At 43.5% G+C, this 115054-nt stretch carries 121 protein-coding genes, 1 pseudogene and 1 riboswitch (1 of these 123 running past the window's edge); of the genes and pseudogenes, 102 read left to right on the top strand and 20 right to left on the bottom strand.

All coding sequences use genetic code 11. The features are described from left to right. The 17 genes from fliM to ACXAHI_RS11730 form a co-directional block, all read left to right on the top strand. Positions 1 to 264, top strand: partial view of a flagellar motor switch protein FliM gene (gene fliM / locus ACXAHI_RS11810; protein ID WP_474847912.1) — the 3' end only. It extends 723 nt beyond the left edge of the window; only the last 264 of its 987 coding nucleotides appear in the window; the start codon falls outside the window, past its left edge; its stop codon occupies positions 262 to 264. After that, the gene (gene fliY, locus ACXAHI_RS11805; RefSeq protein WP_474847910.1) at positions 254 to 1333 is read left to right on the top strand and encodes a flagellar motor switch phosphatase FliY; all 1080 of its coding nucleotides are present in this window, start codon (positions 254 to 256) and stop codon (positions 1331 to 1333) included. Before fliM ends, fliY begins: the two co-directional genes overlap by 11 nt. Positions 1334 to 1351: 18 nt before the next feature. Then, entirely contained in the window at positions 1352 to 1948 is a 597-nt protein-coding gene (locus ACXAHI_RS11800; protein ID WP_474847908.1) for a flagellar biosynthetic protein FliO, read from the top strand. Next, a complete protein-coding gene (fliP, locus tag ACXAHI_RS11795; protein WP_474848152.1) occupies positions 1948 to 2631 on the top strand; it encodes a flagellar type III secretion system pore protein FliP in 684 nt (227 codons plus the stop codon). Before ACXAHI_RS11800 ends, fliP begins: the two co-directional genes overlap by 1 nt. Before the next feature lie 10 nt (positions 2632 to 2641). Further along, the gene (fliQ, locus tag ACXAHI_RS11790; protein WP_270180450.1) at positions 2642 to 2911 is read left to right on the top strand and encodes a flagellar biosynthesis protein FliQ; all 270 of its coding nucleotides are present in this window, start codon (positions 2642 to 2644) and stop codon (positions 2909 to 2911) included. A gap of 5 nt (positions 2912 to 2916) precedes the next feature. Beyond that, positions 2917 to 3693 (top strand): flagellar biosynthetic protein FliR, encoded by a 777-nt coding sequence (gene fliR / locus ACXAHI_RS11785; RefSeq protein WP_474847906.1) that lies wholly within the window; start codon positions 2917 to 2919, stop codon positions 3691 to 3693. A gap of 4 nt (positions 3694 to 3697) precedes the next feature. After that, positions 3698 to 4798 (top strand): flagellar biosynthesis protein FlhB, encoded by a 1101-nt coding sequence (gene flhB, locus ACXAHI_RS11780; protein WP_474847904.1) that lies wholly within the window; start codon positions 3698 to 3700, stop codon positions 4796 to 4798. 2 nt (positions 4799 to 4800) lie between these two features. After that, positions 4801 to 6837, top strand: a complete 2037-nt coding sequence (gene flhA / locus ACXAHI_RS11775) for a flagellar biosynthesis protein FlhA (protein WP_474847902.1) — start codon at positions 4801 to 4803, stop codon at positions 6835 to 6837. Continuing rightward, positions 6834 to 8015, top strand: coding sequence for a flagellar biosynthesis protein FlhF (gene flhF, locus ACXAHI_RS11770; RefSeq protein ID WP_474847900.1), 1182 nt, complete (start codon positions 6834 to 6836; stop codon positions 8013 to 8015). Before flhA ends, flhF begins: the two co-directional genes overlap by 4 nt. After that, the gene (locus tag ACXAHI_RS11765) at positions 7999 to 8862 is read left to right on the top strand and encodes a MinD/ParA family protein (protein WP_474847898.1); all 864 of its coding nucleotides are present in this window, start codon (positions 7999 to 8001) and stop codon (positions 8860 to 8862) included. Before flhF ends, ACXAHI_RS11765 begins: the two co-directional genes overlap by 17 nt. Before the next feature lie 25 nt (positions 8863 to 8887). After that, on the top strand, positions 8888 to 9673 hold the full coding sequence (locus ACXAHI_RS11760; RefSeq protein WP_474847896.1) for a FliA/WhiG family RNA polymerase sigma factor: 786 nt from the start codon (positions 8888 to 8890) through the stop codon (positions 9671 to 9673). Between the two features lie 14 nt (positions 9674 to 9687). Further along, positions 9688 to 10158 (top strand): DUF6115 domain-containing protein, encoded by a 471-nt coding sequence (locus tag ACXAHI_RS11755; RefSeq protein WP_474847894.1) that lies wholly within the window; start codon positions 9688 to 9690, stop codon positions 10156 to 10158. Then, complete coding sequence (locus ACXAHI_RS11750) at positions 10155 to 10592, top strand: YaaR family protein (RefSeq protein WP_474847892.1); 438 nt, start codon at positions 10155 to 10157, stop codon at positions 10590 to 10592. The genes ACXAHI_RS11755 and ACXAHI_RS11750 overlap by 4 nt, the downstream gene beginning before the upstream one ends. A 156-nt stretch (positions 10593 to 10748) precedes the next feature. Continuing rightward, positions 10749 to 11315 carry an RNA polymerase sigma factor gene (locus ACXAHI_RS11745; protein ID WP_474847890.1) on the top strand — a complete coding sequence of 189 codons (567 nt, stop codon included), beginning with the start codon at positions 10749 to 10751 and terminating at the stop codon, positions 11313 to 11315. Next, positions 11312 to 11458 (top strand): YvrJ family protein, encoded by a 147-nt coding sequence (locus ACXAHI_RS11740; RefSeq protein ID WP_270180440.1) that lies wholly within the window; start codon positions 11312 to 11314, stop codon positions 11456 to 11458. The genes ACXAHI_RS11745 and ACXAHI_RS11740 overlap by 4 nt, the downstream gene beginning before the upstream one ends. A gap of 2 nt (positions 11459 to 11460) precedes the next feature. Next, positions 11461 to 11712: a helix-turn-helix domain-containing protein gene (locus tag ACXAHI_RS11735; protein WP_474847888.1), complete on the top strand. Its 252-nt coding sequence runs from the start codon at positions 11461 to 11463 to the stop codon at positions 11710 to 11712. A gap of 89 nt (positions 11713 to 11801) precedes the next feature. Continuing rightward, positions 11802 to 12170, top strand: a complete 369-nt coding sequence (locus ACXAHI_RS11730) for a DUF423 domain-containing protein (RefSeq protein ID WP_270180438.1) — start codon at positions 11802 to 11804, stop codon at positions 12168 to 12170. A 35-nt stretch (positions 12171 to 12205) separates the two neighbouring features. Here ACXAHI_RS11730 and gerQ read toward each other — a convergent pair whose 3' ends face one another. From gerQ to hemQ, 3 genes and pseudogenes are all read right to left on the bottom strand, one after another. Continuing rightward, positions 12206 to 12691 (bottom strand): spore coat protein GerQ, encoded by a 486-nt coding sequence (gene gerQ / locus ACXAHI_RS11725; protein WP_270180437.1) that lies wholly within the window; start codon positions 12689 to 12691, stop codon positions 12206 to 12208. Positions 12692 to 12714: 23 nt separating this feature from the next. Beyond that, positions 12715 to 12850, bottom strand: a pseudogene (locus ACXAHI_RS11720) (cell wall hydrolase); the annotation flags it as partial. Positions 12851 to 13027: 177 nt separating this feature from the next. Further along, positions 13028 to 13774 (bottom strand): hydrogen peroxide-dependent heme synthase, encoded by a 747-nt coding sequence (gene hemQ / locus ACXAHI_RS11715; protein WP_270180436.1) that lies wholly within the window; start codon positions 13772 to 13774, stop codon positions 13028 to 13030. A gap of 306 nt (positions 13775 to 14080) precedes the next feature. Here hemQ and pta point away from each other — a divergent pair, with 306 nt between their 5' ends. After that, positions 14081 to 15055, top strand: a complete 975-nt coding sequence (pta, locus tag ACXAHI_RS11710) for a phosphate acetyltransferase (RefSeq protein ID WP_474847886.1) — start codon at positions 14081 to 14083, stop codon at positions 15053 to 15055. 213 nt (positions 15056 to 15268) lie between these two features. Here pta and lipL read toward each other — a convergent pair whose 3' ends face one another. After that, positions 15269 to 16102 carry an octanoyl-[GcvH]:protein N-octanoyltransferase gene (gene lipL, locus ACXAHI_RS11705; protein WP_474847884.1) on the bottom strand — a complete coding sequence of 278 codons (834 nt, stop codon included), beginning with the start codon at positions 16100 to 16102 and terminating at the stop codon, positions 15269 to 15271. 168 nt (positions 16103 to 16270) lie between these two features. On the opposite strand from lipL, the gene ACXAHI_RS11700 reads away from it, so the two are divergent. From ACXAHI_RS11700 to ACXAHI_RS11685, 4 genes are all read left to right on the top strand, one after another. Further along, positions 16271 to 16408, top strand: a complete 138-nt coding sequence (locus ACXAHI_RS11700; RefSeq protein ID WP_270180432.1) for a zinc ribbon-containing protein — start codon at positions 16271 to 16273, stop codon at positions 16406 to 16408. A gap of 293 nt (positions 16409 to 16701) precedes the next feature. Continuing rightward, on the top strand, positions 16702 to 17943 hold the full coding sequence (locus tag ACXAHI_RS11695; RefSeq protein WP_474847882.1) for a dicarboxylate/amino acid:cation symporter: 1242 nt from the start codon (positions 16702 to 16704) through the stop codon (positions 17941 to 17943). 138 nt (positions 17944 to 18081) lie between these two features. Further along, positions 18082 to 19365 carry an HD domain-containing protein gene (locus tag ACXAHI_RS11690; RefSeq protein ID WP_474847880.1) on the top strand — a complete coding sequence of 428 codons (1284 nt, stop codon included), beginning with the start codon at positions 18082 to 18084 and terminating at the stop codon, positions 19363 to 19365. Positions 19366 to 19466: 101 nt separating this feature from the next. After that, positions 19467 to 19970 carry a YwgA family protein gene (locus ACXAHI_RS11685; RefSeq protein ID WP_474847878.1) on the top strand — a complete coding sequence of 168 codons (504 nt, stop codon included), beginning with the start codon at positions 19467 to 19469 and terminating at the stop codon, positions 19968 to 19970. Positions 19971 to 20022: 52 nt separating this feature from the next. Here the strand turns inward: ACXAHI_RS11685 and ACXAHI_RS11680 are convergent, their stop codons facing one another. Further along, positions 20023 to 20454, bottom strand: a complete 432-nt coding sequence (locus tag ACXAHI_RS11680; protein WP_474847877.1) for a hypothetical protein — start codon at positions 20452 to 20454, stop codon at positions 20023 to 20025. A gap of 170 nt (positions 20455 to 20624) precedes the next feature. Here ACXAHI_RS11680 and ACXAHI_RS11675 point away from each other — a divergent pair, with 170 nt between their 5' ends. Next, the gene (locus tag ACXAHI_RS11675; protein ID WP_474847875.1) at positions 20625 to 21656 is read left to right on the top strand and encodes an oxidoreductase; all 1032 of its coding nucleotides are present in this window, start codon (positions 20625 to 20627) and stop codon (positions 21654 to 21656) included. A gap of 31 nt (positions 21657 to 21687) precedes the next feature. Here the strand turns inward: ACXAHI_RS11675 and ACXAHI_RS11670 are convergent, their stop codons facing one another. Next, positions 21688 to 22899: an EAL and HDOD domain-containing protein gene (locus ACXAHI_RS11670; protein ID WP_474847873.1), complete on the bottom strand. Its 1212-nt coding sequence runs from the start codon at positions 22897 to 22899 to the stop codon at positions 21688 to 21690. Between the two features lie 120 nt (positions 22900 to 23019). Beyond that, on the bottom strand, positions 23020 to 24336 hold the full coding sequence (locus ACXAHI_RS11665; protein WP_474847871.1) for an NCS2 family permease: 1317 nt from the start codon (positions 24334 to 24336) through the stop codon (positions 23020 to 23022). Positions 24337 to 24523: 187 nt separating this feature from the next. On the opposite strand from ACXAHI_RS11665, the gene ACXAHI_RS11660 reads away from it, so the two are divergent. Together ACXAHI_RS11660 and ACXAHI_RS11655 are read left to right on the top strand one after the other, a co-directional pair. Then, the gene (locus ACXAHI_RS11660; protein WP_474847869.1) at positions 24524 to 25051 is read left to right on the top strand and encodes a YwhD family protein; all 528 of its coding nucleotides are present in this window, start codon (positions 24524 to 24526) and stop codon (positions 25049 to 25051) included. A gap of 174 nt (positions 25052 to 25225) precedes the next feature. Next, on the top strand, positions 25226 to 25480 hold the full coding sequence (locus ACXAHI_RS11655; protein WP_474809962.1) for a DUF2164 domain-containing protein: 255 nt from the start codon (positions 25226 to 25228) through the stop codon (positions 25478 to 25480). A gap of 266 nt (positions 25481 to 25746) precedes the next feature. On the opposite strand, the gene ACXAHI_RS11650 is transcribed toward ACXAHI_RS11655, so the two are convergent. Next, positions 25747 to 27807, bottom strand: a complete 2061-nt coding sequence (locus ACXAHI_RS11650) for a transglycosylase domain-containing protein (RefSeq protein ID WP_474847867.1) — start codon at positions 27805 to 27807, stop codon at positions 25747 to 25749. Between the two features lie 143 nt (positions 27808 to 27950). Here ACXAHI_RS11650 and bacA point away from each other — a divergent pair, with 143 nt between their 5' ends. From bacA to argS, 5 genes are all read left to right on the top strand, one after another. After that, the gene (bacA, locus tag ACXAHI_RS11645; RefSeq protein WP_474847865.1) at positions 27951 to 28733 is read left to right on the top strand and encodes an undecaprenyl-diphosphate phosphatase; all 783 of its coding nucleotides are present in this window, start codon (positions 27951 to 27953) and stop codon (positions 28731 to 28733) included. A gap of 190 nt (positions 28734 to 28923) precedes the next feature. Then, positions 28924 to 29751 (top strand): polyamine aminopropyltransferase, encoded by an 828-nt coding sequence (gene speE / locus ACXAHI_RS11640; protein ID WP_474847863.1) that lies wholly within the window; start codon positions 28924 to 28926, stop codon positions 29749 to 29751. Between the two features lie 11 nt (positions 29752 to 29762). Beyond that, entirely contained in the window at positions 29763 to 30641 is an 879-nt protein-coding gene (speB, locus tag ACXAHI_RS11635; RefSeq protein WP_474847861.1) for an agmatinase, read from the top strand. An 87-nt stretch (positions 30642 to 30728) separates the two neighbouring features. After that, positions 30729 to 31157, top strand: coding sequence for a YwiB family protein (locus tag ACXAHI_RS11630; protein ID WP_270180418.1), 429 nt, complete (start codon positions 30729 to 30731; stop codon positions 31155 to 31157). Then, positions 31154 to 32815 carry an arginine--tRNA ligase gene (gene argS, locus ACXAHI_RS11625; protein WP_474847859.1) on the top strand — a complete coding sequence of 554 codons (1662 nt, stop codon included), beginning with the start codon at positions 31154 to 31156 and terminating at the stop codon, positions 32813 to 32815. Before ACXAHI_RS11630 ends, argS begins: the two co-directional genes overlap by 4 nt. 40 nt (positions 32816 to 32855) lie before the next feature. Here argS and ACXAHI_RS11620 read toward each other — a convergent pair whose 3' ends face one another. Further along, a complete protein-coding gene (locus ACXAHI_RS11620; RefSeq protein WP_474847857.1) occupies positions 32856 to 33326 on the bottom strand; it encodes a nucleoside deaminase in 471 nt (156 codons plus the stop codon). Between the two features lie 248 nt (positions 33327 to 33574). On the opposite strand from ACXAHI_RS11620, the gene ACXAHI_RS11615 reads away from it, so the two are divergent. Together ACXAHI_RS11615 and ACXAHI_RS11610 are read left to right on the top strand one after the other, a co-directional pair. Further along, complete coding sequence (locus ACXAHI_RS11615) at positions 33575 to 33745, top strand: XapX domain-containing protein (RefSeq protein WP_224884278.1); 171 nt, start codon at positions 33575 to 33577, stop codon at positions 33743 to 33745. A 79-nt stretch (positions 33746 to 33824) separates the two neighbouring features. Beyond that, positions 33825 to 34607 (top strand): alpha/beta fold hydrolase, encoded by a 783-nt coding sequence (locus ACXAHI_RS11610; protein WP_474847854.1) that lies wholly within the window; start codon positions 33825 to 33827, stop codon positions 34605 to 34607. Here the strand turns inward: ACXAHI_RS11610 and uvsE are convergent. Continuing rightward, positions 34570 to 35526 carry a UV DNA damage repair endonuclease UvsE gene (uvsE, locus tag ACXAHI_RS11605; RefSeq protein WP_270180414.1) on the bottom strand — a complete coding sequence of 319 codons (957 nt, stop codon included), beginning with the start codon at positions 35524 to 35526 and terminating at the stop codon, positions 34570 to 34572. The genes ACXAHI_RS11610 and uvsE overlap by 38 nt on opposite strands. Positions 35527 to 35590: 64 nt before the next feature. After that, positions 35591 to 36772 carry a cardiolipin synthase gene (cls, locus tag ACXAHI_RS11600; RefSeq protein WP_474847852.1) on the bottom strand — a complete coding sequence of 394 codons (1182 nt, stop codon included), beginning with the start codon at positions 36770 to 36772 and terminating at the stop codon, positions 35591 to 35593. 248 nt (positions 36773 to 37020) lie between these two features. Between cls and ACXAHI_RS11595 the strand changes: the two genes are divergently transcribed. The 10 genes from ACXAHI_RS11595 (at position 37021) to ACXAHI_RS11550 (ending at position 51691) form a co-directional block, all read left to right on the top strand. After that, positions 37021 to 39126: a (Fe-S)-binding protein gene (locus ACXAHI_RS11595; protein ID WP_474848150.1), complete on the top strand. Its 2106-nt coding sequence runs from the start codon at positions 37021 to 37023 to the stop codon at positions 39124 to 39126. Positions 39127 to 39277: 151 nt separating this feature from the next. Next, positions 39278 to 40456, top strand: a complete 1179-nt coding sequence (locus ACXAHI_RS11590) for an acetyl-CoA C-acetyltransferase (RefSeq protein WP_474847850.1) — start codon at positions 39278 to 39280, stop codon at positions 40454 to 40456. 19 nt (positions 40457 to 40475) lie between these two features. Next, positions 40476 to 41330 carry a 3-hydroxybutyryl-CoA dehydrogenase gene (locus ACXAHI_RS11585; RefSeq protein WP_474847848.1) on the top strand — a complete coding sequence of 285 codons (855 nt, stop codon included), beginning with the start codon at positions 40476 to 40478 and terminating at the stop codon, positions 41328 to 41330. 20 nt (positions 41331 to 41350) lie between these two features. Beyond that, the gene (locus ACXAHI_RS11580; RefSeq protein WP_474847846.1) at positions 41351 to 42487 is read left to right on the top strand and encodes an acyl-CoA dehydrogenase; all 1137 of its coding nucleotides are present in this window, start codon (positions 41351 to 41353) and stop codon (positions 42485 to 42487) included. Between the two features lie 484 nt (positions 42488 to 42971). Further along, complete coding sequence (locus ACXAHI_RS11575) at positions 42972 to 44114, top strand: acyl-CoA dehydrogenase (RefSeq protein WP_474847844.1); 1143 nt, start codon at positions 42972 to 42974, stop codon at positions 44112 to 44114. Between the two features lie 14 nt (positions 44115 to 44128). Beyond that, positions 44129 to 45079 (top strand): methylmalonyl Co-A mutase-associated GTPase MeaB, encoded by a 951-nt coding sequence (gene meaB, locus ACXAHI_RS11570; protein ID WP_474847842.1) that lies wholly within the window; start codon positions 44129 to 44131, stop codon positions 45077 to 45079. Between the two features lie 42 nt (positions 45080 to 45121). Beyond that, on the top strand, positions 45122 to 45739 hold the full coding sequence (locus ACXAHI_RS11565) for a TetR/AcrR family transcriptional regulator (protein ID WP_270180640.1): 618 nt from the start codon (positions 45122 to 45124) through the stop codon (positions 45737 to 45739). A gap of 13 nt (positions 45740 to 45752) precedes the next feature. Continuing rightward, on the top strand, positions 45753 to 49016 hold the full coding sequence (icmF, locus tag ACXAHI_RS11560; protein ID WP_474847840.1) for a fused isobutyryl-CoA mutase/GTPase IcmF: 3264 nt from the start codon (positions 45753 to 45755) through the stop codon (positions 49014 to 49016). Positions 49017 to 49300: 284 nt separating this feature from the next. Continuing rightward, positions 49301 to 49804: a DNA-directed RNA polymerase subunit delta gene (gene rpoE / locus ACXAHI_RS11555; protein WP_474833392.1), complete on the top strand. Its 504-nt coding sequence runs from the start codon at positions 49301 to 49303 to the stop codon at positions 49802 to 49804. Between the two features lie 273 nt (positions 49805 to 50077). Then, a complete protein-coding gene (locus tag ACXAHI_RS11550; protein ID WP_270180405.1) occupies positions 50078 to 51691 on the top strand; it encodes a CTP synthase in 1614 nt (537 codons plus the stop codon). 35 nt (positions 51692 to 51726) lie between these two features. Here the strand turns inward: ACXAHI_RS11550 and ACXAHI_RS11545 are convergent, their stop codons facing one another. Then, positions 51727 to 52257, bottom strand: a complete 531-nt coding sequence (locus tag ACXAHI_RS11545; protein WP_474847838.1) for a DUF2529 family protein — start codon at positions 52255 to 52257, stop codon at positions 51727 to 51729. A 140-nt stretch (positions 52258 to 52397) separates the two neighbouring features. Here ACXAHI_RS11545 and ACXAHI_RS11540 point away from each other — a divergent pair, with 140 nt between their 5' ends. The 9 genes from ACXAHI_RS11540 (at position 52398) to ACXAHI_RS11500 (ending at position 61144) form a co-directional block, all read left to right on the top strand. Beyond that, entirely contained in the window at positions 52398 to 52766 is a 369-nt protein-coding gene (locus ACXAHI_RS11540; protein ID WP_270180403.1) for a response regulator, read from the top strand. Between the two features lie 283 nt (positions 52767 to 53049). Beyond that, positions 53050 to 53913, top strand: a complete 864-nt coding sequence (fba, locus tag ACXAHI_RS11535; protein ID WP_270180402.1) for a class II fructose-1,6-bisphosphate aldolase — start codon at positions 53050 to 53052, stop codon at positions 53911 to 53913. A 189-nt stretch (positions 53914 to 54102) separates the two neighbouring features. After that, a complete protein-coding gene (fsa, locus tag ACXAHI_RS11530; RefSeq protein ID WP_270180401.1) occupies positions 54103 to 54756 on the top strand; it encodes a fructose-6-phosphate aldolase in 654 nt (217 codons plus the stop codon). Between the two features lie 114 nt (positions 54757 to 54870). Further along, the gene (locus tag ACXAHI_RS11525; protein ID WP_270180400.1) at positions 54871 to 56160 is read left to right on the top strand and encodes a UDP-N-acetylglucosamine 1-carboxyvinyltransferase; all 1290 of its coding nucleotides are present in this window, start codon (positions 54871 to 54873) and stop codon (positions 56158 to 56160) included. Between the two features lie 88 nt (positions 56161 to 56248). Then, positions 56249 to 57217: a class II fructose-bisphosphatase gene (gene glpX, locus ACXAHI_RS11520; RefSeq protein WP_474847836.1), complete on the top strand. Its 969-nt coding sequence runs from the start codon at positions 56249 to 56251 to the stop codon at positions 57215 to 57217. Positions 57218 to 57627: 410 nt separating this feature from the next. Continuing rightward, positions 57628 to 58893, top strand: a complete 1266-nt coding sequence (gene rho, locus ACXAHI_RS11515) for a transcription termination factor Rho (protein WP_474833394.1) — start codon at positions 57628 to 57630, stop codon at positions 58891 to 58893. 470 nt (positions 58894 to 59363) lie between these two features. Next, positions 59364 to 59570 (top strand): 50S ribosomal protein L31, encoded by a 207-nt coding sequence (gene rpmE / locus ACXAHI_RS11510; RefSeq protein WP_270180397.1) that lies wholly within the window; start codon positions 59364 to 59366, stop codon positions 59568 to 59570. 138 nt (positions 59571 to 59708) lie between these two features. After that, positions 59709 to 60326 carry a thymidine kinase gene (locus tag ACXAHI_RS11505; protein ID WP_270180396.1) on the top strand — a complete coding sequence of 206 codons (618 nt, stop codon included), beginning with the start codon at positions 59709 to 59711 and terminating at the stop codon, positions 60324 to 60326. A gap of 440 nt (positions 60327 to 60766) precedes the next feature. Beyond that, complete coding sequence (locus ACXAHI_RS11500) at positions 60767 to 61144, top strand: hypothetical protein (RefSeq protein WP_474847834.1); 378 nt, start codon at positions 60767 to 60769, stop codon at positions 61142 to 61144. 34 nt (positions 61145 to 61178) lie between these two features. On the opposite strand, the gene ACXAHI_RS11495 is transcribed toward ACXAHI_RS11500, so the two are convergent. Then, positions 61179 to 62513, bottom strand: coding sequence for a CoA-disulfide reductase (locus ACXAHI_RS11495; protein WP_474847832.1), 1335 nt, complete (start codon positions 62511 to 62513; stop codon positions 61179 to 61181). Between the two features lie 140 nt (positions 62514 to 62653). On the opposite strand from ACXAHI_RS11495, the gene prfA reads away from it, so the two are divergent. The 5 genes from prfA to ACXAHI_RS11470 all read left to right on the top strand — a co-directional run bounded on the left by prfA (position 62654) and on the right by ACXAHI_RS11470 (position 67008). Further along, positions 62654 to 63724, top strand: coding sequence for a peptide chain release factor 1 (prfA, locus tag ACXAHI_RS11490; RefSeq protein WP_270180393.1), 1071 nt, complete (start codon positions 62654 to 62656; stop codon positions 63722 to 63724). Between the two features lie 4 nt (positions 63725 to 63728). Next, positions 63729 to 64574, top strand: a complete 846-nt coding sequence (gene prmC / locus ACXAHI_RS11485; RefSeq protein WP_474847830.1) for a peptide chain release factor N(5)-glutamine methyltransferase — start codon at positions 63729 to 63731, stop codon at positions 64572 to 64574. Positions 64575 to 64667: 93 nt separating this feature from the next. Continuing rightward, on the top strand, positions 64668 to 65270 hold the full coding sequence (spoIIR, locus tag ACXAHI_RS11480; RefSeq protein ID WP_474833400.1) for a stage II sporulation protein R: 603 nt from the start codon (positions 64668 to 64670) through the stop codon (positions 65268 to 65270). 76 nt (positions 65271 to 65346) lie between these two features. After that, entirely contained in the window at positions 65347 to 65781 is a 435-nt protein-coding gene (locus ACXAHI_RS11475) for a GNAT family N-acetyltransferase (protein WP_474810001.1), read from the top strand. Between the two features lie 186 nt (positions 65782 to 65967). After that, complete coding sequence (locus tag ACXAHI_RS11470) at positions 65968 to 67008, top strand: L-threonylcarbamoyladenylate synthase (protein WP_270180639.1); 1041 nt, start codon at positions 65968 to 65970, stop codon at positions 67006 to 67008. An 88-nt stretch (positions 67009 to 67096) separates the two neighbouring features. Here ACXAHI_RS11470 and ACXAHI_RS11465 read toward each other — a convergent pair whose 3' ends face one another. After that, on the bottom strand, positions 67097 to 67357 hold the full coding sequence (locus ACXAHI_RS11465; protein WP_270180389.1) for a DUF2533 family protein: 261 nt from the start codon (positions 67355 to 67357) through the stop codon (positions 67097 to 67099). 141 nt (positions 67358 to 67498) lie between these two features. Between ACXAHI_RS11465 and ACXAHI_RS11460 the strand changes: the two genes are divergently transcribed. Then, positions 67499 to 68056, top strand: coding sequence for a manganese efflux pump MntP (locus ACXAHI_RS11460; protein ID WP_270180388.1), 558 nt, complete (start codon positions 67499 to 67501; stop codon positions 68054 to 68056). A 33-nt stretch (positions 68057 to 68089) separates the two neighbouring features. Here the strand turns inward: ACXAHI_RS11460 and hflC are convergent, their stop codons facing one another. Together hflC and hflK are read right to left on the bottom strand one after the other, a co-directional pair. Beyond that, on the bottom strand, positions 68090 to 69022 hold the full coding sequence (gene hflC / locus ACXAHI_RS11455) for a protease modulator HflC (RefSeq protein WP_270180387.1): 933 nt from the start codon (positions 69020 to 69022) through the stop codon (positions 68090 to 68092). After that, positions 69015 to 69980: an FtsH protease activity modulator HflK gene (gene hflK / locus ACXAHI_RS11450; protein ID WP_270180386.1), complete on the bottom strand. Its 966-nt coding sequence runs from the start codon at positions 69978 to 69980 to the stop codon at positions 69015 to 69017. Before hflK ends, hflC begins: the two co-directional genes overlap by 8 nt. Positions 69981 to 70138: 158 nt before the next feature. Between hflK and ACXAHI_RS11445 the strand changes: the two genes are divergently transcribed. The 15 genes from ACXAHI_RS11445 to ACXAHI_RS11375 all read left to right on the top strand — a co-directional run bounded on the left by ACXAHI_RS11445 (position 70139) and on the right by ACXAHI_RS11375 (position 82512). Continuing rightward, positions 70139 to 70771 (top strand): low molecular weight protein arginine phosphatase, encoded by a 633-nt coding sequence (locus ACXAHI_RS11445; RefSeq protein ID WP_270180385.1) that lies wholly within the window; start codon positions 70139 to 70141, stop codon positions 70769 to 70771. Further along, positions 70768 to 71208 (top strand): ribose 5-phosphate isomerase B, encoded by a 441-nt coding sequence (gene rpiB, locus ACXAHI_RS11440; protein ID WP_474810012.1) that lies wholly within the window; start codon positions 70768 to 70770, stop codon positions 71206 to 71208. The genes ACXAHI_RS11445 and rpiB overlap by 4 nt, the downstream gene beginning before the upstream one ends. A 14-nt stretch (positions 71209 to 71222) precedes the next feature. After that, a complete protein-coding gene (locus ACXAHI_RS11435) occupies positions 71223 to 71795 on the top strand; it encodes a TIGR01440 family protein (RefSeq protein WP_474810015.1) in 573 nt (190 codons plus the stop codon). Between the two features lie 206 nt (positions 71796 to 72001). Then, positions 72002 to 73249 carry a serine hydroxymethyltransferase gene (gene glyA, locus ACXAHI_RS11430; protein ID WP_474810017.1) on the top strand — a complete coding sequence of 416 codons (1248 nt, stop codon included), beginning with the start codon at positions 72002 to 72004 and terminating at the stop codon, positions 73247 to 73249. A 204-nt stretch (positions 73250 to 73453) separates the two neighbouring features. Continuing rightward, a complete protein-coding gene (gene upp, locus ACXAHI_RS11425; RefSeq protein WP_270180381.1) occupies positions 73454 to 74083 on the top strand; it encodes a uracil phosphoribosyltransferase in 630 nt (209 codons plus the stop codon). Positions 74084 to 74762: 679 nt separating this feature from the next. After that, the gene (locus ACXAHI_RS11420) at positions 74763 to 74951 is read left to right on the top strand and encodes an AtpZ/AtpI family protein (RefSeq protein WP_270180638.1); all 189 of its coding nucleotides are present in this window, start codon (positions 74763 to 74765) and stop codon (positions 74949 to 74951) included. Continuing rightward, positions 74952 to 75320 (top strand): ATP synthase subunit I, encoded by a 369-nt coding sequence (locus tag ACXAHI_RS11415; RefSeq protein WP_270180380.1) that lies wholly within the window; start codon positions 74952 to 74954, stop codon positions 75318 to 75320. It begins immediately after the preceding gene. Between the two features lie 19 nt (positions 75321 to 75339). Next, entirely contained in the window at positions 75340 to 76053 is a 714-nt protein-coding gene (gene atpB, locus ACXAHI_RS11410) for a F0F1 ATP synthase subunit A (RefSeq protein ID WP_270180379.1), read from the top strand. Positions 76054 to 76123: 70 nt separating this feature from the next. Next, positions 76124 to 76336, top strand: coding sequence for a F0F1 ATP synthase subunit C (gene atpE / locus ACXAHI_RS11405; RefSeq protein WP_224884350.1), 213 nt, complete (start codon positions 76124 to 76126; stop codon positions 76334 to 76336). A gap of 110 nt (positions 76337 to 76446) precedes the next feature. Beyond that, positions 76447 to 76962, top strand: coding sequence for a F0F1 ATP synthase subunit B (atpF, locus tag ACXAHI_RS11400; RefSeq protein WP_474833406.1), 516 nt, complete (start codon positions 76447 to 76449; stop codon positions 76960 to 76962). Then, positions 76959 to 77513: a F0F1 ATP synthase subunit delta gene (locus ACXAHI_RS11395; protein ID WP_270180377.1), complete on the top strand. Its 555-nt coding sequence runs from the start codon at positions 76959 to 76961 to the stop codon at positions 77511 to 77513. The genes atpF and ACXAHI_RS11395 overlap by 4 nt, the downstream gene beginning before the upstream one ends. Positions 77514 to 77532: 19 nt before the next feature. Then, positions 77533 to 79041: a F0F1 ATP synthase subunit alpha gene (atpA, locus tag ACXAHI_RS11390; RefSeq protein WP_270180376.1), complete on the top strand. Its 1509-nt coding sequence runs from the start codon at positions 77533 to 77535 to the stop codon at positions 79039 to 79041. A 50-nt stretch (positions 79042 to 79091) separates the two neighbouring features. Beyond that, positions 79092 to 79955 carry a F0F1 ATP synthase subunit gamma gene (locus ACXAHI_RS11385; RefSeq protein WP_270180375.1) on the top strand — a complete coding sequence of 288 codons (864 nt, stop codon included), beginning with the start codon at positions 79092 to 79094 and terminating at the stop codon, positions 79953 to 79955. Positions 79956 to 80265: 310 nt separating this feature from the next. Continuing rightward, positions 80266 to 81678 (top strand): F0F1 ATP synthase subunit beta, encoded by a 1413-nt coding sequence (gene atpD / locus ACXAHI_RS11380; RefSeq protein ID WP_474847828.1) that lies wholly within the window; start codon positions 80266 to 80268, stop codon positions 81676 to 81678. Between the two features lie 432 nt (positions 81679 to 82110). Then, a complete protein-coding gene (locus tag ACXAHI_RS11375) occupies positions 82111 to 82512 on the top strand; it encodes a F0F1 ATP synthase subunit epsilon (protein ID WP_270180373.1) in 402 nt (133 codons plus the stop codon). 19 nt (positions 82513 to 82531) lie between these two features. Here ACXAHI_RS11375 and ACXAHI_RS11370 read toward each other — a convergent pair whose 3' ends face one another. Beyond that, positions 82532 to 83008, bottom strand: coding sequence for a DUF1722 domain-containing protein (locus tag ACXAHI_RS11370; protein ID WP_474847826.1), 477 nt, complete (start codon positions 83006 to 83008; stop codon positions 82532 to 82534). A gap of 181 nt (positions 83009 to 83189) precedes the next feature. On the opposite strand from ACXAHI_RS11370, the gene ACXAHI_RS11365 reads away from it, so the two are divergent. The 23 genes from ACXAHI_RS11365 to ACXAHI_RS11255 all read left to right on the top strand — a co-directional run bounded on the left by ACXAHI_RS11365 (position 83190) and on the right by ACXAHI_RS11255 (position 103961). Further along, positions 83190 to 83519, top strand: coding sequence for an NADH-quinone oxidoreductase subunit A (locus tag ACXAHI_RS11365; protein ID WP_270180637.1), 330 nt, complete (start codon positions 83190 to 83192; stop codon positions 83517 to 83519). Then, positions 83510 to 84028, top strand: a complete 519-nt coding sequence (locus tag ACXAHI_RS11360; protein WP_270180371.1) for a NuoB/complex I 20 kDa subunit family protein — start codon at positions 83510 to 83512, stop codon at positions 84026 to 84028. The genes ACXAHI_RS11365 and ACXAHI_RS11360 overlap by 10 nt, the downstream gene beginning before the upstream one ends. Then, the gene (locus tag ACXAHI_RS11355; protein WP_474847824.1) at positions 84025 to 85257 is read left to right on the top strand and encodes an NADH-quinone oxidoreductase subunit C; all 1233 of its coding nucleotides are present in this window, start codon (positions 84025 to 84027) and stop codon (positions 85255 to 85257) included. Before ACXAHI_RS11360 ends, ACXAHI_RS11355 begins: the two co-directional genes overlap by 4 nt. A 2-nt stretch (positions 85258 to 85259) precedes the next feature. Then, a complete protein-coding gene (locus tag ACXAHI_RS11350; RefSeq protein WP_270180369.1) occupies positions 85260 to 86360 on the top strand; it encodes an NADH-quinone oxidoreductase subunit D in 1101 nt (366 codons plus the stop codon). Continuing rightward, positions 86357 to 87364, top strand: coding sequence for an NADH-quinone oxidoreductase subunit NuoH (nuoH, locus tag ACXAHI_RS11345; protein WP_474847822.1), 1008 nt, complete (start codon positions 86357 to 86359; stop codon positions 87362 to 87364). The genes ACXAHI_RS11350 and nuoH overlap by 4 nt, the downstream gene beginning before the upstream one ends. A gap of 34 nt (positions 87365 to 87398) precedes the next feature. Beyond that, the gene (nuoI, locus tag ACXAHI_RS11340; protein WP_270180367.1) at positions 87399 to 87818 is read left to right on the top strand and encodes an NADH-quinone oxidoreductase subunit NuoI; all 420 of its coding nucleotides are present in this window, start codon (positions 87399 to 87401) and stop codon (positions 87816 to 87818) included. Further along, a complete protein-coding gene (locus tag ACXAHI_RS11335) occupies positions 87815 to 88330 on the top strand; it encodes an NADH-quinone oxidoreductase subunit J (RefSeq protein ID WP_270180366.1) in 516 nt (171 codons plus the stop codon). The genes nuoI and ACXAHI_RS11335 overlap by 4 nt, the downstream gene beginning before the upstream one ends. Then, positions 88327 to 88641 carry an NADH-quinone oxidoreductase subunit NuoK gene (nuoK, locus tag ACXAHI_RS11330; protein WP_270180365.1) on the top strand — a complete coding sequence of 105 codons (315 nt, stop codon included), beginning with the start codon at positions 88327 to 88329 and terminating at the stop codon, positions 88639 to 88641. Before ACXAHI_RS11335 ends, nuoK begins: the two co-directional genes overlap by 4 nt. Positions 88642 to 88657: 16 nt before the next feature. Then, positions 88658 to 90520: an NADH-quinone oxidoreductase subunit L gene (gene nuoL, locus ACXAHI_RS11325; protein ID WP_474847820.1), complete on the top strand. Its 1863-nt coding sequence runs from the start codon at positions 88658 to 88660 to the stop codon at positions 90518 to 90520. After that, positions 90517 to 92001, top strand: coding sequence for a complex I subunit 4 family protein (locus ACXAHI_RS11320; RefSeq protein ID WP_474847818.1), 1485 nt, complete (start codon positions 90517 to 90519; stop codon positions 91999 to 92001). The genes nuoL and ACXAHI_RS11320 overlap by 4 nt, the downstream gene beginning before the upstream one ends. A gap of 4 nt (positions 92002 to 92005) precedes the next feature. Then, positions 92006 to 93529, top strand: a complete 1524-nt coding sequence (nuoN, locus tag ACXAHI_RS11315; RefSeq protein WP_474847816.1) for an NADH-quinone oxidoreductase subunit NuoN — start codon at positions 92006 to 92008, stop codon at positions 93527 to 93529. A gap of 196 nt (positions 93530 to 93725) precedes the next feature. After that, positions 93726 to 93959: a DUF1146 family protein gene (locus tag ACXAHI_RS11310; RefSeq protein WP_270180361.1), complete on the top strand. Its 234-nt coding sequence runs from the start codon at positions 93726 to 93728 to the stop codon at positions 93957 to 93959. A 110-nt stretch (positions 93960 to 94069) separates the two neighbouring features. Continuing rightward, complete coding sequence (locus ACXAHI_RS11305) at positions 94070 to 94816, top strand: YwmB family TATA-box binding protein (protein ID WP_474847814.1); 747 nt, start codon at positions 94070 to 94072, stop codon at positions 94814 to 94816. Between the two features lie 29 nt (positions 94817 to 94845). Further along, positions 94846 to 96168 (top strand): UDP-N-acetylglucosamine 1-carboxyvinyltransferase, encoded by a 1323-nt coding sequence (gene murA / locus ACXAHI_RS11300; RefSeq protein ID WP_270180359.1) that lies wholly within the window; start codon positions 94846 to 94848, stop codon positions 96166 to 96168. A gap of 261 nt (positions 96169 to 96429) precedes the next feature. After that, entirely contained in the window at positions 96430 to 97437 is a 1008-nt protein-coding gene (spoIID, locus tag ACXAHI_RS11295; protein WP_474847812.1) for a stage II sporulation protein D, read from the top strand. Between the two features lie 166 nt (positions 97438 to 97603). Continuing rightward, positions 97604 to 98518 carry a peptidoglycan DD-metalloendopeptidase family protein gene (locus ACXAHI_RS11290; protein WP_474847810.1) on the top strand — a complete coding sequence of 305 codons (915 nt, stop codon included), beginning with the start codon at positions 97604 to 97606 and terminating at the stop codon, positions 98516 to 98518. Between the two features lie 415 nt (positions 98519 to 98933). Continuing rightward, positions 98934 to 99233 (top strand): DUF4212 domain-containing protein, encoded by a 300-nt coding sequence (locus ACXAHI_RS11285; RefSeq protein WP_474847808.1) that lies wholly within the window; start codon positions 98934 to 98936, stop codon positions 99231 to 99233. A 14-nt stretch (positions 99234 to 99247) separates the two neighbouring features. Then, complete coding sequence (locus tag ACXAHI_RS11280; RefSeq protein WP_474847806.1) at positions 99248 to 100909, top strand: sodium:solute symporter family protein; 1662 nt, start codon at positions 99248 to 99250, stop codon at positions 100907 to 100909. Positions 100910 to 101411: 502 nt separating this feature from the next. Continuing rightward, the gene (gene spoIIID, locus ACXAHI_RS11275) at positions 101412 to 101684 is read left to right on the top strand and encodes a sporulation transcriptional regulator SpoIIID (RefSeq protein ID WP_224880233.1); all 273 of its coding nucleotides are present in this window, start codon (positions 101412 to 101414) and stop codon (positions 101682 to 101684) included. A 134-nt stretch (positions 101685 to 101818) separates the two neighbouring features. Further along, complete coding sequence (gene mreB, locus ACXAHI_RS11270) at positions 101819 to 102820, top strand: rod shape-determining protein (RefSeq protein WP_270180354.1); 1002 nt, start codon at positions 101819 to 101821, stop codon at positions 102818 to 102820. Positions 102821 to 102871: 51 nt separating this feature from the next. Further along, positions 102872 to 103150: a DNA-directed RNA polymerase subunit beta gene (locus ACXAHI_RS11265; RefSeq protein ID WP_474810053.1), complete on the top strand. Its 279-nt coding sequence runs from the start codon at positions 102872 to 102874 to the stop codon at positions 103148 to 103150. Positions 103151 to 103168: 18 nt separating this feature from the next. Further along, positions 103169 to 103591, top strand: coding sequence for a 3-hydroxyacyl-ACP dehydratase FabZ (gene fabZ / locus ACXAHI_RS11260; RefSeq protein WP_224880227.1), 423 nt, complete (start codon positions 103169 to 103171; stop codon positions 103589 to 103591). Between the two features lie 196 nt (positions 103592 to 103787). Next, on the top strand, positions 103788 to 103961 hold the full coding sequence (locus tag ACXAHI_RS11255) for a hypothetical protein (protein WP_474810055.1): 174 nt from the start codon (positions 103788 to 103790) through the stop codon (positions 103959 to 103961). Positions 103962 to 104000: 39 nt separating this feature from the next. On the opposite strand, the gene ACXAHI_RS11250 is transcribed toward ACXAHI_RS11255, so the two are convergent. Then, positions 104001 to 104333, bottom strand: a complete 333-nt coding sequence (locus tag ACXAHI_RS11250; protein ID WP_270180351.1) for a helix-turn-helix domain-containing protein — start codon at positions 104331 to 104333, stop codon at positions 104001 to 104003. A 289-nt stretch (positions 104334 to 104622) separates the two neighbouring features. Between ACXAHI_RS11250 and ACXAHI_RS11245 the strand changes: the two genes are divergently transcribed. The 3 genes from ACXAHI_RS11245 to ACXAHI_RS11235 are packed head-to-tail and all read left to right on the top strand — an operon-like array spanning position 104623 to position 105335. Continuing rightward, positions 104623 to 104745: an anti-repressor SinI family protein gene (locus ACXAHI_RS11245; RefSeq protein WP_474847804.1), complete on the top strand. Its 123-nt coding sequence runs from the start codon at positions 104623 to 104625 to the stop codon at positions 104743 to 104745. 12 nt (positions 104746 to 104757) lie between these two features. After that, positions 104758 to 105021 (top strand): hypothetical protein, encoded by a 264-nt coding sequence (locus ACXAHI_RS11240; RefSeq protein WP_474847802.1) that lies wholly within the window; start codon positions 104758 to 104760, stop codon positions 105019 to 105021. Continuing rightward, positions 105018 to 105335, top strand: coding sequence for a DUF5658 family protein (locus ACXAHI_RS11235; protein WP_474847800.1), 318 nt, complete (start codon positions 105018 to 105020; stop codon positions 105333 to 105335). The genes ACXAHI_RS11240 and ACXAHI_RS11235 overlap by 4 nt, the downstream gene beginning before the upstream one ends. 46 nt (positions 105336 to 105381) lie before the next feature. Here ACXAHI_RS11235 and ACXAHI_RS11230 read toward each other — a convergent pair whose 3' ends face one another. After that, positions 105382 to 105717: a helix-turn-helix domain-containing protein gene (locus tag ACXAHI_RS11230; RefSeq protein WP_270180347.1), complete on the bottom strand. Its 336-nt coding sequence runs from the start codon at positions 105715 to 105717 to the stop codon at positions 105382 to 105384. Between the two features lie 100 nt (positions 105718 to 105817). Then, positions 105818 to 105955 (bottom strand): DNA-binding anti-repressor SinI, encoded by a 138-nt coding sequence (sinI, locus tag ACXAHI_RS11225; protein WP_474847798.1) that lies wholly within the window; start codon positions 105953 to 105955, stop codon positions 105818 to 105820. 20 nt (positions 105956 to 105975) lie between these two features. Then, a riboswitch (cyclic di-GMP riboswitch) is annotated at positions 105976 to 106072 on the bottom strand. A gap of 214 nt (positions 106073 to 106286) precedes the next feature. Here sinI and ACXAHI_RS11220 point away from each other — a divergent pair. The 4 genes from ACXAHI_RS11220 to ACXAHI_RS11205 all read left to right on the top strand — a co-directional run bounded on the left by ACXAHI_RS11220 (position 106287) and on the right by ACXAHI_RS11205 (position 114767). Further along, positions 106287 to 107054 (top strand): SDR family oxidoreductase, encoded by a 768-nt coding sequence (locus ACXAHI_RS11220; RefSeq protein ID WP_474847796.1) that lies wholly within the window; start codon positions 106287 to 106289, stop codon positions 107052 to 107054. Between the two features lie 49 nt (positions 107055 to 107103). Further along, positions 107104 to 107490, top strand: coding sequence for an SMU1112c/YaeR family gloxylase I-like metalloprotein (gene gloA2, locus ACXAHI_RS11215; protein WP_474847794.1), 387 nt, complete (start codon positions 107104 to 107106; stop codon positions 107488 to 107490). A gap of 170 nt (positions 107491 to 107660) precedes the next feature. After that, a complete protein-coding gene (locus ACXAHI_RS11210; RefSeq protein WP_474847792.1) occupies positions 107661 to 113186 on the top strand; it encodes an alpha amylase N-terminal ig-like domain-containing protein in 5526 nt (1841 codons plus the stop codon). A gap of 723 nt (positions 113187 to 113909) precedes the next feature. Then, complete coding sequence (locus ACXAHI_RS11205; RefSeq protein ID WP_474847790.1) at positions 113910 to 114767, top strand: DNA-processing protein DprA; 858 nt, start codon at positions 113910 to 113912, stop codon at positions 114765 to 114767. Positions 114768 to 115054: the final 287 nt, after the last annotated feature.

Genomic DNA, 115054 nt, shown 5'->3' with positions numbered 1-115054 from the left:
GAGAGTGAAGCGTTGCAAAAAAGGCTTCGAAAGACGGACCTTTCGATTATTGCTGAACTGGGGAATTCGGAAGTGACGATTGAAGAGTTTTTGAATTTAGAAATCGGCGATGTGATACGACTGAACGAAAATGTTTCAGACCCCCTCATCGTTAAAGTAGATGACAGAGAAAAGTTCCATGGGTATCCAGGAACTTCGAAAGGCCGTATGGCCATTCAAATTACAGAGGTTAAGGAAGAGGAGGACGCGGGCAATGACAGATGATCGCCTTTCACAAGAAGAACTGAATGCTCTGTTTCAAGAAACTGCAGCTAGTAAGGAAGGATCTACAATACAATTCCAAGAGGTAGAGTTAGAAGCATTGAACGAGTTGTTCAGCGTCTCTTTAGGAACCCTTTCTACATCACTTTCTTCTATTTTCATGGAGGAAGTAACCGTATCGAACATCCATACAAACGTATTATCAGAGGAAGGCATTTCAGAAGTGTCCTTTCCATATGTAGAAGCAGCAACCCGCTATGAAGGGGCGGCTTCAGGTGAAGCGGTGTTCATGTTGAATCCTCCTGATGCCCAGGACATTGCTGACATATGGGCTGTGGTAAGCGGAGATGAGAACGAAGACAATATCGATAAAAGTTTAACATCGGTCGTCACGCACATCATGGAAAGCTTACATAAAGGACTGAGTATGGCATCAGGATCTTCATTTAATGGGACATTCTTGAACTTGCAAGTTGTATCGGAGTGGAGCAACTCCGTACTGAATCAAAGTGGAGCATTGATCGATACGTCATTCGACCTTTCGATAGGCTCGATCATTAGAACGACATTGCACCATGTGATGCCTGCACCGATCGGAAAACAAATCTCAGAATTGCTCGTAAGTGAAGAAGACCTTCAGGAACAAACAACAGAAGAAGTGGTGGAAGAAGCGCCTCCAACAGAACGAACACAAGCAAGCGAATGGAAGGAGCCTGAGCGTTCTTATGATGAAAAAGTGAAACAGCATGAACCAGCAATTCAGAACGTGCAGTTTACGAATTTTAATCAAAAGCAAAACCCTTATTCCGAAGAGCGGAATCTCAATATGCTGCTCGATATTCCTCTTCAAGTCACTGTAGAACTCGGTCGCACGAAGCGAATCGTTAAAGATATTCTAGAGCTTTCACATGGCTCGATCCTTGAGCTCGATAAGCTCGCTGGTGAACCAGTCGATATTCTTATCAATCAGAAGCTCATTGCCAAAGGAGAAGTCGTTGTGATCGACGAGAACTTCGGTGTTCGTGTGACAGATATATTAAGTGCAGCAGAGCGATTATCAAAGTTGCGGTAAAACAAGGAGTGTTAGAGAGTGAAACAGCGTTACGTAGTCATCATGGCACTCGTGCTTTGCTTTTTTGTTATGACCCCAAACGTAGAAGCGGTTAACGGCAGCGTTACCGATTGGCTTAATGAAGATGGAGAGAAGCCAGCTGAAGAGCAGGAAAGCGAAACGCCTCCGAAAGTAGAATCCAAGGACACAAATATCTTTGTTCTCTTAATAAAACTTGTCTTCTATACGGTTGTTGTCGTGGGACTGATCTACCTTCTTATTCGCTTTCTAGCGAAGCGACAGCAAAAAATGCAGCAGCATTCCATCTTCACACCGATAGGGGGCTCCCCGCTTGGGAACAACAAGTCAGTTCAAATGATAAAAGCAGGAAACTCACTCTATATGCTCGGTGTTGGGGAGAATATCAATCTATTAAAAGAAATTAAGGATGAAGAAGAAATGAACGTCATCATGGCTCATGCTGAAGAACAGAAAACTGTTCCTTTTCTAAATCCAAAGCAGTCAGAAGACTTGAAGGATTTGTTTCAAACCAGTTTGAACCGTCAACGTTCAAAACGATCGAAATGGGAGCGAGATATGGAAGATCACGATCCTGATAAGAGAGATCGACTATGATGGATTTCGTTATCGGTTTATCGATCCCTGGCCTTGATTTTGGGTCGAGTGCACCTGAAGACGTATCAGTAACCGTTCAGCTCGTCCTGTTGCTGACTGTGCTTTCGATCGCCCCTGCAATTCTTGTGCTCATGACCTGCTTTACTAGAATCGTAGTCGTCCTTTCGTTTGTTAGATCTGCGCTCGCTACGCAATCGATGCCGCCAAACCAGGTGTTGATCGGTCTTGCGTTGTTCCTGACATTCTTCGTCATGTCACCTGTTCTGTCAGAAATCAATGCAGAAGCCCTGCAACCTTATATGAACGAAGAAATTGGGCAGGAAGAGGCGCTAGATGCTGCTGAGATGCCGATCAAAAGATTTATGGCAGAACATACGCGTGAAAAAGATTTAGCGCTCTTTTATAAGTATGCAAAACTAGAAAAACCGGAGTCGGTCGAAGATATCAGATTGACCGCACTTGTCCCTGCCTTTGCTATATCGGAATTAAAGACAGCTTTTCAAATAGGTTTTGTTATTTTTATTCCTTTTCTTATTATCGATATGGTCGTCGCGTCCACGCTGATGGCGATGGGAATGATGATGTTACCACCCGTTATGATTTCTTTACCATTCAAAATTTTGCTTTTTGTACTCGTCGATGGCTGGTATTTAGTTGTCGAGTCACTTTTATTAAGCTTCTGAGGAGGACGACATGTCACCGGATTTGGTTATTTCGATTGCTGAAGACGCTGTGTACACGGTCATCATTATCTCTGCACCGCTACTGCTCATCGCACTCGGTGTCGGTTTGATCGTCAGTGTATTTCAAGCAATGACTCAAATACAAGAGCAGACGCTCGCATTCATACCGAAGATCATTGCGGTACTGCTGACCATCGTTCTCTTTGGACCATGGATGTTAACGATGATGCTAGATTATACAACAAATCTCTATCAAAACCTCTATAGGTTCATCGGGTAAGGTAAATGGAAAGTGTCATAAACGCCCTGCCATTGTTTTTACTCGTATTCATGAGGGCGACCTCCTTCTTCATCGTTGCGCCGGTTTTTTCAACCCGAAGCGTTCCGGCACGGTTCAAAGTAAGCCTTGGATTTTTTATCGCACTGTTAGTAACGTCGGGCATCGGTTCAGTTGAGAGCATGACGCTAGATCTCGCATTCATACTTTTGATCATAAAAGAGTTATTTATCGGCCTGTCTCTCGGATTTATCGCAACCCTTATCTTGTACACGGTCCAAGTTGCTGGGGCATTTATTGATTTTCAGATGGGCTTTGTTATGGCGAATGTAATCGATCCCCAAACGCGTACTCAGGTGCCGATCATAGGGAACTTCAAGTACATGCTCGCGCTGCTTTTTCTCGTTTCTGTCGATGGTCATCATATGATGCTTGATGGCCTCGTTAAAAGCTATGAACTCCTTCCAGCGGAATCGCTCCTTGGACAGGCAGAGAGTGATTCGCTTGCTAGATTTATAGCAGAAGTCTTTTCAGGGATGTTCTTCTCAGCATTTCAGCTGGCGCTGCCGATCGTCGCATCGTTATTTCTCGTCGATGTTGCTCTTGGTCTATTAGCGAGAGCAGTTCCTCAAGTGAACATCTTTGTTGTCGGCCTTCCCCTGAAGATCTTTGTAGGGTTTGTGTTGATCCTAGTCACAATTCCGACCTTTTTCTTTTTATTAAGAGGAGTGTTTAGAGACATGATCGATACGATGGGCCAGCTTATTCAAATTCTGGGTGGTTAATGCGATGGGTACATACCGTTTGAAAATCAATCTACAGTTCTTTTCTCAAGAAAAGACAGAAAAAGCGACCCCTCAGAAGAAGCAGGATTCTCGGAAGAAGGGGCAGGTTGCAAGAAGTGCAGAGATTCCATCTGCTTTGATGATGATCGGCGTGTTCTTATTCATGTCGTTTATAGGCGGGTGGATGGTAGAGGGACTTCAAACGATGATCAAGGGAAACATCATGAGAATTCCAGAATGGGAGCTCACAGAAAAGAACCTCGACCTTTTGATGAAAGAGAACGTTTGGCAGGCAGCGATTATTGCAGCGCCATTGATGGGCATCTCACTCGTTATGGGAGTGATCGGGAACTACATGCAAGTAGGCTTTCTAGTCGCAACAGACCCACTAAAAGCAAAGCTTGAGAGAATCAACCCTATAAAGGGAGCGAAAAGGATTTTCTCGGCTCGTACACTAGTCGAACTTTTAAAATCGTTAATCAAAATAACATTCATATCAGCCGTCACGTTCATCGTCCTATGGAGAAAACGAGAAGAGGTGATGGTGATCTCCCAGATTTCGATGGGGGATGCCCTTGAGTTAATTGGTTCATTAATCATTCAAACAGGATTAGCGGTAGCCATTCTCATGTTGTTTCTATCGATCCTTGATTACGTCTATCAAAAATATGACTTTGAAAAAAACATCCGGATGTCAAAGCAAGACATCAAGGATGAACATAAAAAGAGTGAGGGTGACCCACTCATCAAATCACGCATCAAAGAAAAGCAGCGGGAGCTTGGGATGAATCGGATGATTTCAGAAATTCCAAAAGCGGATGTGGTGATTACAAATCCAACACACTTTGCAGTTGCGCTAAGGTATGACCCGAACGAAATGGACGTACCGACCGTCGTTGCGAAAGGGATGGATTACGTAGCTCAAAAAATTAAAGAATCAGCGAAAGAACATGACATCGTGATGTCTGAAAATGTTCCCTTAGCGCGTGCGCTTTATCACCAAGTGGATATTGGTGAAGGTGTGCCTGAGGATTTGTTCAAAGCAGTGGCTGAGGTGCTCGCTTATGTTTACAGTATCAAAGGCTATCCGGGAGGAGGAAACTAACCATGAAATTAAAGGATTATGCCGTACTCGTATCAGTCATCATGATCGTAATCATGATGGTTATTCCGTTTCCTCCACTATTGCTGGATTTCTTAATCATGATGAACATCAGTCTGGCACTGACGATCATTCTTGTCGCGATGAATACGAAAGAGGCATTGCAGTTCTCGATCTTTCCCTCGTTACTGTTGCTTACAACCCTTTTCAGGCTAGGCCTTAACGTCTCCACTACCCGATCGATTTTGACAAACAAAACGGGTGGACAGGTCATTGAAACGTTTGGATCATTTGTAGTTGGAGGAAGTGTTGTAATAGGTCTCCTTGTTTTCCTTATTCTTGTTATCATTCAATTTATTGTCATAACGAAGGGGTCCGAACGTGTGGCTGAAGTAGCAGCACGATTTACACTTGATGCGATGCCAGGTAAACAAATGAGTATCGATGCAGATTTAAATGCAGGAATGATTTCAGACCGTGAAGCCCGTGAACGTCGCCAAAAGATCGAACGAGAGGCAGACTTCTATGGTGCGATGGATGGTGCTAGTAAATTCGTAAAAGGAGATGCCATCGCAGGTATCGTCATTACGCTCATTAATATTATCGGTGGACTTATCATCGGGATGGTTGTTCACGGAATGGCGGTTGGAGATGCAGCGGCGACGTTTACACTTCTATCGATAGGTGACGGCCTCGTCAGTCAAATACCAGCACTCTTAATTTCGACAGCTACCGGGATCGTCGTTACTCGTGCTGCTTCTGATGGCAACCTTGGAACGGACATTACTGGGCAGATCTTTGCATATCCAAAACTGTTGTACATCGTTGGTGCCGTAGTGGCACTCCTTGGAATCGCGACGCCGATCAATCCGCTGCTTACCTTTCCGATCGCAGGGTTGCTTATCTACTCAGGCTGGTTGATGCAACGAAATCTCGATCAAACAGCTGAGGAAGTAGAGACCGCTGCAGGTGAAGACGAAGCTGAAGAAATGAAAAGTCCAGAGAGTGTCACAGGACTTCTACATGTTGATCCGATCGAATTTGAATTCGGCTATGGCTTAATTCCACTCGCAGATCAAAAGCAAGGCGGAGATTTGCTTGACCGGGTCATCATGATTCGTCGACAGATCGCACTTGAACTAGGAATCGTTGTACCGGTAATCCGCATTCGAGACAACATTCAGCTGCAGCCGAATGAATATGTGGTCAAGATTAAAGGAAACCGTGTTGCTGGTGGTGAGCTTTTACTAAACCAGTATCTTGCGATGAGCAGTGGCGTGGAAGATGAAACGATTACTGGAATCGAAACAGTGGAACCAGCCTTTGGACTACCTGCTCTCTGGGTGACAGAGGAAATGAAGGATCGTGCGGAGCTTTCTGGTTATACCATCGTGGATCCGCCATCGGTCGTATCGACCCATTTAACTGAAGTGATCAAAAAGCATGCGCACGAACTGTTGAGTCGACAAGAAGTGAAGAATCTCTTAGATAACGTTAAAGAAACGTCACCGGCTGTGTTAGAAGAGCTCATCCCAAATGTTCTCACGATCGGTGATGTTCAAAAAGTTTTGATGAGGTTACTAAAAGAAAAAGTATCGATCAGGTCACTCGATATGATACTAGAATCACTTGCTGACAATGGTATTCGAACAAAAGACACCGACGTGTTAGCCGAATACGCGAGACAGGCGTTATCAAGGCAGATCACGGCTCAAATCGCAGCCCCTGGTGAAGCGGTAAAAGTACTTACTGCTGGTGCTAGACTTGAAAAGCGATTTGCAGAATCTGTACAGCAATCTGATCAAGGCAGCTATCTAGCACTTGATCCTGAAACGTCTCAGGCTATTTATCAGGAAGTATTGCAGCAAGTAAACCGCCTGCAGCAATCTGGCATTCAGCCGATCTTATTAACTTCTCCTGCTATTCGAATGTATTTAAGACAATTTCTTGAGCGATATATGCCTGACTTAACCATTCTATCTTACAGCGAATTAGAACCTGATGTTGAAGTTCAGAGTGTAGGGGTGATCAATCTGCCATGAAAATAAAACGATATACCGTTAACCATTTGAGAGAAGCCATGCCGATGATTCGGAAGGATCTTGGCAAAGACGCAGTCATTTTAAATACGAAGAAAATAAAAGTAGGAGGCTTTCTCGGATTTTTTCAGAAGACGAAACTAGAAGTCCTCGCTGTACTAGATGAAGATAAGGCAGCAAAGGAGAAAAAGGACGAGTTTCAGACGCTGCTCGAATCAGAGAAGAAGCGAAGAGAACAGCAAGTACCTGAACCTTTCAAAGAGCCTCTTCAAGAAGTACGACCAGAACCAAAACCAGAACCCGTGAAAGAGGACGATCACCATGTGATGGGTGAACTAAAGTCCATGAAGGAAATGATGATGCAGATGATGGAAACAGAAAGGTTACCGGTGCATCTGAAGCCAGTGAACGCCTTTCTCGAAGACCATGAATTCTCAAAGTCGATCCGTTCCTCGGTTATGGCAGATTTACTCATGAAAGCGAAACTTTCTCCAGGGTTTTCAAAAGAAGATGCATTCACCTGGATGAGGCAAGGGCTTCAAAAACGTACAAAAGAATACCCTGATATGACGAGTTCCTCAAAGAAGATTCGCTGCTTTGTTGGTCCGACAGGTGTAGGAAAAACGACGACGATTGCAAAACTTGCGGGAGACATTATTTTAAATGAACGAAAGTCAGTTGGGTTGATCACATCTGATACGTACCGTATTGCAGCGGTCGATCAGCTGCGAACGTATGCTGATATTCTAGGAATTCCTTTAGAAGTCGTTCAATCACCTGATGATCTTGCTCTTGCAATCAGAAAGCTCTCTGAGTGTGACACGATCTTAATGGATACAGCGGGACGAAACTATCAGCAGTATAAGTATATATCCCAGCTTGAGGAGCTTGTATCGAGTAATGATATCGCGATTAGTCTCGTTCTCAGTTTGACGCACAGATACAATGATTTAAAAGTGATCACAGATAATTTTCAGAGCGTGGGTGTAACGGAAGTCATCTTAACGAAAATGGATGAAACGAGGGCAAGAGGCCCGATCTTTAACTTAATGGAAGATTACAAGCTGCCAGTCACACTCATTACGAATGGACAGAACGTGCCTGATGATATGTTGAAGACCACAGAAGGAACACTTGTTGATCTAGTGATGGAGGAAAAGATGTATGGCAGATCAAGCTAACAAGCTACGAGAGAAGGTTACTAGTCAGACTCAGTCTACTCCTCGCGATCGGAAGACAAAAGTGATCGCAGTAACGAGCGGTAAGGGCGGGGTGGGCAAATCTAATATTTGTTTGAACTTAGCGTTAAGTATGGAAGCACTCGATAAAAAAGTAATGATTCTGGATCTAGATGTAGGCATGGCGAATGTTGACGTATTGATGGGCGTGACGCCAAAAGGAACATTGATCTCGATGCTTGAAGAAAAACTCCCACTCGAGGAAGTTCTTGAAACTGGGGTCAACGGACTAACCTACATTGCTGGGGGTAATGGAATCGGTCGGGTGTTTTCGATGAGTGAGGATCAGCTTCACCACTTTTTTCATGAATTTAGTAGTCTACAAGGTAAAGTCGACTACATCATTTTGGACACGGGCGCAGGCCTTACCAAGGAAAGCATGAGGTTTCTTCAGGCAGCCGATGACATCTTTATCGTTCTTAACCCAGAACCGCCGTCGATAACGGATGCCTATGCAGTGCTGAAGGCGCTGCATATGAAGAATGACCAACTACCGATCAAGCTCATCGTCAACCGTACGATCAACGAGTTTGAAGGAGAACAGGCATCGGCAAACTTTTTACGGGCTTCTGAACAGCTTCTCAACAAGCCGATCGAGGTGCTTGGCTACATTCCAGATGATGATGCAGTAAGAAAAGCCGTTATGGCACAAACGCCATACTTGTTGCAATACCCACGTTCGAAAGCTTCAGAAGCAGTCAATCAGATCGCAAGGACGTACCTTGACCTTCCTACACAATATAAGTTAGGCGTGAAAGGGTTCCTTATGAAGACGTTGTTTCATAAATAAATGGAAGACATTGGTGGTGAATCCCATGAAATCCAAAATGGACGAACAGACAATTGAATATTGGAAGGCATGGAAGAACGAGCGAAATGAAGCAGCTGGTAACTATCTTGTGTCATTCTATCGACCACTTGTGGATTATGCTGTTAAACGGTATATGGCTGCACTTCCATCCTCTGTCCATCATGATGATATCAGTAGTTTTGCTTATAATGGCCTACTTGACGCAATCGACAAATTTGAACTAGAGCGCGATCTTAAATTTGAGACGTATGCAAACTGGCGGATAAAAGGTGCAATCATCGATGGGTTAAGGCAAAACGACTGGGTACCACGTTCTGTGAGAGATAAAGCACGTAAGATCGAGGAAGCGTATGCGCTATTGGAGCAAGAGAACCAAAGATCTTGCACAGATGAGCAAGTCGCAAAGCACCTCGGGATGTCGGTAGTAGAAGTGCAACAAACGATACAGGACGCCTCTCTTTCGATTATGATTTCAGTTGACGAACCAGTATATGAAGAAGATCAACAGCAGATCGAACGGTACAACGTGATCGAGAATGAACGTGCAGATTCACCTGAAAAGCATATTCATGAGCATTTTATTAAAGAAATTCTGACCGAAACAATTGATCGACTACCTGAAAAAGAAAAACTAGTAATCTCGCTCGTATATTTTGAGGAGCTGACTCTAACAGAAATAGCGAAAATTTTAAAGCTGTCTACAAGTCGAGTCTCTCAGCTTCATTCAAAAGCGTTGCTACGAATGAAAGGTGCCCTTCGAGCGAATAAAGAACATGTACAATCCATGTAATCGGAGTGAATACGATGGTAATCTTCATTTTTATCAGCATAGCACTACATCTCGTTAGCTTTTTGTGTATCGTTCTCTTATTCCTTAAGCAGTCCAAAGGTTCAAATTTAAAAGAAGAAGTCAGGTCGAGTATGCAGTCGTACATCGAACAGCTCGAGGAAGAAAACGATCAATTGATCGATCGAGTGAAAGCACTCGTTGAAAAACGAGAGGGGCAAATCGATTTGCGCCTTCGAGTACTTGAGCAGTCGAAAGCTGCACCTCAGGAAAGCGTACCGGCGCAGCAGCCGAAAGAAAACCAGCCATATCAGAAGCCAGGGACGGTCGTGCTTCAGCACCCTTCAGTAAGGAACGATCGAAAGCAGCAAGCACTCAAGCTATACAAAGAAGGCTTTACGATGACTGAAATTGCAAAGTTCTTAAACTGCGGTATTGGGGAAGTCGAACTGATCGTCAATATACACGGAAGGTCTCAGCAGCTATGAAAATACAGCAATCAACTCAAGTGATGCTCGATTCACTTAAGAAAGATACGATGAAATCATCATCACCTAACCCGTTCAATGGTGTGATGAATGAGGCGGCAAAAGAGTTGAAAGGCTCCGCACTTCAGCGGCTGCTTCATCAGATTGAAGAACAAGGCAAAGTACTAGGGAAAGAAAAAACACTCCAAAACCTAACGGCATACAAACGTTTAGTGAAGCACTTCCTTGAAGAAGCAGTTGGTCAGGGCTTGTCACTGTCTGAAAAGAACAGCACGGACCACAGAGGGCGAAACAGAACGTATAAGCTCGTCGAGACAGTTGAGCAGAAGTTAGTCGATCTTCAAGAAGAAATACTACAAAAAGAAAAGTCAGGTGTGCACGTGTTATCACTCGTAGGAGAAGTGAAAGGTCTATTGGTAGATTTAATGCTCTAGGTCGTTTATACTAGAAAAAATAGGAAGTATTTGCTCATGTGCGAACACATGAGTTTTTTTATAATAAAAATAAGAACATACGTTCGAATTCATGGTTGTGATTTTTGCAAGAAAGGATACTTTCTATCCTACACAAAAGAGAAGGGAGAGGTGAGGATGAAGCAAAAGTGTCCATATTCTATGATAAAGGGTGCTCATGGAGAGCTCATGAAAAACCCCCTTTTCCGGTCATTTATTCAAGATGAAGAAAGCTGGAGATGTTATCTCGATGTGATTAACGATAATGATAACGAAGCACTAAATCGACTGAATCAACTTTTTCACATGTTTTACGCCGAAATTCGTTTCATTGCATATGTATCACGTTTAGTCCATTATACGGCGATAAACTATGACAGAAAACGTAGATTAAACAGTATGAGGTATCCGCTTACGCTTGATCAACCCGTTAAGGAAAGTGGAGATTCTTGGGTGAATCTCATGACAGGTGCACCGATCTATACTTCAAACGAAGTTGAGCAGCAGTTCCTGTCCTATTCACTGTTCCGAGCGTACAAGAGACTCACTACGAAGCAGAAAGAAGTGTTGACCCTATACTATCGTGAAGGTGCAACAGACACAGAGATAGCGAATGATTCAGGGGTTTCTCAACAGGCCGTAAGCCGACGCAGAAAACGTGCTCTGCAGAAATTAAGAGAAGTCGTGAAGGAGGGAATTCGATGAATATCACAAACATTATTAATACGATGATCGGTGACTTAGGTTTTCCAATCGTTGTATCACTGTATCTACTCATTAGACTTGAGCGAAAAGTTGAAAATTTATCGAACGTGATTGCAGAGCAGGAATCTGATAAGAAGGGATAACTATGGAAAGCAGATTATATAACCTTTTACAACGTGCTAAGAAGCAGGATGAGGAAGCACTCTCCCACATCCTACAAACATTTGAGAAAAAGATACAATCAGAATTAAGACAGACGTCGTTTGGAGCGAGAGACGACCTGCGCCAGGAGCTGTTCGTGAAAGTGTGCGAAGCAGTGGGAAAATACAAGATGGATGACGTACCTGACTTTGAGGAGTTTGCGATGAAATTAGAAAAAGATAAGCGCGAGGAGTGAATGATGTATGAACATTTATGAAAAACGTTGTGGCGTGAATTGCTTTTAGCTATGATGAAGATGGAACGAAACAATACGGAGGGTTACTCATGAAACTTTTCTTGATCATCGGTGCGATCAACGCTTGTCTAGCAGTTGGTCTTGGCGCTTTTGGCGCTCATGGATTAGAAGGACGATTGTCAGAAAGAATGTTAGAGACGTTCAAAACAGGGGTTCAGTATCACATGTATCATGCTCTTGGTTTGATCGGCATTGCCGTTGTCGCAGACAAGCTTCAATCAACAGGGCTCATTAACTGGGCTGGATGGCTCATGTTTGCAGGGATCATCCTCTTCTCAGGTAGCCTATATGTGTTGAGCTTGAGTGGAATTAAAATTCTTGGTGCGATCACGCCTCTTGGAGGTCTCGCATTCATCACTGCTTGGATTCTTCTTGCAGTTGCTGCATTAAAACTATAAAAAAACGGCCTGAGCATTCAGGCCGTTTTTTTGATTTATCTTGGAGAATATGAGGTCATTTGTTGAACAGGGTAGTTATATTCAAGTTCTTCATCAAACGTAATGTAGTCAAGATAAACCATCAACAGGATATAGCGTTTTCCAGTCTGTGGATCAGAAATAATAATATGATCTCTCCCAGCTGCCTCCACGATCCCTTTAAATACTTTCGCATTCCATTTTTCGTTGTTCTCAAAGGTCATGTAAATCGTCGCGACTTTTCCAAGGTTTAACCTAAGAATGTTTTCTATATACGATTGCTCGACTGCCAATTGAGCTGGAAATCCTTGACCCTGCATTGCGCCCTGTACTTGCCCTTGGCCCTGCGTTGGGTATCCTGATGGAAAAGATTGTTGCCCCATCTGCCCCTGGCCTTGTTGCCCCATCTGTCCCATTTGCCCCATCTGCCCCATTCCATTTTGTCCTTGCTGCGGCATCTGTCCATAGCCGCCGCCCCCGTTGTTCCAGAGCTTGTTTTTCATCGTAACCCTCCTTAAGCGTTCTCCTAGCCATAGTAAACTTCTGAGCACTCACTTTCGGTAGGTTGATAAAAGCAGTGAGCTTTAAACCTTCCTGAAATCCGTTGGTCGTACAGTAGGGCAAGTTCCTGAAGGCTTAAAGAACCACAGTGCATGACTTGCCGAGTGGTATGGGATGCTTCGAGCTACCCATCCATTTCGCTGCTTCAAGATAAAGGAAAATGCCATGACCCTTCGTAACTCATTGTATGTTCGATAATGGATGATATGCCTTTTTATAAACCGGAATTGCACATAAAAAAGCCAACGAAAACAGCTGTTTTCGTTGGCTCATATTAGTTAAACGTATAAGAATTGAGGCAGGCGTTCTTTCGGTAGATGAGTTCCAACAAAGAAGCTCCCGAATTCGCCGAAACGTGCGCTCACTTCGTCGAATCTCATTTCATACACAAGCTTTTTAAACTGAAGAACATCATCAGCGAATAGGGTAACGCCCCACTCCCAGTCATCAAAACCGACTGAACCTGTGATGATTTGCTTAACCTTACCAGCATAGCTTCGACCGATGAGTCCATGACTGCGCATCATTTCGCGACGCTCTTCCATTGATAGCATGTACCAGTTATCGTTACCCTCACGCTTTTTATTCATAGGGTAGAAGCAAACATAAGGTGCTTCAGATAGCTCTGGCTTCAAACGTGCTTGGATACGAGGGTCATTCTCAGGGTCACTGTCTTTGCCAGCCATGTAGTTACTGAGCTCTACAACAGATACATAAGAATAAGCAGGGATTGTATATTCAGCGAGTGTTGTTTTATTGAACGCATTTTCGATTTCATTTAGTTCTTCCATTGTTGGGCGAAGGAGCATCAACATAAAGTCTGCTTTTTGTCCCACGATGGAATAAAGCGCATGACTTCCTTCTTTATAATTCGCTGTAGCTTCCCATTTTTCAAGGAAAGAATAGAATTCATTCATTGCGTTGTCACGTTCTTCGCTAGATAGCTGCTTCCATGCAGTCCAATCCATCAAACGGAAATCATGTAGGCAATACCAGCCGTCAAGAGTTACTGCTGCTTGGTTCATATATGATCCACTCCTTAATAATTATCCAATCAATCTCCACCCTCTACTATACCAATAGTTCTGCTTGTTTGAAAGCGACGCGGATGATGTGAAGGAAGAATAACAATTCTATCGCATCAAGTAATACGGTCATATACTGATCGATTGGAGGGAGAAAGGATTGCTCGTTTCTACATATAAGTACCTTTCATTCGTCAGAAAAGTAGAACTTTTATATGGAAGGGTTTACAACTAAGGATTTATTTTTGTTTTTAGGGAAAAAAGAGTATCGTAGGGATTGGAAATCAAATTAATGAGGTGAATACAATGAGTGATCTTTTTACAAGCATGAAAGATACGGTAAGAAACGGCCAACCGACGATCGTGTTTCCGGAAGGAACAGATGAAAGAGTTCTTGTTGCGGCAAATCGTCTCGCTCAAGATGGCATCCTAAAACCAATCGTTGTTGGTGGAGAAGCAGCAGTAAAGGACAAAGCGTCATCTTTAAACGTTGCTCTTCATGAAGATCTACAAATTATTGATCCTGCAAACTATTCAGACATGGACGCACTTGTTGAATCGTTCGTAGAACGCCGTAAAGGAAAAGCAACAGCAGAACAAGCACAAGAGATTCTTCTCGATGTGAACTACTTTGGTACGATGCTTGTTCATACAGGAAAAGCTGATGGCCTTGTAAGTGGAGCTGCACACTCGACTGGTGACACGGTCCGTCCGGCACTTCAAATCATCAAGACAAAAGAAGGAATCAAGAAGACGTCAGGCGCATTTGTTATGGTGAAGGACGATCAGAAGTACGTGTTCGCAGACTGTGCGATCAACATTGCTCCTGATAGCAACGACCTTGCTGAAATCGCTGTCTCTAGTGCTGAAACTGCGAAAATGTTTGGGATCGATCCAAAAGTTGCGATGCTTAGCTTCTCAACAAAAGGTTCTGCTGTTTCCCCTGAAACAGAAAAAGTCATGGAAGCTACAAAGATTGCGAAAGAAAAAGCACCTGAGCTTGTTATCGACGGTGAATTCCAATTCGACGCTGCATTCGTCCCTGAGGTAGCAAAGAAAAAAGCACCTGAATCCCCGCTAGAAGGACAAGCGAATGTGTTTGTATTCCCAGGCCTCGAAGCAGGGAACATCGGCTACAAAATGGTACAACGCCTTGGTGGATTCGAAGCAGTAGGTCCAGTTCTACAAGGTCTTAACAAGCCTGTAAATGACCTTTCTCGCGGCTGTAGTGAAGAAGATGTATACAAGCTTGCTTTGATCACAGCAATGCAAAGTTTATAAGGTTCGTTGAAGACTGTCGACATCCGTTCGGCAGTCTTTTTTAGCGTTCAACGTTAGATTGGCGGATATATTCTCGCTTTCGCGGATAAAGTATTACATTTAGCGGATAAATCTCCACAATCGCGGATATATTTAGAAATTCGCGGATATACCACTGATACTGCGTCATATTAAAAGCACCCGAAACGAATTTCGGGTGCTTTTTCACTAATATTAGTAAAGTGCTTTCTCATTTCGTGTGAAAACACGCTGGTAATTGTAATCGTAAAGGGATAACTCTGGAATCGAAAGGTGTTGAGTCGTCAATGTCCCTGCGTATTTATTCAGCGTTTTCAGCGTTCCCATCATAAGGTCGCTTACCGACAAACTTTCTCCCGTCAATTCACTCAACGATGCCATCGTTTTAGGAACAATATGTGGATACGTGAACTTCGTTTCTTCGCCACCGAGGGAGCGTTCGTAAAATTCCTTGATCAAAGCTGCCCGCTCTGAACCACTGCCATCTACACAGAGATAAACTTGAACCGCAACGCCTCCCCGTAAGCGTCTTTGTGAGATCCCAGCAAACTTCTGTCCGCCAATACTCAAATCGTAGCGGCCCGGACAATAAGAGCCTACAATTTCACGATCTTCAACATTAACACCATATGGTAAAAGGATTTCCTGTACAAAATCGACCATCGATTCATATCCTTTGTCGATTCCAACCTGCTGCTCTTTTTCTGCAAAAACAAGCGACAGGTTCAAAACACCACTATCTAGTACAACTGCAAGTCCGCCTGAATTTCTAACAATGACCTTGTATCCTTGTTGTTTTAAGTACGTGATTCCTCGTTCGATGTAAGGAAGTCGTGTGTCTTGTATGCCAAGGACAACCGTATCATGGTGTACCCAGGATCGCATGACTGGTGAAGAATCCCCGCTACCTGTTGAGTTGCAGAGCGTATCATCCATTGCAAACGATTGAAGTGCATCGAAAGACGGTCCAAGAGTAGATTGATCTATTATTCGCCATTCTGGCTGATATAGTACTGAGTCATTCGCCATAGCTATTTCCTTTCTGTTACAAATCATCTTTAGCTATTATAGCACGAGAAATACTAGCCTTCAGAATACAGATTGCGACAATATTTCCCGGGAGATGACATATTATGATGTTTTAACATAGTAAAACTTGTGGAATATACATACTAGATAAATATGGGAGGTGAAGGGATGCCACGTGCGACCGATAGACCCGGTGAAGGTACATATAAATGTACGAACTGTGGTCAAGAAATGACGATTGAGAAAGAGAGTGATCAGTTACCACCTTGTCCAAGTTGTGGTAATAATACATTTAATGCAGCATAAAAGCATAGCACCTCAGCATTGGAAAGTACGGGAAATTTTTCTCGTACTTTCTTCTTAGTTTTAGCGGTTTTTTAGCTATAAAACCTTTATTTAACAGGAGAATTGTAAACTAACTAAGTAAATATAATTTTGCGAGAATTAGTGAAAATGCTATAATAATGTTTGTGTGTTTACTAGTTAGCGAGAAAGAGAGCAAGCGAAGCAAATATATCACAAGGTGGAAGTGCTTTCATAAAAACAAGACAGCAAACGAATGACTTGCATATAAACCATTCAAGAAAGGGGTAATGTCCATGAAGCTAACGGTTAAGATTATCGCCGGTTTAGTATTGGGTATTTTAGTTGGTGTCATCTTTAACTTATTTGCACCAGATGCGTTTGGACCCGTAGATAAGTATTTTCTTGGTCCTGTAGGACAGATCTTTTTAAACTTAATTAAGATGCTAGTTGTGCCGATCGTGTTCTTCTCGATCGTAGTAGGTACAGCAGGAATCAGTGATCCTAAGAAACTTGGTCGTATGGGAGGAAAGACAGTAGGGTTTTTCTTAATCACCACGACGATCGCTATTTCGATCGCTATGGCACTTGCTTATTTAATCAAGCCTGGTGTGGAAGGTTCATTCACTGGTCAAAGTGATTTTGAAGCACAGGAAGCACCTCCTGTAATGGATACGATCCTTAATATCATCCCGACGAACCCTGTTCAGGCGTTGACAGAAGGGAACATGCTTCAAATCATCGCCTTCGCGATCTTCATCGGTTTTGCGCTCGCGGTACTCGGTGACAAAACGAAAGCATTGCGAGACCTTATGGAACAAGGTAACGATGTGATGATGTATCTTGTTAAAATCATTATGGAAACTGCTCCATATGGAGCGTTCGCTTTGATCGCCTCTGCTGTCGGTGGTCAAGGTAAAGAAGCACTTCAATCCATGGGTATGTACTTTATCGTCGTACTGGCTGGACTGTTTATACACGCACTCGTCACATACAGTAGTGCGATTTATTTGCTGGGTAAAGAGAATCCGCTTAAATTCTATAAAGCTTTTTCACCAGCAATGGCAGTTGCATTCAGTACCTCATCTAGTAGTGGTACACTTCCTGTTTCTATGAAAACTGCTCAGGAAAACTTGAAGATTCCAAAACAAATCAGTAGTTTTGTTCAGCCCCTAGGGGCAACCATCAATATGGATGGAACTGCAATTATGCAGGGTGTTGCGACTGTTTTCATCGCGCAGATCACGGGTGTTGAGCTAACGTTCACACAGCTCATCATCGTCGTTGTCACTGCTACTCTCGCAAGTATTGGAACAGCCGGTGTTCCTGGTGTAGGACTCATCATGCTTGCGATGGTTCTAAACCAAGTTGGTCTTCCGGTTGAGCCGATCGGCTTGATTCTTGCCGTCGATCGATTGCTCGATATGACGCGTACAGCGGTTAATATTACCGGTGATGCGGCTTGTGCTCTCTATGTAACAAAATCAGAAGAAAAAAGAAATGGGAATACAACGTCTGCTGCTGAGATTGAAGGATAACCGACAACAGTAAGCGGATGAAGATTCTCCTTAAAAAACCTTCTATTACCTGTCTTTTTGACGGGTAGTGGAAGGTTTCTTTTTGGTATAATTTGAGATATAATAAGGGGATGAATTTGACGGAAGGAGTCCAACGCTGTGCTCGAACGATTAAACGAAGAAAAAGTTTTTAAAGATCCAGTTCATCGCTACATACATGTTCGCTACCGTTTAATCTGGGAGCTGATTGGAACGAAGGAGTTTCAACGTCTTCGCAGAGTTAGACAGTTAGGGACGACCTATTTAACGTTTCACGGAGCTGAACATAGTCGCTTCAGTCATTCACTCGGTGTTTATGAAATCGTCAGGAGGATTAACGAGATCTTCTCTCAATATGACGGTTGGAACGAAGAAAATCGATTGTTAAGTATGTGTGCTGCGCTTCTTCACGATGTTGGACATGGTCCGTTTTCTCATTCGTTCGAAAAGGTATTTGGACTCGATCACGAAGACTTTACCCGCATGGTCATATTGGGTGATACGGAAATCAATCGCATCCTTCGTAAAGTGAGCGATCGTTTTCCTGAAGAAGTTGCAGATGTGATTGCAAAAACGCATGACAACAAGCTAGTTGTTTCCCTTATTTCAAGCCAAATCGATGCGGATCGAATGGATTACTTATTGCGTGATGCTTACTTCACAGGCGTTAGCTATGGTCAGTTTGATATCGAACGCATCTTGCGCGTCATGAGACCTGGTGATGATCAAATCGTCATCAAACAAAGTGGGATGCATGCGGTAGAGGACTACATCATGAGTCGTTATCAGATGTATTGGCAAATTTATTTTCACCCCGTGACAAGAAGTGCGGAAGTTATTTTAAGCAAGATCTTACATCGTGCAAAGAAACTTTATCTCGAAGGCTACTCCTTTAAGTACGAACCGATCCATTTCTACTCACTGTTTAATGAGAATATCAGTCTTGAAGATTTTCTTAAGCTTGATGAATCTGTTGCGATGTTTTATTTCCAAATGTGGCAAGAGGAAGAAGACGAGATTCTTAGCGATCTTTGCGAGCGATTTATGAATCGAAGGCTATTCAAGTATGTTGAATTCAATCCGATGGAGAAGATGAACGATTGGAGAGAGCTATACGATTCATTTAAAGAAGCTGGTATCGATCCAGACTATTACCTTGAAGTAGACTCTTCCTCAGATCTTCCATATGATTTTTACCGACCTGGAGAAGAAGAAGAGAGGCTTCCGATCCATCTCCTTAAACCAGGGGGCGATCTTCGGGAACTTTCTCGAGAATCTGAAGTTGTCGAAGCGATTTCAGGCAAGAAGCGTACAGATCACAAGCTCTATTACCCCGCAGATTTAATCCTGAAAGGGGATACGAACGCAACTCGTCGCATAAAGTCATTGCTTCAATTAGATTAACCTGTTCAAAAAGAAACCTGCATGGTCTGCAGGTCTAACCAAATCAGATAAAGAAAGCTTTTTGGACAACCTGTAAAAAGAAAATTGGGGAGGGGTACAGGTTGCTAGAAGATCATGCGAAAGTCATCACTGTATTAAAAGAAGCGGGAGTAGTCATCGGACGGAAAAAGCTTCAGAAAATCGTCTACATTTGTAAAAAACTACAGTTCCCATTTAACGAGAAGTATCAGTTTCACTTTTATGGACCTTATTCCGAAGAATTGACGCTCAGAGTGGAAGAGCTATGCAACCTTGGACTCGTCAGAGAAGTGAAGGAAAGCAAAGGCAACTATTATCAATACAAGTATTCCGTAACGGATCAAGGAACTGAATTCCTGGGCCATTATAACCATGACTTTCCATCTTTAAATGAATGTATTTGTAGAATGAATGGAGAAAGCTCACGTTTTCTAGAGCTTGTTTCGACAGTGTTGTTTTTCGATAAACTTACGAAAGAAGAAGTGATCGATAAGATTCAGACGATCAAACGAAAGCAAAACTACTCGAGTGATGAGATCGAAGAGGCATATACGTTTATCTCTAGTCTTAATCGCTTGCTTCAATAGAATAAGAGTTCAATAGAAAAAGGTGCACGAAGTTGATTCGGCACCTTTTTGTCTAACCTTTTATTGGAATTCTTTTTGAAAGACTCGTTTGTAGCTTACTGAAGTTAATTTTCGTTAGAAAAAAGCCGTTCAGAATCATTAGCCCTATCATAAGGAGAGAAAAGATCAGTGTGCTTAGGTAGGGAAGGATGAGCTGCTGTAATCCAGGAATCGATTCTGCTAATAGAAAGACGATCGAGAAGGATGATAGCACATGAAAGGTGATGCCGGCAGAAAGACTTAATGATTCTCTTCGTTCGATGAGAGAAGGCATCCAAGCAATACCTAGAATTGAAAAAATGATAAGAACAAGAATAAGGGCGATGCTGCCACTCATCACGCTATGCTGAAAGTTACCGGCTTCTAACAGCAGTACATACATCAGAGTGGCTAGAATACCGATTCCTATCCCGATTGATACTGGCGAAACTAAACGTTCTTTCATCATCGATCTCCACCTTTTATTACAATTATTTCGAAACTATTACAATAAATACCCTATTGAAGACTAGTATAATCCCTCCATTGCAGAAGATATTGGAGAATTATGTCGAGCTTAGGTAGATTACGAAAAAAGGTTCAAAAGACTCATATTGAAGTAAAGGAGTGTTCTTCATGGAACAAATAAAATGTGCGATCGTAGGATTCGGGTTTTCAGGGGCAACGTTTCACGCTCCGGTGATGAAAGCTGTAAAAGACATACAGATCACAAAGGTAGTTTCTTCAAACCCTGAGAAGGTAATGCATACCTTGCCTGATGCGAAGGTTGTACCTGCTATTGAAGACGTTCTTGATGATAACGAAATCGAACTTGTGATCATTACGACACCAAATGAATTTCATTATCCTATGGCGATGAAAGCACTGAACGCAGGTAAGCATGTTGTTCTTGAAAAGCCTTTTGCAGTAAGTGTTTCAGAATGCGAAGAACTCCTTCACACTGCTGAATCGAATGGATGTCTACTAAGCGTTTATCATAATAGACGTTATGATAACGATTTTCTTACGATACAGAAGCTGTTGAAAAACGATGCTTTAGGTGAGGTAGTTACGTATGAGGCTCACTATGATCGTTTTCGAAGCGAAGTGCGCGAGCGTTGGAGAGAACAAGATAAGAAGGGTTCGGGTATCCTCTTTGACTTAGGTTCTCACCTGATCGATCAAGCTCTTACGTTATTTGGAGAACCTGACAGTGTGATGGCAGACGTCGTCGCGCAGCGTGAAGGCGCAAAGACCGATGACTATTTTCATCTTGTATTGAAGTATGGGAAGAAGAGAGTGATTCTGCATGGAGGCTCACTCGTTCACAAGCACGGACCACGCTATCAAATTCACGGTATGGAAGGTTCGTACGTGAAGTGGGGCATCGATCCGCAGGAAGATGCGCTGAAAAAAGGTCGCATTCCAGGCGAGTCTGGATGGGGTGAAGACTCTGAACAGAGTTATGGCACGATTACTACAGGAGATAATGAGGAAGAAGTTCCTACTGTTCCAGGAGCTTATCACCATTACTATGAAAATATCGTGCGATCAATCAAAGAGAAAGCCCCAGCACCCGTTACGGCTCATGAAGCGCTGAACGTCATCAAATGTATCGAGCTGGCGCTAGAGAGTAGTGAAAACAATCGAACGGTTGAATGGAAGTAGACGAGATGGCTCAAGGAGCCATCTCTTTTTTCTAAGCTTTCACTGCTACTTGAATGATAGAGTCGGACCATTTAAGAGCGTTGATGTAAGAACTTTGAAGGTCTTCACTCGGTAGATTGAACTCATTTAGGAAAGAGGCTACCGTTTGCCAGTCGTTCCGTTCTAGAGCTTTAATCATAGTTAAAATGTGATGATAAACCGTCTCTCGATCGTTCGTTAAGGTTTCTTTTAATGTGTCATCGATCGGTAAATCATTCAGAACTTCTTCCATCGGACGCTGCAAGATCGTATCGAGCAACGAAAACATTCCGACGAGAGAGGCCTGGTGCGGGTTCACGTTTACTTTCTTTGCTACTAACTCTGATAGTTTTGCACGCGTAAGAGATAGGTGCAGAATTTCAGTAGATTGATTAGAATCCTTTGTAAACATGAGGATCAGAATCCATTTTTTCACTTCGGCTAGCCCCAATAGAACGATTGCTTGTCTAACGTTGCTGATTTTTACCTGAAGGCCGAGGGAATTGATTAAGCGTAACAGCTTATAAGAAAGTGCGACGTCCTTTTCAGCAAGACTAGCGACTGCCTGGATATCTGGCATAGGCTTGTTGATTTCATCCAGCATCTGAATATAAAGCTGGGGCATTGGTTTCAAATCTTTTGTAGAAAGAATAGAAGGCTTGCTAAAGAAATACCCTTGAAATAGTTTGAATCCAAGCGCTTTGGCTTCTTCAAATTCTTCTATTGTCTCCACTTTTTCCGCTAGAAACTGAATCGGAAGGTGACGAAAACGATTCATGATCTCAATCCGTTTTTCTTTTGATGTTCCAAGGAAATCAACTTTAATGATATCGATCACGTGTAGGATGCTTTCGTAATTTCCGAAATCAGTGAAGTCATCGATTGCGATGGTGTATCCTTTCGCTTTAAAGGTTTCACACTTATCAATCACATCTCCCGTTATATCAATGTCCTCAAGCAGCTCGATAATGATTGAGTCAGGAGAGAAGAGGAGTGGTGTTTCATCAAGAATTAACTCTTTCGTGAAGTTGATGAAGCATTTTTTATGATCTGATAATTTATCTAATCCAAACGTCAAATAGGAATTGGAGATGACTTCAGCTGTTGCTTGATTACCGTCTAAGCCATCAAACGAATTAAGGTTTCCAGTCCTGTGCAGCAATTCGTAACCAAACAGCTGCTTATCGACTGTTAAGATCGGCTGACGCCCGATAAATACGTCCACGTTATACCTCCAACAGGAAATTTATTACTATTCTCTTAAATAATTATTATAGTGGAATTTCAAGGGAATTGGAACGCTAAATAAATGAAAAAATGACCTGCTGAAGAGCAGGTCACGTGATTAAGCATGCGGTAGAAATGCGAGTTGATAGAAGAAGAGAACGGCAAACAGATAGAGAAGCGGATGTACCTCGCGTCCTTTTCCTTTTACTAATTTAAGAACTGGATACGTGATGAAACCAAGTGCAATTCCTGTCGCGATGCTTGATGTCAATGGCATCGTCAAGATGATCAAGAAAGCAGGAAATGCTTCATCGAACTCATGCCACTCAATCTTTCCAACTGCACTGATCATTAAGCTTCCGACGATGATCAGCGTTGGAGCAGTAATCGCAGCAAGTCCTGAAACAGCACCTACTAGTGGACCGAAGAAAGCAGCGGCGATGAATAAGGTTGCAACCACAACAGACGTTAAGCCGGTACGACCACCAGATGCTACGCCTGAAGATGATTCGATATAAGCACTAGTCGGGCTCGTTCCGAAAACAGCACCAACGGTTGTACCAATTGAATCTGCGAGAAGCGCTTGACGAGCGCGCGGCATTTTCTTCCCTTTCATCAAACCAGCTTGTTCTGCAACGCCTACCATGGTTCCAGTAGTATCGAAAAGCGTAACGAGTAAGAAAGAGAAGACAACAGCATATAGTCCGTACTCGATCATATCTTTAAATGCTTGTAGGGGACTTCCGAAAATAAATAGATCTGGAGACGAAGGTGATCCAACAATTCCTTCTTTAAATTCAAGCTGTCCTGTAGAAATAGCGATGATCGCAGTAACGATCATTCCAAAGAATAACGCACCGTGAACATTGCGGGCCATCAAAATAAGCGTGATGATTAACCCACCGAGTGCGAGTAATACTTCTGAAGAATGGAGGTCACCGAGCGTAACGAGGTTCTCTTTGTCAGCAACGATGATCCCGGTCATACGTAATCCGATGAACGCGATGAACAAACCGATACCTGCAGTAATACCAAGCTTTAGGTTCGTAGGAATCGCTTCGATCAACTTTTCACGAAACGGAGTTAGTGAAAGAATAATGAATAGGATACCTGCAATAAAAACAGCTCCAAATGCTACTTGATACGACACGCCAGGCTGGCTTCCTACTACGGAGAAGGCGAAGTAAGCATTCAAGCCCATACCTGGAGCGATAGCGATCGGATAGTTCGCGAATAGACCCATCCAAAGTGTACCGACAACAGCTGAGATGATGGTTGCCATGAACACCGTATCGAATGGCACACCAGCTGATGAAAGGATAATAGGATTTACAATAACGATATACACCATAGTTAAGAATGTGGTGATACCTGCTAATAATTCAGTTTTAACGCTTGTTCCATTTTCTTTTAGTTTGAAAAAGGAGTTTAGCATGGAATACCTCCTGTAAATACGAACGATTTTTAAACACAATCTCTATATTATTCGTAAAAATATATTTTAGCAAGGGAAAATTATTAAATTCCTCTTTTATATCGGCACGATTGCTACAGGATGAATACTGTAGTGTGTATATGATAAAATGTTAGCGGAGAATAATGAACAAAGGAGGTCGTTCAACGTGGCAAAAGATGAAGAAAAGAAGCCTAAGAAAAAGCCTTCAACAGGCTTTAATATTTTGAGTGGTGACTCGACAGACGGTCATGGAGGATATGGGGTCGGCACCATTAATTTAGACAACGTGTCCCCTGTTATCGTCGATCCTACGACGGACGAGGTTTATGTAGATATAGGTGCACTGCACGCGAGAAGTGCACTTGAAAAGCGTAAAAAGCTTGTTAAAACGAAAGAAGAAGTTCCTGATGGCCATACGGCATGGATCGTATGGGTAACGCTTCAAAGAGGCGAGGAAGGTCCATATTATTATGGAATCGGAGCATGTGAGTTCTTCTTGAACGCAGAGGCGAAGCGAGCATGGAAGAGTATGCCTGAACACGTGAACAACATGGATAAGTCGATGAAAGGGAAGGTCATCGTCGACAATATGGATGCTAAATCTAGAGAAATGCTTCGTAACTACTTGATCGACTTCGATAAAGATGTTTATGACCGCTCTAGTGATGAGTTGAAAGAGGCACTTGAGAAGTAAGTTATGACCTTTTTTTGAAAAAGTTATGAAATCGCTTGAGCTTTCGATGAAGTAGGATTAAAATTATGATACACAACGCATATAGCTAGGACACAAAAGGGCCCGGAGAAATGTCTCCGGGTCCTTTTGTTTTAAAATGTTATACTTTTCTTAAACGTGAGAGGAGTGGTCGACATGTGGAAACAGTTTCCCCGTGAGAAAAAACAAGACTTGATCGAGCGAATTCAAACATACTTTTATAATGAGCGTGATGAAGAGATCGGTGAGCTTGCTGCAGAGAACTTTCTTCATTTTGTTATGTCTGAGTTGGGTCCATCTTTTTATAACGCAGGCGTAAAGGATGCGATTACGATGACAGAACAGAAGTGGATGAGCATCGAACAAGATTTGGATTCACTGATTAAGCCTGATCCAGAAGTGAAGAGATAAAGAAAATCCTGAAAAATCATATTACTGTGCTCCCGTGGCCGTAGAAGTATGACTACCGCTTGCTTTCCTGCGGACGAGCGCCCGAGCCTCCTCCCGGACAAAAGCGGTCCGGGCCGGGGTCTCTGTCGCCCGTTCTTCCGCGGGTGTCAAGCGGTAGTCACTCCTACTAGGTTGCAATGAACCAAATCGGATTGGCCTTTCTATTCAATTCAACTATATAAGACAAACTTCAAGCTGCCGAGAAGTTCTCGACAGCTTTATATTCGTTACCTTATCCAGTTAAAGAAGCGGTCTAAGAATCCTTTCTTGTTTTCTTGAATGTCTTGCTGGTGAGATGGGCCGACGTGAACGTCACAAACCTCATGTGGCTCGCTTCCTTCTATAAAGTATGTGAGTCGTTTGTTCGGGCAGTTCTCATCTGCGATCTTCCCTGTTTGCGGGTCGATGTCGATTCCTACGACACCTTCAGGAGCTTTAAACTCTTTTGCTTCTTCCCCTTCGAGTGCACCTTCAACAAATTGAGCCCAAATTTTCTTCGCATAGAACCCATCGTTTCGATAATTTAGTTTCTTACCTTCATCGTATCCGATCCATACGGATGTAGCGAGTTGTGGTGTGAAGCCGACCATCCAACTATCTGTCGACGTCGAACCGGTCTTTGCAGCGGCAGGTCTCGATAGCAAATGATCGACACCAGATCCCGTTACTTTTGTATAATCATTCAGGGATTCATCGAAAACCCCTGTCATCATGCTCGTTGTGACGAATGCAGCTTCTGGCTTTAATCGAAGTTCTTTCTTCGACTTGTGCTCATAGATCACCTTGCCATCACGGTCTGTTACTTTTTCAATGTAATGAGGTTCAACACTGAATCCTCCGTTTGCAAGCATACTGTAGGCTTCCGTCATCTCTAAGATTCCTACAGGTTTTGTGCCGAGTGCAAGGGATGGAATCGCTGATAACTTACTATCGATCCCGAATGTTTTTGCTGTTTCAACGAGAGTCTTTTCTTCTAGAAACATATGTGTTTTGACAGCGACGATGTTATCAGATAGGGCGAGTGCTTGCGCAATCGTAATTTCATCGTTCGCATAGGCATCCCCATAGTTGTGAGGAGAATAGGTTTTTTTATCACCGTCGTAATAAAAGTTCGTAGGCTCACTTCGTACGAGCGTTGATGGTGTGAATCCGTTGTTCATCGCAGCATAATAGAGAAAAGGTTTGAAAGTCGATCCAGGGGTGCGTTTTGCCATCGTAGCTCGGTTGAATTTACTTTCTTTGTAATCTCGTCCACCAACCATCGCCTTAATCGCTCCGGACTTTGGATCCATGGCAACGAGGGCGGCTTGGATGTCGCTTTTCTCCTCGATGGAATTCGCCACAAGATCTTCAGCCTTTACTTGCATCTCAGAATCTAATGTCGTATAGACATGAAGTCCGCCTTCTTCAATAATACGCTCATCTAATGAAAGCTTATTTCGTAATTCTTTCTTCACTTCTGCTGTAAAATAAGGAGCCGTTTCGGACTCTATTTTTTCTTCGTTAAACGCCTGTAGTGCCATCGTTTCGTTTTCAGCCTCGATCGCTTCAGCCTTTGAGAGTTTATTCGTTGCGACCATCGCGTTCAATACGGTCGCCTGTCTTTCTTTTGATCGATCGGCATCTGCGTATGGGGAGTAGTAGCTTGGTCCTTTTGGAATGCCAGCGAGCATGGCTGACTCAGAAACCGATAGTTCATCCGCACCTTTTCCGAAATAAGACCTCGCTGCTGCTTCGATACCATACGCGCCGTGTCCATAGTAGATCGTGTTAAGGTACCCTTCGAGAATTTCTTCTTTCGAATAGTGAACTTCGAGTCGATAGGCATAGAAGGCTTCGAGTACTTTTCGCTTCCACGTTTTATCATGTTCTAAGAATAAGTTTCTCGCGTATTGCTGTGTGATCGTACTTGCTCCCTGCACTTTCGCCATCGCTTTTAAATCAGCTAGAACCGCTCCTCCGATCCGTTTAAAATCAAAGCCGAAATGATCATAGAAACTCCGGTCTTCGATTGAGAGTGTTGCATCTACTAAAGCTGGCGAAATCTCGTCCAGCTGAACCCAGTAGCGATTTTGACCGCTCTGGTTGCTTTCTCCTATAACGTGTTCTTCCGTATCATAATAAATCGTTGTTTGTGGCACCTGAAGTGGTGGAGCACCAACGAAAACGGCAAGCAAATAGATCGATCCAATGGAAAGACCGATAAAAAGTAAGCCGATAACCATCAAACGTAAAGATAGTTTCCCCCAGCGTTTCCAATAGGTAAAACGTTCACTCATTGGTTTCATGTGGTTCACCCCCACATTTCTTGTTTAAATCTAGTATGTGACAATCAAGAAACTCTTAAACACGGCAATCTATAAAAATAATTGTCCAACTTTTGAATAGGATAAAACGAATGAGTTCATTTTGTACAAAGGGAGAGAGTGCAGTGGAATTATTGATTGCGATCATTCTTGGAATAGTGGAAGGTTTGACGGAATTCTTACCAGTTTCGTCTACAGGTCATTTAATTCTGACAGGGTACTGGTTGAACTTTGTAGATGAACGAGCGAAAACGTTTGAAATCGTCATCCAGCTAGGCGCGATTCTTGCGGTAGTTGTGGTGTATCGAAAAAGATTTATAGATTTATTTTCCCTCGAAGATAATAAGGGGGGACTTTCTCTCATGCACATTATTCTAGGGATGATACCTGCAATCGTAGCAGGATTCTTACTTCACGGAGTCATTAAAACGTATCTCTTTTCACCTTCAACTGTCGTCATTGGACTCGTGTTAGGTGGCGTTCTTATGATTCTAGCTGACCTGAAGAGGACAGCTGCAGTTACGAATGACCTCGATGAACTGACATTGAAACAGGCTTTCTCGATCGGCGTCTTTCAATGTCTCGCACTTTGGCCTGGGTTCTCACGATCAGGAGCAACGATCTCTGGTGGTGTGTTGCTAGGAACAACACATAAGACGGCTGCAGAATTCTCATTTATTTTAGCAGTACCGATGATGGTTGCTGCGAGCGGGTACGATTTACTGAAGAGCTATCAATACTTAACGGTTTCTGACATCCCGGTTTTCGCGGTTGGCTTTTTCGTGTCATTTATCGTAGCGCTTATCGCTATTGTAACATTTATCCGTTTTATCGAGCGGGTACGCCTCATTCCGTTCGCAATCTATCGGTTTATTCTTGCAGGGATCGTATGGATGATTCTTTTCTAAAACGAGATGAAAAATCTTCTTGCTTTTTTATAAAAGTGAACTATACTTTTCTTGTGCTTCACGATTGATGAAGCTGCAAAAACATGAAAGATTTTCGGTTCACATACAGTCATTTGCGTTATACTAAGCCTGTTTTGAGTCATCTGAATCGGGAACTTAGATAAAGAGATAGAATTGAGGAGTGATAGAGATGGAATTATGGTATACAGAGAAGCAAACGGAGCGTTTTGGAATCACGGCAAAGATCAAACAAACGCTGCATACTGAACAAACGGATTTTCAACGTCTCGATGTAATTGAAACAGAAGAGTTTGGAAACATGCTCGTTCTCGATGGAATGGTCATGACGACTCAAAAAGATGAGTTTGTTTACCATGAGATGGTAGCGCATGTGCCTTTGTTCACACATCCGAACCCGAGACATGTCCTCGTCGTAGGTGGGGGAGACGGTGGCGTTATTCGTGAAGTTCTAAAGCACCCTTCCGTAGAAAAAGCGGTATTAGTTGAAATCGATGGGAAAGTAATCGAGTACTCTAAAAAATATTTACCTGAAATTGCTGGCGAACTTGAAAATGAGCGTGTCGAAGTACTAGTAGCTGATGGATTTATGCATATTGCTGAAAGCGAGAACGACTACGATGTGATCATGGTCGATTCTACTGAGCCAGTTGGCCCTGCTGCGAAGCTTTTTGAAAGAGGCTTTTATGAGGGAATCTCAAAAGCACTAAAAGAAGATGGCATCTTTGTTGCTCAAACGGACAACCCTTGGTTCAAAGCAGATCTCATTTCACAAGTGCAGAGCGACGTGAAGGAAATCTTCCCGATCACGCGACTTTATACAGCAAATATCCCTACGTATCCGAGCGGACTGTGGACGTTTACGATAGGCTCCAAAAAAGTTGACCCACTTGAAGTAGAAGAAAGCCGTTTCCATGACATCGACACGAAATACTATACGAAAGATCTTCACAAAGCTTGTTTTGCACTCCCTAAATTTGTGCAGGATCTACTGAAGTAAGGAGAGCAGCTATGAAATTTGATGAAGCATATTCTGGGAATGTGTTTATTTTAAGTAACCCTTCTTTTGATGATAGTGATGTTGTGATCTATGGCATGCCGATGGACTGGACAGTAAGCTTTCGTCCTGGTTCAAGATTTGGCCCCGCTCGCATAAGAGAAGCGTCGTTAGGCCTTGAAGAGTACAGTCCATATATGGACAGGCACCTTGAAGAGATTAAATACTTCGATGCAGGTGATATTCCACTGCCTTTCGGAAATCCAAAGCGAAGCATCGAACTCATCGAAGAGTATATTGATTCTTTACTCGACAAAAGGAAGTTTCCATTAGGAATGGGTGGAGAGCACCTTGTGACATGGCCGATTATAAAAGCCTTCAACAAGAAGTACGACGATCTTGCGGTCATCCATATCGACGCTCATGCTGACCTTCGTGAAGAATATGAAGGGGAGGCACTATCTCACTCGACACCTGTTCGAAAGATCTGTGGTTTGATCGGAGCGGAGAATGTGTACTCGTTTGGAATTCGTTCCGGAATGAGAGAAGAATTCCAATTTGCTAAGGACTCTGGCATGCACATGTCGAAATTCGAAGTGGTCGAGCCATTGAAGAAAGTTCTTCCATCTCTAAAAGGACGCAACGTCTATGTCACGATCGATATCGATGTATTAGACCCAGCATACGCACCAGGTACAGGTACTGCTGAAGCTGGAGGCATCTCATCTAAAGAGCTACTAGAAGCGATCACAATGATCGCAAACGCAGGAGTACGCGTAGTTGGTGCCGATTTAGTGGAAGTTGCACCTGTTTATGACCCATCAGAAAAAACGCCGATCGCAGCAAGTAAATTCATTCGTGAAATGCTGCTTGGTTGGACTCATAAGGAATAAATTTGGACTGAGGCTGTATTCAATTTGAATACAGTCTCTTTTTCTCATATAATAAGAAAGTTAACGATGTGTAAGGACGTGAATGCGATGAGCGATCATCCGATCGATTTAACGATTGAATCTAGAATTCAATCAGGTAAAGAAAAAGAATCTTCTAACCATACCGTTCAAGGTAAACTCGTTGAAAAGGGCGACTCCCTGTATTTACGATATGAAGAAAACCTTGAAATTGGACAGGTTTCCACAACTGTGAAAATAGATAACGAGCAGGTAACGGTGATCCGTAGAGGAGCACTTTCGATGCGCCAGGGATTTGCGCCTGGACAGCTCTCTGAAAGTTTATATAAAACGCCGTTCGGTTCCATGCCGATGCAGATTCGTACAGAACGAATCGAGCAGCTGGTCGATCGAGAAAAAAACAAAGGGCGTTTGACCCTTCGCTATATTCTTTATCTAGAAGAAGATGAAACACAACGACACGAGCTGTCGTTAAGCTGGAAAGGAGCAAGGCAATGAATAGTGTTGAACAAAAGAAAGAACAGTTAAAAGAGCAGATTAAACTTGCCGTCATTCAAGCGGGACTCGCAAGTGAAACTGAGATTCCAGAAGTCATTCTAGAATCCCCTAAAGACAAGGCGCATGGGGACTATGCGACGAATATGGCGATGCAACTCGCGCGTATCGCAAAAAAAGCGCCTAGAGCGATTGCGGAAGACATCAAAGCAAATCTAGATATGGACAAGGCGTCGATCAAGCAAATCGATATCGCTGGCCCAGGCTTTATCAACTTCTTTATGGATACAAGCTACTTGAATGAGCTTATCCCAACGATTCTAGAAAAGGGCAGTGATTACGGAAAATCTGCCAGCAAAAATGAAAAGATCCAGGTAGAGTTTGTTTCGGCTAACCCTACAGGTAGTCTTCATTTAGGCCATGCACGTGGTGCGGCTTACGGTGATACGCTCTGTAATATCCTTGACCGTGCAGGATATGACGTTTCACGAGAATACTACATCAATGATGCAGGTAATCAGATTCATAATCTGGCTCTTTCTCTTGAAGCACGTTACATGCAGGCTCTCGGTAAAGAAAAAGAAATGCCTGAAGATGGCTATCTAGGGCAAGATATCGTACAGTTCGGAAAAGATCTCGCTGAGAAAGAAGGCGACCGTCTTCTAGAGCTCGAAGAAAAAGATCGCTACAACTACTTCCGTGAATACGGACTTGAACGCGAACTTGAAAAATTGAAAAAAGACCTTGCTGAATTTGGCGTTGAGTTCGATGTTTGGTTTTCTGAAACATCACTTTACACGTCCGGTAAGATCGACAAGGTACTTAAGAAGCTCCATGAGCGCGGAGAAACATTTGAAGAAGACGGCGCTACATGGTTCCGTTCGACTGAATATGGGGATGACAAAAACCGTGTCTTAATCAAAGGTGATGGTTCATATACTTACCTAACACCAGATATCTCGTACCACCAAGATAAGCTCGATCGTGGCTTCGATAAGCTGATCAACATCTGGGGGGCAGATCACCACGGCTACATTCCGAGAATGAAAGCGGCCATCGAAGCGCTAGGATATAAAAAAGAGCAGCTCGAAGTGGAAATCATTCAGATGGTCAACCTGTTTAAAGACGGCGAAAAGATGAAGATGAGTAAACGTACCGGTAAAGCCGTGACCCTTCGTGAATTGATGGACGAAGTTGGCATCGATGCGATGCGTTATTTCTTCTCTATGAGAAGCTCAGACTCTCATCTCGATTTCGATATGGACCTTGCCGTATCTAAATCGAATGAAAACCCTGTTTATTATGTTCAATACGCTCATGCACGAGTGTGCAGCATGCTCCGTCAGGGAAGAGAGATGGATCTTAGTGATGATGCAGATCTATCACTCATCACGTCAGAAAAAGAGATCGACCTTCTGAAGAAACTTGGAGAGCTCCCTGAAGCAATCTCTGAAGCAGCTGAAAAACGCATGACACACCGTATCACGAACTATGCGTTCGAACTTGCGGCAGCGCTGCATAGCTTTTACAATGCGGAGCGCGTACTAGATCCCGAGAATCTAGAGCTTAGTGCAGCTCGCTTCAAATTGATGAAGGCAGTTCAACAAACGATTCAAAACACGCTTGAAATCATCGGTGTCACAGCACCTGAAAAAATGTAAGTCAAACAGAAACGTCAGGATCTCTCCTGACGTTTTTGTTTTAATAATCGATTCGCCCAGTGTTACTCCCCCAAACGTCAAAAGGCTGTTTGCTTTCCGCTAAACCGATGTGATGAAAGGGAATGATGCGTTTTTCTGGCGGTTTTTCGATTTCATTATAGATCAGTGCATCATCAAAACCTGACGCTGCAGCTTCGAGTCGAGTCGCAGCAAAATACACCTTATCAGTCCTAGACCAGTAAATGGCTCCAAGACACATCGGACATGGTTCACAGCTGGAATAGATCGTGCATCCAGTAAGTTGATGAGATCCGATGTTCGCGCATGCGTTTCGTATCGCAACAACTTCCGCATGAGCGGTAGGGTCGCTTGTAGATGTCACTTGATTATTTCCTTGACCAACGATCTGGCCATTCTTTACAACGATTGCACCAAAAGGTCCGCCTTGATTGTTCATTACGCTAGTAGTTGCAAGCTTTATCGCTTCTTTTAACCAATCTTCATGTGTCATCTATCTCATCACACTCCTTGTGAAAACCTATTAGACAAAGAAGAGGATATTCCTATCGTTAGTATTTGATGTAAGCGATATCGTTATGTAAATAATTCCATGGCTTCTTGCGTTATGTTTTTGGTAGAATAGTCTAGTTGCAACTTTGAGCGGATTAACACCCGAGTTTTTGGAAGCCACAGTGCTCCAAACATCTTCATATTCCTCTTTAATTACGGGGATACTTTTAAATAAAAGGAGCGATTTTTATGAAAATGGTTTTACTTGCAATTATGACCGGATTTATTGTCGGTTTGGTTTTTGCAATTTTCAAGCTGCCTATTCCTGCTCCTCCAGCATTTGCAGGGATTGCGGGGATTATTGGTATTTATCTTGGCTTTAGGGCTTATGAGTACTTCTCAGGAGCTTTCTTTAATTAACAATTATTTTGTAAGATAACAATGCTTTCGCTCAAACTTGACGAAAGCATTTTATGTATTCAAGATAAGGACTGATGATATGACATTTGTTTATTTGAAAAACATAAGAATATTTTATGAAGACGAAGGTGAAGGTTTGCCATTAATCTTTCTTCACCCTCCTGGAATGGGCCATGCTGTTTTCCATAAACAAAAGGAACTCACACGTTTTTTTCGTGTGTTACTGTTTGATATGAGGGGACATGGAAAGAGCTCATCTGGTAACGATGAGCTTTCAATCTCGCTGCTTGCAGATGATCTGGAGAATTTCATGGATGCTCTTCATATCGATCGTGCTGTTATTATTGGTTATTCAAGTGGAGGCAGTATCGCTCAGGAATTTGCGATTCATCATCAACATCGAGTGGTTGCCCTCGTGTTATGTGGAGGTTTCCCTGAGGTAAATGATCCTTTTCTTAATCTGGAGTTTAAAGCAGGTATATCCCTTGCATATAACCTGAAAGCTCTTTCTTGGATTATAGCGAAAAGCCATGCGAAAACGGAGGGTGAGTTTCGAATACTACGATCTTATTTTCAAATGACAGATCCAGAAATTTTAAAACAGTTTTATGTAAAAGGGCGCTTGTACTCTTGTGTAGAAGAGCTTTCCAATTTACACATTCCGCTATTACATTTAACGGGTGAATTCGCATTTTATTTTCATCATTATCAGACAATGTATGAAAAAGCTGTTCCGTCTGTAAGGACTGTTAGGGTATCAAATACATTTCATGAAATACCAACAAAATCATTTAGAGAATTTAATCATGCAGTACTCGCATTTCTCACTTCCATAAAAGCGTACTCCCATCCAGTCGTTTAACTCCACGAATCGATGAAAGATCTTCTACCAGTTTAAGGGCGGCAAGGTCTTTTTTCTTTGCTTCGATCATAATATCCGCATCCTCACCATGTTCCTTAAGCATTTTTATAAAAGGTACGGCGAACTCTGGATCAACGTAGTCCGCATGGCTTCTGTAGGCACTTTCTGATTTAGGCGACGATAAGTGATACTTCACGGGAACGCCTCGACCTTGCCACGTCTTTTCAACTCGTTCAAAAAAATCATTTGATAGTCCGTTTCCTTCATTGGCCTTATGATGGTGATAATCGAAAATAAATGGTACTCCTGTTTTTTCACAAACTTCTAGTGTTTCTTCGGCGTTATATGTTTTATCGTCGTTCTCAAGCGTAATTCTTTCCTTAATCCGGTCCGATACCGTGTTAAAGTTTTCGTAAAATCTCTCTAGCGTTTCTTCCTTGTCACCGTATGCACCACCGATATGAATGTTTGTGATGGATCGATTATCGAGTCCCATCAGTTCGAGCATTGACGTATGGTAATCAAGGTCGATAATGGCATTTTCAGTTACTTGCTTTCTAGGACTCGTGAAAAGTGTAAACTGATTTGGGTGAAAGCTCACTCGAAGATTATGTTTTTTAACGAGGTCACCAATTTCTTTAAACTTATCTCGAAATGGCGTGTGATAATCCCACTTCGCTTCAGGATGAGTAGCAAGCGGAACGATTGAAGAAGACATTCGATAAACGTTTATTTCATGTGCGATATTATAATGCAGTGCACGTAATGTATTCGTTAAGTTTGCATCTGTAACGGAAAGAAGCTTTTCCATTCGTTCCTCTTCAGAAAGTTTACTATAGCGAGCAAACGTCATCGTTCGAGCGGGGGTTGCTTCATATAGTGCAAGTGCATGTGAGACATAGCCAAACCGCAGTTTCATTAAGAGCATCCTTTCATGTGTGTTACTACATTCATTCCCTCGTACAGTTGAACGAAACCGTCCCTTATAAAAACGGAGAGAGTGCTCGCGCAAACGGTCCGATCAAACGATTTTTCAACGTCCGATCTTTTAGCCTTTTCAAATCCAAAATTTCAGATTGGACGATGTCCCTATCTATGGTTTCTTTTATTTCGGTAATCAGTTTTTTATCATAGAAAATACAGTTTATTTCACCGTTGATCGTCATACTTCTTCGGTCGAAATTAGCCGTTCCAATGTCACAAACTTGTTCATCGATCAATAACACTTTAGCGTGGAAAAAACCATTCATGTACTGGTGGATTTCACAGCCTGCTTCAATAAGTTCTGTTAAATAAGGATACGAAGCTTCCTGAACAAAGGGGTGATCTGCTCGTATCGGAAGAATGATCTTCACTTTCACACCTCGATGAATCGCATTCAGTATCGTTTTCTGCAAGCGATCTCCCGGGATGTAGTATGGTGTTCCGATATAGAAGTTGCTCGTTGCTTTGTCGATGAGAGAGCAAAACATATCTTCAACGTTGTTTCCATCGGTAATGTGAAGCTTCACAGTCGTATCACCGTTAGATAAAGATGGGGGTAATGCGTCATCTAGGTTTGCATCAGGGTTCTCCCGTAACCAATCTTTTGAAAACTGATCTTGAAGTTCATGCACAGCCTCGCCCTTTATACGGAGGTGATAATCACGCCAGTATCCGAACTTTGGATCTTTCCCTGCATACTCATTTCCTATATTGAAGCCACCCATATATCCAATTCTTCCATCGATTACGGTAATCTTACGGTGGTTTCGTTCGTTAAGAGAAGTAAACAGAAGGGGGAAAGCTGCCTTTCTTGAGTATGAGAAGCACACGCCACATTGTTTCATCCGCTTGATTGTGCTTTTTTTAATACTTTTACTACCGATAGAATCAGCTAACACTTTTACGCTGACTCCTGCTGATGCTTTCTCACAAAGTTTGTCGATAAATTCATTTCCGGTTTTATCGTCTCGAATAATAAAAAACATCATATGAATAGTATTTTCTGCTGCATCCAGGTCTTTAAGCAGTGATCTAAAAAAATCGTCACCATCGGCAAAGAATTCTAAATCGGCTGATACCGATTTTAAAGACGACCTATTTTTTCTTCGTTTTTTTGACCCTATCAAAAGATCGATTCCTAACCATACCAATAGTGCAAGTAACACTGATAAAAAGACCATTCAACACACCTCGATTCAACTAAAATCCATAGAAATAGTCTGCCCAAAATAATAAAAACTAAAAAAATCCCTGACTGAATGCTCATTCAGTGAAAAATATGTTATACTTTATTCAGAAAATTACTTTCATTCTGACTTAAAAGCGTTTTCATAAAATGTTCGAACAGTCGGGGAGCACAACTCTTGTTCAACATCCAAGGTAAAGCGTTCTTACAAGAAGGAATGACATGAAAGGAGATTTTGCCAACATGGATGTTTTATTGATCATCAACTGGATTGCTTTCATTGTTGTAACCGCTTACGCATTCTTCTTATTTGGGTACGTTGTTAAAACGCGTTATGAATTTATTAAGCTAGGAAAGAAAGCAGAATTCGATCGCTCCATGAAAGAACGCATCGAAGCGATCGTCGTAAAAGTATTTGGGCAAAAGAAATTGTTAAAGGATAAGAAGAGTGGAACGATCCACGTCATGATGTTCTATGGATTCCTTCTCGTCCAATTCGGCGCGATCGACATGGTCATCAAAGGTCTTTCGCCTGGATCTCATTTACCGCTCGGACCACTGTATCCAGCATTCACATTCTTCCAGGAACTTGTGACTGTCATGATCCTCGTAGCCGTCATCTGGGCGTTTTACAGACGATACATCGAAGCGATCGCTCGATTGAAAAAAGGATTTAAAGCAGGACTCGTACTACTTTTCATCGGATTGTTGATGGTTTCTGTTCTTTTTGGGAACGGGATGGAAATCATTTGGCATGAAATCGGCTATTCGTGGAGCGCACCTATCGCATCTGCGATCGCATTTCTTTTCTCTTGGATCAACGAGACTGCGGCTATCGCACTATTCTTTTTCTCATGGTGGATTCATCTTCTCGTACTGTTAACGTTTCTTGTGTATGTACCTCAGTCCAAGCATGCTCACTTAATCGCTGGACCTGTAAACGTATTTCTTGGTCGTACACATAAGGTTGGACAGCTTGCTTCGATCGATTTTGAGGATGAAAGCAAAGAAACATACGGTGTTAACACAATTGAAGATTTTAACCAAAAGCAGCTCGTCGATCTCTATGCGTGTGTAGAGTGTGGTCGTTGTACAAACATGTGCCCGGCGACAGCAACTGGGAAAATCCTTTCCCCGATGGAGCTGATCGTAAAGCTACGTAACCATCTAACAGAAAAAGGTGCAGCGGTAACGTCAAGAACACCTTGGATGCCAGCATATGCTTTCTCAGATACATCTGGCAATCAACTCGCTTATCAAGCGCGCGGCCAGCAGGAAACAGCAGCTGCTGCAGAAGGTCTTGTAAGTGATGAGTTGATTGGAAACGTTATCACTGAAGAAGAAATCTGGGCTTGTACAACGTGTCGTAACTGTGAGGACCAGTGCCCGGTTGAAAACGAACACGTGGATAAGATCATCGACATGCGTCGTCACTTAGTCTTGATGGAAGGTAAGATGGACAGCGACGTTCAACGTGCGATTACAAATATCGAACGTCAGGGTAACCCGTGGGGAATCAGCCGTAAAGAGCGTGAAAACTGGCGCGATATGCGTGATGATATCGTGGTTCCTACTGTAAAAGAGAAAGAAAAAGCAGGGGAAGAGTTTGAGTACCTCTTCTGGGTAGGTTCGATGGGCTCTTACGATAACCGAAGCCAGAAAATCGCAGCTTCATTCGCTAAAATCATGAACGAAGCAGGGATTTCATTCGCAATCCTCGGTAACAAAGAGAAGAATTCGGGAGATACGCCTCGTCGTGTCGGAAATGAATTCTTGTTCCAAGATCTTGCACAGAAAAACATCGAGACGTTCCAGAAGCATAATATATCTAAAATCGTTACGATCGACCCTCATGCTTATAACTCGCTTAAAAATGAATATCCAGAGTTTGGACTTGAAGCAGAGGTTTACCACCATACAGAACTTTTATATGACTGGATTAAAGAAGGAAAACTGAAGCCGAAGCACGAAGTGAATGAACGAATCACCTATCACGATTCTTGTTACTTAGGTAGATACAACGAGGTTTATGATCCTCCGCGTGAAATCTTACGCAGTATTCCAGGGGTTGAAGTCATCGAGATGGATCGCAGCCGTGAGAATGGAATGTGCTGTGGTGCAGGCGGTGGCCTCATGTGGACAGAAGAAGACACTGGTTCACGAATCAACGTAACACGAACTGAACAGGCACTAAGCGTTAAACCGTCTGTCATCGGAAGTGCATGTCCTTATTGCTTAACGATGATGAGTGACGGAACAAAAGCAAAAGAAGTAGAAGAAGATGTATCAACGTTAGATATCGTCGAAATTCTCGAACGTTCGATTGTAAAGCAAGAAATCGTTCAATAGTCAGCACAAAAGGTAGCTTATGCGGGAGGAGACTCCGGCATGAGCTCCTTCCTTTGTGTGTTATGAAGTGGATACACGGTGAACGAGCGTTCAGTCGCTAAAGAACTCGTATTTTGACAGCGTTTTCAACTATATTGAGGAGGTTTTCAAGATGGGAAAAACAGTAATCGTAAGCGGTGTTCGAACACCATTTGGAAAATTTGGAGGAGCACTTAAATCAATGGAAGCTTCTGAGCTTGGCGGTATTGCCATCAAGGAGTCATTGAAACGAGCTGGTATCGAGGCGGCTCAAGTTGGAGAAGTCATTATGGGCTCCGTTCTCCAAGGTGGTCAAGGTCAGATTCCTTCGCGTCAAGCGGCGAGACACGCAGGGATTCCATGGGAAGTAAAGACGGAAACGATCAATAAAGTATGTGCGTCAGGTTTACGCAGTGTCACGATGGCTGATCAAATCATTCGCGCAGGTGATGAAGAAGTGATCGTTGCAGGTGGAATGGAATCGATGAGCAATGCGCCTTACATTTTGAAGGACGCGCGCTGGGGCATGCGAATGGGTGATAAAAAGATCGTCGACCTTATGGTGCACGATGGCCTGACGTGTTCGTTCGATGGATGTCATATGGGAGTGTACGGAAATACGACAGCAAAAGAATATGAAGTATCTCGAGAAGAGCAGGATAAATGGGCGTTCAGAAGCCAAGAGCGTGCTGTAAAGGCAATGGAAGAGGGGATTTTTGCAGAAGAAATCGTACCTGTCGAAGTACCTCAGCGTAAAGGAGACCCTCTATTGGTGGAGCATGATGAAGCGCCTAGAAAAGGAACGACTGTTGAGCAGCTTGGTAATCTGAAGCCTGTTTTTGGTGCTGACGGTACGATCACTGCAGGGAATGCACCTGGTGTGAACGATGGAGCGGGTGCTCTTGTGTTGATGTCTGAAGAACGTGCTGCGAAAGAAGGAAAGCAGCCGATGGCTACGATCCTCGCTCATACAGCGATCGCAGTAGAAGCGAAGGACTTCCCACAAACACCAGGGCTTGTTATCAATGCGCTATTAGAGAAAACAGGCAAAACACTTGAAGAAATCGACTTGTTTGAAATTAACGAAGCATTTGCAGCCGTAGCACTTGCGAGCGGAAAGATCGCTTCGTTAGATGAAGAGAAGGTGAACGTTCATGGCGGTGCAGTGGCACTAGGCCATCCGATCGGAGCGAGCGGCTCTCGTATCTTAATCACATTGATCCACGAGCTAAAAAGACGCGGCGGTGGCGTAGGTATCGCAGCGATTTGCAGTGGCGGCGGTCAAGGCGACGCAATCATGGTGCAGGTATAACGGAAAGGGAGGAATGAACATGGAAATCAAATCAGTAATGGTAATCGGCGCAGGACAAATGGGATCTGGGATCGCGCAGGTATGTGTGATGTCCGGCTACAAGGTTTACTTAAACGACCTTAAGCAGGAGTTTATTAATAAAGGCCTTACAAGAATTGAAAGCAACCTTTCAAAACAGGTGAAAAAAGAGCGTATTTCTCAACAAGAATTGGTCGCAGCGATGGATCTTCTGCAAGGTACGACAGATCTAAATGATGCAAAAGAAGTTGATATCGTCATCGAAGCAGCAGTTGAAAACATGGAAGTAAAGTGCAACCTCTTTTCACGACTTGATGAAATTTCAAAAGACCATACGATTCTTGCAACGAACACATCATCACTTCCGATCACTGAAATCGCGGCAGCGACGAAGCGTCCAGGAAAAGTCATCGGTATGCACTTCATGAACCCTGTACCTGTCATGAAGTTAGTCGAGATTATCAAGGGTCTTGCAACGACTGATGAGACGTTCGCTGCTGTAGAAAACCTTGCTCATGACCTTAAAAAATCTCCAGTTGAAGTAAATGACTTTCCAGGTTTCGTATCGAACCGCATTTTGATGCCAATGATCAACGAAGCGATCTATACCGTTTATGAAGGTGTTTCTTCACCAGAAGATATCGATCAAGTGATGAAGCTCGGTATGAACCACCCGATGGGACCGCTTACTCTTGCTGATTTTATTGGACTCGACACGTGTCTATATATTATGGAAACGCTACATGAAGGCTTTGGGGACGATAAGTACCGCCCATGCCCGCTTCTCCGCAAATATGTGAAGGCCGGCTGGTTAGGACGTAAGACTGGAAGAGGATTCTACCAGTATCAGGATTAACATCACGAGGAGGAACAGAGATGGAGCTTGTTTTTACAGAAGAACAAAAGATGATGCAGAAGATGGTCAGAGACTTTGCTGAAAAAGAAATTGCGCCTTTCGTAGAAAAAATGGAGGTAACAGATGAGTTCCCGCGCGATATCATCAAGCGAATGGGCGAACTCGGTTTGATGGGAATCCCTATTCCAGAAGCATACGGTGGAGCTGAAATGGACTATACGTCTTATATCATTGCGATCCACGAGCTTTCGAAGGTTAGCGCAACGATCGGTGTCATCCTTTCGGTGCATACCTCTGTAGGCACGCTTCCGATTCTTAATTTCGGGACAGAAGAGCAGAAGCAGCGCTTTGTTCCGAAGCTTGCTTCAGGTGAATACCTTGGTGCGTTTGCACTGACTGAAGCTAGCTCAGGATCTGATGCGAGCAGCATGAAAACACGTGCAGTTCGAGACGGTGATCACTATAGACTGAACGGGTCCAAAGTCTTCATCACAAACGGTGGCGAAGCAGACACATACGTCGTGTTCGCACGTACAAATCCTGATGAAAAAGGAAGTAAAGGTGTTACAGCGTTTATCGTTGAGAAAGACACACCAGGATTCAGTATTGGGAAAAAAGAAAAGAAAATGGGCTTGAACGGTTCAAATACAGTGGAGATCATTTTTGAAGACGCTCGCGTACCCGTTGAAAATCGCCTCGGTGAAGAAGGGCAAGGCTTCAAGATCGCAATGGCAAACCTCGAGAGCGGCCGGATCGGAATCGCCGCACAATCTCTTGGAATTGCAGAAGCTGCATTAAATTACGCCGTTTCCTATGCAAAAGAAAGACAGCAATTCGGAAAGCCGATCGGCCAAAACCAGGGTCTTGGCTTCAAGCTTGCCGACATGGCAACAGAAGTAGAAGCTGCAAAACTACTAACCTATCGCGCAGCAGATCTCAAAAACCAAGGCATCCCATGCATGCAACAAGTATCCATGGCCAAACTATTCGCCTCAAAAGCAGCCGTAAAAGCATCGATCGAAGCCGTCCAAGTATACGGAGGCTACGGCTACACAAAAGACTACCCAGTAGAACGACTCTTCAGAGACGCAAAAGTCTGCGAAATCTATGAAGGTACTAGTGAAATACAGAAGATTGTGATTAGTAGGGGGTTATAACGAAAAGCGGAGGCGACTGGTCTGGCTCGACAAGCGCTGGAACCATTTCAAATGAACACGTTTTTTGTGTTCAATTGAAATGGTGAAGCGACTCGAGAGCCAAGGAGCCGCAGCTAGACAAGAAAAGCGGAGGGGAGCGTTCAGAAACGGCAATATTGGAACTCTTGAATGGGAACACGTTCTTTGTGTTCCTATGAAAGAGTGAAATATTGAAGTTTCTGCGACCCGCAGCTAGACAAGAAAAGCGGAGGCGCCCGTCAAGCCCCGACAGCCCCTAGAACCACCCCAATTAGCTAATAAAATCAAATTCTAGACAATAAATCTCGAATTTGGACAATAAATTCTCATTTTAGCTAATAAATCTCAGTTTTGGACAATAACCCGTCCATCGCACCGTTAAAACGCTAATCCAGGAGCCGCAACCAAGACAATCACCATAACAAAACGCTCCACCGACACCTAAATCTAAAGGAGAGAACCTCATATGAACTTTCAACTTTCAGAAGAACACGAAATGCTACGAAAAATGGTCCGTGATTTTGCAAAGAAAGAAGTAGAACCAACAGCGGGTGAGCGTGATGAAGAAGAACGCTTCGACCGTGAACATTTTACGCATATGGCTGAACTTGGCCTAACAGGTATCCCATGGTCAGAAGAATATGGCGGCATCGGGTCTGACTATTTGAGCTATGTGATTGCTGTTGAAGAGCTTTCGAGAGTGTGTGCTTCAACTGGAGTAACGCTTTCAGCACATACGTCTCTCGCTGGTTGGCCAGTAAATGCATTCGGAACGGAAGAACAGAAGCAGAAGTTCCTTCGTCCGATGGCAGAAGGAAAGATGATGGGGGCTTATGGCTTAACGGAGCCTGGCTCTGGTTCAGATGCTGGTGGCATGAAAACGACTGCTAAACTAGACGGAGATCACTACATCCTCAACGGCTCAAAGATTTTTATCACAAATGGTGGCGAAGCGGAAATCTATATCGTCTTTGCACAAACGGACAAAGAAAAGCGTCATAAAGGCATCACAGCGTTTATCGTAGAGAGCGATACGCCAGGATTCTCTGTAGGGAAAAAGGAGAAGAAACTAGGAATCCGCTCATCTCCAACGACTGAAATCATCTTTGAGGACTGCCGAGTTCCGGTTGCGAATCGTCTTGGCGATGAAGGGCAAGGGTTTAAAATCGCGATGAAGACGCTCGACGGTGGCCGAAATGGGATTGCGGCTCAAGCAGTTGGAATCGCTCAAGGAGCACTAGATGCAGCTACGGCATATGCAAAAGAACGGAAGCAGTTTGGGAAACCAATCGGTGAAAACCAAGGAATCGGCTTTAAGCTTGCGGATATGGCGACAAAGATCGAAGCGGCAAGACTATTAACCTACCAGGCAGCATGGAAAGAGAGTCAAGGGCTTCCGTACGGAAAAGAGTCCGCGATGTCCAAGTTGTATGCAGGCGATATCGCAATGGAAGTAACAACAGAAGCGGTTCAAGTGTTCGGAGGCTATGGCTACACGAAAGATTACCCTGTTGAACGTTTTATGAGAGATGCAAAGATCACTCAAATCTACGAAGGAACAAACGAAATTCAGCGTCTAGTTATTTCAAGGATGCTATTGGCTGATTAAGAAGGATGAGTAGCATGGATTCTCTTGCACAACGAATTTCAAAACGCGATGAACGTGCACTTGCGAAAGCAATCAGCTTAGTTGAAAACGATGCAGAAGGAAAACTAGAGCTGTTAAAAGACATCCATTCGATGACCGGTCATGCACATTACATTGGATTAACTGGATCTCCTGGGGCAGGGAAAAGTTCACTCGTCAATCGACTCATCACCTACCTCAGGAAGCTTAACCTCACTGTTGGCGTCGTAGCAGTCGATCCAACGAGTCCATTCAGTGGAGGTGCGCTTCTAGGAGATCGCGTTCGAATGGCAGAGCATTTCACTGATCCAGGAGTCTTTATTAGAAGTATGGGTACACGAGGTAGTCTTGGGGGGTTATCGCGTACGTCAAAAGAAACGGTACGGCTAATGGATGCGTACGGATTCGATGTCATCTTGATAGAAACCGTAGGAGTCGGACAGTCAGAACTAGACATCATGAAGATCGCTGATTCCATTGCTGTGTTATTGAATCCTGGAAGTGGTGATGTGGTGCAGGTGTTTAAAGCAGGCATCATGGAGATCGCAGACATGTTCATCGTGAACAAAGCGGATTTGTCAGGTGTACCGAAATTACTAGCAGAGCTTGAAAGCATGCTGGATATTGTGAAGCACGATGCAGATTGGCGCCCACCGATCGTCAAGACGGTCTCGGTTCAAAACCAAGGCATCGATGAGGTATGGGAGCGGTTGAAGGAGCATCTCGCTTATTTAAAAAAGTCTGGTGAACGAGAGCGACGCCGTAAAACATCGCTAGAACGTGAAGTGATCGAAGTCGTTCATGCTGAGATGATGAAGCGGCTGATCGAGCAAGAGAAAGAGAAAAGAAGCTGGGTAGAAGAAGTTAAGGAGGGGTCGATCGATCCTTATTCAGCTGCAGTCAGGCTACTGGATGACTATTACGGAGAAAAAGTAGACAAAAGCTGACGGGAAGGGGCTGGGTATGCGGTGAGAAAGAACGTTCCTTCGATGGTGAAGGATGAAAAGCTGATCCAGAAACGACGGGAGCAAATGATAAAAGCAGCAGTGAGCCTTTTTAAAGAAAAAGGGTTTCATCGAACGACGACGCGGGAGATCGCTCGAGTAGCGGGCTTCAGTATCGGAACGCTTTATGAATACATTCGAAAAAAAGAAGACGTTCTCTATCTCGTATGTGACAGTATCTACGATGAAGTTAGAGAGCGGTTAGAAGAACAGATCAAGCCAGGTGTAAAGGGAATCGATCGTTTGAAGCAAGCGCTACATGCGTTTTATCAAGTGATGGATGACTTTCAAGATGAAGTGCTCGTCATGTATCAAGAGGCCAAGTCATTGCCGAATGAAACGCTGCCTTACGTGTTAAAGAAAGAGATCGGAATGGCAGAAATTTTTGAGAAGTTGATTCAAGATTGTGTAGATGAAGGCATGCTTCAGTTAACTGAAGAAGAAGTATACGGAGCATCCCACAACATTCTTGTGCAAGGGCAGATGTGGGCGTTCAGGCGCTGGGCGCTCCGCTCTCATTACACGATCGAAGAATTTACGAAGATGCAAGAAGCGTTCATCATTCAAGCGCTTAACCCTATTAATACTGCGAATAGAACGTGAAGGAGGAAACAGTGTGAGTATAACTGAAACGAAAAAGCCTGTTAACCATGTCCGTTTTGTAACGGCGTCTAGCTTGTTCGATGGTCATGATGCGTCGATTAACATCATGCGCCGCATTCTACAAGCGAGTGGTGCAGAAGTAATCCACCTAGGTCACAACCGTTCCGTAGAAGAAGTTGTAAACGCTGCCATCCAAGAGGATGTTCAAGGAATCGCGATCTCTTCTTACCAGGGCGGTCACATGGAATATTTTAAATACATGTACGATCTATTGAAAAAGAATGGTGCGTCTCATATCCGCATTTATGGTGGAGGCGGCGGTGTTATCATTCCAAAGGAAATCAAAGAACTTCATGAGTATGGGATTTCGAGAATTTTCTCTCCGGACGATGGAAGTGACCTCGGTCTTCAAGGGATGATCGATCTTATGATGAAGGAATGTGACTTCCCTACCTTCAAGCAAATCGATAACCAGCTTGAGCGCGTGAGCAAGCGTGATCCTCAGGCTGTATCAAGCTTGATCACTCTTGCCGAGAGTTTTGGTGCTGAGCGATCTGATGAAGTAGCTGCAACGGCTGAGAAAGTGTTCACAGAGCTTAAAGGGATGGAAACATCAGCGCCTGTCATCGGGATCACCGGTACCGGTGGTGCTGGTAAGAGTTCATTAACGGACGAATTGGTTCGTCGCTTTATTAATGAATACGAAGATAAAACTGTTGCGATCCTTTCAATCGATCCTACGAAACAAAAAACGGGTGGTGCACTTCTTGGTGACCGCATTCGTATGAATGCGATCCATAACGATCGCGTCTTCATGCGGAGTCTTGCTACGAGGAAGTCTAAGACAGAGCTATCTCTTTCCATTCGAGAGGCGATGGCTGTCGTCAAAGCGGCTGGCTATGATCTCATCATTATCGAAACGAGTGGAATCGGGCAAGGCGATGCAGAAATCGCTGAGATCGCGGACGTATCGATGTACGTGATGACAAGCGAATTTGGTGCCCCTTCCCAGCTAGAAAAAATCGACATGATCGATTTTGCTGATTTGATCGTAATTAATAAATATGAGCGAAAAGGCTCAGAAGATGCGCTTCGTGATGTGAAAAAGCAATACCAGCGTAGCCATATGTTGTTTGAACAAGACCTCGATAAGATGCCTGTTTTCGGTACGATCGCAAGTCAGTTCAACGACCCTGGAACGAACACCCTATTCAAAGCAATGATCGATACGATTCAGCGAAAGTGTGGAAATGACTGGGCGACAAACATCGAAACGAGTGAAATTGTAGAAAAGCTCAACCTAATCATCCCTCCACAGCGCCAGCAGTACTTACAAGACATTTCAGGCTCTGTACGCCGCTATCATGAGTATGTTGAGAAGCAGGTACAGCTCGCACGTAAAGCCTTCCAGCTTCAGGGTACGATCGAGATGCTTCAAGGAAAAGAAGAAAACGAAGAAACGATCAAGATGCTTTCCAAGATGAAGGATGACAACATGGACGACATGCATCCTGAAACGAAGAAAATTATTGAGAGCTGGCCAGAGGTTAAAGAAAAGTATAGCGGTAAAGAATTTGTCTCTGTCATACGTGACAAAGAAATCGTAACGGAGCTTACGACGAAGAGCTTGTCAGGAATTGATATCCCGAAGGTTTCTCTTCCAAAGTATGAAGATTGGGGAGAAATCGTCCGCTGGGTATTAAAAGAGAACGTACCTGGTTCGTTCCCTTATACTGCTGGCGTGTTTCCGTTTAAGAGAAAGGGAGAAGATCCAAAGCGCCAGTTTGCTGGTGAAGGTACTCCTGAACGAACGAATCGCCGCTTCCATTATCTATCGAAAGATGATGACGCAAAGCGTTTGAGTACGGCATTTGATTCGGTAACTCTTTACGGAGAGGATCCTGACTACCGCCCTGATATTTACGGGAAAGTTGGGGAAAGTGGTGTAAGTATATGTACACTCGATGATATGAAGAAACTGTATGCCGGTTTTGACCTTTGTGCGCCATCAACGTCCGTTTCAATGACGATTAACGGGCCTGCACCTATCATCCTCGCGATGTTCATGAACACTGCGATCGAGCAGCAAGTTCAACGCTTTGAAGAAAAAGAAGGGCGTAAGGCGACAGACAAAGAGCTCAACGAAATTAAGGGGATGACGCTTAGCACCGTTCGTGGAACGGTTCAAGCTGATATTTTAAAAGAAGATCAGGGGCAGAATACGTGTATCTTCTCTACTGAATTCGCACTTCGTATGATGGGTGACATTCAGGAATACTTCATTAATAACGAAGTTCGAAATTACTATTCGGTCTCTATTTCCGGTTATCATATCGCTGAAGCTGGCGCGAATCCGATTTCGCAGCTCGCATTCACACTCGCGAACGGGTTTACGTATGTTGAGTATTACTTGAGTAGAGGAATGGACATTAATAAGTTTGCACCAAACCTTTCATTCTTCTTCAGTAACGGATTGGATCCTGAATATACGGTGATCGGTCGCGTAGCAAGACGAATCTGGTCGACTGTGATGAGGGAGAAATATGGTGCGAACGCTAGAAGTCAAAAGCTTAAGTACCATGTTCAAACGTCAGGACGCTCTCTTCATGCTCAAGAAATGGACTTTAACGACATTCGTACAACGCTTCAGGCGCTGATGGCGATTCAGGATAACTGTAACTCACTTCATACAAACGCGTATGATGAAGCCGTTACGACACCTACGGAAGAATCCGTGCGTCGAGCAATGGCGATTCAGATGATCATTACAAAAGAACACGGACTCAGTAAGAACGAGAATCCACTTCAAGGATCGTTTATTGTTGAAGAACTAACGGATCTCGTTGAGGAAGCGGTTCTGACAGAATTCGAACGCATCAATGCACGCGGAGGCGTTCTCGGTGCGATGGAAACTCAGTATCAGCGCGGTAAGATTCAAGAAGAGTCGATGTATTATGAGATGTTAAAGCACACGGGTGACCTTCCAATCGTAGGGGTGAACACGTACAAGAATCCAAATCCACCTGCTGAAGAAGAGTGGAACATGGAGCTTGCAAGGGCAAGTAAAGAAGAGAAAGAACAGCAGATTACAAACCTTAAGGAATTCCAGGAGAGAAACGCTGGTGAAACGGAAGATGCTCTTCGCCGTTTGAAGCAAGCTGCTCTTACGAAAGGAAACATCTTCGAAGAACTGATGGAAACGGTAAAAGTGGCGAGCCTCGGTCAGATCACGACTGCGCTCTATGATGTCGGTGGGAAATACCGTCGAAATATGTAGACGGGTAATAGCTTGTCAAACGAATCGGTTCATATTATTGTAGGAGGAAGGATAGTCCTTCCTCCTATTACGTTTGCGAATAGACGCCTTTTTTGGACAAATCCTTCGATTGAACTAGATTTGTTTAAAAATCGTAGCATAGATTGAGGAAATTTGTTTATAATGAATGGTATGATTTTTATAAAATAAGAAAAACTATCTATTTGGATACCTAACATAGCTTGTTTTTCATATCATTCGGGTAAAGTATTCAGAGGAGAGAATTGAAAGGGAGTGCCGATACTATGAGTACCTTAAATCAGTTGTCTGCTGATGACATTCAAGAGACATCAATGATCGATATTATGTTTTATATTTTGCAAGATGAGAGAAAGCCAGTTTCTTTCTATACGCTAATGAGCCAGATTGGAGATATGAAGGGACTTTCATCTGAAGAGGTTCAGGGACGTCTTGCTGAAGTTTATACGAACCTAAATACAGATGGTCGCTTCGTAACACTTGGCGATAATCAGTGGGGTCTGAAAAGCTGGTACCCTGTTGAGCAATCCCAGGAAGAGCTCGCTACGACGATCAAGCCAAAGAAACGCAAGAAGTCTGAAGACGACGAAGACGTTTTCGATGATGACCTTGAGGACGAATTGGATGATCTAGAAGTTGACGATCTTGACGATGACTTCGATGCTGATTTCGATGACGATGATGCAGAAGAGTTTGATGATGAAGATATCGACGATGACGACGATGATGATGATGACGACTTTGAAGATGACGAGGAAGACACCAAATAATTTGTGTCAGTTCTTGACTTTCAGGCTCGAAGTCGGTAGAATCATTTTTGGGCTTCACCAATAAACGAATAATATAATGATTAATATAAAACAAAAGTGCCCCCCATCTATGGGACAGGTGTCACTTTTGTTTTTTTTATTTTATTAAAAAGCACCTGACAATACATTCGAATAGGAACACGTCGGTCAATCGTCTTTTAAGAAACAATGGCAATTGAATGAATCCTTTCCCTTTTTATAAGGGTAGAATACTAACAACGAGGGGGCATAAATATGACAACAGGTAAGCAGAAGAAGTATATATTTGTAACAGGCGGGGTTGTATCGTCACTTGGAAAAGGGATTACAGCAGCATCACTCGGCCGCCTTCTAAAAAATCGCGGAATCAGCGTAACCATTCAAAAATTCGATCCATACATCAACGTTGACCCAGGAACGATGAGTCCATATCAGCATGGTGAGGTATTCGTAACAGACGATGGAGCGGAAACTGACCTTGACCTTGGGCACTATGAGCGTTTCATTGATATTAATCTTTCGAAGAACTCGAACGTAACGACTGGTAAAATCTACTCATCCGTTCTTCGTAAAGAGCGTAGAGGAGATTACCTTGGAGGAACAGTTCAGGTAATTCCACATATCACGAACGAAATTAAAGAGCGCGTCTTCCGTGCAGGTAACGAAACGAATGCTGACGTCGTTATTACTGAAATCGGTGGAACGGTCGGTGACATTGAAAGTCTTCCATTCCTAGAAGCGATTCGTCAAATCAAGAGCGATATCGGTAAAGAAAACGTGATGTACATTCACTGTACGCTCGTTCCATACTTGAAAGCTGCTGGTGAGATGAAAACAAAGCCAACTCAGCACAGTGTGAAAGAATTGCGTAGTCTTGGCATTCAGCCAAACGTAATCGTCGTGCGTACAGAGCAGCCGGTTCCTCAAGATATGAAAGATAAGATCGCATTGTTCTGTGACATCGATCCTCATGCTGTAATCGAAGCACAAGACGAAGAAACACTTTACCAAGTACCGCTTTCTCTTCAAGCACAGAAGCTAGATGAGATTACGTGTAACCACCTTAAACTAAACTGTCAGGAAGCAGACATGGTAGAGTGGAAGCAGCTTGTTGAAAAGGTACAAAACCTTTCTAAGAAAACGAAGATTGCCCTTGTTGGTAAATACGTTGCCTTGCAGGATGCTTATATTTCCGTTGTTGAATCCATGAAGCACGCAGGATACGCGTTCGATGCAGATGTAGATATCAAATGGGTAAACTCTGAGCATGTTACGCCTGAAAACGTACATGAATTGCTATCAGATGTTGATGGTATTCTTGTGCCTGGTGGATTTGGAGATCGTGGAATCGAAGGGAAAATCACGACGATCCAATATGCTCGTGAAAACAAAGTTCCTTTCCTTGGAATCTGTCTTGGTATGCAGCTAGCTTCTGTTGAGTTCGCACGAAACGTTCTTAACCTTGAAGGAGCTCACTCTGCTGAAATTAAACCGACGACAAAATATCCGGTCATCGACCTCTTGCCTGAACAAAAAGACGTTGAAGATCTTGGTGGAACGCTTCGTCTCGGCCTCTATCCTTGTAAGCTTGTTGAAGGAACGAAAGCTTTCGCAGCCTATGAAGATGAAGTTGTCTACGAGCGTCACCGTCACCGCTACGAGTTCAGCAACCAGTATAGAGCTGAAATGGAAGAAGCAGGATTCATTTTCTCAGGTACAAGCCCTGATGGCCGCCTGGTTGAAATTGTGGAAGTTCAGGACCACCCTTGGTTCGTGGCATCTCAATTCCACCCTGAATTCACATCAAGACCAACTCGCCCTCAGCCATTGTTCAAAGAATTTATCGGTGCTTCAATTGAAAATCAATAATAAAAAACAGGGTGTCAGCTGACACCCTGTTTTCTCTATATCTCGACTCCGTGCTCATCGAGAATTTCCTTTGTTGTTAAATAAATCGCATGGTATACATATAGCGCGACAAGAAGGGATGGATGACCGATCCGTTCACCGTCTTCGTCCGGAACGAGTCCTGTTGTAAGCCCTGTGTTAATATAAAAGTGAACCGTGTCTTCGAGAGTTTGAGCTTCATCTTTACGAGTTGCGGCAACACCTACGACGGATGCTCCACTTTCTTTATACTCTGTAGCGAGCTGTGCAAATGATGAGTCGTCATTAAACTTGCCAAACATCAAGACCGTATCGCGGTCGGTCAGCTCTGTGTTCGGTTCAAAAATGGCGCATGATGGTAGAGCGTCAGCTCCATCAATCGCTTCGAGAGCAACGCCCTGAAGTTCGTTTTGGCCTTTAAAATACACCTTACCGCCACCGGTAATCGTTTGAGCCAACAGGCGTGATATATCTTCAATAACCATCTCATGGTTATCTTGTATCTGTTTGAACTTACCCATCAATTGCGTTGTGAATATCTTTAGCATAAGGTCACTGCCTTTCTTTAAAAATTGTTCGATACATATTATAACGTGACAGCAAGATGGAAGCGAGCCGTGCTAAGAAGGATAATGCTAGTAAATAGAGAATTCATACTAAATAGAATCTGTAATCGGGGGGCAATGATATGAAAAAGAAGATCTTAATAGTTGATGACCAATACGGAATACGGATCCTCCTTAATGAAATTTTTCAAAAAGAAGGCTACCAAACCTATCAAGCTGCGAATGGTGTTCAAGCATTGGATATTGTAAAGAACGAAGATCCAGATCTTGTGATTCTGGATATGAAGATTCCAGGCATGGATGGATTGGAAATCTTAAAACGGATTAAGAAGATGGAAGCTAGAGCACTCGTCATCATCATGACTGCTTATGGTGAGCTCGACATGATTCATGAGGCGATGGATCTCGGAGCGATTACGCACTTCCCGAAACCATTTGATATCGATGAAATTACAGAAGCTGTAAAAAAAGAATTGTCTGCGATCTCTTAGTAAAAGAGGTAGCGCTTACATAAACAAATCCTATTAAATCAAGCTTTTTCCCCTTCTTTTGTGAATTTGATATGCTATAATAGAACCGTGTTTTTGGAGTGTTTGCACAAGTGACGATTGAAATTTCACGGTACATACATAAAATTTATGTGTTTGTGCCATCTTGAATAAGACCGATTATTTCGAGAAGGCATTTTGCGAGCTCTAACAACAAGTATCTTTTTAACAACGATGCTTTAGGTTTCGACCGAGCAATCTTATTTAATATCAAGGAGGAAGTACCATGCCTTTAGTTTCTATGAAAGAAATGCTAGAAAAAGCTAAAGCAGAAGGCTACGCAGTTGGCCAATTTAACCTGAACAACCTTGAGTTCACTCAAGCGATTCTTCAGGCTGCTGAGGAAGAAAAATCTCCAGTAATCCTTGGAGTATCCGAAGGTGCTGCACGCTACATGGGTGGTTTCAAAACCGTTACGACTCTAGTGAACGCATTGATGGAAGAATACAACGTAACAGTTCCTGTTGCGATTCACCTTGACCATGGATCAAGCTTCGCTAAGTGTATGCAAGCGATCAACGCTGGCTTCACTTCTGTTATGATCGACGGCTCTCACTACCCGCTAGATGAGAACATCGCGCTAACTTCAAAAGTTGTTGAAGCTGCACACGCAGTAGGCGTTTCAGTTGAAGCGGAGCTTGGCCGTATTGGCGGACAAGAAGACGACGTTATCGTTAGTGATGCAGAAGCTGCATACGCGATCCCTGAAGAGTGTGAGCGTCTAATCAACGAAACTGGTGTGGATTGCTTCGCTCCAGCACTTGGTTCTGTACACGGTCCATACAAAGGTGAACCAAACCTTGGATTTGACCGCATGGAAACAATCAGCAAGATGACTGGTGTTCCTCTAGTTCTTCACGGTGGTACTGGTATTCCAACTGCTGACGTGAAAAAAGCGATCAAATTTGGACATGCGAAAATTAACGTTAACACTGAAAGTCAGCTTTCTTCTGCAAAAGCAGTTCGCTCTGTACTAGAAGAAAAGCCTGAACTTTACGATCCACGTAAGTACATGGGACCTGCACGTGATGCGATTAAAGAAACAGTAATCGGTAAAATGCGTGAATTCGGTTCTTCTCAAAAAGCATAAATCTTCTTAAAAGATGGAAATCGTATAAACCGCTCGAATCCGGGCGGTTTATAATTTCCATAAACTTCCCCTTCCACCTACTTGACGACTATTTTTCAACTAATTTTAGGCAAACCCGTAAATCAGATAGAAATTTATGTTAAAATTTTTTAGTAAACGCTTTCTAAACAACAGAGGAGGACGTACACAATGAAAATTTTTATAGATTCTGCTAATTTAGATGATATCAAACAAGCTTATGATATGGGAGTTGTAGCTGGAGTAACGACGAATCCATCACTTGTTGTTAAGGAAAACGTAGACTTTCATGATCGTTTGAGAGAAATTACAGACTTGGTGAAAGGCTCAGTCAGCGCTGAAGTCGTATCCATGAAAGCTGAGGATATGATCGAAGAAGGCAAACAGCTTGCAAACATCGCTCCGAACATCACTGTAAAAGTACCGATGAACCAGGAAGGTCTTAAAGCAGTAAAGGCATTTTCTGAGTTAGGAATAAAAACAAACGTAACGCTAGTCTTTTCTTCAAATCAAGCACTACTTGCAGCTCGTGCCGGTGCTTCTTATGTATCACCGTTTCTTGGAAGACTAGACGACATCGGACACAACGGGTTAGATTTAATCTCTGAGATTTCTGATCTATTTGCTGTACATGGAATTGAAACTGAAATCATTGCCGCATCGATCCGCCATCCGCTTCACGTATCTGAAGCAGCATTAAGAGGAGCAGACATTGGAACGATGCCACTGAAAGTTGTTCTACAAATGCTAGAGCACCCTCTTACAGACAAAGGTATCGATAAGTTTCTTTCTGATTGGAACGAAGTACAAAAAGACTTGGATTAATCGAGATGGAATTGGCATGAACTTCCTGTTTTTGCCCATACTATTCTTATGGAGTTTCACATTTCGACAAATCCATTGCCAGGAATAAGATGCGGACGAAGAAGGGAGACCATTATGGAAAAGTTGATGATCGCCGGAGGGCATCGCTTAAGTGGAACCGTTCAGGTGAGCGGCGCCAAGAATAGTGCGGTAGCACTCATCCCGGCGGCTATATTAGCCGAATCCACTGTCACGATCGACCACTTGCCTAACATATCAGACGTTGGAATCCTACGTGATCTTTTAGAAGAAATTGGGGGACAAGCTGAGCTGGATGGCAATACGCTTACGGTAAACCCTCAAGAAATGATTGCAATGCCGTTGCCTAACGGAAAAGTTAAGAAACTACGTGCCTCTTATTATTTGATGGGTGCGATGCTCGGACGATTTAAAAAAGCAGTAATAGGACTGCCTGGTGGATGTAACTTAGGCCCTCGTCCAATCGATCAGCACATCAAAGGCTTTGAAGCCCTCGGTGCGAAGGTGACGAATGAGCAAGGTGCGATTTACCTTCGTGCCGACGAATTGAAAGGCGCGCGTATTTATCTTGATGTTGTTAGCGTTGGCGCAACGATTAATATCATGCTCGCTGCCGTTCGTGCAAAAGGACGAACAGTGATTGAAAATGCTGCAAAAGAACCCGAGATCATCGACGTTGCCACACTGCTTTCTAGCATGGGAGCGAAGATTAAAGGTGCTGGAACGGACGTTATTCGAATCGATGGAGTCGACGAACTTAACGGTTGCTATCATTCTATAATTCCTGACCGTATCGAAGCCGGCACATACATGATCATGGCAGCAGCTATGGGAGATGAAGTCGTAATCGACAACGTCATCTCACAACACTTAGAGTCACTCATCGCGAAGCTTCGTGAAATGGGCGTAACGGTCGAAACGAATGAAGATCAAGTGTACATCAGTTCACCACGTCAAGGGTGGAAGAGCGTCGATGTCAAAACGCTCGTATATCCTGGTTTTCCAACTGATCTTCAGCAGCCGTTCACCTCACTCCTCACAAACGCTGAGGGTAGTAGTGTTGTAACCGATACGATTTACGGAGCTAGATTTAAGCACATTGATGAGCTTCGTAGAATGGGAGCGAATGTTAAAGTTGAAGGTCGTTCTGCTATCATCAACGGAGCAACGAGACTTCAAGGTGCAAAGGTGCGTGCATCAGACCTTCGTGCAGGAGCAGCGCTCGTCGTAGCTGGATTGATGGCTGAAGGTGTAACGGAAGTGTCTGGGCTTGAGCACATCGATCGTGGTTATGAACGACTTGTGGAGAAGCTCAGTGACCTTGGCGCACGCGTTTGGCGTGAGAAGTTGGATCAAGAAGAGCTAAAAGAAGTAGAGAATACGTAAGAAACAGAAGAAGCGGTTTGAGCCGCTTTTCTGTTTTTGATAAAAATGAAAGCGTTTTACTGCTGGGTACTTTGGGGAGGAGAGCATTATGGAAAGAAGTTTGTCGATGGAACTCGTTCGAGTAACAGAAGCTGCCGCACTTGCTTCTGCTCGTTGGATGGGTCGTGGGAAAAAAGATGAAGCAGATGATGCTGCTACGTCTGCTATGCGCGATGTGTTTGATACCGTGCCGATGAAAGGAACCGTCGTGATCGGAGAAGGAGAGATGGACGAAGCGCCGATGCTTTATATCGGTGAAAAGCTAGGCACTGGTTATGGTCCACGTGTGGACGTTGCTGTCGATCCACTCGAAGGAACAAATATCGTAGCTGCTGGTACGTGGAATGCTCTTGCTGTCCTTGCTGTTGCAGACCATGGAAACTTGCTTCATGCACCTGACATGTACATGGACAAGATCGCGGTAGGACCAGAAGCAGTTGGAAAAGTCGATATTAATGCTTCTGTTCTAGATAATCTAAAAGCAGTAGCAAAAGCAAAAAATAAAGACATCGAAGACTGCGTGGCGGTCATATTGGATCGCAAACGTCACGAACAGATTATAGAAGAGGTTCGTTCTGCTGGCGCAAGAATCAAGCTCATCACAGATGGAGATGTCGCGGCTGCAATCAACACGGCTTTTGAGGATACTGGTGTCGATATCCTGTTTGGTTCAGGTGGAGCCCCTGAAGGTGTCTTAGCTGCAGTAGCACTCAAGTGTCTCGGTGGAGAGATCCAAGGGAAACTGCTTCCGCAGAACGAAGAAGAGATGCGCCGCTGCCGTGAAATGGGAATCGTAGACGTTTCTCGCGTATTGCGGATGGAAGACCTCGTTAGAGGAGACGACGCCATTTTTGCTGCAACAGGCGTGACTGATGGTGAGCTATTGAAAGGCGTTCGCTTCAAAGGAACGGCTGGAACGACTCAATCTGTCGTTATGCGAGCAAAATCTGGAACCGTCCGCTTCATCGATGGCAAACATAGCTTGAAAAAGAAACCCGACTTAGTGATAAAGCCTTAATTTTTGGAAAGAGTGGTGCTGTGATAGCAGCATCGCTCATTTCATGTTGAATATTCTTAAAGAATCTGGTAAAACTATAAGGTGCTACATTATTTTGCTGTACTTTAAGAAGATTTAACCCTATCATGAGGTTTAACCTATAAGATTTTAAACTATGTTTAATTGAGCACAAGAGAAACGATCGTTTAGCAATACCTTCGTTGTGCACTTCCTCTACTCTCACATAAGAGATACCTGCATGGAAAAGAATACTAGCCTCTCATGGGATCTCACAAACTCTTTCTTTTTTCGTACGTAACTTTAGTTAGAAAGCAATAACAGCTCTTCATATCTGTAGTACTCTCTTCTCCTTTAATCCTTTTTTCTAGGAAAAAACTAGCATTATTATAAATTAAAAGTGTGGTGTCAAAATGGCAGTAAATTTATCTGATTTAGAACAAATGAATTTAAAAGAACTGTATGAGCAGGCTAGAAAATACAAAGTCTCCTACTACAGTAAGTTGAACAAAAAGGAACTTGTATTTGCGATACTAAAAGCGCAGGCAGAGCAGTCTGGTCTTCTTTTCATGGAAGGAATCCTTGAAATTATTTCATCTGAAGGATTTGGCTTCTTACGTCCGATCAACTATTCACCGAGTGCTGAAGATATTTATATATCTGCATCTCAAATCCGTCGATTCGACCTTCGAAACGGTGATCGCGTATCTGGTAAGGTGCGTCCACCGAAAGAAAACGAACGTTACTATGGCCTTCTCCATGTAGAAGCAGTTAATGGGGATGACCCAGATTCATCAAAAGAACGCGTTCACTTTCCAGCTCTAACGCCTCTCTACCCTGAGAAGCGCATGGAATTTGAAAACAAGTCCAATAACCTTTCGACTCGTATCATCGATATGATCGCTCCTGTAGGATACGGTCAGCGTGGTTTGATCGTTGCACCTCCTAAGGCTGGTAAAACGATGCTTCTAAAAGAAATCGCAAATAGTATTACAACGAACCACCCGGACACGGAGCTCATCGTTCTTCTGATCGACGAACGACCTGAGGAAGTAACGGACATCGAACGTTCTGTTGATGGAGACGTTGTTCACTCAACATTCGATGAAACGCCAGATAACCATATTAAAGTAGCAGAGCTTGTTCTTGAACGCGCGATGCGTCTTGTTGAACATAAAAAAGACGTTGTCATCCTTCTCGATAGTATTACACGTCTTGCTCGTGCTTATAATCTTGTAATTCCACCAAGTGGAAGAACACTTTCTGGTGGTATCGATCCAGCAGCATTCCATAGACCAAAGCGATTCTTTGGTGCTGCCCGTAACATCGAAGAAGGCGGAAGCTTAACGATCCTTGCAACTGCACTTGTAGAAACAGGCTCTCGTATGGATGACGTCATCTATGAAGAGTTCAAAGGAACAGGTAACATGGAGCTCCACCTCGATCGCAAACTTGCTGAGCGCCGCATGTTCCCAGCAATTGATATTCGAAGATCAGGAACAAGAAAAGAAGAACTTCTTCTTCCAAAAGAACAGCTTGAAATGCTCTGGACAATCAGAAAGAGCATGGACGACTCGTTTGAATTTGTCGATAACTTCCTGAAGCGACTAAGAAAGACAAAAACAAACGAAGAAATGTTCAACTTGTTTGAGAAAGAGAAAAGCGGAGCTGGCCGTTAAGACCCGAAGGCGGTGGAAGCTTTTAGAAGGAACACGATTTGTGTGTTCAATCGAAAAGGTGAAGCGCCACGAGGGTCTGGCAAGCGCAGCTGGATCAAGAAAAGCGGAGCTGGCCGTTAAGACCTGAAAAGCGAAACGAGCCCGTTTAAATCCGTAGGTCGTTGGAGCCCGCGAGGATGAGACGTTTTTTGTCTCGCCCGAGGGGGTGAAACGGCCGAAGGATTTGGCTTGTGTAGCTGGATTTCGACAAGCGGTGGAAGCTTTTCGAAGGAACACGAAACACGAGGGTATAGCCTGTTTAGCTAGATCCCCAGCGGAAAGACAACTGAAAATGGCTTTCTTATGACCGATTGCATTGTGGTATGCTCCCTGCTATAATACTTCTGTATGTGCAGAAAACCGTCAGCTTCGTTTGTCGGTTTTAGATAACTCTGTTTCCTAAGGAATCAGGGCGGAAGGAGATGACATTCATGAAACAAGCAATTCACCCAGGTTATGAGAAAGTAATGGTTAAGTGTGCTTGCGGTAACGAATTCGAAACAGGATCTACAAAACAAGACGGGGTCAACGTTGAGGTTTGCTCAGAGTGCCACCCGTATTACACAGGACGTCAGAAGTTTGCTGACGCTGGTGGACGTGTAGATAAGTTTAGAAAAAAATACAACCTTAACGGTTAATGATAAGAACAGGCAAGTATCCTTCTTGCCTGTTTTTTTAACACTTCAAGGAACTTCAAGGAGTTTTAAACCTTTAAAAGGGGAATATATAGATTAGACGATGTCTTTTCGGGATAGGGAGAAAGGAGAAGCGGTTGCATGCATGTCATGAAACACAACGGCTGGATTGAGGTCATTTGCGGTAGCATGTTTTCTGGAAAATCAGAAGAATTGATCCGCCGTGTAAGAAGAGCAACTTATGCGAAACAGAAAGTTCAGGTCTTCAAACCAAAAGTTGATAACAGATATAGTGAAGAGTCCGTTGTGTCTCATAATGGCACATCGGTTATTGCTGTGCCGGTAAACGACTCAACAGCGATACTTGATCGTGTGGCTGAAGATACAGATATGGTCGCAATCGATGAAGTGCAATTTTTTGATGATGGAATTGTGGAAGTTGCCCAGCAGCTTGCTGACGAAGGCGTACGCGTCATCGTGGCAGGTCTTGACCAGGATTTCCGTGGTAAAGCATTTGGACAGGTTCCAGAGCTTCTCACAGTAGCTGAGTCCGTTACAAAGCTTCAAGCCATTTGCGTTGTCTGTGGTTCACCAGCAAGCAGAACACAGCGCCTGATCGACGGCAAGCCAGCTCACTACGACGACCCGATCATTCTAGTCGGAGCTTCAGAGTCATACGAACCACGGTGCCGCCACTGCCACAAGGTTCCAGGCAAACCAACGGCTAGAGATTTACAGCAAGAAGAAGTTACAAGATAGTGATTGTGAAAACCCGGGGAACCGGGTTTTTTATTTTGAAAAGCGGAAGTGTCCGTTTAGACCCGAAGGCGGTGGAAGCTTTTCAAGGGAACACGATTTGTGTGTTCAATTGAAAAGGTGAAGCGCCTCGAGGGTCTGGACGCTGCAGCTAGCCCAAGAAAAGCGGAAGTGAGCGTTTAGACGCGAACCTAAACGATAATCACTATAATTAGCTAATAAAAACTTTTTTTGGACAATAAAACCCCCGATTTAGCTAATAAAATTTCATTTTGACAATAAATCACGAATTTGGACAATAAACCCTCCCCAACCCCCGCTCAGCACCTTCATGCCCGCACAAAACTCCTCACACCAACTCAAAACCGTCCTCTAACTAACATAATTTAACTGCTTTACACTCCTATAAAGTCGGACACCTTAAGAACAGGAGGTGTTTTAGAATGAAAGTGGTTTGCGCAGTTTTACTCTCATCACTAATGCTATTCACTTCGGCATGTTCCCCTCTTAAGCCGCCTGAATCAAATGGTGCAGCTGGTGAAGGTCAACAATTGAACACGGATATCAATCTGAATCCAAATTCGTACCGAAACATGGGTGTAGAAAAGCCGACGATCAGTGATGATCAGGACAAAATACGTGAAGTTGTAGAAGCAGAAGGGTTAGATGCTGGGGCTGTTTCAATCAATGGAAATCACGTGTGGGTGAATGTGAAGTTTGAATCAGTGGAAACAATGGATTTGAATGAGCAGCGACGACGGTTAGCTGATAAAATTTATCAAGCCGTTCCAAGATACAAAGTGCACGTTCGAGCTAGATAAAAGCCCTCTCCCAACTATGTGGGAGAGGGTCATTTTAATGTTGTGCTCTTCTTGCGCCTTGTTGAATTGGATCCCAAACGCTGTTATATGGAGGAGCGTATGCGAGGTCAAGGTCTTCGATATCATGAAGTGTCATTTGGTGGAAAAGGGCAGTGGCGAGAACGTCGACGCGTTTATCAACACCATGCTTGCCGATAAACTGACCTCCGAGGATGCGTTCGTTGTCATCGCGGTAAACAAGTTTTACATTAAGCTCTCTCGCGTCTGGGTAGTATCCAGCAATATCTGTTGCGCGAGTTGAGCAACTTGTGAACGGTAGATTTAGCTCTTCTGCTTCTTTAGAAGATAAGCCAGTGCGCCCTAATGTTAAGTCGAAGAATTTAATAACGGACGTGCCTACGATTCCTTTAAACGTGTTTGAGCGTCCGATCATATTGAGTCCTGCGATACGACCTTGTTTATTGGCTGTTGTGCCGAGTGGGATAAAGTCATCACGCTCTTTTACACGGTGATAGTGTGTTGCACAATCACCTGCCGCATAAATATCTTCGATGCTCGTCTCCATATAACGGTTCACTTGGATGGCGCCATTCTTAGCAGTATGAAGCCCGCATTCTTGAGCAAAAGCTGTGTTCGGTTTTACTCCGATCGACACGAGAACGAGGTCAGCATCATACTCCCCTTTATCTGTGACGATCTTTCTAACTCGTGTATCACCTATAAGTTCCTCGACAGACTCCTTCGTGTGAACAGAAACGTTGTTTCGCTCTGCTTCTTCATGAATGTGTTCAGCCATATCTTCATCAAAGATGCCGCCGAGATAAGGACCTCGTTCGATGATGCGTACTTCTTTACCGATCTCGCGAAATGTTTCTGCCATCTCAAGACCGATATACCCACCGCCGATGATGGCAACGTTCTTTATCGATTCTGTTGTATCTTCCATCACCTTTTCCGCGTCTGGGATCGTTTTTAGTGTATGTACACCTTCGAGGTCAATTCCTTTCCAGTCTGGCTTGATGGGACTAACGCCTGTTGCAATCAGTAATTTATCGTAGCTTTCTTGGAAGTTCTCACCGGATTGAAGGTTCTTTCCCTTCACAATCTTGTTTTCCTTATCGACCTCTGTTGCTTCATGATAGACTCTTGCATCGATACCGTACTTCTCACGGAACGTATCGACAGTTCGCGCGATCAGTTTTTCTGTGGATTCAATTTTTCCACTAATCACATAAGGTAGCCCACATTGGCCGTATGAATAAATATTTCCTTTTTCAAGTGTCACGACCTCTGCTTCTTCATCGTTTCTTACGATTTGCATCGCTGCGCTCATACCTGCAGCATCTCCACCTATAATCACGACTTTCATGGAAACAACTCCTTTTAAGTAAAAAAACCTGTAGTTAGTTTACCCTATTCATAGAAAGTTCAAGCTATTTTTGCTTTTGACGAGCCATTTATCCTATACTATAATTAGAATGTTATGCAACGAAAACGAGGTGAAAGATCTTGTTAGAACGGTTAGAAGCTGTAGAAGAACGTTATGACAAATTGAACGGGCTATTGAGTGATCCTGAAGTGATCAGTGATACCCAGAAGTTACGTGAATATTCCAAAGAACAATCAAGTCTTGAGGAAACGGTACAGGTGTATCGTGAGTATAAGGAAGTGCTTCAAGGAATCAAGGATGCGAAAGCGATGCTTGAAGATGAGAAAGATCCTGAAATGCGCGAAATGGTGAAGGCTGAACTTGCTGAACTTACGCCGCAGGAAGAAGAGCTCGCTGAAAGACTTCGCATTCTCCTATTGCCTAAGGATCCGAACGATGATAAGAACGTTATCATCGAGGTTCGTGGAGCAGCTGGTGGAGATGAAGCTGCTTTATTTGCTGGTGACCTTTATCGCATGTACAGCCGTTATGCAGAAGCACAGGGCTGGAAATCTGAAGTGATCGAAGCAAGTTACACAGAGCTAGGTGGATTTAAGGAAATCATCTTCATGGTAAACGGTGAAGGTGCTTATTCTAAAATGAAGTACGAAAACGGTGCTCACCGTGTGCAACGTGTGCCTTCTACTGAATCAGGAGGGCGTATTCACACATCTACTGCAACGGTTGCGGTACTTCCTGAAGCAGAAGAAGTGGAAGTTGATATCCATGAGAAAGATATCCGCGTGGATACGTTCACTTCGAGCGGACCAGGAGGACAGAGTGTTAATACGACGATGTCAGCTGTCCGTTTAACACACGAACCGACTGGTGTCGTTGTATCTTGTCAGGACGAAAAGTCACAGATCAAGAACAAAGAGAAAGCAATGAAAGTTCTTAGAGCACGTGTATATGATAAGTTCCAACAAGAAGCTCAGAAAGAGTACGATGAGAATCGTAAATCAGCTGTAGGTACAGGGGATCGCTCTGAGCGAATCCGTACGTATAACTTCCCACAGAACAGAGTTACGGATCACCGTATCAACTTGACGATTCAAAAGCTTGATCAAATTCTGCAAGGTAAGATGGATGAATTTATCGATGCCTTGATTACAGAAGAACAAACTCGCTTGATGGCTGAAGCTGGAGAGTGACCTTATGAAGACAGTATTCGAAGCCCTTACGTGGGCTTCTTCTTTTTTAGAAGACCATGGACGAGAAGCTTCTTCAGCTGAGTGGCTGCTGAAGCAAGAGTTAAATGTATCACGAACAGAGTTGCTGCTTAGAATGAGAGAGGAAATGCCTGACTTTGAGGGCTTTGCACAAAAAATACGCGTTCATGCATCAGGAGTACCAATTCAGCATCTTGTGGAGCGAGAGGAATTCTATGGGCGAACGTTTCGGGTGAACAAGCATGTGTTAGTACCTAGACCTGAAACGGAGGAGTTAGTAGAAGGAATCGTCTCTCGCGGACAAGCGTTATTTGGTGAAAAGTCGCTCTCTATCGCTGATATCGGAACGGGGAGCGGAGCGATTGCAATCAGTTTAGCGCTCGAGCTTGACCGTGCTTCTGTAACGGCAGTCGATATTTCTGAAGAAGCGCTGACTGTAGCGAAAGAAAACGCTAAGATACTGAAAGCACCGGTTTCCTTTTTACACGGCGATTTAGTAGATCCTCTTAAAGGAAAGCAGTTCGATATTGTGGTTTCGAACCCACCATACATTTCACAAGAGGAGTATGAAGAGCTAGATTCCCTTGTGAAAGATCATGAGCCAATTCTTGCCCTTGTGGGTGGTGAAGATGGATATGATTTATACCGCCGCCTTGCAAATGACCTGCCAGACGTAATGGCAAGTCCTGGTCTAATTGGATTTGAAGTAGGGGAGAAACAGGCACGTACGGTTGCTGAAATGCTTCGTGTTTCATTCGGAGATCGCATAGAAGTAGACGTTGTAAACGATATAAGCGGTAAAGAACGCATGGTGTTCGGCACGATAAAATAGCCCCGTCGAATCGGCTCGCAATCTGGTGAAGAGTTCAATGTTTAAAACATTGTATTCTGGCCAGAATGAGTGCTAGAAGGGACGGGGATACAAATGAAAAGCGGACTTATAAATCTATTAATCTCATCTTTTATTCTTTTTTCAAGTCTTCAAGGGTCAACTAGTCTTGCAACAGAGCAGCAGATCATTCCAGACGAAGCGATTCGTCTTCGTATATTAGCAAATAGCAACAGTGAAGCGGATCAAAATGTAAAGCGCCGTATCCGCGATGAAGTGAACGATTCGATCAATGCTTGGGTTGCAAACTTAACGTCGATCGAAGCTTCTAGAACGGTGATCAAGGGACACTTGAACGAAATTGAAGCGATCGTTAAGAAAGAGCTAGAGGCGATTGGCAGTAACGATACGTTTAAGGTGGAATTCGGAGAAATCGCTTTTCCTACTAAGCTTTATGGAGATATGGTATACCCAGCTGGAACATACGAAGCGGTACTGATCACGATTGGTGAGGGTCTTGGCGATAACTGGTGGTGTGTATTGTTTCCTCCACTTTGTTTTCTAGATTTTTCAAATGGTGATGCAGTACAGGCTGAAACAGCTGAGCCTGTAGAAGAGGCTGAGGAAGTAGAAGTAGAGTTCTTTCTAGTACAAGTGATTCAGGATTTGATAGATTGGATCAAAGGATTGTTCGCTTAACTGTTCTATTATCCTTCTTTTTCGCATAAAACGTTAACAGAACAACTTTTATGCATCGAAAAGGAGGATGATAGATTTGTTTCTTGTAAGAGAGGCGACTTCCAAAGATGAAGAAGCAGTGAAAAATATTGTGAAACGATCAGGGCTTGAAGTGGACTTGCTTCCTGATATAGAATCATTTTTGATCGCAGAAACGGAATCGAAAGAATTGTTCGGGGTCATTGGACTTGAGAAACACGGGCGATCGGGTCTGCTTCGTGCGCTTGTGTTAAATAGTGCTGAGTCCACTTCTGAACGACTTTTACGTTTCTTCGATCAAGTGATTGCATATGCGAAGAAATGTAAGCTAGAAGAGCTTTATCTAACCTCGAATGAGGAATCATTTTTCTTTCAAGTTTTTGGTTTTTCGACAATTAGTCGCGAAGAACTATCTGTAGACATAAAACAAAATAGGTTATTCAGAGAGAATTCTTCGAACAGGGTGATCATGAGGCGCCAGTTGAACTTCTAACTTCTCCATCAACAGATTTATACACAGATCGATCGTGTTTTATCCACATTATGTGGACTAATTTGTTGAGAATGAAGAAAGTGCTTCTGCAAATCATGTAGAATCCTGCTGAATAACCTCTCTTTATCCCGAAACCAATGGGTTTATCGGCAATATGTGTATAAGAGGGTGAATAACGTGGGAGGTATCCACACAAATGTTTGGTATGTGGATGGTGATGTGGATATAGATAAACATTATCCACAGATTGCAGAAGCAGCCGAAGTATTGAAACAAAATGAAGTTGTTGCGTTTCCAACTGAAACGGTATACGGACTTGGCGGGAATGCACTCTCAGAGCAGGCAGTCGCAAAGATTTTTGAAGCGAAGGGAAGGCCAGCCGACAATCCGCTCATCGTTCACGTTGCAAGTCGTCCACATGTGGAAAAGTTAGTACCTGAAATTCCGAGCGAAGCGGCTCAGTTGATGGATGCTTTCTGGCCAGGTCCATTAACGATCGTCCTACGTGGAGGAAAAGGGGTTGCGACGAACGTTACCGCTGGGCTTGATACAGTGGCTATTCGCATGCCTGATCATCCGGTCGCGCTTGCTTTACTAGAAGCAGCAGATATCCCGTTAGCTGCGCCTAGCGCGAACCTTTCTGGTAAACCGAGTCCTACGACTGCAGCGCACGTTATTCATGACTTAACTGGAAGGGTTGCTGGTGTTGTGGATGGTGGAGCAACAGGAGTAGGACTCGAATCCACGGTAGTTGATTGTTCTGGTGATACGATTACAATCCTGAGACCAGGCGGAATTACGAAAGAACAGTTAGAAGAAGTGGTCGGTCATGTTGAAATCGATCCGGCGCTAACAGATGAAAGTCATAAACCTAAATCTCCAGGTGTGAAATATAAACATTATGCACCGTCTGCACCAGTAACACTTGTGGATGGGACGAGCTCTTTTCTCCAAGCGATTGTTGATAAACGGAGGAAACAGGGTTTGAAAGTAGGCATATTAGCAACGGAAGAATCAGAATCTGGATATCTAGCAGATGTCGTGATACCTTGTGGATCAAGAAGTGATCTCGTCACAGTCGCTAATCGCTTGTACGATGTTCTTCGGAACTTCGACGAAGCTGAAGTAGATGAGATCTACAGTGAAGTTTTCACAGAAGAGGGTGTTGGTGCTGCAGTAATGAACCGGTTATCAAAAGCTGCTAGCGGAAACGTAATAAAAGAATAGTAAAGTGCGAGCATCCAACTAGGGTGCTCGCTTTTCTTATTCTCAACATAAAAATCACCCGAACGCCGGGTGATTTTGGGTGCTAGTCCTATTTTCGCTTTTTCTGAACAAATTCTTCAATCATCATTTTAGTTACGTAAGAACGTGTTGGAATCGATCCTTGTTTAGCGAGTTCGTTTATTTCGGAAGTTAATTCGTTGATTCGGTCGAGTGAATAAGGTTCATTAGCATGACAATGTTCGATTGCCTTTTCGATTGCTGCTTCTCGTTCTTTATCTAATTGTATAAATAGGTTGATTTCACGATTTTTTCTTCCAAGCTGTGATGAAATGTCTCTGTGTACGCTCATTGAGTATAGCCTCCAAAAGTTTGACTTATCCTAGAATCATTTCCCTTATCCTACGACTCTTAACCTATTATTGCGCCTTTCTCTTCTATTTTCAAGTGGACGTGCATAAAAGTGGAATAGCACGTCCCGGGAGGGGAGAGTATGATTTCCACGGCGCTTATTGGAGAGCTCGCGACATTGAGTATCATGGCATTGGCTCTCGGAATGGATGCTTTTTCAGTTGGACTAGGTATGGGAATGATTCCGCTTCGTATTCGTCAGATTGTTAAGATTGGTATCGTAATCGGGTTGTTCCATATGGGGATGCCCCTTGCTGGTTTGTTGATCGGAAAAGTGATCTCCGTTCATTTCGGCAGTATCGCATCGATGATTGGAGGAGGTTTGCTGCTCATATTAGGATTGCAGATGTGTCTCTCTTCGTTTACATCGAATGATAAGCCTTTTGTAAAACCGCTCGGCATCGGGTTACTATTGTTTTCTCTTAGTGTGAGCTTGGATAGTTTCTCGGTTGGATTGAGTCTAGGTATTTATGGTGCAAGAGTAGTCGTTACGATCGTCTTGTTCGGTCTGATCAGTATGATGTTGACGTGGGCTGGGTTAATCATAGGAAAAAAGTTTCAGAACGTAATAGGATCATATAGTGAGTTATTCGGTGGATGTATCTTGTTCGGGTTTGGATTAAAGCTTCTCGTTATATAGAAGATGATGCCGCCCTAAGGCGACATCATAGTGTTATTCTGAGATTCCCTGTAAAAGTTGAGCATAAGGAGAATCGGAAGGTAGCATGATGACTGTTTCATCATTTAGTGTTGTACGATAAGACTTCAGCGTTCGATAAAGCTCATAAAACTCTGGGTCTTGACTGAACGCTTCGTTATAGATCTTAGCTGCTTCAGCTTCCCCTTCTGCGACGATTTCTTGCGCATCAGCATCGGCTTTCGCAAGGATCGTAGCTACTTCTTTATCTGTCTCGGCTTTGATTCGGTCTGATTCAGCGTCCCCTTGAGACAGGTATTCTTGCGCTTTCGATTCACGCTCAGAAATCATTCTCTGGAAAACGGACTTTTCGTTCGCATCCGGAAGGTCGGTCCGTTTCATTCTGACGTCAGTAACGCTAATTCCATACGCGTCTCGATCGAGTAATTCGTTTACGCGGTCGCGTACACGGTTGTTAAAACTACCTCGGCTAGATTTTTCTTCATTAATAATTTCATCGTATGTTAACTGACCAAGCTCTGATCGAATAACGGAGAAGATGAATTCTCCCATCTTCGCTTCAGCATTTTCAATCGTTCGAGCATTACTGATCATACTCTGTGGATCTTTGACAGACCACACCGCATAGTTATCAACAGTCATCCGTTTTTTATCTTTGGTCGTGATTTCCTCTGGATTCACATCATACAGCATTTGATATTTTGGTAGTGTCGTAATCGATTGAATAAAAGGAATCTTAAAGTTTAAGCCAGGGCTCGTTTCAATTCGAACAACATCACCGAATTGACGGACAACCTTGTATTCGCCCTCTTTCACGACGAAGATGGAGCTGAAGATTCCGCCGATTATAAGAAGAAGTGCGATGATGAGGAGTGCGCTTTTAATCAGTTTAGATGGGTTGATGTTCTTTCGGTGCTCATCCATATTAAAAACGTTATTATCACTCATTCGATTCACTTCCTTTCGGCTTCGTTTCAGTCTTTGTTTCAGTTTTACCAGGCTGGATCGGAAGGTATTTCACAGTGTCTCCGCCTTCATCGGTAATGTAGATCTTCGTATCAGGTAGAACTTCTTCTAGCGTCTCTAGGATGAGACGTTTTTTCGTTACGTCAGGGTTATTCTTATACTCGTTGTATAGTGCGTTAAATGTTGCAACGTCACCACGCGCTTGCTCGATACGCTGCGCCTTTTTACCTTGTGCTTTAGAAATACGCGCATCTTTCTGTCCTTCTACAACGCTTAGTTCCTGGTTTTTGTATTTTCTTGCACCGTATATCGTCGTTTCCTTTTGTTCACGAGCGTCAACGACGTTTGTGAATGCTTTTCGAACTTCGTCGTTTGGTAACTCAACATCTTGTAGCTTTACGTCCAGGATCGAGATGCCGATTTCGTAGTCATCGATAAGCTTCGTGAGAATTTCACGAACGCTTCCTTCAATTTCGGCTTTACCAGAGGTGAGCGCTTCATCGATTTCTGAGCTTCCGATAACTCCTCGCAGTGAAGCAGATGTTGCGTTATAAAGGATTTCTTTAGGCTGATCAGAATAATAAAGGTATTTCTTAGGATTCGTGATTCGCCATTGTACGACGAGGTCAGCGAGAACGATGTTTTCGTCTCCAGTTACCATTTTCGTTTCTTTTGGAAAATCTACGATCTCTCCATCTTTTTCATCATATCCGAACGTTAAACTAAACGTTTCTCTCGGTAATATATCAACTTTTTGTATTGGCCATGGCAACTTAAAATGAAGGCCAGCATCGCTAATCTCTTCATCTACTTTCCCAAATGTCATGATTACAGCTTGTTCGGATTCATCGACCGTATACCAGCTCGTAACGAGAACGAGTCCAAGCACTAGAAACAGGACGATAGATCCGGCGATCACTGCTATTCTTCTTTGTGACATTGACTTTCCCCCCTTGGTTTTGCTTGTAACAAGTATTACGTTTACTTGTTACAAAAAGTTTCATTTACATTAAAAATTATTTCACAGATTGGACGTAGTTGAACAGGGTGGATTTATCGCCTGACATCTCTCATAATAAAGGTAGAAGGAGAGTGGCTATGTTGAAAGTAGTATTTATCTGCACAGGGAATACATGTCGAAGTCCGATGGCGGAAGCGATCGTAAAACATAAAAACAGAAATATAGAAGTTAAATCTGCAGGCGTCTTCGCTGCAAATGGGTCCCCAGCGAGCCAACAGGTTGAAACCTTATTAAAAGATAAGAACATTTCCTTTTCTCATAGTGCTCGTTTACTAGACCGGGAGCTTGCGGAATGGGGGGACCTGCTCCTTACGATGACAGAAAGTCATAAAGCATTAGTTTTGAGAGATTTCCCAGAGCTATCGCATAAAGTAAGTACGTTAAAAGAGTATGCGTTTGGAGAAGAGATGTATGATCCTTATCAAAAAAAAGCAGCAGAACTCGAAACGAAGCGTGCCACTTTTGTACATGAATTGAATGGACTGAGTGGTGAAGAAGAAGAGAAGAAAAGAAAAGAATTTGAACAAGAGCTTATAAAAGAAATAAAGGAATTGGAAAAGTTAGAGAGTAGCCTACCTTCGATCGATATTTCAGATCCCTTCGGTGGATCGTTAGAGCACTATCATGAAACGTATAATGAAATTGAAGATGCGATCGAACGATTAATCGAACGATTAAAAGAGGAAGATAATGAGGAGGATGAACGGTGAGAGTAGCAATCGGGGCGGATCACGCAGGAGTTATGATTAAGGATGACATTATTGGAGTGATAAAAGAATTAGGAATGGAGGTCATCGATCTTGGGTGTGATTGTAAAGAATCGGTGGATTATCCTGACTATGCGATTCCAGTAGCAGAGCATGTTGCGAATGGGACAGCGGACCGCGGTATCCTTATTTGTGGTACAGGCATCGGCATGTCGATCGCAGCCAATAAAGTTGAAGGTATTCGATGTGCGCTCGTTCATGACCTTTTTAGTGCAAAAGCAACGCGCCAGCATAATGATTCGAATGTACTTGCGATGGGCGAACGAATCATAGGACCAGGACTCGCGAAAGAAATCGCCAAAGTGTGGCTTGAAACAGAGTATGAAGGCGGTCGTCACGCAAAGCGCGTTGGTAAGATCACTGCTTACGAAACGAATTAAAGGAGGAATGAGCTATGGATGAGAAAATGGCTCAGCAGATTTCTCTGCATACCCGTGAAGCACTAGATGATTTACAAGTTGATGCACGCTTGTCTAAACAGCATCTGTTAGTGGTAGGGATGAGTTCGAGTGAAGTGATGGGAGAAAGAATCGGAACAGCAGGCACTACTTTTGCTGCTGAAGCTGTTTATGAAAGCATTGGGTCATTTCAGAATGAGACTGGTGTTAGCATCGCCTTTCAATGCTGTGAACATTTAAATCGTGCCCTCGTTGTAGAACGTGAAACAGCGGAAGCAAGAGGATACGAAATTGTAGCCGCTGTACCGACTGTAAAAGCGGGTGGCTCGATGGCGACGTATGCTTTTCAAAGAATGACTGACCCTGTCCTCGTTGAATTTATCTCAGCAGATGCAGGGATCGACATCGGTGATACGTTTATCGGCATGCATATTAGGCACGTGGCCGTTCCAGTCAGAGGCAGACACAAGATGATCGGACATGCTCACTTAACGATGGCAAGATCTCGTCCTAAGCTGATCGGGGGAGAACGAGCATCTTATCCAAGTAAGAATGAACATTGTTTCTAAGAGGTATTAATAGTGATCAGGAGAAGGCTATATCCTTCTTATAGCAGCAATAGGTACAAAAGCAGTAAGTGAAAAGGCGAACATTCGAAACATTTTGAGATTTAATATACGGTCTTCAAAATCTGTGATACAATGCAAGCGAGATTGATTCACGACTATTCAAATTATAAGGATAGAAATATGTGTGAGATAGAAAGGGGATATCAATGCAACAAGTAGCAAAGCATGATCAAGAGTTATTTCAGGCAATTCAGGACGAGCTAGGTAGACAACGTAGCAAAATTGAACTAATTGCATCAGAGAACTTTGTTTCTGAAGCTGTAATGAAAGCGCAAGGATCTGTCCTAACGAACAAATATGCAGAAGGCTACCCAGGGCGCCGTTACTACGGTGGTTGTGAATATGTAGATGTAGCTGAAAACATCGCAAGAGATCGCGCGAAGCAGTTATTTGGAGCAGACCATGTTAACGTACAGCCTCACTCTGGCGCACAAGCAAACATGGGCGTGTACTTCACTGTTCTAAATCATGGAGATACGGTTCTTGGTATGAACCTTTCACACGGAGGTCATCTCACACATGGAAGCCCTGTAAACTTCAGTGGTGTTCAATATAATTTTGTGGAATACGGTGTAGATAAAGAGACACATCGCATCGATTACGATGATGTGCTTGAGAAAGCAAAAGAACATCGTCCGAAATTGATCGTTGCAGGTGCGAGTGCATACCCTCGTGAGATCGACTTCAAGCGTTTTAGAGAGATCGCTGATGAAGTAGATGCTTATTTGATGGTCGATATGGCGCACATTGCTGGCCTTGTCGCAACTGGACACCATCCTAATCCAGTTCCATATGCAGATTTCGTAACAACAACGACTCACAAGACGCTTCGCGGTCCACGCGGTGGAATGATTCTTTGTAAAGAAGAATTCGCGAAGAAGATCGATAAGTCTATGTTCCCAGGTCTTCAAGGCGGTCCTCTCATGCACGTGATCGCTGCAAAGGCAGTGGCTTTTGGAGAAGCACTATCTGATGAATTCAAGCAATACTCTGAGAACATCATCAAGAATGCTAGAAAACTAGCTTCTTCTCTTGAAAAGGAAGGCATTAACCTAGTCTCAAATGGAACGGATAACCATCTCGTACTATTAGACCTTCAAAGCTTAGACATTACTGGAAAAGTTGCTGAAAAAGCGCTTGATGATATCGGTATTACTACGAATAAAAATACAATTCCGTTCGATCCACAAAGTCCTTTCGTAACGAGCGGACTCCGTATCGGAACGGCTGCAGTTACGTCACGTGGCTTCGGTGAGCAAGAAATGGAAGAAATCGCAAGTATCATGAGCGACGTTCTTCACAACATTGAAGACGAAGCTGTGCTTAAGAAAGCGGAGCAGCGTGTCATTGATCTAACAAATAAATTTCCAATGTATGAAGATCTTTCCTATTAATAGTAAAGATTGAAAACACCCAGGGGCTATCGAGTACATTCGATAGCCTTTTTTTACTGTCTTCGCATTGCATATGACCTATTTTCGATCAATGAGTGCGAATATTTTATCATCTTAGAAAACCTTGAATAAGTCCTCGTTTTTCTGTAAAATTGCGAAGAAGATTGTGGAACGATACTAAAATGAGAAGGGGAGATTGTACAAATGGGTAAAGTATACGTGTTCGATCATCCATTGATTCAGCATAAGCTTACATACATTCGAGACGAGAAAACAGGCACTAAGGAATTTCGTGAATTGGTCGATGAAGTTGCTGCTCTGATGGCTTATGAAATTACGAGAGAACTTCCAACTGAGGAAGTCATTGTGAAGACTCCTGTAACTGAAGCGAAATCGAAAGTCCTTTCAGGTAAAAAACTCGGACTTGTTCCGATTCTAAGAGCTGGACTCGGTATGACAGACGGAATCCTTAAGCTTATTCCTGCTGCAAAAGTAGGACACGTTGGACTTTACCGTGACCCTGAAACACTTCAGCCGGTTGAATACTACGTAAAGCTCCCTGCAGACATTGAGGAACGTGAATTCATCGTGATCGACCCGATGCTTGCTACTGGCGGATCCGCTGTTGAAGCGATCAACTCGATCAAGAAGCGCGGTGCACAAAACATCAAGATGATGTGCTTGATCGCAGCTCCAGAAGGTGTTGAACTTCTTCAAGAAGCTCATCCAGATGTAGACATTTTCATCGCTGGTCTCGATGAAAAACTAAACGAAAAAGGATATATTGTTCCTGGACTAGGCGACGCTGGTGATCGTCTTTATGGAACGAAGTAATCGAGAACCTCTCCAACATGGAGAGGTTTTTCTTTTGCTATCAGAAATGTAGTGACTTCCGCTCCAGGATGCTCGCTTTCCGCGGGGCAGAGGGAGCCTCCTCGTCTCTAACGCTCCTGCGGACCCGTCCCGCACATTCCGCAGGAGTCGACCATCCTTCCCCTCCAAATCAATGTCACTAAACTTCACTCAAACCCGGTCCTTTTAAAAGCAAATTAGTGACAGAAGTAAAAAGTAGTTACTTGAACGTTGAAGGAAAGGTTAGCTTCGCTTTATCTTGTTGGGGTCTGTACTATTCACAAACTGAAAAGATTATAAAAATCTTACAAGCTAACCCTCTTCTAATTAGAACGGTTTTTGTTTTAAAAACTGTCCCACTCACATAAAATGTGAAAAAAAAGTGACAATATTGTTCGAGTTTATCCGCTAAATTTTACCTCTTTTCTATATAAGGTTTCGCAGAAGACTTGAAAGCGTTATAATCCTTGTGTATATGGGGATTTTGGGACGCATTTCGATTTGTGAAGTTCATCACACCATTTGCTTGAAACACATTGACATGGTTGGATGCCTATTGTATCCTTACAAAGGGTATAGTGATAAGGTTTTCATCCGCGCAGGAGAGACGATCTCTCCCTAAACTAACCTCAACAGAAAAGGGGCGCTTCATTTGAAGGCGATGGCACTTTACTCAACCATCCTGTCTTACCTTGTCGGATCGATACTCACAGGGATCTTCCTTGGAAAATGGATGGACAGCCTTTTCGACACTTTTCCACTTTTTCTTGTCATCGGACTCCTATTAGGGCTCGGTGGAGGAATATATGGACTAGTTCGTCTTCTACATAAGTTTACAGGGGAAGATTAAATGACAGAATATAAACAACATTTCCGCCGCTACTTACAATACACCCTGTATCTGCTCGCAATCTTCGTTCTAGGTTGGGGAGTTACCTCAAGCAAAGCATTATTCCTCGGGTTAATACTAGGAACCATATTTAGTATTTATAACCTATTCAACATGTTCCGTAAAATAAATCGACTTGGACAAGCTGCTGAAGAAGGGAAGAAAGCAAAATCTCTAGGCTTCTTAACAAGGTTAGCTGTGGCTGGACTAGCTGTTGCAATCGCGACTCGATATCCGGAACTGTTCAACTTGCTAGGTGTGGTAATTGGGTTGATGGTGACCTACATTATCATTCTCATAGATTCAATACTTCAAATACGCTTTAAGTAGGAAGAGAGGTGAAAAGCTGTTGGAACATAATGCACCTACAACTGGCGAAATATTAGGCATTACTTTTAATCTTTCCAATGTACTCATGATCACGATCGCATCCGCTATCGTTTTCATCCTTGCAGTTGTAGCAACTCGCTCACTAGCAATGCGACCAACTGGTTTGCAGAACTTTATCGAGTGGGTGATGGACTTTGTGAAAGGTCTGATCTCAAGCACCATGGACTGGCAAACAGGAGGACGATTCTTGTTTCTTGGGATGACGCTACTCATGTATATCTTCGTCTCAAACATGCTTGGTCTTCCATTCGCCATTTCGTTTAATGACGAACTATGGTGGAAGTCTCCAACTGCAGACCCGACGATCACGCTGACACTAGCAACGATGGTCGTGGTGCTCACACACTATTACGGTGTGAAAATGAAAGGTGCAAAGGAATACGGTAAAGGATTCTTTACCCCAATGAAATTCCTATTTCCTTTCAAGTTAATCGAGGAATTTTCAAACACATTGACGCTTGGTCTTCGTCTTTACGGAAACATTTTTGCCGGTGAGATCTTGCTTGGACTCCTAGCTGGACTTGGAGCTGCAGGAATCGGCGGAGCGCTTGGAGCCTTTCTTCCTATGCTCGCATGGCAAGGATTCAGTATCTTTGTCGGTACAATTCAGGCGTTTATCTTTGTAATGCTAACCATGGTTTACATGGCACACAAAGTGGCAGACGACCACTAAAAAACAGTATTAATGAACTTTTCATTATATAAAAAATCTATTTTTATGAATATTAAGGAGGAAATTTAGCATGGGTTTAATCGCAGCTGCAATTGCAGTAGGTCTAGCGGCAGTAGGTGCCGGTATTGGTAACGGTCTTATCGTAGGACGTACAGTAGAGGGAATCGCTCGTCAACCAGAACTTAGAGGTACTCTTCAAACTACAATGTTCATCGGTATCGCACTAGTTGAGGCACTTCCGATCATCGGTGTAGTAATCGCATTTATCGTAATGGGTCAATAATTACTTACGAAACTTTATAGAAAAATCGTAACGTTTCATGATGGCGGAGAAAGTTTCGAAATGAAACCTTCGCCATTCGTTTTGTATGATCTCTGAAGGGAGTGAACACGTTGTTCAACAGTCTAATTCTTGGAGCTGGCACAGGGATTCACGCTGGTGATATCCTTTATCAGCTTTTCGCATTTATCGTGCTTCTTGCTCTATTGAAAAAGTTCGCTTGGGGCCCGTTGATGGGTATCATGAAAGAACGAGAGCAGCATATCGCTAATGAAATCGAATCTGCTGAAAAGAACCGTAAAGAAGCTGAAGCTTACTTAAATGAACAGCGCGAAGAAATGAAGCGTGTTCGTCAAGAAGCGCAAACTATGCTTGAGAACCAAAAGAAAATGGCTGACCAAAAAGGTCAGGAAATGATTGAAGCAGCACGTCTTGAGGCTGAACGCTTGAAAGAAGCAGCAACAGCTGACATCGCTCGTGAACGTGAAACTGCTGTAGCATCACTGCGCGAGCAGGTTGCATCTCTATCTGTAATGATCGCTTCCAAAGTTGTTGAGAAGGAACTGGACGAGCGTTCACAGCAGAAGCTGATCGATGACTACCTTTATCAGGCAGGCGGTCAGAAATGAGCAGGGACCTTGAAGTAATCGCAAAACGTTATGCTAACGCTCTTTTTGAAATTGCTCATGAGCAAGGAACCGTTGAGCAAGTGAAGCAAGAGCTTGCAGTCGTTAACGATGTATTCAATGAAACTGACGACTTGATGGAAGTGTTCGCACATCCTAAGTTTACAAATGCGCAAAAGAAAGAAGTCATCCAAAACAGCTTTGGAAAGTCACTTTCAGCGCCAGTTTTAAATACGCTTCTCACATTGGTTGAACGTGATCGTATCGCGATCGTTTTCGATCTGATCAACCACTATCATATGTTCGCAAATGAGCAGCAGCAAACAGCTGCAGCTAAAGTGTATTCTGTAATGCCTCTTTCAGAGGAAGAGCAGAACAAGATCTCTGCAGTTTTTGCAGAACGGGTAGGCAAGAAAACACTTCAAATCGAAAACGTGATCGACCCAACTTTGATCGGTGGTATCAAAGTACGTGTCGGAAATCGCATTTTTGATGGAAGTATCAGCGGTAAACTTAAACGCATGGAACGTCAATTAGTTTCAGCGAAAGGCTAGAAGATAGGGGTGAATATGCATGAGCATCAATGCTGAAGAAATCAGTACTCTGATAAAGCAACAGATCTCAGATTATCAAGCTGATATTAAAGTTGATGATGTAGGTACCGTAATCCAAATCGGTGACGGTATCGCTCGTGCCCACGGTCTTGATAACGTGATGGCAGGAGAACTTGTTGAATTTTCAAATGGTGTAATGGGTATGGCTCAGAACCTGGAAGAAAATAACGTAGGTATCATTATTCTTGGACCTTACACGGATATTCGTGAAGGTGACGAAGTTCGTCGTACTGGCCGTATTATGGAGGTTCCAGTTGGTGAAGAGCTTCTTGGCCGTGTTGTTAACCCTCTTGGACAGCCTGTTGATGGACAGGGTCCACTTGGTACTTCAAAAACACGCCCAATCGAAAGTCCGGCTCCAGGTGTTATGGATCGTAAATCCGTACATGAGCCTCTTCAAACAGGAATCAAAGCGATTGACTCTCTTATTCCAATCGGACGTGGACAGCGTGAGTTGATCATCGGTGACCGTCAGACTGGTAAGACATCAATTGCGATCGATACAATTCTTAACCAAAAAGAAGAAGACATGATCTGTATCTATGTTGCGATCGGGCAAAAAGAATCTACGGTTCGTGGTGTTGTTGAAACACTTCGTAAGCAGGGTGCACTTGATTACACAATCGTTGTAACGGCATCTGCATCTCAGCCGGCTCCACTTCTTTTCCTAGCACCATATGCTGGTGTAACGATGGGTGAAGACTTCATGTATAACGGCAAGCACGTTCTTGTTGTATACGATGACTTAACAAAGCAGGCTTCTGCATACCGTGAACTTTCCCTATTGCTACGTCGTCCTCCAGGTCGTGAAGCATATCCAGGGGATGTATTCTATCTTCACTCCCGCTTACTTGAGCGTGCAGCGAAGCTTAGTGATGCAAAAGGAGGAGGCTCACTAACAGCCCTTCCATTTATTGAAACGCAAGCTGGTGACGTATCAGCTTATATCCCAACAAACGTTATTTCCATCACGGATGGACAGATCTTCCTTCAATCTGACCTCTTCTTCTCGGGTGTACGTCCGGCGGTTAACGCAGGTCTTTCCGTATCCCGTGTAGGTGGATCCGCTCAGATTAAAGCGATGAAGAAGGTTGCGGGTACACTCCGTCTTGACCTTGCATCTTATCGTGAACTAGAAGCATTTGCTCAGTTTGGTTCTGACCTTGATAAAGCGACTCAGGCTAAGCTAAACCGTGGTGCACGTACAGTTGAAGTACTGAAGCAGGGACTTAACAAGCCGCTAGCAGTAGAGAAGCAGGTTGCGATCCTTTACGCATTGACTCGCGGATTCCTTGATGATATTCCTGTTGAAGACATTCAGCGTTTTGAATCAGAAATGATGACTTGGATCGAACACAATAAGAAAGATCTTTTCAATACAATTCGCGAAACAAAAGCTCTTCCAGACGAAAAAGAATTCAACGCAGCAATCGAAGAATTCAAAAAGAGCTTCGCAGTTTCTGAATAAGAGGGATGCGGCGGAAACGCCGCGGCCAGCTTAAAAGGTGGTGAAAATGAGTGGCATCTTTACGCGATATTAAGTCGAGAATTACATCGACTAAGAAGACAAAGCAGATTACAAAAGCGATGCAGATGGTTTCAGCAGCGAAACTTAACCGTGCAGAAATGAATGCAAAGTCATTCGTTCCTTACATGGAAAAGATTCAAGATGTTGTAGCTAGTATCGCTACTGGGTCAAGCGGCGCTAGTCATCCGATGCTTGAAAGTCGTGACGTCAAGAAGACAGGTTATGTTGTTATCACATCTGACCGTGGTCTAGCGGGCGCATACAACAGCTCGGTTCTACGCCATGTATATCGAACGATCAATGAACGTCATAGCTCAAAAGACGAGTATGCCATCATCGTAGTTGGTAAAGTAGGACTATCCTTCTTTAAAAAACGCGATATGCCTGTAGTGGAAAGCATCGTTGGTCTTGCTGACCAGCCTTCCTTTGCAGACATTAAAGACATTGCATCTAGAACGGTTAAGATGTTTGAAGATGGTGCCTTCGATGAGCTTTATATGTACTATAACCACTATGTAAGTGCCATTCAGCAAGATTTAACGGAGAAGAAGCTTCTTCCGTTAACGGATATTGAGACAGGTGAAAGTAAGTCACTCGCTAGCTATGAGTACGAGCCTTCTGAAGAAGAAATTCTTGAAGTCCTGCTTCCTCAATATGCTGAAAGCTTGATCTACGGTGCGCTTCTCGATGCAAAAGCAGCAGAGCACGCTTCCCGTATGACAGCGATGAGAAGTGCGACTGACAATGCAGACGACCTCATCGGCAGCCTTACACTTTCTTACAACCGTGCGCGTCAGGCAGCGATCACTCAGGAATTAACTGAGATTGTTAGTGGGGCAGCGGCATTAGAATAGCGGAAGTGGCCGTTTAGGTCCGACAAGCGCTGGAAGCTTTTCGAATGAACACGTTCTTTGTGTTCAATCGAAAAGGTGAAGCGACTCGAGGACCTGGCCACTGTAGCTGGACATTAGAAAAGCGTAACGAGCCCGTTTAAATCCGCAGGGTGTTGGAGGCCATGAGAATGAGACGATTTATGTCTCAATCGAATGGGTGAAACAGCCGGAGGATTTGGCTCGTGAAGCTGGACAACACTAGTTTAAAACACTATTGCTATTTGAAAGAATCACTTTCAAAAGCACTTAAAGCAAGTTAGGAGGGAACAGGATGAACAAGGGATACATTACCCAGGTTATGGGTCCGGTTGTAGACGTAAAGTTCGATAGCGGAATGCTTCCAGAAATCTACAACGCCCTTACAGTTAACTATAAAGCGGAGTCCGGTGACGAGAAGAGCATGGATCTTACGCTTGAAGTCGCGCTTCACCTTGGCGATGACTCTGTTCGTACCGTAGCGATGGGTTCAACAGATGGTCTTGTACGTGGAGTTGAAACGATTGATACAGGTGCACCGATCTCCGTTCCAGTTGGAGATATTACACTAGGACGTGTATTTAACGTACTAGGAGAAAACATTGACCTTGACGAAGCACTAAGTGCTGACGTTCGTCGTGACCCTATTCACCGTCAAGCTCCTACATTTGAAAACCTTGCAACTTCTACTGAGATCCTTGAAACAGGAATCAAAGTAGTAGACCTTCTTGCTCCATACGTAAAAGGTGGTAAGATCGGTCTGTTTGGTGGTGCAGGTGTAGGTAAAACAGTACTTATCCAGGAACTGATCAACAACATCGCACAGGAACACGGCGGTATCTCCGTATTCGCAGGTGTTGGTGAGCGTACTCGTGAAGGTAACGACCTTTACTACGAGATGACAGATTCCGGAGTTATTAAGAAAACTGCAATGGTATTCGGTCAGATGAACGAACCACCAGGTGCACGTATGCGTGTTGCCCTTTCTGGTCTGACAATGGCAGAATACTTCCGTGATGAGCAAGGACAAGACGTTCTACTCTTCATCGATAACATTTACCGCTTTACTCAGGCAGGTTCTGAGGTATCCGCATTGCTTGGCCGTATGCCATCAGCAGTAGGTTACCAGCCGACACTTGCAACTGAGATGGGCCAACTTCAGGAACGTATCACATCGACTAACAAAGGTTCCGTAACTTCCATTCAGGCAATTTACGTACCAGCCGATGACTATACTGACCCGGCTCCAGCGACAACGTTCGCTCACCTTGATGCTACGACGAACCTTGAGCGTAAGCTATCTGAGCAAGGTATCTACCCAGCGGTGGATCCACTTGCATCAACTTCTCGTGCACTTTCTCCAGAAGTTGTTGGTGAAGAACACTATACTGTTGCTCGTGAAGTTCAGCAGACGCTACAGCGTTACAAAGAACTTCAAGATATCATCGCAATCCTTGGTATGGATGAGCTTTCTGACGAAGATAAGTTAACTGTTGCACGTGCTCGTCGCATTCAGTTCTTCCTTTCTCAGAACTTCCACGTTGCTGAACAGTTCACTGGTCAGCCAGGATCTTACGTACCAGTTAAAGAAACGATCAAAGGATTCAAAGAAATCCTTGACGGCAAACACGACGACATCCCTGAGGATGCATTCCGTCTAGTAGGCCGCATCGAAGAAGTAGTAGAAAAAGCAGAACAAATGGCATAAAGAAAAGCGAAGCGGGCCTGCTTAAATCCGTAGGATGTTGGAGGCCATGAGAATGAGACGATTTTTGTCTCAATCGAATGGGTGAAACAGCCGGAGGATTTGGCCCGCGCAGCTAGACATTAAAGAAAAGCGGAGGCGACCGCCTAGGCCCGACAAGCGCTGGAGCCTTTTCAAGGGAACACGTTCTTTGCGTTCAATTGAAAAGGTGAAGCGACTCGAGGGCCTGGGAGCCGCAGCTAGACATGGAGCAACGGCGCAAGAGACTACTCTAGCCAACGCTACCGATGTCTAGCTCCAGCGCCTACCCCCTCTAGGTCTTAAGTCAATCATCATTGCGGCAAAGAACGCCACATTGATGCTCGCCTTAAGCTCGTCGGGGGTGACCAAGGCGCTTACGCTTTTCAATCATTACCACACCCAGGGAGGGGTACGATGAATACATTGGAAGTCAGTGTAGTCACCCCTGACGGCCCGGTATACCAAGGGGAAGCTGAATTAGTCAGTGTAAAAGCGCAGAGCGGAGAGCTCGGCATTTTACCTGGTCACATTCCGCTTGTTGCCCCTCTTACCATCAATGCAGTTCGCTTCAAAAATGGAGCTGATACTCATGTACTGGCCGTTAGCGGTGGGTTTGTTGAAGTAAGACCTAAGCAAGTAACAATCCTTGCAGAATCTGCTGAAAACCCTTCTGAAATCGACGTAGAACGCGCTCGTGCAGCGAAGGAAAGAGCAGAGCAGCGCCTGAACCAGGCAAAGCAGGATAATGTTGACTTTAGACGTGCTGAGCTAGCGCTTAAGCGTGCAGTAAACCGTCTAGATCTTGCAAAGAAATAATACAGATACGCTAAAAGCATCAGAGTTTATTCTCTGATGCTTTTTTATAATCTTCTTTTGTTATACCCTCAACATTATCTTCATGAAACACAACGTTCCACCCAGAATCTACTTTAATGAAATGACTTTGAGATAAATAGTCTGAAGGGTACTTTTCCAATAAATTTTCAACTAGAGTTTTTAACTGAGCAATATTTTCTTTGGAAAGGTTTTGTTCACTCTCTAAAACGGTATTCATTGTCCCAAAGAACGCTCGCTTTTCTTCTCCATCTGCACGTTTTTTAAAATAACCCCACATATGCTCGAGGGTCGTCCGCATACCTTTTTTAGTATGAGGAAACTGTTCAGCTTCTCCAATCATCGTATATACATCTAACAGATCTTCGATCGAATGCGCCTCTTTAAAGGCAGAACCGATTCGTTTGTAGTGCTCATATCCTTTCGCCATCACGCTATATTTATTTCTTGCCCAAAGTTTTTCTGTTACTTTTCTCATTTCTTTATACGAAATACTGATCACCTCTGTTCGAAATTTTTAAAAAACTTTTCCGGAAAAGCAAGAATAGTGGTAAAAATGTTGAATTAGTATACGAGAGTAGTAAACCGCATGATGAGAGGAGAGATCCTGTTTGGGTGAATCGCTTAACGTGTACCAAAATAGTTACCTCCTGGTGCTGATGTTCCTTCTTCTTGGCTTATTACTACCTATTGTCGCACTCACAGCCGGGAAAATCCTCCGCCCCCATAAGCCTACCGCAGAAAAACAAACAACTTACGAAAGCGGCATCGAGCCGTTCCATCAAAGCTGGATACAGTATAATGTCCGATATTATTTATTCGGGCTTCTATTTGTCATATTCGATGTAGAAACCGTTTTCTTATACCCATGGGCAGTCGCTTATCAGAAACTCGGTTTCTTTGCGTTTATTGAAATGATGATTTTCATCGTCATGCTTCTCATCGGGTTAATTTATGCTTGGAAAAAGAAGGTGTTGAAATGGATATAAGAATAGAAGATATCACGCCCGAAGAATTTGAGGAAATGAAGCAGAATGTCTTTCTTGCAACGCTAGAACAAGTAAAATCCTGGGCACGTAGTAATTCGCTTTGGCCGCTTACGTTCGGTCTTGCGTGCTGCGCGATCGAGATGATGGGGTCCGGAGCTTCGCATTATGACTTAGATCGATTTGGTACGTTTTTTCGAACGTCTCCAAGACAATCAGATGTGATGATCGTATCAGGTACGGTGACAAAGAAAATGGCACCTGTATTGAAGCGTCTCTATGATCAAATGCCAGAACCGAAATGGGTGATTGCGATGGGCTCATGCGCAACTGCAGGAGGACCGTATATCAACTCATATGCCGTTGTGAAAGGAGTCGATCAAATCGTACCGGTCGATGTGTACATACCGGGATGTCCACCGAACCCTGCAGCTCTCATCTATGGAATAAATAAATTACAGGAAAAAATTCGTTACGAAGCAAAGACCGGAAAGCGGGTGACGAATAAATGACGGATGATTCACGTGAAGACCTTGCTGAACAGAAGCGAAAAGCTGTAGAAGAAGCGAAACGAAAAGCAGCTGAATTACGGAAAGCTCGAGAGGAAAAGAAAGCAGAGGATTCAGAGGATAGAGTAGAAGCATCACAGGAACATGATTCTGAGCTAGCGAAAAAGAAAGCCGCTGCAGCAGCGAAAGCAAAGGCGGCAGCGTTAAGGAAGAAAAAAGAGCAGGAGGGTGAAGCATCAGAAACGGAAGAAGACGCAGACCTTGCAAAGAAAAAAGCAGTCGCAGCGGCAAAAGCAAAGGCAGCTGCCTTAAGAAAGAAAAAAGAGCAGGAGGGTGAAGCGTCAGAAACGGAAGAAGACGAAGACCTTGCAAAGAAAAAAGCAGTCGCAGCGGCAAAAGCAAAGGCAGCTGCTTTAAGGAAGAAAAAAGAGCAGGAGGGTGAAGCGTCAGAGACGGAAGAAGACCCAGACCTTGCAAAGAAAAAGGCAGTTGCAGCAGCGAAGGCGAAGGCAGCAGCGTTAAGAAAGAAAAAAGAGCAGGAAGCGTCAGGAACAGAAGAAGATCCAGATCTAGCAAAGAAAAAGGCAGTTGCAGCGGCAAAAGCGAAGGCAGCTGCTCTGAAGAAAAAGTCTGGATCTAGTGACGATGAGAAAGCAAAAGCAGTCGCAGCAGCCAAGGCAAAAGCAAAAGCCGCCGCAGCGGCGAAAGCGAAAGGAAAGGCAAAGGAAGAGGAGCCAGAAGAGGTCAAGCCCTCTCCAAATCAACCTCTTTTAGATCGCTACCTCGAAATAATAAAAGAAAACTTAGGTGATGATTTAGTCGAGGATGCTTATATTAACCGCCTTGCGAAACATGTGCCGACGCTCGTAGCAAAGAAAGAGTCGTATTATCGATTAGCAGAGTTCCTGAAATTTAACGAACTTCTCGCTTTTGACTACCTATCCGAAACGCACGGCACAGACTTTGAAACACATATGGAAATCTACAATCATTTCTATTCTTATATAAATAAACAAAGTGTTGCACTTAAAGTAAAAATCGATCGTGAGAACCCTGTGATTCAGTCGATCACACCACTTTGGTCAGGAGCGAACTGGCCAGAGCGTGAGGCATACGACCTCCTTGGCATCGTGTTCGAAGGTCATCCAAATTTGTCGAGAATCATGATGCCTGATGATTGGGTAGGGCATCCTCTTAGAAAAGACTACGAGCCATACGATGTGGAGGTGTAACGATGATTCGTACTGAGGAAATGCTTTTGAATGTAGGGCCGCAGCACCCCAGTACACATGGCGTGTTTCGCATCGTCCTCAAGATTGATGGTGAAGTGATCAAAGAGGCAACACCTGTCATCGGTTACCTCCACAGAGGAACTGAGAAGATTGCTGAAAACCTACAGTATACACAGATTATTCCATATACAGATCGAATGGATTATCTTGCTGCGATGACAAATAATTATATCCTTTGTCATGCTGTAGAAACGATGATGGCGATGGAGCTTCCAGAACGAGCCGAATATTTGAGAGTGATCGTCATGGAGCTTGGAAGAATAGCGAGCCACCTTGTCTGGTTCGGTACGTATCTCTTAGATATTGGAGCCATGAGCCCCTTTCTTTACGCGTTTCGAGAGCGTGAAGTCATTATTAATCTATTGAATGAGATATCTGGAGGACGTCTCACGTTCAACTATATGAGGGTGGGCGGTGTGAAGTGGGACGCACCAGAAGGCTGGCTTACTAAGGTGCGTGAATTTGTGCCATATATGAGAGAGCAGCTAGCAGGCTACCACGATCTCGTTACAGGAAATGAAATCTTCATGGCTAGGTTAAAAGGAGTCGGAACCTATTCGAGAGAAACGGCACTCTCTTACTCTCTTAGTGGTGCGAACTTGCGCTGTACAGGGGTAGACTGGGATCTTAGAAAAAATGAACCTTACTCCATCTATGAAAGATTTAACTTTGATGTGCCAGTCTTTCATGAAGGAGATGCCCTTTCACGTTACTACTGCCGGATGGGGGAAATTGAAGAAGCGTTGAAAATCGTTGAGCAGGCTGCTGATCAAATTCCTGAGGAAGGAGCCATCATGGCGAAAGTGCCGAGAATTATTAAACCTCCTGCTGGTGAAACGTATGTAAGGATCGAATCTCCACGTGGTGAGATCGGCTGTTACATAGCATCCAAAGGGAAAAAAGAGCCGTATCGCCTCAAGTTTCGAAGGCCATCCTTTTATAACCTTCAGATTCTCCCTGAATTACTTGAAGGAGAAAATATATCCAACTTGATCGCAATTTTAGGAGGGATCGATATCGTTCTCGGGGAGGTGGATGGTTGATGGGTGAATGGCTCACTTCCACACCAGGATACTGGCAAACGGGAGGGTTTTTCCTTGCTGGTGCAGCAATGCTGATGGTCGTTCTTGGATTTGTAACGTATGCCATCTTAGCGGAGCGGAAAGTGCTCGGCTTCATGCAGCTCAGACACGGTCCGAACAGAGTCGGTGGCAGGTTTGGTCTTCTTCAGACAGTTGCAGATGTTCTGAAACTATTATTGAAAGAAGATACCATTCCTAGAGACGCCGATCGTCCGCTTTTTATCATCGCACCTGTCATTGCGTTTGCTCCTGCCTTCATCATAATTGCCGTACTACCGTTCACCGAACGGATTTCGTTTGCAGATATCGGAGTAGGATTGCTTTTTTACATTGCGATATCAGGAATAACAACGATCGGCATTCTTGCTGGAGGGTGGGCATCGAACAATAAATATGCGTTGTTAGGGAGTATGCGATCAGCTGCTCAAATGATCTCTTATGAAATCCCACTCGTCATGAGTGTCATCGGAATCATTCTATTAACAGGCACTCTTAATCTGAACGAAATTATTATGGCGCAGGAAAACGTCGCATTCATCTTCAAGCAGCCGCTCGCATTTTTCATCTTTCTGATCGCATCTGTAGCAGAGCTTAATCGAACGCCATTCGATCTACCGGAGGCCGAGTCAGAGCTCGTAGCAGGCTATCACGTTGAATATTCGGGGTTCAGGTGGGCATTCTTCATGCTCGCTGAGTACGTCTTTCTTTTTGCCATGGCATCGTTAACTACCATTCTCTTTTTAGGGGGATGGCAAGCGATTCCGTTTTTAGATTTTGTACCAGGATTTATCTGGTTCGCACTTAAATTCATCTCTATCGTATTCGTCATGATCTGGATCAGGGCGACATTCCCACGTCTTCGAGCAGATCAATTAATGTCATTTGGATGGAAGGTACTCCTTCCACTCGCACTAGCAAATATCTTTATTACGACGATTTTAATCGAACTATTCCGGTCGTTTTAAATCAGATTCGGTTTAAAAAGGGAGGAAGCAGAGCATGCGAGGACTAGCGAAAGGGTTAGCTTACACCCTTAAGAACCTAACGAAGGAAAAAGTTACGTATGGCTATCCAGAGAAACCGCTCGAAATGCCCGATCGATTTAGAGGCATTCAGAAATTCTACCCTGAGAAATGCATCGTTTGTAATCAATGTGCAGCGATTTGTCCGACAGATTGCATCACCTTAACGGGAAAGAAGCATCCTGACCCTTCAAAAAAAGGGAAGATCATCGATACGTACGACATTAATTTTGAAATCTGCATTCTATGTGATCTCTGCACAGAGGTTTGTCCAACGGAGGCGATTATTATGACGAATAACTTTGAACTCGCTTCTTATAGTAGAGACGATCTGTTCAAGAACCTAGAGTGGCTGGACGAAAATGATACGAATCTTAGAAAGGAAAACAAGGTATGAATGGAGAGCTAATCGTCTTCGTCATCCTTTTTCTGATCACGATCACCGGTGCCTTGCTCATGCTAAATCTCTCAAAAGTCGTTCACATGGTGATGGCGCTCGTTCTAACGTTTCTAGGTATAGCTGGACTTTACGTGATGCTCGCAGCGGAGTTTGTAGCTGTTGTTCAGATTTTAATCTACTCCGGTGCCATCACGATCATCATGCTTTTTGGAATTATGCTCACGAAGCATACCGGTGAAGAGAAGAAGACAGGCTTCGTTAAGAAAGGAATCGTTTTATCTGGAATAACGGCTTTCTTTTTAATCATGTTTTTTGCTGTTAAAGATCTATCACTAGGCGGTCAGGCAACTACCCTGCATGAAAACAATACGGAGCAAATCGGGATCATGCTTTTTACCGAATATGTCATCCCGTTTGAGCTCGTATCGGTCGTTCTACTGGTCGCTCTCGTTGGAGCGGTAATCCTCGCTAAAAAAGAGGAAACCAAGAAAGAAGGTGAGCAGTCATGAGTTCGATACCGCTTTCTGCTTACCTTGTAACGGCGTTATTACTTTTCTGTATGGGACTTTATGGTGCACTAACGAAACGAAATGCTGTAATCGTTCTGATATCGATCGAGCTCATGCTGAATGCTGTGAACGTAAACCTTGTTGCTTTTGCTAAATACGGCGTAGGTGCTTCGATTCGTGGGCAAGTCTTCTCGTTGTTCACGATTACGGTAGCAGCCGCAGAAGCTGCGGTCGGGCTTGCTATTCTGATCGCTTTGTATCGCAATCGAGCAACGGTTAATGTCGATGAAATGAACACATTAAAAAAGTAGCAAAGGGGGGTTATAAATGGATTATGTCTGGCTGATTCCGGTTCTACCACTTCTATCCTTTCTAATCATTTTGTTTACCAGGCCGGTCATTTATAAAAAAGCTGGCATCGTAGGTACCCTGTTTTCCGGCGCTGCTTTTGTTGGAGCACTCATCGTTCTTTTCAGTCATCTCGAAAACGGTAATTTCCTTGTAGAAGGAAATTGGCTATCCATCGACGCACTCACTCTAACGTTCGGATTAGAAGTGAATCCATTGAACGCACTCATGCTCGTCATCGTTACCCTCGTTAGCTTTCTTGTACATATGTATTCGATGGGGTACATGGCAAATGACGAACGGATCGCAACGTTCTTCGGTTATTTAGGGCTTTTTACATTTTCGATGACGGCTCTTGTGTTGTCACCGAACCTTCTTCAAATCTATTTCTTCTGGGAGCTTGTTGGAGTGTGTTCGTTCCTTTTAGTAGGTTTCTACTTTTATAAACCTGAAGCAAAGGCAGCAGCAAAGAAAGCGTTCATCGTAACGAGGATTGGAGATGTAGGATTACTTGTTGCGATATTCTTGCTGTACTGGCAGACGGGAACGCTTGAGCTAGACGGAATCTTTAGCGCTGCAGAAGCGGGTGAACTAACGCCAGCAATGATTACGTTAACGGCAATCCTCATTTTCGTAGGAGCAGTCGGGAAATCGGGACAATTTCCACTTCATACGTGGCTTCCTGATGCGATGGAAGGTCCTACACCAGTATCCGCACTCATTCATGCAGCTACGATGGTAGCGGCTGGTGTTTATCTTGTAGCAGTGATGTTTCCTCTTTTCACAGCATCTGAAGTTGCAATGATGACTGTAGCGATCACTGGTGGTGTTACGGCCGTCTTTGCAGCAACGATCGCCCTTGTTCAAAACGATATCAAACGAATATTGGCATACTCCACGATCAGTCAGCTTGGGTACATGATGCTTGCCTTAGGTACGGCTGGGTATACCGCAGCAGTCTTTCACCTCACGACACACGCTTTCTTTAAAGCACTTCTGTTCCTTGCTGCAGGAAGTGTAATCCATGCAGCCCATGAACAAAACATTCACAAGTTAGGTGGACTCGGTAAAAAGTTGAAAGGAACGGCACTCCTGTTTCTAATAGGGAGTTTAGCGATTGCTGGTTTTCCGTTGTTCTCGGGCTTCTTTAGTAAGGATGAAATATTGGCTTCTGCGTTCTCGAACGGAAGCTATATTCTCTTTGGATTAGCTCTTCTTACAGCGTTTCTCACGGCTTTTTACATGTTCCGCCTTTACTTTCTTGTCTTTAGCGGAGACCGTGAGCGTAATGAAGAAATCAAAGAATCTCCGCGTACGATGCTTATCCCCATGATGCTTCTGGCCGTGCTCGCCGTTTTCTCAGGGTTTATTCACACGCACTGGTTCGGAACGTTTCTAGGTGATTGGCTTGAAACTACCCCTTATCCAGTGCTGTTCAGTTCCATCGATGCGCCTTATTGGATAATGATTCTGGCTAGTGCGTTGTCGATTGGAGGAATCGCTCTCGCATGGTTCATGTATGCAAAACAAAGTATTCCTAGAAATTGGCTATACGGATCGATGAAAGAAGCACATCACGTACTGTATCGAAAGTATTATGTTGATGAACTTTACCGCGCTGTATTTGTAAAAGGGCTCTACGCGCTTAGCTACTTCTGGAGCTATTTTGATCGTTTCATCGTTGAAGGAGGGGCCGCTGCAGTAAAGGGACTCGTCTCACAACTTGGTAAAACGGGTGTGAAAGTTCAGTCTGGACAGGTACAGACTTACGGTGCCGTTGCGTTTTCAGGACTCGTCCTCGTCCTTCTAGTCATCGCGGCGTTAGGGGGGTATTTCCAATGACCGGTTTACTTTCAATTCTTGTGTTCTCGCCGCTCTTAGGAATCATTCTACTTGCGATTCTATCTCCTGAAAGTCATTTGGTAAAACGGATTGGTACACTCGCTACGGCATTACCGCTTCTTCTCGCCATCGTCGTGTACTCATTGTTTGAACACGGCGTTGAAGGGATTCAGTTCCAAGAGACGGTTACGTGGTTTGAAATGATGACGTCGATCAGTCCGAACGAGCCTTATATCATCTCATATGAGCTTGGCGTCACGGGACTATCGGTTTTGTTTTTGTTTTTAACTTCTCTCATTACGTTTCTTGCTTCCTTTGCCGTCCATCGAATAACGAGTGGAACAAAAGGGTTCTTCATATTATTTCTGGCACTTGAACTCGGCATGCTTGGGGTTTTCTCAAGCGAGAACCTGTTCCTCTTTTTCTTGTTTTTTGAAGTAACGCTCGTCTCAACGTTCTTACTTCTCGGGAGATGGGGTGGTTTTCATAAAGAAAGGGCTGCTTTTTCATTCTTAATCTACAACGGGATTGGATCGGTGCTGCTTCTTATCGTTATCATCACTCTTTTTGTCGAACTGCATACGACGAATATCACGGAAATTACTTCGATGCTGAAGGAAACGGATTCATTTGAGTTTCTCTCATATGACATGAGAATGTGGTTGTTGGTTCTACTACTCCTCGCTTTCGGGACCAAACTTCCAATCGTACCTCTTCATTCATGGATGGTACGCGTACACGTTGAAGCGCCGATCGCTCTTGTGATGATTCATGCAGGAGTGTTATTAAAAATAGGTGCATATGGATTGATTCGTTTCGGAGGAGGTTTTTTTCCAGAACAGCTGCAAGACATCGCACTTGTCCTTGCCATTCTTGGATTAATAAACTTGTTGTATGGCGCATTCATCGCGTTCGTTCAAACTGAACTTCGAGCGCTGCTTGCCTATTCGTCTATATCCCATATGGGCATCGTGTTACTGGGATTAGCTTCGTTTAATTCAGCTGGTGTTCAGGGGGCAATTTTTCAAACCATCTCACATGGTCTCATTGCAGCACTCCTCTTTCTTCTGATCGGAGTCCTCCTCGACCGATTTGGAACGACGAGAATCAGTGAACTTGGAGGCATTGCTAGCCAGACCCCGTTATTTGCTGGTTTCTTTTTAGCGGCAGGACTTGCATCTCTAGGGTTACCGGGCATGAGCGGCTTTATTAGTGAATTTCTAGCGTTTCTAGGATTATTTGAATCGATGCCTGTGATCGGTGCGATTGGCGTCTTAGGGATCATTCTAACTGCTGTCTATATCTTGCGAGCCGTACTAGCGGTGACCTTCGGTGAACGGCGACCATCCTTTGATCGGAAAAAGGATCTATCCGCAACTGAAGTCGTTTCATCAGCAGTATTACTGATCCTGATCATCTGGATCGGGGTTTATCCAGCAATCTTGTCTAACACGCTGAGAACGATTGGGATAGGGGGTTAGCGTAATGAATATGTCGACTTTGATGCAATACAACTGGGGAAGTATGATGCCTGAATTTATTATCCTCATTACTGCCGTCACAATCTCCTTGATCGATCTTTTTACGACGAAAAAAAGTCGTACCATGCTCGTATGGTTTGCACTAGCGGGTGTTGGATTAGCTACGATCTTTCTTTTTCTGCAGTTAGACGACGGTGTCGTTTCGATTTTAGGTGAAACGTTCAGGCTTGATTCGTTTGCGAAAGCGTTCAAACTGCTCATGTTGATCGGTACAGGTTTTGTCCTATTGCTGGGACTTCCGTCTAAGGGTGATCTAGAGGATGTAAAAGGGGAATACTACTATCTCATCTTAACGGCGCTTCTCGGTGGGATGATGATGGCCTCGAGCGCTGACCTTATCACATTATTCGTTGGTCTTGAGCTATTGAGCTTATCTTCATATATCCTTGTTGGAATTCGTAAAACGAATCATTTTGCGAACGAAGCTGCCTTTAAATACCTCGTCAACGGAGGGATCGCTACTGCGATCACACTGTTTGGTATGAGCTATGTATATGGACTTTCAGGTGAAACGAATCTGTATGCGATTCAGTCTGCTATGGCAAGCGACATCGTGGCAGATAATCGGTTTCTCATCGTGTTTGCATTTCTAATGATTTTTATCGGACTACTATTCAAGATAGCAGCAGCTCCGTTTCATATGTGGGCACCTGACGTCTATCAGGGAGCTGAAACTCCAGTCACCGCTTTTTTAAGCGTCGTTTCAAAAACAGCTGGATTCGCCATTATCCTTCGTCTCCTCATGGTACCGTTTGTCTTTGCACCTGGGACAGGAAAAGTAATTACGCCTGAGGGAATGAGTTTTGAATCGCTACTCGTATCTGTTCGCCCTTACATAGCGATCATAGCGATCTTAACCATCATCATCGGTAATATTATTGCGCTTAGGCAGTTGAATGCGAAACGCCTCTTTGCTTACTCGAGTATCGCTCATGCAGGTTACATCCTCATTCCTTTTGCAGCATTATCGGAGATGGTGTTTGAAGTCGTATGGTTCTACTTATTGGCGTATCTCCTGATGAACCTTGGGGCGTTTGCTGTAATTCATGCTGTAACGAAGGAAAGAGAAGACGTGACAATTGCTTCGTTTGCAGGAATGTTTAGACGCTCACCGTTCATTGCAATTACGATGACGATTTTTCTATTGTCTCTTGCTGGAATACCGTTTACGGCGGGATTCATTGGGAAATTTGAAATATTCATGAGTGCGCTGGGAACAGAGCCAAAGCGTTATTTTCTAACGGCAGCGATGCTTCTAGGAACCGTTCTATCGTATGTATACTATTTCGGTTTGTTCGTTCAAATGTACTTCAGACCGTCAGATAAGAAGCCGATAACGATTTCAGCAGGGGTGACAGCTGTATTGACGATCACAGCTACAGCTACACTGGTCATTGGAATTTTTCCGTCAACGGCATTAACGTTCATACAAGAGTACTTTCAATTCATGGAAGTGTTTAATCAGTAAGAACCGCAGTCTCATTGGGATTGCGGTTTTTTTATTAAGATTTAGGAAAAAATAAAAATATTGTCGAAATTGATGGTAAAATGTAAGTTAGAACTTATATTTATGGGGTTAAAGTCCGATATTCATTACGTACGATATCTTTTATAATTAGCAAATAGAAATTGATACAAGTGTGCAAATGAGAGGGGGTAGAGAGATGACGGAAGCACTTGCGCAGCAGTCGATTTTTTCGATTTTTATTCACCTGGTGTTTTTATTGATAACCTGGTGGGCGCTACAAACTGTTCGCTTCGATGTGTTTGTTAAGAAGCCGAATAGTCCACAGGCCAAAGTCCTCATGATACTCCTGACCATCAGCATCGGTTCCCTCACTAGTAGCTTCTTTCTCGATTACTACAACTGGTCTATCCGCCTAAAATATTTATTCTAACTTAAAAGTCACATTTGGAATTTGTCGGTTAATGACTACAAATTCCATGTATGCCCTAGCCCTCAATGGTCACAATGAAAGTAAGAGACCTGAACGGGGAGAGGGTTAAGATGAAGCTTATGATCGGATTACTGTCAATCATGCTTCTTGGAAGCTTTTCACATGGTACATCAGTAACGTTTGAAGATGATACGGAAGCAAAGACAGCCGAGATTGCGAACATTTTAATAGACAATGATGTCATAATAAAAAGTTGGTCACTTCATACAAAAGGAAAAATGGGTTTTAAAAGTATTTCCTCAGGGAAGAGACTAACTACGTCGGAGCTTCAAGCTGATTCGCCAGAGTATAACTGGATCGAAAAGGTGGACGGTGACGGCATTGTGAAGTTCATTGGCACAAAACTGGATTCGAAATTAGGCATCAAAGACACTGTAACCCTTATTACTTATCCGGAGAATGATCGTAATAGCTCTTATCTTATCTATAATATGGAAGTCTCCGGATTCCACCAGGAGGAATGGCGAACAGCTTACGAACACTTTACGTCACAAAAGTCACAATTTTTCCATGAAGATGCCCCTGTCTTCACTTGTTTTAAAGGGGTGAAAGATGATAAAATGAACATTGTTTTGTACAAAGAGGCGGACAAGCTTTTGAGCAATTTTGGAGCCTCGAAAGTTGAAGAAGTCAATGAAGAGACGTTTGTATCACTTTCCGCATACCATAAGAAGTGGAAAGAAACAATTACAACGAACAACCAGAGAATGAACTTACAGATAGCATTACGAGATACAGGAATGGGCGGCGCAACTACCGTCACAATTGGCACACCGATAATTACGACTGAATATTAATATACAAATTGGACGCGGAGGGGAATACGTTGGAAAAAATCATCGTCCGAGGTGGCAGGAGACTGACTGGCTCTGTAAGAGTCGAGGGAGCTAAAAATGCAGTCTTGCCCGTCATCACAGCATCTGTATTAGCACATGAAGGCACGAGCACGTTAAAAGATGTGCCGGCCCTTTCAGATGTACACACGATTAGCGAAGTATTAAGTTATTTGAACGTAGAGTCAGAGATAAATGGAAATACAATTCATGTGGATGCAACAAAACCACTAAAAACAGAAGCACCTTTCGAAGCAGTACGTAAAATGAGAGCTTCGTTTCTAGTTATGGGACCATTATTGGCCCGCGTGGGTCATGCCCGCATCGCACTTCCTGGTGGCTGTGCAATTGGATCAAGGCCGATCGATCAGCACCTTAAAGGCTTTGAAGCAATGGGTGCAGAGGTTCAAATCGGTAATGGATTTATTGAAGCTTCAATTAAAGGAAGACTTCAAGGAGCGAAGATTTACCTTGATTTCCCAAGTGTTGGAGCGACTGAAAACATCATGATGGCAGCCGTTCTTGCGGAAGGTACAACGATTCTTGAGAACGTTGCGCAAGAGCCAGAAATCGTCTGTCTAGCGAATTACCTGAATGCGATGGGTGCGAAAGTACGCGGAGCTGGTACAGGTACGATTCGAATCGAAGGTGTCGAGAAGCTATACGGTGCTGAACACACTGTTATTCCTGACCGCATCGAAGCAGGTACTTTTATGGTAGCATCTGCTATTACAGGCGGAAACGTTCTTGTCGAGAACGCTGTTTCTGAACACCTACGCCCTCTTATTGCCAAGATGGAGGAAATGGGAGTTGAGATTACAGAAGAAGGTAACGGACTACGAGTAATCGGTCCTGAAACACTCAAACCAGTTGATCTTAAGACGATGCCACACCCTGGTTTCCCTACAGATATGCAGTCACAGATGATGGCACTGTTGCTTCAGGCAAAGGGTACAAGTGTGATCACTGAGACAGTATTTGAAAATCGATTCATGCATGTTGAAGAATTCCGTCGCATGAATGGAAACATCAAGATCGAGGGTCGTGCCGCAATCATTGAAGGTCCTTCTGAGCTACAAGGTGCTGAAGTATCAGCTACTGATCTTCGCGCTGGAGCTGCATTAATCCTTGCTGGTCTAGTTGCTGACGGCTACACGCGTGTAGATGAGCTTAAGCACTTAGATCGTGGCTATGTGAACTTTGCTGAGAAGCTTGCTGCTCTTGGAGCTGACGTTGAACGCGTCAAGCTTGAAGAAACAGAGCAAACAGCAGAAACTGTAGCTGAAGAAACAGACGTTAAACCAAAATTAGCGTAAGTGAAAACCGTAGCGATGAGCTACGGTTTTTTTGTTATGAACGGAAGCACCTCCCCTATAAAATATTCATTAAAAGTTAAACGTAAGGAGCTTTTATGATAAAAGCTTCAACAAAAGAAAAATATCGAGTAAAACCGTTAACAAACCCTTCCTCACGTCCCTCACCACTACACCGATACCTCGTTTCGTTTCTGTTCTAAATGGTTGTCCACTTCCATAAGGTGTTAGTGGAGATACAATTTAGATGACGGGGGCATGCGAATGAAAAAGATCCTTCTTATCCTTATCTTATTTGCTGGCATTATAATTCTTTTGCCATCTATGTTAGTGCTACCATATGGATCATCTGGGGGATCACCAGTGACTACTGACTCGAAAAGAGAAAGTAACAATATGCCAACTGCAAAAGCCGTGAATGTCGATGTACCGGTCTATCGAGCACAGCTTGAGAAGACGGTGAACGTTCCAATTGAAGAATATGTAACTGGAGTAGTAGCAGCTGAGATGCCAGCAGAGTTTAATCTAGAAGCTCTGAAGGCGCAGGCGTTAACAGCAAGAACGTTCGTCGTTACGAGGCTTGCAAATCCCACAGAAGAACTTCCTGGGAACGCAATCGTCACTGACACGATCCAACACCAGGTATATAAAAGTAACGATGAGTTGAAGAAAGCATGGGGAAAAGAGTTTGAGAGTAAGTATGCGAAGATCGAAAAGGCTGTTGAAGAAACAGTCGGTCAGATTTTAACGTATGAAGGCAATCCGATCTACGCTTCATTTTTCTCAACGAGCAACGGATACACGGAGAACTCGGAAGACTACTGGGAAAATGCTGCTCCATATCTTAGAAGCGTAGAAAGTCCGTGGGATAAGCAGTCGCCTAAGTACTCCGACGAAATATCGTTTTCGAAAAGTGAGTTCGAACAAAAGCTTGGTGTTACGCTTCCATCGGATGGATCGGTCGGAACGATAAAGAACCTCACGACTGGGAAGCGGGTTGGGGAAGTTGAAGTAGCTGGTAAATCCTTTACTGGAAGAGAAATTCGAGACCTACTTGGTTTAAGGTCTTCTGACTTCACCTGGGAGCGGAATGGAGATCGAATTTCTGTCACGACGAAAGGCTATGGACACGGCGTTGGAATGAGTCAATATGGTGCGAACGGAATGGCTGAAGAAGGAAGAGACTACGATGAAATCGTGAAACACTACTATAAAGGTGTGGCGATCAGTGAGATGGGTCGCTATGTTGAAAACGTAACAGCACAGCGTTAAAAGCCGCAGCAATGCGGTTTTTTGCTTGTTAGGACGGCGTATTTTGAGAAAATGAAAAGAAAATGCATAAAAATAACCGACTTGTCGAAAAATAAATAGATATTTTTTCAGGAATGTGTATAGAAACCTTGTAACCTGACAACAATGGTTGCTGAGGTGATGATAAATGGGAGATGAAAACAAAAAATCTCATCCTATTGAAAAAAGCGCTTCTAAATGGCAAAAGCTAGCTAGAAAGCGTTGGATTTATCCAGCAGTATACCTTGGATTCGCAGCACTAGTACTAACAGCAGTGCTTTGGATGCAAGGCGGTCAAGAAAATGCAGAAGAGCCCCGTGACTTGAGTGGAATTGATTCTGACAGAAGTGCCTATGATGCTGATGAAAAGTCTGTCCCGGTTCTAGGAGATTCTGAAGTCTTTAAAGTACCTGCTTCTGAAGATAGTGGCGTATTTGTTCAAAAGCAATATTACGACGCTGAAGCTAGCACTGACGAACAAAAAGCTGCTCTCGTATTCTATAATAATACCTACTACCAGAATTCAGGAATCGACTATGCGAAAGAAGATGGAGCAAGTTTTGAAGTCGTTGCTGCAATGAGTGGTAAAGTTGTGAAAGCAGAAAAAGATCAGTTGCTTGGTAACGTTGTACACATCGAACATGCAGATGGCGTTGTAACTGTTTATGAGTCTCTTGATAAGCTTGAAGTTGCTGAAGGCGACAAAGTGAAGCAAGGCGATGAGTTAGGTACAGCTGGAACGAACACATTCGACACAGATGCTGGCGTACATGTACATTTCGAAGTACGTAAAGATGGTACTCCAGTTAACCCGCTTGATGTATTCAACCAACCATCCTCTGCTGTAGAAGTACAGGATAGTGAAGAGAAAGCTGGTAACCCTGTAACAAATCCTTCTGCTTCAGAAGGAAATCAGGGAGTAGACTCTGAGAAAGACGCTGAAGAAAAAGCTGAAAAAGACGCTACTGAAGAAAAAGGTTCAAAAGACACAGAAGATACAGATGAAAAGGGTTCAAAAGACTCAAACACTAACAATGAAAAAGGGTCAAAAGACTCTCAATAAGAAACAGGCCTCCGAGCGATCGGGGGCTTTTTCTCTGTTATCAATGAATATTTTCAACATTAATCGACCTTTCCCGGGAAATAGGAGGTGGTTTTATGTAGGATATTCATGAACGATTGGAAGATTTGTGGAAAATGAACCTTGACTTATAGGAGTAATAACTTGATAATAAAAAATATGATTTAAATATTCAGATAATTTAGACGAAAGGAGAGCCTACCATTTTATACGTTTTTATCGTCGCGGTATTGATCAGCATCGTCGTTACTGTTCAGAAAAGAAAGCCTCTATTTTTACTGATGCCCATCGGCCTATTGGGTGTTTATCTCATTGTTGAAATTGCCAGAGTTCCTCTCGGATTTGGAGAAACTGTGGAACTTATTTTTAACTTAAAATAATTGGAGGTGGAAGTAGAGTGAAGAAGATTGATAAAAAGACTGCAGATGCTTATATAAAAGCTAGATTTCGTCTGACCACTGTTCTATTAATCATTTGGTTGACGGTCTCGTTCGGCATGGTCTTGATTGCTGAAACGCTAGCGCAGTATACGTTTAACGGCTTTCCGCTGCATTATTTCATGGGTGCTCAAGGTTCGATCGTCGTGTTTATCATTCTATTATTTGTTAACGCTTACATATGCGACCGTATCGATGAGAAATACAATCTAGTAGAGAAAAAGAGTAAGAATGTAAAGGGACAATCACTTAGTCAATAAGAGGGAGGATATGAATGGATTCTCAGTTTTTAGTATCATTACTACTTATTATTGCCTCGTTTGGATTGTATATTGGTATAGCCGTTTACAATAGAGCTAAGCAAACGTCAGAATTTTTCGTAGCGGGTCGAGGGGTTCCATCGGTCTATAACGGGATGGCGATCGGCGCTGACTGGATGAGTGCAGCTTCATTCATCGGTTTAGCAGGAACCGTTATGGTACTCGGTTATGATGGTCTTGCTTACATCATGGGCTGGACAGGCGGCTATTTGCTTCTAACATTTCTATTAGCACCTCAACTCCGTAAATCTGGGCGATACACGGTTCCAGAGTTCATCGGAGATCGGTTTCAAAGTAAAACAGCACTCGTTATTGCGGCGATCGCAACGATTATTATCAGTTTTACATACTCGATTGGACAGCTCGCAGGTTCAGGCGTTGTTATCGGAAGGCTTTTTGAAGTAGATGCGAAGGTTGGCGTTATGATCGGGGTGGTGATCATTGCGATCTACGCAACGATGGGCGGGATGAAAGGGATTACCTGGACTCAGGTAGCTCAGTACATCATTCTAATCATTGCCTATCTTGTTCCGATCATCTTCATGTCACTTCAAATCACAAACAATCCACTACCATGGTTAAGTTACGGAAACATCGTATCTGAATTAGGAGAACTCGATCGGGAGCTCGGAATTTCGGAATACTTTACGCCTTTTGATACCGGTTCAAAGTGGCAGTTCCTCGCACTGATGTTTAGTTTGATGGCTGGAACAGCAGGATTACCGCACGTCATCGTCCGTTTCTATACTGTATCGACGATGAAAGCTGCTCGATGGAGTGGTGCATGGGCACTGTTGTTCATCGGCTTACTCTATCTCTCAGCACCAGCGTACGCGGCGTTTTCTCGGTTCATCTTGATGAAACAAGTAGCGGGTAGTCCGATCGATAACTTACCTGACTGGACTGAGAAATGGATCAACACAGGCTTACTCAGTATGGCAGACGGAAACTCTGATGGCATTCTTCAGTGGCAAGAAATTGCCATCAGTAATGACATTGTTGTTATGGCTACACCGGAAATCGCAAATTTAGGAATCTTTGTGATCGGGCTTGTAGCTGCTGGGGCGATGGCTGCAGCTCTTTCAACGGCAGGCGGCCTTCTGATGGCCATTTCATCATCCTTTTCCCATGATATTTATTTCCGTATTATTAATCCGAATGCCTCTGAGAAGAAGCGTATGGCCGTCGCACGCTGGTCGATTCTAATTGCAACGATCGTAGCAGGCCTTGTGGCGCTAAATCCACCTGGGGTAATCACTCAAATCGTTGCATGGGCGTTTGCGCTCGCTTCTGGTACATTCTTCCCAGCACTCATATTAGGAGTATGGTGGAAACGTGCAAATGCATATGGAGTCATTTCTGGAATGATTGTGGGCCTTCTCGTAACCTTAACGTATATCTTCCTAGCGAAGTTTGGTGGAGTTACGGTCTTTGGCATTATCGATACAGGAGCAGGCGTGTTTGGCGCCGCAGCTGCTTTCTTAACGAATATCATCGTTTCACTAAGCACTGCGCCACCATCACAGAAAACACAAGAAGAGGTGTTGGACCTAAGGTACCCTGAACAATTGAAGTACAAAGATGGCGAAGTATGGAAAGATGATGAAGTCATTTAAAGAGGTAGTCCCGGATACAATGGTATCCGGGGCTTTTTATTTTTTATAGATGTGCTTAGAAGATTTAAAGAAATTTTGTGATCGCTGAAGTTGATTTGAGCGGAAGGTGCTCGACTCCTGCGGGACTAGCGGGACATGTGAAACCCCACAGGCGCAAGAATTTCGAGCAGAGGAGGCTCACCGCCTGCCCCGCGGAAAGCGAGCACCTGCAGCGGAAACCAACCACTATTCACAGATAATAGAATTAATTTTAAAGAAAATTCAATAAAATCACTTGTCCCTCTTGACTTTTTGGTATATAACTATCCAACCCCTAATAAAATGTTACAAAACTTAGTAAATGAGGGGCAGAGGTGAGAAGTTGTGGTAAGGCTTCGAAGTATTCTTGTACACAATTCTCCTGACATCATGTAGATCGACTTGATGACTTGAGCTTCGTAGCATGATCACTTTATCAGTCTCATTTCGCATCTCTCACATCCAATTTAGGGAGGCGAGTGGTGTGCACGATTACATCAAAGAGCGAACCATCAAGATTGGAAATTACATCGTGGAGACGAAGAAAACGGTGAGGGTGATCGCCAAAGAATTTGGAGTATCAAAAAGCACCGTCCATAAAGACCTTACTGAAAGACTCCCAGAAATCAATCCTGACCTGGCCAACGAGGTGAAAGAAATTCTTGAGTATCATAAATCGATACGACACCTTCGAGGCGGGGAAGCGACTAGAATAAAATATAGAAAGGATACTGAGAAGGAAGAAGCTGTAAAATAGGTGAAAAACGACAATTTTTTCTAAATCTTTTCTTCCATGTTCACTTTTGTGATACAATATACTAATGGATATGAACTCTATACATACTAGGAATGGAACTATAGATGAGTGATTGAACACAGGGAGGATAGATCATGTTATCACGTGATATAGGGATTGACTTAGGTACTGCGAACGTACTGATTTATTTAAAGGGAAAAGGGATTGTCCTCGATGAGCCTTCTGTTGTAGCGATCGACACCACAACGGGTAAAGCACTTGCCGTAGGTGAAGAAGCAAGGCAGATGGTAGGCCGGACGCCTGGAAACATCGTTCCTACTCGTCCATTGAAGGATGGGGTCATCGCTGACTTCGATATTACAGAAGTAATGCTTAGACATTTCTTGAACAAGATCAATGTGAAAAGCTTTTTATCGAAGCCGCGTATTTTAATTTGTACACCGACTAACATCACATCGGTTGAGAAAAAAGCGATTAAAGAAGCTGCTGAAAAAAGCGGTGGGAAACAAATTTTCCTAGAAGAAGAGCCAAAGGTTGCCGCAATTGGTGCTGGAATGGATATTTTCCAACCGAGCGGAAATATGGTAGTGGATATAGGCGGTGGGACGACTGATATCGCGGTACTTTCGATGGGCGATATTGTCACCGCCTCTTCCATTAAGATGGCAGGGGACAAGTTCGATTACGAGATCTTAGACTATATCAAGAAAGAGTACAAGCTATTGATCGGTGAACGAACGGCAGAACAGATCAAGATCAATGTTGCAACGGTATTTCCAGGTGGTCGGAAAGAAGAGCTCGACATACGCGGACGTGACATGGTTACGGGACTTCCTAGAACCATCACAGTGAAATCTGATGAAATTCAGCAGGCGTTACAAGAACCGATCTCTCATATGGTGATGGCAGCGAAAAGCGTTCTTGAACGTACTCCTCCTGAACTTTCTGCAGATATTATCGATCGTGGCGTAATCATGACAGGCGGAGGCGCACTTCTTCATGGAATCGATCAATTATTTGCTGAAGAATTGATGGTTCCTGTGTTAGTCGCTGAAGAACCAATGAGCTGCGTTGCAAAAGGGACAGGCTTAATGCTGGAACATATGGACAAAATCGCTAAAAAGAAACTAGTCTAACTTTTCGGAAGTTCTTAGGTAACGGAAACTATTCGTAAGGGTGTTATCATGATGGCGAACAACCATGAAAACGTAAATGAAACCTCAGAAATCAACATGAATGATGAGGAAAAAAAGACAAAGAATAAGAAAATAAAAGAGCGTATGCCTCGAATTCGGTTAATTCCGATTTGGCTGCGCCTTATTCTCGTTGTACTGCTTCTTGCCTTTTCACTCGCTGCAGGAGCTATGATTGGATACGGGGTCATCGGAGAAGGAAGCCCGGGAGACGTTTTCAAAAAAGAGACCTGGGTGAAGATCTCTGATATTGTTAAGAAAGAAACGGAGTAATAGAAGGGAGCACTCGTGATGATGGACATTCAAGATATTAAATCAATCATCCCACATCGCTATCCTTTTCTACTTGTCGACAAGATCGTGGAAGTAGAGGAAGAAGTGAGAGCGATCGGAATTAAGAACGTTACAGCCAACGAAGAATTTTTCAACGGTCACTTTCCTGATTACCCAGTCATGCCAGGTGTCTTAATTGTAGAAGCACTTGCGCAGGTCGGTGCGGTTGCTATGCTTAAGAAGGAAGAGAACCAGGGGAAGCTTGCTTTCTTTACAGGCATCGATAAATGCCGCTTTAAAAGACAAGTTAAGCCAGGTGATCAGCTTCGCTTAGAAGTTGAAATCATCCGTATTAAAGGACCTATGGGCAAAGGAAAAGCGACAGCGACTGTCGATGGTGAAGTTGCTGCGGAAGCGGAAATCATGTTTGCCCTCAAATAACGATCTTACAAGCATCTCGAATTTCGAGGTGCTTTTTTACGTTCATTTGTAAAAACGTTGTGCAATTTTGTTAAGCATTTAAAGGCTTTATTGAGACTCTGTTAATTGCCACACATGGGAGAATATTGCTGTTATGATTTGGTCAACCGCTTATTCAGTAGCTGCGGTCAAACTTGGTTAGGGAGGAATTTTGATAATGAATAAGAAATTCATGGCCAAAATTGCAACTTCGTTTCTAGCTGTTATGCTCATCACTGCTTGTAGCGGTGGAGAAGAAGAAGGAAACAACAATACAACCAACAACGGAAGTAATACGGAAGAACCTGCTTCCAACAACGGATCCACTAACTCTGAGAATTCTGCTGAATAAGTTGTTAAACTCCCGTCCACTCCAGGCGGGAGTTTTTCATTAGCCTTTCTTGTTTAATTGCCACTTCCTAAATTCGAGAAACTCCTCAAAGTCTTCTTTCGTGATGCCAGACCGCATCGCTTCTTCGATCAATGACTGCCATTCTGGGTCCAAATTGGGCTCTCTTTCTTCAAACTCATCTTCATGAATAAACACATCCATAGGCACCTTTAATACAGCAGCGATTTTTTCGAGAAATTGTATAGAGGGGTTCGCCTGTTGATTGCGCTCGATTGAACTGAGGTAAGATTTTGCTACCCCAGCTCGCTTCGCTAATTCAGTTAATGACAGTCCCATGCGATTTCGATAAAGCTTAATCTTTTCACCTATCATCCCCAATACCTCAACTTTGTTAGTATTTGATAATTCAATTTTATCAAGAACATTATGTTCTGTAAACAGAACAATAGTCTTAAGTTAAAAACGTTAAAATATGGAATTATAAGAAAAATAAAGCATAGGTTAGAAAAAGCTTGGTTTTATACCTAAACACAAATAAAATAAAGAATTTTCAGTCTTTTACATTCGATCTGATAGGCTTATATTAGATGTATATTCTAAATAAAGAACAAATCGTTCTTTATAGTGTCGGATTATGGAGAAAAAAGTAAGGAGGTAGAAAATGAGAGCGTATGGTGGAGAAAAATTGGACTTAGAGTGGATTAACCTTATTGCGAAAGCCAAGAAGTTAGGACTAAGTAAGGAAGAGATTAGACAATTCCTCGATAATTCCTCAAAAAAATAAGGGGGAATTTAGATGATCAAGCTTGGAGATCGCACGTTTGTATCGTACATCACAGAGAAAAGAGTCAAGGTTGTTGCACTCGATGATAGGACCGGCAAACTTTATATTAACGATGAATACAAAGGTTGCTGTGACTTACACTTTATTCTTAATAAGATTAAGGAGCTCGAATTGCAGGAGGAAAATAGAAGGTGGCTTTTTGAGGACGAGCGGAAACTTTATAACGAATTAAGTCAAATTATTAAGAATCAGATCATTTCCTCGAACTTAGAATGAGTAGGGATGCACGGTCTTCCCTTCAACCCATCATGTACTATTTGGCATGCTGTAATTTCATCGATGGCGTCATTACATACTGGGGCGTACAGAACAACGTGATCGAAGAAGCAAATCCACTGATGAACCTATTATTTAGTATCCATCCATCTGTCTTTCTATGTTTTAAGATCATACTGTCGATCTTACTTGTGTTTATGGGAAGCATGAAGAATGACTTTCAAACGCGGTTAGTAAGATGGCTGTTGAACGTCGCAACTGTTCTTTATACTGCAATATTACTGTATCATGCCTACTGGCTCTTTTTACTGTAAATCATAATAAAAAGAGCCTTCACCTGAGGCTCCCGGGTTAGATCGATTATTTGTCGCTTCCTTGCTTTGCACGCCACTTGTTGAACTCTAGGAATTCTTTGAATTGTTCTTTACTAACTCCCGAATTCATCGCTTCTTTAACAAGCTTTTTCCACTCTGAATCCAACTCGCTTTGATGGATGAGGTTATCTCCTTGAAGAAGTACCTCTACGGAAACATCTAATACTCCTGAAATCTTCTCTAAGAATTGAATAGAAGGGTTAGATTGTATGTTTCGTTCGATTGAACTCAAATAGGATTTTGCTACACTAGCGCGTTCAGCTAATTCAGAAAGTGAGAGGCCTTTACGTAATCGATACTTCTTTACTTGCTCTCCTATCATGTCTTACCCTCCCATACGTCAACATCACACTCAGTTACTAAATATTATATCAGTATGGGTATGTTCCGTAAATAGAACAAAAGCGTTAATCGCCCTCCACTCACTCCTTCAAATCCCTGACTATTTCCTCCTTTCTAATAAAAGCTTTCACCTCTTCCACTGATAATCCTAATTCCTTCGCAGTAAGAATTAGATATACCCATTCCTCATCAAGCCTCACCTTTTCACTTGTTTCCATCCTCACTCCTCCTCTATGTTCCAGGTAGTTCAGCCATCTTAGGAAACACCTTACGCCTCCCTTAGATCTGATAACTTTGCGATCTACTTTTTTCAAAGTAGGGTGCCTTTTTGCTGGAGGATACCTAATACTTTAGACCTATGTAAACGAATAATGTTATATCTCTATCATAGTCCGAAAATGGTAAGAAATTTGTTGTTTTTTGAAAGCTAAAACAACTTTTTTTGTCATTTCTTAAAAAGTACGGTTGAAACACGACAGAACGCTAGCGATGTTTTTAGACTGACCCACCAAAAGAATGGGTATAGAAGGAAGACGAGGAGGGATATTCATGAAGAAAATCGCGGTGATTACAGGTGGCGGATCTGGTATTGGAGCAGCAGCTGCAAAGCGGTTTGCAAAGGAAGGCATCACAGTCTGTTTGTTTGATGTAGAAGAAAGTCGTGCAGAAGAAGTAAAAGAGGAGATTATCTCACTAGGCGGAGAGGCGTTCGCTTATGAAGTCGATGTGTCTGATGAAGACCAGGTTGTCAGTAAGCTTCAAGAAGTGAGCGAAAAAACGGGTGCGATCGATTATCTCTTTAACAATGCTGGAATTAACGGGACGCTTCAACCGATTGAAGAAATGAGTGTAGACAATTGGGATCAAACGATTCAAACGAACTTGAGAAGTACGTTTCTCATGGTGAAGCATACCGTTCCATATATGAAGAAGTACGGAGGGAGCATGGTCATCACAAGTTCGATCAATGGAAATCGAACGTTCTCGAACTTCGGGATGTCTGCATACAGCACATCGAAGGCAGGACAGGTTGCGTTTATGAAGATGGCTGCGCTCGAACTAGCGAACGATAACATAAGAGTGAACGCGATTTGTCCTGGAGCGATTGAAACCAATATGGATGAAAATACGGATCAAAAGGAAAGTGTTAAAGAAATTGAAATACCTGTAGAGTATCCAGAAGGAAACCACCCGTTAGAAGAAAAAGCAGGAAAGCCTGAACAAGTCGCTGATGTCGTTTATTTTCTCATTTCGGATGCATCGAGTCATGTGACGGGAACAGCGATGTACGTTGATGGAGCGGAGTCACTTCTGTAGCTTGACGTAAGAACGAACCGTCGCTAAGTTAGTATAGAGGTGATCGAAGATGTTTACAAAAGTACACCATGTTGCCATCATATGTTCAGATTATCAACGCTCGAAAGATTTTTATGTGAATGTACTGGGATTAAAGGTAATAGAAGAAACGTACCGGAACGAAAGAGAGTCATACAAACTTGATCTAGCGGTTGGAGAACATACGCGAATTGAACTGTTCTCCTTCAATACCGCTCCTGAGCGTCCAAGCTATCCTGAAGCGCGCGGACTTCGACATATCGCTTTTGAAGTGGATGACATCGAGTTGGCTGTAAAGCAGCTTAGAAGGAAAGGTGTCACTAGCGTTGAAGGAATTAGAGTGGACGAGTTAACAGGGAAGCGGTTCACCTTTTTTCAAGATCCAGACGAATTACCTATCGAAATGTATGAAAATTAGCACATTTCTCCAAAAGGAGTTGATTAGCTGCCAAACCTGTGGCATCATAAGTTTGAAAGCGTTTGCTAATTTAGTGAGATGGTTTTTGTGCAACTTTGCGCAAACGATTTCGCTAACGTTATTGTGCAAACGGTTTCACAAACTGGATTTTAATCTAAAGGGGGATATCGATGAAACGGCGTAATCGAAAACGGCTTTCTTTGTCGCTAGCAATCGTACTCGTGTTGCAGTTGCTGGCAGGAGCAATGCCGGGTGTCGAAGCTGCAACGCTTACGAGTCCGGTAATTGAAGGATCGAGCGCAACGTTCAACTATCAGGGAGACGGTAGCAAGACGTCTGTCAAAGTCGCTGGTGATTTTACAGATTGGGAAAAAGGCGCTCTTGAGATGACGAAAGGTGATGGAGATGTCTGGAGCCTTAAAGTCGATGATCTATCGAACGGAATGCACCAGTACAAGTTTATCGTCGATGGTGAATGGGTGAAGGATCCTCTCAATTCTAATGGAGGAGAGAACAGTGAATTTCAAATCGGCGATGCTGATGCGAAACGTACCGTTACGCTAGTCGGCGATCTCCAAGATGAGTTAGGTGCAGAAGCGGATTGGAAGCCTGATGCATCTGAAACGATCATGGAAGACAAAGGGAATGGATTCTATGAATTTACGGCAGAGCTCCCTGCTGGTAAGTATGAATACAAGATTGCGATCAATCAATCTTGGGGGGAGAGCTATGGGAAAGATGGAGGGAACATTCCGCTAGAGCTTTCTGAAGCATCGAAAGTAACGTTCTATTACCATGATGGTACGCATGCAGTAGCAGATTCCACTTTCTACAGTAAGATTTCCGAAGATAAGCAACCGAGATTAGTAGGTTCTATCCAGCCTGCGATCGATGCTGGAGATGAGTGGAGTCCGAAAACATCGACTGCGTTATTCACCGATGATAATTTCGATAACATTTACACATACACTGCAGATGTTCCAAAAGGAAACTATGAATACAAAGTTGTGTTAGGAAACGACTGGGGCGAAGAGTATCCGGGGGATAACGTTTCGCTAAACGTTATTGCTGATGCAACGATCACGTTCCAATTTAACGCTGAAACGAAAAATGTTAGTTCTGATTATAGCCCTGAGGGTTCTGATGGAGCGATCAACAAAGAAAAACTTCTACATAACTCCTGGGAAGAAGCATACCGAGCTCCGTTTGGTGCTGTAAAAGAAGGCGAAACTGTTACGCTTCGTCTTTCAGCCAAAAAAGATGATTTAACAAAAGCAGAATTGTATATTAAGAATCAGAATACGGGTACAAGTAAGCTTGTTCCGATGGAAAAAGCGGCGACTTCTGACGGAGTGGACTTTTTTGAGGCAGACGTGAAGCCAGAAGTCAAAGGTCTTTATGGCTACAAGTTTATTGTACGTGATGGTGCAGCAAAAGCTGAGTATGGTGAAGATACACAGCAGGGATCCAAAGGAAAAGCGACCGATGGGAACGCAGAACTGTATCAATTAACTGTGTTCGATCCTGGCTTCAAAACGCCTGATTGGATGAAGGAAGCAGTCGTTTATCAAATTTTCCCTGACCGTTTTTATAACGGAAATGAGAAGAACGATGATGCAAAGAAATATGCACGTGGTGATGAGCCGATCGAACATAAAGAATGGGATGAGCTTCCTGATAATCCGAGGTTAGCTGATCGTTCTGGATATGAAGGAGATGGTATCTGGAGCAATGATTTCTTTGGCGGTGACGTGAAAGGAATTCATGAGAAGCTAGATTACATCGAATCGTTAGGTGTTAATACGATTTACCTCAATCCAATCGCAGAAGCTGCATCGAACCATAAATACGATGCAACGGATTGGAAAGATATCGACCCATTGTTCGGTACACCTGAAGAATTTGAGGCATTTACAAAAGAGCTTGAGAAGCGCGACATGCATCTGATTATGGACGGGGTGTTTAACCACGTAGGTGATGATTCGATCTATTTTGATCGTTACGGAAAATATGACGTTGTTGGCGCATACGAGTATTGGTCTCTAATCTATGATCTTATGAATGATAAGGGACTGTATGAAGAAGAAGCGAAAAAAGAAGCACGTAAACAGCTTGAAGAAGAAGGCCAGACATTCAACGATGAGTATGGTTTTCATAATTGGTTTAACATCAAGAATGAAATCGTGACGGATGAGAACGGTAACGAACGCTACGATTATCAGGCGTGGTGGGGCTATGACTCGCTTCCTGAAATTAAGAGCATCGAGGGCGATGCCGTCGATTATGCGAGTGAACTTAACAACCAGAAATTCTCGGATTACATTATGTATGACGACGATTCAGCAGCGAAAAGCTGGATCACAAACGGTGCATCTGGGTGGAGACTCGATGTAGCGAACGAAGTGGATATGGAGTTCTGGCGTGAATTCCGCGATGAGCTGAAATCAGACAGTATTGCAGGCGCGGGTGCAACGCTTAAAGAAGGAGAAGAACCATTGATTCTCGGAGAAATCTGGGATGATGCGTCTAAGTATTTTCTTGGAGATCAGTATGATTCGGTTATGAACTATCGTTTTGAAGGAGCGATTTTAGACTTCTTGAAAAATGGTAACGCTGCGAGTGCAGATGAGAAGCTGAAGGCTGTGCAGGAGGACTATCCTGATGAAGCGTTCCGTGCCCTTATGAACTTAATGGGATCTCATGACACGCCTCGTGCTGTTTATATCCTAGGTGGTGGAACAGACACGTATGAGCGTGCTGAATTCGATCCGAACTATAATCATGAGCTTGGGGTAAAGCGACTTAAGCTAGCGGCAGTGCTTCAGATGGGGTACCCAGGCGCTCCGACGATCTACTATGGTGATGAAGCGGGAGTAACAGGATCTAAAGACCCTGACGATCGCCGCACGTATCCATGGGGTGAAGAAAACGAAGCGTTAGTGAAGCACTACCAAAGTGCTGGTGAGGTAAGATCAGAGAATGCCGATCTGCTCGCATATGGAGATTTAAGAACGTTACATGCTGATGGCGATGTATATGTTTATGCCCGTACGAATGCAGACGGTGCAGCAGTGATCGCGGTGAATCGCGGAAACGATAACAAAACAGTCGAGTTAGACGTAGAAGGTATCGTAAAGAACACGATTTCGTTCACCGACGGCCTTGCGAAGGACTACAGTACAGCTGTAAAAAGCGGCAAGATGAGCGTGACTGTACCTGCGATGACAGGACGCATGCTGATCGCTGATAGCGGCCAGAATTTCGAGCTTCCAACACCAGTAAGTGAACTTAATGCGAAAGCTTTAGAAGGAAGTGTAGAGCTAAGCTGGACGGGTGACGCAGCGCAGTACAAAGTCTATCGATCTACTTTACAAGGTGCGATGTATGAAGAAGTAGAGACGACAGATAAAACATCGATCATTATCGATGGATTAACAAACGGTCAGTCGTACTACTTTGCTGTGACGGCAATAGATGGTGAAGGAAATGAATCACCTTTAACTGAAACAACGAAAGCAGCAGTTCCGCACTATGAGTGGAAAGATGGAAGCTATGATCTGACAGATGTTAATAAAATCGAAGACGGTGTGCTCGACCTTTCCAACACATTTAAGATCGAAGCAGGAGTGAAAATTGACGGCGCGACTGAATCAGGTTTAGCTCAAGGCTTGACGGCGAAGTTACAGGTCAAGCAAGACGGCGAATGGACTGATTCAAAAGCGACCTATAAAGGACAAGGTGGGGACGGAAACGCTTATAACGTATTCACGGCTGACTTCCGCCCGATTGAAACTGGAACATATCAATATCGCCTTGCATTTTCAACAGATCGTGGTGAAACGTGGAAAACGACAAACGTAAAAGAAGTGACGTTGTCGCAAAACCAGGATGATACAAAAGCGCCTGCTGAGTCAGTTACGCTTGAAGAACCGCTAAAAGAGTCTGGGCAAGTCACGTTGAACTGGAGCCTCAGTGGTGCGGACGACCCTTATCTTTTTACAATTGAAAGAGATGGTAACATCATCGAGAGACTGGATGATGCAGAAAAAGTAAGTTACACAGATTTTGCAGTTGAGAATGGTAAAACGTATGAGTATAAAGTAGTGGCATACGATCGTTCAGGAAACAAAACCGTTTCGAATGCCGTAACAATCACGCCAGACATCGTGATGGTCGATGTCACGTTCAAAGTTCATGCACCGGATTACACGCCGCTAAGCGCGAAGGTTACGATGCCTGGCAGTGAGAACGGATGGAGCACGAGTGCATGGGAAATGTCACGTAACGGCGCGGTTACACCTGACTGGGAACTTACCAAAACATTCCCTGAAGGCACGATCTTAACGTACAAGTACGCGAAAGGTGAATCGTGGGATCAAGAAGGTCTAGCGGATCATACACGTTCTGATAAGACGGACGACGACGTTAGTTACTATGGTTATGGTGCCATCGGGACGGATTTAAGCATCACTGTCACTAATCAAGGTGGCAACAAGATGGTCGTTGAAGATGAAATTCTTCGATGGATCGACATGCCGGTCGTTGTTGATGCACCAGAAAACGGTGCAGAAGTAGAAGGTGACACCGTCATGTTCAAAGGAAATGCCATCAAAGAAGGCGTTCTAACGATTAATGGTGAAAATGTAAAAGTGAATGACGATATGTCGTTCAGCCATGAAGTGAAACTTGAAAATGGTGAAAACAACATCCCAATCACGATCGAGCCATCGGAAGAGAACAAGTCTGATATCTTTAACAATGATGGTGGCGCGATCGCGAAGAACACGAAAGAATACACGTGGACGGTTACATCGGGTGGCGGGGAGCCTGCAGAGCCAGACCGTTTGTTCGGAAAAGACCGCTACGCAACAGCGGTTGAGATCTCAAAGAAAGGATGGGATCAAGCAGATACGGTTGTTTTAGCTAACGGAACCGACTTCGCAGATGCGCTTGCAGGTGGTCCGTATGCTTACAAACTAGATGCGCCGATTTTATTAACTGGAAAAGATCGCTTAACAAACGTTGTAAAAGAAGAAATCAAACGCTTGAAAGCTAAGAAAGTCATCATTCTTGGTGGGAAAGGTGCGGTATCCGATTACGTTGCATACGAACTTCGAGGTCTTAATGTGAAAGTAGACCGCATTAGCGGAAAGGATCGCTTTGAAACTGCAGCAAATATTTCAGCCCGAATGGGAGCAGCTGATCAAGCTGTTGTTGTGAATGGTCTAGATTTCCCAGATGCATTGTCTGCAGCGTCGTATGCAGCAGAACAAGGGAACTCGATCCTGTTCACATTAAAAGACAAAGTACCATCAGCTACAGAAAAAGCGCTGGATTCTATGAAGACTTCAATTGTAGTTGGAGGTTCTGGGGTAGTGGGCGAAAGCGTTCTTTCTAAACTGCCTGAACCGAAACGTGTATCTGGTAAAGATCGTTTTGGTACAGCAGCTGCAGTAGCAACTGAATTGAATCCATCACAGCATGTGTTTATCGCAACAGGAATGGATTTTGCAGATGCACTAGCTGGATCGGTACTAGCGGCAAAACAAGATGCAGCGATGCTCCTGGTTCAACCTACCAAACTACCACAATCTACTGAGAAAGCAATTAAAGATTTGGAAGCAAATGAGTTTACAATACTAGGGGGAACAGGCGCAGTAAGTGAAGAAGTCGTTAGGAAAATGATAGAACAGTAAATAGGTTATCGAGGGGGTCAGATGCGCATCTGACCCTCTTTCCTTTTCTTTTTTAAAATATTTCCAAATATTTTAAAATTTTACTATTCCCAAATTATAGAAAGTGATATACTACAACTATCGACCACGCAATAGTATAAAATCCCCATCTTCCTCTTTTAGAACAGCAATACGAATGACTCGATTTCTAGGAGGCGAAGGATCATATCGTTTGCCAAGGGAATCGAAAATTATCAGTCTACCGAGTGGAAGGATTCTCAAAGTTCTAGAAAAAGCTTTTACCGCTTTCCGTTACACGCATACTGCCTCATGACGAACCATGTGCAACTCTCCATCGAAACCTTCGATTACCCACCAGGTGAAATCATGAAAGTCATCAACGCCAGCTATTCCAATTAGAAATATGGCTAAGGACACGTATTTCAAACCCGATACACATCTGAGCTGCTTGACTCCCTTTTGAATGGAAACCACCTAAGTTAATTATTACACCTGTATCCAGCCATGAGATGGTTTTCCATCCATTGCCTGGAGGCGTTATGGTGCCTATCTTTCATACATAAAGGATTTGCTCGTAGATTCCGCATACATATTCTCCTAGAAAAGTAGCAAAAACCATAGTTAGAACCCAGGGGTCATAAATCTATCGGCTTTGAAATTGTAGTCCCTAAAACACGTTCTCAAAGATGTAGTTAAAAATCCATAAAGAAAGAGAAGACAAGAATGGAGCATTGGATTTGGCTTTGTTCAATCCCACATGTCGGTCCTGTTTCTCAAAAGAAACTACTGACCGCATTTAGGACTCCTGAGCGAATCTATGAAGCTTCTTCTTTAGAGCTGCAAAAAGTGAAAGGAATTACTCAGCGTGTCCGAGAAGCTGTTTTGGAAGCTCGGTCACTCGAAGATTGTAAGCGTATTCTTGAACGTGCTCAAAAAGAAGAGATCTGGCTTTTGCCCCGGGATGACCCCCTTTATCCGTCGTATGCTAAAGATTTACCGGAGTCACCAGCAGTATTGTATTATAAAGGCCTTATACGTTCATTCACTCCTTCTGTAGCAATAGTAGGTTCTAGAAATTGTACAGAGGAAGGAAGACGGGCTGCCGAAGAACTTTCGTACACACTTTCTAATAGAAATATTCCTGTGATCAGCGGACTAGCGAAAGGAATCGATCGAGCTGCACACGTTGGCTGCCTCGTAAATCGTGGTGTACCGATCGCCTTCCTTGCAAGTGGGGTCGATCATTGCTATCCGAAAGAGCACCGCTCGCTCTACGAAGCGATTATTGAAAAAGGAGCCGTGATTTCCCAGTACGCACCTGGAACACGTCCAACCCCAAAGCAATTTATACAGCGAAATGCGCTGATCAGTGCGTGGTCGAGTCACGTAGTTGTCATTGAAGCTGGCGTGAAAAGTGGTGCACTGTCCACCGCCCGCTTTGCACGAAAGCACAATCGAAGAATTTTCATGCTTCCGCGTAGTGATGCGCTATCTGAACAGATACCAGGCTGTTCGATAGAGGATGGGTATGAACCTTATCCAGGAGTTTCAGCCTTTGAAGCGGTGTTGAACGAACTCTAGCATCACTACGTTACTTGCTTATACCCAACCTCTATAAACCCTTTACCCTTCAGTACCTCCGCAGTGATCCCTCTAGGATCTTCAAGCCCATCTCCCTACAAGAGCATGGTGGCTAGTAGCCATCAGGGTTGATGAGAAAGAGAAGAAGATAAACCTTCCCCTAGACCACTAGATCGAGCCATCGACCTAGTGGTTTCTTTTTGTTTAAGGTCAGGTCCCTTCTCGCCTCCCTCAACAAACAATTTACATGGAAATTACAGATTTTTCTTGGATTTTATTGTATACTG

It is taken from the genome of Anaerobacillus sp. ABD4_527, assembly GCF_056160805.1.
Note: the sequence above shows the minus strand (reverse complement) of the source record. Positions and strands in the feature narration are given on the sequence as shown.

Bases quoted from the DNA above. Each gene is read 5' to 3' on its own strand.
- fliY (WP_474847910.1), top strand. From the start codon at position 254: ATGACAGATGATCGCCTTTCACAAGAAGAACTGAATGCTCTGTTTCAA.
- fliP (WP_474848152.1), top strand. From the start codon at position 1,948: ATGGATTTCGTTATCGGTTTATCGATCCCTGGCCTTGATTTTGGGTCG.
- fliQ (WP_270180450.1), top strand. From the start codon at position 2,642: ATGTCACCGGATTTGGTTATTTCGATTGCTGAAGACGCTGTGTACACG.
- fliR (WP_474847906.1), top strand. From the start codon at position 2,917: ATGGAAAGTGTCATAAACGCCCTGCCATTGTTTTTACTCGTATTCATG.
- flhB (WP_474847904.1), top strand. From the start codon at position 3,698: ATGGGTACATACCGTTTGAAAATCAATCTACAGTTCTTTTCTCAAGAA.
- flhA (WP_474847902.1), top strand. From the start codon at position 4,801: ATGAAATTAAAGGATTATGCCGTACTCGTATCAGTCATCATGATCGTA.
- flhF (WP_474847900.1), top strand. From the start codon at position 6,834: ATGAAAATAAAACGATATACCGTTAACCATTTGAGAGAAGCCATGCCG.
- ACXAHI_RS11765 (WP_474847898.1), top strand. From the start codon at position 7,999: ATGGCAGATCAAGCTAACAAGCTACGAGAGAAGGTTACTAGTCAGACT.
- ACXAHI_RS11760 (WP_474847896.1), top strand. From the start codon at position 8,888: ATGAAATCCAAAATGGACGAACAGACAATTGAATATTGGAAGGCATGG.
- ACXAHI_RS11755 (WP_474847894.1), top strand. From the start codon at position 9,688: ATGGTAATCTTCATTTTTATCAGCATAGCACTACATCTCGTTAGCTTT.
- ACXAHI_RS11750 (WP_474847892.1), top strand. From the start codon at position 10,155: ATGAAAATACAGCAATCAACTCAAGTGATGCTCGATTCACTTAAGAAA.
- ACXAHI_RS11745 (WP_474847890.1), top strand. From the start codon at position 10,749: ATGAAGCAAAAGTGTCCATATTCTATGATAAAGGGTGCTCATGGAGAG.
- ACXAHI_RS11740 (WP_270180440.1), top strand. From the start codon at position 11,312: ATGAATATCACAAACATTATTAATACGATGATCGGTGACTTAGGTTTT.
- ACXAHI_RS11735 (WP_474847888.1), top strand. From the start codon at position 11,461: ATGGAAAGCAGATTATATAACCTTTTACAACGTGCTAAGAAGCAGGAT.
- ACXAHI_RS11730 (WP_270180438.1), top strand. From the start codon at position 11,802: ATGAAACTTTTCTTGATCATCGGTGCGATCAACGCTTGTCTAGCAGTT.
- gerQ (WP_270180437.1), bottom strand. From the start codon at position 12,691: ATGAAAAACAAGCTCTGGAACAACGGGGGCGGCGGCTATGGACAGATG.
- hemQ (WP_270180436.1), bottom strand. From the start codon at position 13,774: ATGAACCAAGCAGCAGTAACTCTTGACGGCTGGTATTGCCTACATGAT.
- pta (WP_474847886.1), top strand. From the start codon at position 14,081: ATGAGTGATCTTTTTACAAGCATGAAAGATACGGTAAGAAACGGCCAA.
- lipL (WP_474847884.1), bottom strand. From the start codon at position 16,102: ATGGCGAATGACTCAGTACTATATCAGCCAGAATGGCGAATAATAGAT.
- ACXAHI_RS11700 (WP_270180432.1), top strand. From the start codon at position 16,271: ATGCCACGTGCGACCGATAGACCCGGTGAAGGTACATATAAATGTACG.
- ACXAHI_RS11695 (WP_474847882.1), top strand. From the start codon at position 16,702: ATGAAGCTAACGGTTAAGATTATCGCCGGTTTAGTATTGGGTATTTTA.
- ACXAHI_RS11680 (WP_474847877.1), bottom strand. From the start codon at position 20,454: ATGAAAGAACGTTTAGTTTCGCCAGTATCAATCGGGATAGGAATCGGT.
- ACXAHI_RS11675 (WP_474847875.1), top strand. From the start codon at position 20,625: ATGGAACAAATAAAATGTGCGATCGTAGGATTCGGGTTTTCAGGGGCA.
- ACXAHI_RS11665 (WP_474847871.1), bottom strand. From the start codon at position 24,336: ATGCTAAACTCCTTTTTCAAACTAAAAGAAAATGGAACAAGCGTTAAA.
- ACXAHI_RS11655 (WP_474809962.1), top strand. From the start codon at position 25,226: ATGTGGAAACAGTTTCCCCGTGAGAAAAAACAAGACTTGATCGAGCGA.
- ACXAHI_RS11650 (WP_474847867.1), bottom strand. From the start codon at position 27,807: ATGAAACCAATGAGTGAACGTTTTACCTATTGGAAACGCTGGGGGAAA.
- speE (WP_474847863.1), top strand. From the start codon at position 28,924: ATGGAATTATGGTATACAGAGAAGCAAACGGAGCGTTTTGGAATCACG.
- speB (WP_474847861.1), top strand. From the start codon at position 29,763: ATGAAATTTGATGAAGCATATTCTGGGAATGTGTTTATTTTAAGTAAC.
- ACXAHI_RS11630 (WP_270180418.1), top strand. From the start codon at position 30,729: ATGAGCGATCATCCGATCGATTTAACGATTGAATCTAGAATTCAATCA.
- argS (WP_474847859.1), top strand. From the start codon at position 31,154: ATGAATAGTGTTGAACAAAAGAAAGAACAGTTAAAAGAGCAGATTAAA.
- ACXAHI_RS11620 (WP_474847857.1), bottom strand. From the start codon at position 33,326: ATGACACATGAAGATTGGTTAAAAGAAGCGATAAAGCTTGCAACTACT.
- ACXAHI_RS11615 (WP_224884278.1), top strand. From the start codon at position 33,575: ATGAAAATGGTTTTACTTGCAATTATGACCGGATTTATTGTCGGTTTG.
- ACXAHI_RS11610 (WP_474847854.1), top strand. From the start codon at position 33,825: ATGACATTTGTTTATTTGAAAAACATAAGAATATTTTATGAAGACGAA.
- uvsE (WP_270180414.1), bottom strand. From the start codon at position 35,526: ATGAAACTGCGGTTTGGCTATGTCTCACATGCACTTGCACTATATGAA.
- cls (WP_474847852.1), bottom strand. From the start codon at position 36,772: ATGGTCTTTTTATCAGTGTTACTTGCACTATTGGTATGGTTAGGAATC.
- ACXAHI_RS11595 (WP_474848150.1), top strand. From the start codon at position 37,021: ATGGATGTTTTATTGATCATCAACTGGATTGCTTTCATTGTTGTAACC.
- ACXAHI_RS11590 (WP_474847850.1), top strand. From the start codon at position 39,278: ATGGGAAAAACAGTAATCGTAAGCGGTGTTCGAACACCATTTGGAAAA.
- ACXAHI_RS11585 (WP_474847848.1), top strand. From the start codon at position 40,476: ATGGAAATCAAATCAGTAATGGTAATCGGCGCAGGACAAATGGGATCT.
- ACXAHI_RS11580 (WP_474847846.1), top strand. From the start codon at position 41,351: ATGGAGCTTGTTTTTACAGAAGAACAAAAGATGATGCAGAAGATGGTC.
- ACXAHI_RS11575 (WP_474847844.1), top strand. From the start codon at position 42,972: ATGAACTTTCAACTTTCAGAAGAACACGAAATGCTACGAAAAATGGTC.
- meaB (WP_474847842.1), top strand. From the start codon at position 44,129: ATGGATTCTCTTGCACAACGAATTTCAAAACGCGATGAACGTGCACTT.
- ACXAHI_RS11565 (WP_270180640.1), top strand. From the start codon at position 45,122: ATGGTGAAGGATGAAAAGCTGATCCAGAAACGACGGGAGCAAATGATA.
- rpoE (WP_474833392.1), top strand. From the start codon at position 49,301: ATGAGTACCTTAAATCAGTTGTCTGCTGATGACATTCAAGAGACATCA.
- ACXAHI_RS11550 (WP_270180405.1), top strand. From the start codon at position 50,078: ATGACAACAGGTAAGCAGAAGAAGTATATATTTGTAACAGGCGGGGTT.
- ACXAHI_RS11545 (WP_474847838.1), bottom strand. From the start codon at position 52,257: ATGCTAAAGATATTCACAACGCAATTGATGGGTAAGTTCAAACAGATA.
- ACXAHI_RS11540 (WP_270180403.1), top strand. From the start codon at position 52,398: ATGAAAAAGAAGATCTTAATAGTTGATGACCAATACGGAATACGGATC.
- fba (WP_270180402.1), top strand. From the start codon at position 53,050: ATGCCTTTAGTTTCTATGAAAGAAATGCTAGAAAAAGCTAAAGCAGAA.
- fsa (WP_270180401.1), top strand. From the start codon at position 54,103: ATGAAAATTTTTATAGATTCTGCTAATTTAGATGATATCAAACAAGCT.
- ACXAHI_RS11525 (WP_270180400.1), top strand. From the start codon at position 54,871: ATGGAAAAGTTGATGATCGCCGGAGGGCATCGCTTAAGTGGAACCGTT.
- glpX (WP_474847836.1), top strand. From the start codon at position 56,249: ATGGAAAGAAGTTTGTCGATGGAACTCGTTCGAGTAACAGAAGCTGCC.
- rho (WP_474833394.1), top strand. From the start codon at position 57,628: ATGGCAGTAAATTTATCTGATTTAGAACAAATGAATTTAAAAGAACTG.
- rpmE (WP_270180397.1), top strand. From the start codon at position 59,364: ATGAAACAAGCAATTCACCCAGGTTATGAGAAAGTAATGGTTAAGTGT.
- ACXAHI_RS11505 (WP_270180396.1), top strand. From the start codon at position 59,709: ATGCATGTCATGAAACACAACGGCTGGATTGAGGTCATTTGCGGTAGC.
- ACXAHI_RS11500 (WP_474847834.1), top strand. From the start codon at position 60,767: ATGAAAGTGGTTTGCGCAGTTTTACTCTCATCACTAATGCTATTCACT.
- ACXAHI_RS11495 (WP_474847832.1), bottom strand. From the start codon at position 62,513: ATGAAAGTCGTGATTATAGGTGGAGATGCTGCAGGTATGAGCGCAGCG.
- prmC (WP_474847830.1), top strand. From the start codon at position 63,729: ATGAAGACAGTATTCGAAGCCCTTACGTGGGCTTCTTCTTTTTTAGAA.
- spoIIR (WP_474833400.1), top strand. From the start codon at position 64,668: ATGAAAAGCGGACTTATAAATCTATTAATCTCATCTTTTATTCTTTTT.
- ACXAHI_RS11465 (WP_270180389.1), bottom strand. From the start codon at position 67,357: ATGAGCGTACACAGAGACATTTCATCACAGCTTGGAAGAAAAAATCGT.
- ACXAHI_RS11460 (WP_270180388.1), top strand. From the start codon at position 67,499: ATGATTTCCACGGCGCTTATTGGAGAGCTCGCGACATTGAGTATCATG.
- hflC (WP_270180387.1), bottom strand. From the start codon at position 69,022: ATGAGTGATAATAACGTTTTTAATATGGATGAGCACCGAAAGAACATC.
- hflK (WP_270180386.1), bottom strand. From the start codon at position 69,980: ATGTCACAAAGAAGAATAGCAGTGATCGCCGGATCTATCGTCCTGTTT.
- ACXAHI_RS11445 (WP_270180385.1), top strand. From the start codon at position 70,139: ATGTTGAAAGTAGTATTTATCTGCACAGGGAATACATGTCGAAGTCCG.
- ACXAHI_RS11435 (WP_474810015.1), top strand. From the start codon at position 71,223: ATGGATGAGAAAATGGCTCAGCAGATTTCTCTGCATACCCGTGAAGCA.
- glyA (WP_474810017.1), top strand. From the start codon at position 72,002: ATGCAACAAGTAGCAAAGCATGATCAAGAGTTATTTCAGGCAATTCAG.
- upp (WP_270180381.1), top strand. From the start codon at position 73,454: ATGGGTAAAGTATACGTGTTCGATCATCCATTGATTCAGCATAAGCTT.
- ACXAHI_RS11420 (WP_270180638.1), top strand. From the start codon at position 74,763: ATGGCACTTTACTCAACCATCCTGTCTTACCTTGTCGGATCGATACTC.
- ACXAHI_RS11415 (WP_270180380.1), top strand. From the start codon at position 74,952: ATGACAGAATATAAACAACATTTCCGCCGCTACTTACAATACACCCTG.
- atpE (WP_224884350.1), top strand. From the start codon at position 76,124: ATGGGTTTAATCGCAGCTGCAATTGCAGTAGGTCTAGCGGCAGTAGGT.
- ACXAHI_RS11395 (WP_270180377.1), top strand. From the start codon at position 76,959: ATGAGCAGGGACCTTGAAGTAATCGCAAAACGTTATGCTAACGCTCTT.
- atpA (WP_270180376.1), top strand. From the start codon at position 77,533: ATGAGCATCAATGCTGAAGAAATCAGTACTCTGATAAAGCAACAGATC.
- atpD (WP_474847828.1), top strand. From the start codon at position 80,266: ATGAACAAGGGATACATTACCCAGGTTATGGGTCCGGTTGTAGACGTA.
- ACXAHI_RS11375 (WP_270180373.1), top strand. From the start codon at position 82,111: ATGAATACATTGGAAGTCAGTGTAGTCACCCCTGACGGCCCGGTATAC.
- ACXAHI_RS11370 (WP_474847826.1), bottom strand. From the start codon at position 83,008: ATGAGAAAAGTAACAGAAAAACTTTGGGCAAGAAATAAATATAGCGTG.
- ACXAHI_RS11365 (WP_270180637.1), top strand. From the start codon at position 83,190: ATGTTCCTTCTTCTTGGCTTATTACTACCTATTGTCGCACTCACAGCC.
- ACXAHI_RS11360 (WP_270180371.1), top strand. From the start codon at position 83,510: ATGGATATAAGAATAGAAGATATCACGCCCGAAGAATTTGAGGAAATG.
- ACXAHI_RS11355 (WP_474847824.1), top strand. From the start codon at position 84,025: ATGACGGATGATTCACGTGAAGACCTTGCTGAACAGAAGCGAAAAGCT.
- ACXAHI_RS11350 (WP_270180369.1), top strand. From the start codon at position 85,260: ATGATTCGTACTGAGGAAATGCTTTTGAATGTAGGGCCGCAGCACCCC.
- nuoI (WP_270180367.1), top strand. From the start codon at position 87,399: ATGCGAGGACTAGCGAAAGGGTTAGCTTACACCCTTAAGAACCTAACG.
- ACXAHI_RS11335 (WP_270180366.1), top strand. From the start codon at position 87,815: ATGAATGGAGAGCTAATCGTCTTCGTCATCCTTTTTCTGATCACGATC.
- nuoK (WP_270180365.1), top strand. From the start codon at position 88,327: ATGAGTTCGATACCGCTTTCTGCTTACCTTGTAACGGCGTTATTACTT.
- nuoL (WP_474847820.1), top strand. From the start codon at position 88,658: ATGGATTATGTCTGGCTGATTCCGGTTCTACCACTTCTATCCTTTCTA.
- ACXAHI_RS11320 (WP_474847818.1), top strand. From the start codon at position 90,517: ATGACCGGTTTACTTTCAATTCTTGTGTTCTCGCCGCTCTTAGGAATC.
- nuoN (WP_474847816.1), top strand. From the start codon at position 92,006: ATGAATATGTCGACTTTGATGCAATACAACTGGGGAAGTATGATGCCT.
- ACXAHI_RS11310 (WP_270180361.1), top strand. From the start codon at position 93,726: ATGACGGAAGCACTTGCGCAGCAGTCGATTTTTTCGATTTTTATTCAC.
- ACXAHI_RS11305 (WP_474847814.1), top strand. From the start codon at position 94,070: ATGAAGCTTATGATCGGATTACTGTCAATCATGCTTCTTGGAAGCTTT.
- spoIID (WP_474847812.1), top strand. From the start codon at position 96,430: ATGAAAAAGATCCTTCTTATCCTTATCTTATTTGCTGGCATTATAATT.
- ACXAHI_RS11290 (WP_474847810.1), top strand. From the start codon at position 97,604: ATGGGAGATGAAAACAAAAAATCTCATCCTATTGAAAAAAGCGCTTCT.
- ACXAHI_RS11280 (WP_474847806.1), top strand. From the start codon at position 99,248: ATGGATTCTCAGTTTTTAGTATCATTACTACTTATTATTGCCTCGTTT.
- mreB (WP_270180354.1), top strand. From the start codon at position 101,819: ATGTTATCACGTGATATAGGGATTGACTTAGGTACTGCGAACGTACTG.
- ACXAHI_RS11265 (WP_474810053.1), top strand. From the start codon at position 102,872: ATGGCGAACAACCATGAAAACGTAAATGAAACCTCAGAAATCAACATG.
- fabZ (WP_224880227.1), top strand. From the start codon at position 103,169: ATGATGGACATTCAAGATATTAAATCAATCATCCCACATCGCTATCCT.
- ACXAHI_RS11255 (WP_474810055.1), top strand. From the start codon at position 103,788: ATGAATAAGAAATTCATGGCCAAAATTGCAACTTCGTTTCTAGCTGTT.
- ACXAHI_RS11250 (WP_270180351.1), bottom strand. From the start codon at position 104,333: ATGATAGGTGAAAAGATTAAGCTTTATCGAAATCGCATGGGACTGTCA.
- ACXAHI_RS11245 (WP_474847804.1), top strand. From the start codon at position 104,623: ATGAGAGCGTATGGTGGAGAAAAATTGGACTTAGAGTGGATTAACCTT.
- ACXAHI_RS11240 (WP_474847802.1), top strand. From the start codon at position 104,758: ATGATCAAGCTTGGAGATCGCACGTTTGTATCGTACATCACAGAGAAA.
- ACXAHI_RS11235 (WP_474847800.1), top strand. From the start codon at position 105,018: ATGAGTAGGGATGCACGGTCTTCCCTTCAACCCATCATGTACTATTTG.
- ACXAHI_RS11230 (WP_270180347.1), bottom strand. From the start codon at position 105,717: ATGATAGGAGAGCAAGTAAAGAAGTATCGATTACGTAAAGGCCTCTCA.
- sinI (WP_474847798.1), bottom strand. From the start codon at position 105,955: ATGGAAACAAGTGAAAAGGTGAGGCTTGATGAGGAATGGGTATATCTA.
- ACXAHI_RS11220 (WP_474847796.1), top strand. From the start codon at position 106,287: ATGAAGAAAATCGCGGTGATTACAGGTGGCGGATCTGGTATTGGAGCA.
- gloA2 (WP_474847794.1), top strand. From the start codon at position 107,104: ATGTTTACAAAAGTACACCATGTTGCCATCATATGTTCAGATTATCAA.
- ACXAHI_RS11210 (WP_474847792.1), top strand. From the start codon at position 107,661: ATGAAACGGCGTAATCGAAAACGGCTTTCTTTGTCGCTAGCAATCGTA.
- ACXAHI_RS11205 (WP_474847790.1), top strand. From the start codon at position 113,910: ATGGAGCATTGGATTTGGCTTTGTTCAATCCCACATGTCGGTCCTGTT.